85 protein-coding genes and 12 pseudogenes (1 of these 97 running past the window's edge) are annotated in these 115,343 nt (G+C 61.5%); 57 read left to right on the top strand and 40 right to left on the bottom strand.

Going from position 1 to position 115,343, the window contains the following annotated elements; genetic code table 11:
• Positions 1-253: the 5' portion of an Hsp20/alpha crystallin family protein gene (locus E0W60_RS31270; RefSeq protein WP_135706745.1), read on the bottom strand. 188 nt of this gene lie to the left of the window's left edge; the window shows 253 of its 441 coding nt (coding positions 1-253); it begins with the start codon at positions 251-253; its stop codon lies beyond the left edge, outside the window.
• A gap of 387 nt (positions 254-640) precedes the next feature.
• Between E0W60_RS31270 and E0W60_RS31265 the strand changes: the two are divergent.
• The 4 genes and pseudogenes from E0W60_RS31265 to E0W60_RS31240 form a co-directional block, all read left to right on the top strand.
• Positions 641-1,466: pseudogene (locus E0W60_RS31265) on the top strand (phage integrase family protein); the annotation flags it as partial.
• A gap of 1,943 nt (positions 1,467-3,409) precedes the next feature.
• Positions 3,410-3,787, top strand: a complete 378-nt coding sequence (locus E0W60_RS31250; protein WP_135706744.1) for a peptidoglycan-binding domain-containing protein — start codon at positions 3,410-3,412, stop codon at positions 3,785-3,787.
• Positions 3,788-4,439: 652 nt separating this feature from the next.
• On the top strand, positions 4,440-6,362 hold the full coding sequence (locus tag E0W60_RS31245) for a hypothetical protein (protein ID WP_135706743.1): 1,923 nt from the start codon (positions 4,440-4,442) through the stop codon (positions 6,360-6,362).
• A 1,126-nt stretch (positions 6,363-7,488) separates the two neighbouring features.
• Positions 7,489-7,878: a DUF2513 domain-containing protein gene (locus tag E0W60_RS31240; RefSeq protein WP_135706742.1), complete on the top strand. Its 390-nt coding sequence runs from the start codon at positions 7,489-7,491 to the stop codon at positions 7,876-7,878.
• Positions 7,879-8,014: 136 nt separating this feature from the next.
• Here the strand turns inward: E0W60_RS31240 and E0W60_RS31235 are convergent, their stop codons facing one another.
• The 3 genes from E0W60_RS31235 to E0W60_RS31225 all read right to left on the bottom strand — a co-directional run bounded on the left by E0W60_RS31235 (position 8,015) and on the right by E0W60_RS31225 (position 8,982).
• On the bottom strand, positions 8,015-8,194 hold the full coding sequence (locus E0W60_RS31235) for a DUF1737 domain-containing protein (protein WP_135706741.1): 180 nt from the start codon (positions 8,192-8,194) through the stop codon (positions 8,015-8,017).
• A gap of 188 nt (positions 8,195-8,382) precedes the next feature.
• Positions 8,383-8,685 carry a hypothetical protein gene (locus E0W60_RS31230; protein ID WP_135706740.1) on the bottom strand — a complete coding sequence of 101 codons (303 nt, stop codon included), beginning with the start codon at positions 8,683-8,685 and terminating at the stop codon, positions 8,383-8,385.
• Between the two features lie 114 nt (positions 8,686-8,799).
• A complete protein-coding gene (locus E0W60_RS31225; RefSeq protein WP_135706739.1) occupies positions 8,800-8,982 on the bottom strand; it encodes a hypothetical protein in 183 nt (60 codons plus the stop codon).
• 1,056 nt (positions 8,983-10,038) lie between these two features.
• Between E0W60_RS31225 and E0W60_RS31215 the strand changes: the two are divergent.
• Positions 10,039-10,179, top strand: a pseudogene (locus tag E0W60_RS31215) (IS5/IS1182 family transposase); the annotation flags it as partial.
• Positions 10,180-10,203: 24 nt separating this feature from the next.
• Here E0W60_RS31215 and E0W60_RS31210 read toward each other — a convergent pair.
• Both E0W60_RS31210 and E0W60_RS31205 read right to left on the bottom strand, forming a co-directional pair.
• Positions 10,204-10,929 (bottom strand): hypothetical protein, encoded by a 726-nt coding sequence (locus tag E0W60_RS31210; protein ID WP_135706737.1) that lies wholly within the window; start codon positions 10,927-10,929, stop codon positions 10,204-10,206.
• Between the two features lie 13 nt (positions 10,930-10,942).
• On the bottom strand, positions 10,943-12,733 hold the full coding sequence (locus E0W60_RS31205; RefSeq protein ID WP_135706736.1) for a hypothetical protein: 1,791 nt from the start codon (positions 12,731-12,733) through the stop codon (positions 10,943-10,945).
• A 2,052-nt stretch (positions 12,734-14,785) separates the two neighbouring features.
• Here E0W60_RS31205 and E0W60_RS31200 point away from each other — a divergent pair.
• A complete protein-coding gene (locus E0W60_RS31200; RefSeq protein ID WP_135706735.1) occupies positions 14,786-15,640 on the top strand; it encodes a hypothetical protein in 855 nt (284 codons plus the stop codon).
• Positions 15,641-15,743: 103 nt separating this feature from the next.
• On the opposite strand, the gene E0W60_RS31195 is transcribed toward E0W60_RS31200, so the two are convergent.
• Positions 15,744-16,112 (bottom strand): hypothetical protein, encoded by a 369-nt coding sequence (locus tag E0W60_RS31195; RefSeq protein ID WP_135706734.1) that lies wholly within the window; start codon positions 16,110-16,112, stop codon positions 15,744-15,746.
• An 899-nt stretch (positions 16,113-17,011) separates the two neighbouring features.
• Here E0W60_RS31195 and E0W60_RS31190 point away from each other — a divergent pair.
• The 3 genes from E0W60_RS31190 to E0W60_RS31180 all read left to right on the top strand — a co-directional run bounded on the left by E0W60_RS31190 (position 17,012) and on the right by E0W60_RS31180 (position 21,140).
• Positions 17,012-17,722 carry a hypothetical protein gene (locus E0W60_RS31190; protein WP_135706733.1) on the top strand — a complete coding sequence of 237 codons (711 nt, stop codon included), beginning with the start codon at positions 17,012-17,014 and terminating at the stop codon, positions 17,720-17,722.
• A 627-nt stretch (positions 17,723-18,349) separates the two neighbouring features.
• Positions 18,350-18,967 (top strand): hypothetical protein, encoded by a 618-nt coding sequence (locus E0W60_RS31185; protein WP_135706732.1) that lies wholly within the window; start codon positions 18,350-18,352, stop codon positions 18,965-18,967.
• A 481-nt stretch (positions 18,968-19,448) separates the two neighbouring features.
• On the top strand, positions 19,449-21,140 hold the full coding sequence (locus tag E0W60_RS31180; RefSeq protein WP_135706731.1) for a hypothetical protein: 1,692 nt from the start codon (positions 19,449-19,451) through the stop codon (positions 21,138-21,140).
• A 493-nt stretch (positions 21,141-21,633) separates the two neighbouring features.
• On the opposite strand, the gene E0W60_RS31175 is transcribed toward E0W60_RS31180, so the two are convergent.
• On the bottom strand, positions 21,634-21,957 hold the full coding sequence (locus E0W60_RS31175) for a hypothetical protein (RefSeq protein ID WP_135706730.1): 324 nt from the start codon (positions 21,955-21,957) through the stop codon (positions 21,634-21,636).
• Positions 21,958-22,441: 484 nt separating this feature from the next.
• Positions 22,442-22,668 (bottom strand): annotated as a pseudogene (locus E0W60_RS38435) (tyrosine-type recombinase/integrase); the annotation flags it as partial.
• A 184-nt stretch (positions 22,669-22,852) separates the two neighbouring features.
• On the opposite strand from E0W60_RS38435, the gene E0W60_RS31165 reads away from it, so the two are divergent.
• From E0W60_RS31165 to E0W60_RS31060, 20 genes are all read left to right on the top strand, one after another.
• A complete protein-coding gene (locus tag E0W60_RS31165; protein WP_135706729.1) occupies positions 22,853-23,995 on the top strand; it encodes a VOC family protein in 1,143 nt (380 codons plus the stop codon).
• A gap of 47 nt (positions 23,996-24,042) precedes the next feature.
• Positions 24,043-24,999, top strand: a complete 957-nt coding sequence (locus E0W60_RS31160; protein WP_135706728.1) for a fumarylacetoacetate hydrolase family protein — start codon at positions 24,043-24,045, stop codon at positions 24,997-24,999.
• A complete protein-coding gene (locus E0W60_RS31155; RefSeq protein WP_135706727.1) occupies positions 24,996-26,018 on the top strand; it encodes an alcohol dehydrogenase catalytic domain-containing protein in 1,023 nt (340 codons plus the stop codon). Before E0W60_RS31160 ends, E0W60_RS31155 begins: the two co-directional genes overlap by 4 nt.
• A 31-nt stretch (positions 26,019-26,049) precedes the next feature.
• Positions 26,050-27,978 carry an acyl-CoA synthetase gene (locus E0W60_RS31150; RefSeq protein WP_135706726.1) on the top strand — a complete coding sequence of 643 codons (1,929 nt, stop codon included), beginning with the start codon at positions 26,050-26,052 and terminating at the stop codon, positions 27,976-27,978.
• A 34-nt stretch (positions 27,979-28,012) separates the two neighbouring features.
• A complete protein-coding gene (locus E0W60_RS31145) occupies positions 28,013-29,668 on the top strand; it encodes a bifunctional 3-(3-hydroxy-phenyl)propionate/3-hydroxycinnamic acid hydroxylase (RefSeq protein WP_135706725.1) in 1,656 nt (551 codons plus the stop codon).
• Positions 29,669-29,990: 322 nt separating this feature from the next.
• Positions 29,991-30,566, top strand: a complete 576-nt coding sequence (locus E0W60_RS31135) for a hypothetical protein (RefSeq protein ID WP_135706724.1) — start codon at positions 29,991-29,993, stop codon at positions 30,564-30,566.
• Between the two features lie 62 nt (positions 30,567-30,628).
• Complete coding sequence (locus tag E0W60_RS31130) at positions 30,629-32,545, top strand: AI-2E family transporter (protein WP_135706723.1); 1,917 nt, start codon at positions 30,629-30,631, stop codon at positions 32,543-32,545.
• Positions 32,546-32,837: 292 nt separating this feature from the next.
• Positions 32,838-33,005: a TetR family transcriptional regulator gene (locus tag E0W60_RS31125; RefSeq protein ID WP_240746020.1), complete on the top strand. Its 168-nt coding sequence runs from the start codon at positions 32,838-32,840 to the stop codon at positions 33,003-33,005.
• Positions 33,006-33,382: 377 nt separating this feature from the next.
• Positions 33,383-34,324: a phosphate acetyltransferase gene (locus tag E0W60_RS31120; protein WP_135706721.1), complete on the top strand. Its 942-nt coding sequence runs from the start codon at positions 33,383-33,385 to the stop codon at positions 34,322-34,324.
• Positions 34,325-34,328: 4 nt separating this feature from the next.
• Positions 34,329-35,519, top strand: a complete 1,191-nt coding sequence (locus E0W60_RS31115; RefSeq protein WP_135706720.1) for an acetate/propionate family kinase — start codon at positions 34,329-34,331, stop codon at positions 35,517-35,519.
• Entirely contained in the window at positions 35,516-36,163 is a 648-nt protein-coding gene (locus E0W60_RS31110; protein WP_135707114.1) for a 3-oxoacid CoA-transferase subunit A, read from the top strand. The genes E0W60_RS31115 and E0W60_RS31110 overlap by 4 nt, the downstream gene beginning before the upstream one ends.
• Before the next feature lie 29 nt (positions 36,164-36,192).
• Positions 36,193-36,858, top strand: coding sequence for a 3-oxoacid CoA-transferase subunit B (locus E0W60_RS31105; RefSeq protein ID WP_135707113.1), 666 nt, complete (start codon positions 36,193-36,195; stop codon positions 36,856-36,858).
• Between the two features lie 411 nt (positions 36,859-37,269).
• A complete protein-coding gene (fabI, locus tag E0W60_RS31100; protein WP_135707112.1) occupies positions 37,270-38,028 on the top strand; it encodes an enoyl-ACP reductase FabI in 759 nt (252 codons plus the stop codon).
• A 183-nt stretch (positions 38,029-38,211) separates the two neighbouring features.
• The gene (locus E0W60_RS31095; RefSeq protein ID WP_135706719.1) at positions 38,212-40,530 is read left to right on the top strand and encodes a DUF3141 domain-containing protein; all 2,319 of its coding nucleotides are present in this window, start codon (positions 38,212-38,214) and stop codon (positions 40,528-40,530) included.
• Between the two features lie 41 nt (positions 40,531-40,571).
• Positions 40,572-40,808, top strand: a complete 237-nt coding sequence (locus tag E0W60_RS31090; RefSeq protein ID WP_135706718.1) for an RNA-binding protein — start codon at positions 40,572-40,574, stop codon at positions 40,806-40,808.
• Positions 40,809-41,078: 270 nt separating this feature from the next.
• The gene (locus E0W60_RS31080) at positions 41,079-41,339 is read left to right on the top strand and encodes an RNA-binding protein (protein WP_135707111.1); all 261 of its coding nucleotides are present in this window, start codon (positions 41,079-41,081) and stop codon (positions 41,337-41,339) included.
• Between the two features lie 47 nt (positions 41,340-41,386).
• On the top strand, positions 41,387-42,406 hold the full coding sequence (locus tag E0W60_RS31075; RefSeq protein WP_135706717.1) for a hypothetical protein: 1,020 nt from the start codon (positions 41,387-41,389) through the stop codon (positions 42,404-42,406).
• Positions 42,407-42,806: 400 nt separating this feature from the next.
• Positions 42,807-44,336, top strand: a complete 1,530-nt coding sequence (locus E0W60_RS31070) for an efflux transporter outer membrane subunit (RefSeq protein WP_135707110.1) — start codon at positions 42,807-42,809, stop codon at positions 44,334-44,336.
• On the top strand, positions 44,333-45,445 hold the full coding sequence (locus E0W60_RS31065; RefSeq protein WP_240746019.1) for an efflux RND transporter periplasmic adaptor subunit: 1,113 nt from the start codon (positions 44,333-44,335) through the stop codon (positions 45,443-45,445). Before E0W60_RS31070 ends, E0W60_RS31065 begins: the two co-directional genes overlap by 4 nt.
• On the top strand, positions 45,442-48,531 hold the full coding sequence (locus E0W60_RS31060) for an efflux RND transporter permease subunit (RefSeq protein ID WP_135706716.1): 3,090 nt from the start codon (positions 45,442-45,444) through the stop codon (positions 48,529-48,531). Before E0W60_RS31065 ends, E0W60_RS31060 begins: the two co-directional genes overlap by 4 nt.
• Positions 48,532-48,670: 139 nt before the next feature.
• Here E0W60_RS31060 and E0W60_RS31055 read toward each other — a convergent pair whose 3' ends face one another.
• The 4 genes and pseudogenes from E0W60_RS31055 to ppk2 form a co-directional block, all read right to left on the bottom strand.
• Positions 48,671-50,389 carry a SulP family inorganic anion transporter gene (locus E0W60_RS31055; RefSeq protein WP_135706715.1) on the bottom strand — a complete coding sequence of 573 codons (1,719 nt, stop codon included), beginning with the start codon at positions 50,387-50,389 and terminating at the stop codon, positions 48,671-48,673.
• A gap of 41 nt (positions 50,390-50,430) precedes the next feature.
• Complete coding sequence (locus E0W60_RS31050; RefSeq protein ID WP_240746018.1) at positions 50,431-51,015, bottom strand: NAD-binding protein; 585 nt, start codon at positions 51,013-51,015, stop codon at positions 50,431-50,433.
• Positions 51,016-51,070: 55 nt separating this feature from the next.
• Positions 51,071-51,454, bottom strand: a pseudogene (locus E0W60_RS31045) (polyphosphate kinase 2); the annotation flags it as partial.
• A 233-nt stretch (positions 51,455-51,687) separates the two neighbouring features.
• On the bottom strand, positions 51,688-52,455 hold the full coding sequence (ppk2, locus tag E0W60_RS31040) for a polyphosphate kinase 2 (RefSeq protein WP_240746117.1): 768 nt from the start codon (positions 52,453-52,455) through the stop codon (positions 51,688-51,690).
• Positions 52,456-52,661: 206 nt separating this feature from the next.
• Here ppk2 and E0W60_RS37790 point away from each other — a divergent pair.
• Positions 52,662-52,905 (top strand): annotated as a pseudogene (locus E0W60_RS37790) (H-NS family nucleoid-associated regulatory protein).
• Between the two features lie 143 nt (positions 52,906-53,048).
• Here the strand turns inward: E0W60_RS37790 and E0W60_RS31030 are convergent.
• Both E0W60_RS31030 and E0W60_RS31025 read right to left on the bottom strand, forming a co-directional pair.
• Positions 53,049-53,363 carry a hypothetical protein gene (locus E0W60_RS31030; RefSeq protein WP_135706713.1) on the bottom strand — a complete coding sequence of 105 codons (315 nt, stop codon included), beginning with the start codon at positions 53,361-53,363 and terminating at the stop codon, positions 53,049-53,051.
• Between the two features lie 250 nt (positions 53,364-53,613).
• Positions 53,614-54,588, bottom strand: coding sequence for an IS5 family transposase (locus E0W60_RS31025; protein WP_135706472.1), 975 nt, complete (start codon positions 54,586-54,588; stop codon positions 53,614-53,616).
• A gap of 80 nt (positions 54,589-54,668) precedes the next feature.
• On the opposite strand from E0W60_RS31025, the pseudogene E0W60_RS31020 reads away from it, so the two are divergent.
• The 6 genes and pseudogenes from E0W60_RS31020 to E0W60_RS30995 form a co-directional block, all read left to right on the top strand.
• A pseudogene (locus E0W60_RS31020) lies at positions 54,669-54,920 on the top strand (integrase core domain-containing protein); the annotation flags it as partial.
• Between the two features lie 158 nt (positions 54,921-55,078).
• Positions 55,079-55,570, top strand: coding sequence for a reverse transcriptase domain-containing protein (locus E0W60_RS31015; protein WP_205751672.1), 492 nt, complete (start codon positions 55,079-55,081; stop codon positions 55,568-55,570).
• Between the two features lie 175 nt (positions 55,571-55,745).
• On the top strand, positions 55,746-56,030 hold the full coding sequence (locus E0W60_RS31010) for a hypothetical protein (RefSeq protein ID WP_135706712.1): 285 nt from the start codon (positions 55,746-55,748) through the stop codon (positions 56,028-56,030).
• Positions 56,031-56,179: 149 nt separating this feature from the next.
• Positions 56,180-59,179 carry a Tn3 family transposase gene (locus E0W60_RS31005; RefSeq protein WP_135706711.1) on the top strand — a complete coding sequence of 1,000 codons (3,000 nt, stop codon included), beginning with the start codon at positions 56,180-56,182 and terminating at the stop codon, positions 59,177-59,179.
• Positions 59,180-59,207: 28 nt separating this feature from the next.
• On the top strand, positions 59,208-59,558 hold the full coding sequence (gene tnpC / locus E0W60_RS31000; RefSeq protein WP_135706710.1) for a Tn3 family transposase post-transcriptional regulator TnpC: 351 nt from the start codon (positions 59,208-59,210) through the stop codon (positions 59,556-59,558).
• A 72-nt stretch (positions 59,559-59,630) separates the two neighbouring features.
• Positions 59,631-60,578, top strand: a pseudogene (locus E0W60_RS30995) (group II intron maturase-specific domain-containing protein); the annotation flags it as partial.
• Between the two features lie 469 nt (positions 60,579-61,047).
• On the opposite strand, the gene E0W60_RS30990 reads toward E0W60_RS30995, so the two are convergent.
• Positions 61,048-61,983, bottom strand: coding sequence for an SIR2 family protein (locus tag E0W60_RS30990; RefSeq protein ID WP_135706708.1), 936 nt, complete (start codon positions 61,981-61,983; stop codon positions 61,048-61,050).
• A gap of 314 nt (positions 61,984-62,297) precedes the next feature.
• On the opposite strand from E0W60_RS30990, the gene E0W60_RS30985 reads away from it, so the two are divergent.
• Positions 62,298-62,639, top strand: coding sequence for a hypothetical protein (locus tag E0W60_RS30985; RefSeq protein WP_135706707.1), 342 nt, complete (start codon positions 62,298-62,300; stop codon positions 62,637-62,639).
• Between the two features lie 45 nt (positions 62,640-62,684).
• Here E0W60_RS30985 and E0W60_RS30980 read toward each other — a convergent pair whose 3' ends face one another.
• From E0W60_RS30980 to E0W60_RS30960, 5 genes are all read right to left on the bottom strand, one after another.
• Complete coding sequence (locus E0W60_RS30980; protein ID WP_135706706.1) at positions 62,685-63,464, bottom strand: hypothetical protein; 780 nt, start codon at positions 63,462-63,464, stop codon at positions 62,685-62,687.
• Positions 63,457-66,687, bottom strand: coding sequence for a S8 family serine peptidase (locus E0W60_RS30975; protein WP_167884648.1), 3,231 nt, complete (start codon positions 66,685-66,687; stop codon positions 63,457-63,459). Before E0W60_RS30975 ends, E0W60_RS30980 begins: the two co-directional genes overlap by 8 nt.
• Positions 66,688-66,706: 19 nt before the next feature.
• Entirely contained in the window at positions 66,707-67,216 is a 510-nt protein-coding gene (locus E0W60_RS30970; RefSeq protein WP_135706704.1) for a PASTA domain-containing protein, read from the bottom strand.
• Between the two features lie 22 nt (positions 67,217-67,238).
• On the bottom strand, positions 67,239-67,856 hold the full coding sequence (locus E0W60_RS30965; RefSeq protein WP_135706703.1) for a hypothetical protein: 618 nt from the start codon (positions 67,854-67,856) through the stop codon (positions 67,239-67,241).
• Positions 67,857-68,396: 540 nt separating this feature from the next.
• Positions 68,397-69,566 (bottom strand): hypothetical protein, encoded by a 1,170-nt coding sequence (locus E0W60_RS30960; protein WP_135706702.1) that lies wholly within the window; start codon positions 69,564-69,566, stop codon positions 68,397-68,399.
• A gap of 540 nt (positions 69,567-70,106) precedes the next feature.
• Here E0W60_RS30960 and E0W60_RS30955 point away from each other — a divergent pair.
• From E0W60_RS30955 to E0W60_RS38235, 9 genes and pseudogenes are all read left to right on the top strand, one after another.
• On the top strand, positions 70,107-70,982 hold the full coding sequence (locus E0W60_RS30955) for a SpvB/TcaC N-terminal domain-containing protein (RefSeq protein WP_135706701.1): 876 nt from the start codon (positions 70,107-70,109) through the stop codon (positions 70,980-70,982).
• Positions 70,983-71,059: 77 nt separating this feature from the next.
• Positions 71,060-71,869 (top strand): helix-turn-helix domain-containing protein, encoded by an 810-nt coding sequence (locus E0W60_RS30950; protein WP_167884647.1) that lies wholly within the window; start codon positions 71,060-71,062, stop codon positions 71,867-71,869.
• 207 nt (positions 71,870-72,076) lie between these two features.
• Positions 72,077-72,583: a hypothetical protein gene (locus tag E0W60_RS30945; RefSeq protein ID WP_135706699.1), complete on the top strand. Its 507-nt coding sequence runs from the start codon at positions 72,077-72,079 to the stop codon at positions 72,581-72,583.
• A gap of 47 nt (positions 72,584-72,630) precedes the next feature.
• Positions 72,631-75,006 (top strand): peptidoglycan-binding domain-containing protein, encoded by a 2,376-nt coding sequence (locus E0W60_RS30940; protein WP_240746016.1) that lies wholly within the window; start codon positions 72,631-72,633, stop codon positions 75,004-75,006.
• 503 nt (positions 75,007-75,509) lie between these two features.
• Entirely contained in the window at positions 75,510-77,198 is a 1,689-nt protein-coding gene (locus E0W60_RS30935; RefSeq protein ID WP_135706698.1) for a galactose oxidase early set domain-containing protein, read from the top strand.
• A gap of 423 nt (positions 77,199-77,621) precedes the next feature.
• Positions 77,622-77,908 (top strand): annotated as a pseudogene (locus tag E0W60_RS30930) (DNA-binding protein); the annotation flags it as partial.
• A gap of 451 nt (positions 77,909-78,359) precedes the next feature.
• Positions 78,360-81,292 (top strand): annotated as a pseudogene (locus E0W60_RS38240) (Tn3 family transposase).
• 25 nt (positions 81,293-81,317) lie between these two features.
• Positions 81,318-81,551: a DUF6429 family protein gene (locus tag E0W60_RS30920; RefSeq protein WP_116321242.1), complete on the top strand. Its 234-nt coding sequence runs from the start codon at positions 81,318-81,320 to the stop codon at positions 81,549-81,551.
• Positions 81,552-81,827: 276 nt separating this feature from the next.
• On the top strand, positions 81,828-82,124 hold the full coding sequence (locus E0W60_RS38235; RefSeq protein ID WP_346769562.1) for a hypothetical protein: 297 nt from the start codon (positions 81,828-81,830) through the stop codon (positions 82,122-82,124).
• Positions 82,125-82,646: 522 nt separating this feature from the next.
• On the opposite strand, the gene E0W60_RS30905 is transcribed toward E0W60_RS38235, so the two are convergent.
• Positions 82,647-83,573 (bottom strand): LysR family transcriptional regulator, encoded by a 927-nt coding sequence (locus tag E0W60_RS30905; RefSeq protein WP_135707107.1) that lies wholly within the window; start codon positions 83,571-83,573, stop codon positions 82,647-82,649.
• Positions 83,574-83,682: 109 nt separating this feature from the next.
• On the opposite strand from E0W60_RS30905, the gene E0W60_RS30900 reads away from it, so the two are divergent.
• Together E0W60_RS30900 and E0W60_RS30895 are read left to right on the top strand one after the other, a co-directional pair.
• Positions 83,683-84,735: an aromatic ring-hydroxylating dioxygenase subunit alpha gene (locus tag E0W60_RS30900; protein WP_135706697.1), complete on the top strand. Its 1,053-nt coding sequence runs from the start codon at positions 83,683-83,685 to the stop codon at positions 84,733-84,735.
• Positions 84,735-85,679, top strand: coding sequence for a PDR/VanB family oxidoreductase (locus tag E0W60_RS30895; RefSeq protein ID WP_135706696.1), 945 nt, complete (start codon positions 84,735-84,737; stop codon positions 85,677-85,679). The genes E0W60_RS30900 and E0W60_RS30895 overlap by 1 nt, the downstream gene beginning before the upstream one ends.
• 928 nt (positions 85,680-86,607) lie before the next feature.
• Here the strand turns inward: E0W60_RS30895 and E0W60_RS30885 are convergent.
• A protein-coding gene (locus tag E0W60_RS30885; protein ID WP_135706549.1) for an IS3 family transposase occupies positions 86,608-87,773 on the bottom strand; the annotation gives its coding sequence in 2 pieces (ribosomal slippage) (positions 86,608-87,509 and positions 87,509-87,773; 1,167 coding nt in all).
• A gap of 69 nt (positions 87,774-87,842) precedes the next feature.
• A pseudogene (locus E0W60_RS30880) lies at positions 87,843-88,779 on the bottom strand (IS630 family transposase); the annotation flags it as partial.
• A gap of 144 nt (positions 88,780-88,923) precedes the next feature.
• Between E0W60_RS30880 and E0W60_RS30875 the strand changes: the two are divergent.
• Positions 88,924-89,729 (top strand): annotated as a pseudogene (locus E0W60_RS30875) (IS5 family transposase).
• 49 nt (positions 89,730-89,778) lie between these two features.
• On the opposite strand, the gene E0W60_RS30870 reads toward E0W60_RS30875, so the two are convergent.
• The 10 genes and pseudogenes from E0W60_RS30870 to E0W60_RS30820 form a co-directional block, all read right to left on the bottom strand.
• Positions 89,779-90,015: a hypothetical protein gene (locus tag E0W60_RS30870; protein WP_135706694.1), complete on the bottom strand. Its 237-nt coding sequence runs from the start codon at positions 90,013-90,015 to the stop codon at positions 89,779-89,781.
• Positions 90,016-90,676: 661 nt separating this feature from the next.
• Positions 90,677-91,027, bottom strand: a pseudogene (locus E0W60_RS30860) (IS110 family transposase); the annotation flags it as partial.
• Positions 91,028-91,143: 116 nt separating this feature from the next.
• Complete coding sequence (locus E0W60_RS30855; RefSeq protein ID WP_135706693.1) at positions 91,144-92,196, bottom strand: porin; 1,053 nt, start codon at positions 92,194-92,196, stop codon at positions 91,144-91,146.
• 224 nt (positions 92,197-92,420) lie between these two features.
• Positions 92,421-93,536 (bottom strand): class II histone deacetylase, encoded by a 1,116-nt coding sequence (locus E0W60_RS30850; protein ID WP_135706692.1) that lies wholly within the window; start codon positions 93,534-93,536, stop codon positions 92,421-92,423.
• Positions 93,537-93,573: 37 nt separating this feature from the next.
• Positions 93,574-95,454 carry an amidohydrolase gene (locus tag E0W60_RS30845; RefSeq protein WP_167884646.1) on the bottom strand — a complete coding sequence of 627 codons (1,881 nt, stop codon included), beginning with the start codon at positions 95,452-95,454 and terminating at the stop codon, positions 93,574-93,576.
• A 200-nt stretch (positions 95,455-95,654) separates the two neighbouring features.
• Positions 95,655-95,846 carry a hypothetical protein gene (locus E0W60_RS30840; protein WP_135706690.1) on the bottom strand — a complete coding sequence of 64 codons (192 nt, stop codon included), beginning with the start codon at positions 95,844-95,846 and terminating at the stop codon, positions 95,655-95,657.
• A gap of 39 nt (positions 95,847-95,885) precedes the next feature.
• On the bottom strand, positions 95,886-97,316 hold the full coding sequence (locus E0W60_RS30835) for an aldehyde dehydrogenase family protein (RefSeq protein WP_135707105.1): 1,431 nt from the start codon (positions 97,314-97,316) through the stop codon (positions 95,886-95,888).
• A gap of 491 nt (positions 97,317-97,807) precedes the next feature.
• Positions 97,808-98,650, bottom strand: a complete 843-nt coding sequence (locus tag E0W60_RS30830) for a LuxR C-terminal-related transcriptional regulator (protein WP_135706689.1) — start codon at positions 98,648-98,650, stop codon at positions 97,808-97,810.
• A 405-nt stretch (positions 98,651-99,055) separates the two neighbouring features.
• Positions 99,056-99,739: a DJ-1/PfpI family protein gene (locus E0W60_RS30825; RefSeq protein WP_135706688.1), complete on the bottom strand. Its 684-nt coding sequence runs from the start codon at positions 99,737-99,739 to the stop codon at positions 99,056-99,058.
• A 24-nt stretch (positions 99,740-99,763) separates the two neighbouring features.
• A complete protein-coding gene (locus tag E0W60_RS30820; protein WP_135706687.1) occupies positions 99,764-100,135 on the bottom strand; it encodes a DUF6616 family protein in 372 nt (123 codons plus the stop codon).
• A gap of 147 nt (positions 100,136-100,282) precedes the next feature.
• Between E0W60_RS30820 and E0W60_RS30815 the strand changes: the two genes are divergently transcribed.
• Together E0W60_RS30815 and E0W60_RS30810 are read left to right on the top strand one after the other, a co-directional pair.
• Positions 100,283-101,341 (top strand): GlxA family transcriptional regulator, encoded by a 1,059-nt coding sequence (locus tag E0W60_RS30815; protein WP_135706686.1) that lies wholly within the window; start codon positions 100,283-100,285, stop codon positions 101,339-101,341.
• A 49-nt stretch (positions 101,342-101,390) separates the two neighbouring features.
• Positions 101,391-101,705 (top strand): hypothetical protein, encoded by a 315-nt coding sequence (locus tag E0W60_RS30810; protein ID WP_240746102.1) that lies wholly within the window; start codon positions 101,391-101,393, stop codon positions 101,703-101,705.
• Here the strand turns inward: E0W60_RS30810 and E0W60_RS30805 are convergent.
• Positions 101,702-102,679, bottom strand: coding sequence for a GlxA family transcriptional regulator (locus E0W60_RS30805; protein WP_135706685.1), 978 nt, complete (start codon positions 102,677-102,679; stop codon positions 101,702-101,704). The two genes, E0W60_RS30810 and E0W60_RS30805, sit on opposite strands and share 4 nt — an antisense overlap.
• 89 nt (positions 102,680-102,768) lie before the next feature.
• Here E0W60_RS30805 and E0W60_RS30800 point away from each other — a divergent pair, with 89 nt between their 5' ends.
• From E0W60_RS30800 to E0W60_RS30775, 6 genes are all read left to right on the top strand, one after another.
• A complete protein-coding gene (locus E0W60_RS30800) occupies positions 102,769-103,455 on the top strand; it encodes a DJ-1/PfpI family protein (protein ID WP_135706684.1) in 687 nt (228 codons plus the stop codon).
• A 48-nt stretch (positions 103,456-103,503) separates the two neighbouring features.
• Positions 103,504-104,487 carry a Bug family tripartite tricarboxylate transporter substrate binding protein gene (locus tag E0W60_RS30795; protein ID WP_135706683.1) on the top strand — a complete coding sequence of 328 codons (984 nt, stop codon included), beginning with the start codon at positions 103,504-103,506 and terminating at the stop codon, positions 104,485-104,487.
• A 256-nt stretch (positions 104,488-104,743) separates the two neighbouring features.
• The gene (locus E0W60_RS30790) at positions 104,744-105,115 is read left to right on the top strand and encodes a hypothetical protein (protein WP_431189930.1); all 372 of its coding nucleotides are present in this window, start codon (positions 104,744-104,746) and stop codon (positions 105,113-105,115) included.
• 17 nt (positions 105,116-105,132) lie between these two features.
• Positions 105,133-105,600, top strand: coding sequence for a (2Fe-2S)-binding protein (locus tag E0W60_RS30785; RefSeq protein ID WP_135706682.1), 468 nt, complete (start codon positions 105,133-105,135; stop codon positions 105,598-105,600).
• The gene (locus E0W60_RS30780; protein WP_135706681.1) at positions 105,597-107,894 is read left to right on the top strand and encodes a xanthine dehydrogenase family protein molybdopterin-binding subunit; all 2,298 of its coding nucleotides are present in this window, start codon (positions 105,597-105,599) and stop codon (positions 107,892-107,894) included. The genes E0W60_RS30785 and E0W60_RS30780 overlap by 4 nt, the downstream gene beginning before the upstream one ends.
• A 480-nt stretch (positions 107,895-108,374) precedes the next feature.
• The gene (locus E0W60_RS30775; protein WP_135706680.1) at positions 108,375-108,641 is read left to right on the top strand and encodes an H-NS family nucleoid-associated regulatory protein; all 267 of its coding nucleotides are present in this window, start codon (positions 108,375-108,377) and stop codon (positions 108,639-108,641) included.
• A 125-nt stretch (positions 108,642-108,766) separates the two neighbouring features.
• Here the strand turns inward: E0W60_RS30775 and E0W60_RS30770 are convergent, their stop codons facing one another.
• From E0W60_RS30770 to E0W60_RS30750, 5 genes are all read right to left on the bottom strand, one after another.
• Positions 108,767-109,954, bottom strand: coding sequence for an adenylate/guanylate cyclase domain-containing protein (locus E0W60_RS30770; protein WP_135706679.1), 1,188 nt, complete (start codon positions 109,952-109,954; stop codon positions 108,767-108,769).
• A 27-nt stretch (positions 109,955-109,981) separates the two neighbouring features.
• On the bottom strand, positions 109,982-111,574 hold the full coding sequence (locus tag E0W60_RS30765) for a PAS domain-containing hybrid sensor histidine kinase/response regulator (protein ID WP_240746101.1): 1,593 nt from the start codon (positions 111,572-111,574) through the stop codon (positions 109,982-109,984).
• 172 nt (positions 111,575-111,746) lie between these two features.
• Positions 111,747-113,063: a M23 family metallopeptidase gene (locus tag E0W60_RS30760; RefSeq protein ID WP_135706677.1), complete on the bottom strand. Its 1,317-nt coding sequence runs from the start codon at positions 113,061-113,063 to the stop codon at positions 111,747-111,749.
• A gap of 60 nt (positions 113,064-113,123) precedes the next feature.
• Positions 113,124-113,798 carry a c-type cytochrome gene (locus E0W60_RS30755; RefSeq protein ID WP_135706676.1) on the bottom strand — a complete coding sequence of 225 codons (675 nt, stop codon included), beginning with the start codon at positions 113,796-113,798 and terminating at the stop codon, positions 113,124-113,126.
• Positions 113,799-115,223, bottom strand: a complete 1,425-nt coding sequence (locus E0W60_RS30750; RefSeq protein WP_240746115.1) for a flavin monoamine oxidase family protein — start codon at positions 115,221-115,223, stop codon at positions 113,799-113,801.
• Positions 115,224-115,343 lie beyond the last annotated feature (120 nt).

The following is a 115,343-nucleotide window of genomic DNA, read 5'->3' as shown; positions in this document are numbered from 1 at the left end:
GCGCGGCTTCGCGCTCGCCGCTGATGGTCAGCAGACCCTTGTCGATCGACACCTCGAACTTGTCTTGCTTGATGCCCGGAGCAAACGCGACAATCTCGATGGAATCGTCCGTGGCGCCGATATTGACGGGGGGAAATGCCCCGAAGCGGCCGGAGCGAAGGCTGGACGGGAAGCCGCCGAACAAACTCGCCATCTGCCTTTGCATGCGATCGAGTTCGCCGAAGAGATCGGTTCCCAAGAAAAGGTCACTCATGGTCGTATCCTCCTTGGATGCAGCAAGGAGGCGAAGGGATCTACGCGCTCCCATCCACCTGCCAAGCTGCTGGCAAACAAACAGAAACACGCAGCGCGAATCGTCGCGACTGCCTGAGCGAAAATAAAATAGTATCTGGGCAGGACGATTTCAAGGGTTGCGTGCTGTCCTTGACGGTCGCCAGCTGGTACCGGTGTGCCACGCGTGGAAAGGGCCAGAACCGACCGCCTTCCCCGATGCATCGGGTCGACGCAGCGGTCGCAAAGGCGAGCCATACCGATAGCCCCTGTTAGCGATATAGCGGCGTTTCTTGAGCAAACTGGTATCCGGCGGAATTGCGCTGGGTCCGGGTGGCGAGCCAACTTCTCATCACTTGCTGTGCATCCCATGTGGAATTCCTTGATCACGGATGACTTTCCCGACACCGCCCCGCTGGCCGCCCTGCGCGCCTGGTACGCCGGCGCGTGGTCGCGCCAGGCCGTCGAGCGGTATTGCCCGGAGGCGCTTGGGGCGGGCAGGTCTGCGCGCGGCGTGTTGGGAGCGATTCGCCGTCAGCCTGCCGAGTTCGCGCGGCAGCGCCGGCGTGAGGATCTTGCTGCACTGTTCAGCTGTGACGCGGCAGGTCGGGCCAGCCACGCCAAGGCGGTCACCCGCGCGCTGGAAACGTTGCGCATGCTGCCATCATCCCCGAACCGCAGATCAGCGATCCGATCGTCTGGTGGCTGCCCGCCCGCGCGGTCACCGCGCTGCATGCCCACGGCATCGGCACGCTGGCCGACCTGACGGTGCGGGTGCCGCGCCGGCGGCGCTGGTGGGCCGCCATTGCCGGCCTGGGCACTGGCAGCGCGCGCCGGGTGGAGGCCTTCTTCGCGGCCCACCCGAAGCTCACCGAACGGGCGCGCACTCTGGTCACGGCGGCACCGCCCGAGCCAGTCGTGCCCTGGGAGCAGATTCGTTTTCCGCACCCCGGCACCACGACCGCCACCGTGCTGGCCCAGGCGATGGTTCAGAGGGCATGAAGGAAGTGGTGGCGGGCCTGAATCCGATCGATCTGAAGCGCGGCATGGGCCTAGCCGTGAGCGCGGTCGTCGAGGCGCTGCGCAAGCTGAAGCGGCCCTGCACCACAGGCAAGGAAATCGGCCAGATCGGCGCAATCTCCGCCAACGCCGATGAGGCGATCGGCAAGATCATCGCTGATGCGATGGCCAAAGTGGCGTCCCGGTAGCCAATGTCCGCTGAAGCCAGACGCCCGTTCCCGATAGAACACCATGCCCTGGCCTCGCACTCACCTTGCCAAGCCCCCTTCGTCAGGACCTTGGCATTACGGGCGTCCTTGTCCGCCTTGTTGTTGCTGGCCTTGTCCTGATTGAGGTTGCTGTGCCATGGTGTTCTCCGGCGCGGCTGAATTGCCGCATCTCCGGGTCCGCTTTTTTTCTGACTGATCCGGTGGCGCCCCCTGGGGGCTTCATGACGCGCTTCCTCCTCGCTGTGCAGGTAGCCGCTCGTCGTCGACAGCTATGTCAAAAGTTGTCCCGCACAAAGCGCAGGTCGACCGTGTCGTTTGCCATTTCATCCCAGAGCTTTGCCATTCACGCCAGAGGCAGATGCTTTAGGAATCAGGTAGTTACACGCCAGGCGTGCGTCAGACTTCGGCACCCTTGCCGGGAGGCTGCGCTACGACGCGCCCCCAACCAATCCGGTCTTACTAGTCGCCGCTGGCCGGGCCGACCGCAGACGAGTCAGGCGGCGAGGCCGGCTGGGTGTTGCTCACGAATCCGATGCAGACGTTCCCTCGTACGTTCCCTACCTATTGCGGAGCGCTCGGCATCGACTGATCATAGTGCGCCGCCTCGCCCGACAGACAAACGCCATGCCGACAAGTGTTAGTTATCGGCAAGGACGTTACCGACGAAAAAGCCGCCCGAAGGGCGGCTTCATTCTGTCAATAGACGTCACACTTTAAGGTGCCCTCATCGTTCCGGAACTTGCATTCAGGACACACCAGCGGCGATGTCATGATGGAGGTACCGTTCGATGACTTCCCCGGCCGGTTGCACTTGCAGTACAGGTACCAATGCACTGTGCGCTGTTGGTCGTCGATGCAATCGTAGCAAGAATTCCGAAAACTTCCTGCGGCGGTGTCTCTGTTACAGGCACCCCTGCCTTGTGCGACCACGGCTCCGACAGCCTCTGGCAGCTGACGGGACCGCTGCTCGGCCATGGCGGTTTCGGAGCAACAGAAAAAGACGAGCATAGAAAGTGCAACGTATTGCAATGTCATCGCCGTCCCCTTTCGCCCGGTACGAAAAGCTTAGGCAACGTCCGCCTACATCGCCTCCCCCGTTTGGGGGGAGGCTTTATGGCCGACTAGGACAGTCAGTGGCCTACGCCGTCCCGGGCATATCCCCGTAAGCAGTCGACTGTTGTGTTTAGCCTATTTGCAGTGCGTACGTCAGTCAGGATTGGCGTGTACGTACCGACGTCCCCTAAATTTCTGCCATACGAAAGCCGCATCTGAGCGTTTGGTTGTAGGCTGGCATTGTGGAGTGGCTGACCCATTGCCATGGCGTTCGACATATGGGTAATTCCTCCGATCGAATGCTTCACCTTCGGATCGAACTTTATGCATTCGTCACAAATGTTCTTAACGGAAAATGCCGCGCCATTGGGTACGGTCGCCCCGCCAAAGAGTCGAAGGCAATGTTCCAACTCTTTCAATCCTTGCACTTGCTGGGCGGATGCGGGCGTAAAAATTGAGATGGCGGTAATCAAGATCACTGCTAGATGGGTTGCGCAACGAACGGGCATCATCATCTCCTCTTAAACTCCTTGGTTCGAAAAGCTTAGACCAAGCCAGTGGAGGCTGGCCGCACGGATTACCCACTCCTGGAAATTCCCCTAAAAAGTTCCGCTCCAAATTAGGTCGGGTGCATTGGCAACTGCATGTTCCAAACTTGCCTCGGTGCCTGGCTGTCGCAATTTGCATTAGTTTACGTTGGTCGTCCCTGCTGAGGCGCGCAGGCGCTGGTTGCGCTTACAGAACCCATGGATCTCCACTTTCCTCTTTGGACACTTTAAGAGCTTGCTTTTGCAGAATTTTGGCAAGATGTTGAGCGATCCTCTAGTCTGCAGTAAAAGTGACACCAGCCATGGCATGTGTTCGAAATCGAGGAGGCACAAATGGTAAGTAAAACTGTACTTGGCATGCTGCTCGTCATTGGATTCACGCTTGTGTCCGAGTCTGCATTCAGTCAGAGGTGTTACAGGTCACAGCAGGGAAGGTGCTTCAAGAGCGCTCTGGGAAGCCTCGATTCAACCTGCACCAACCCATGCGGCATTGCTCGCTCCCCCGACGTTGAAGCAATGCAAAAAACTCTATCGGAGAAGGGCTACGATACTGGTCAGATCGACGGAATCATGGGGAAAAGAACCCGAAGCGCTGTTATGAAATTCCAGAAGGACATGAATCTTCAGCAGACGGGGAAGCCTGACAAGGAAACGTTGAAGGAGTTGGGCATCGCAAAGGAAGATTGAGCCATGCATTCGGGGTATCTAAGGAATGGATTGACGTTGAGGCCTTGAGCAACCATTCAATCACGAATCTGAAAATAGAGGTACAGGGTGGGATATCGGTATTCACAATAAGACGTCGACTGTACGTTGGGCACTGCTAACGTTGCCTGCCTTCGCAAAGGAAAATTGCCCTGCGATGCAACCGCAGTTCTTCGCAAACTGCCGAGCGCCCTCGTGGCCGCGGGACAATGTCCGGGCGATACTTGAAGGGAACGTGCCGGATCCCCAGCGCACGGTCCTGCCTGGCTGGGCGAAACGGGTTGATGTGCACCCCAGCATGGGCGCACTCTTATGGGAGCAAGACCCACCGCAAGTTGATCACAGCGAACGAAGGCGGAGCGGAGATGCGAAAGAGAGACCGATCGTGCGGAGGAAGCGTAAAGCGAAGCTGCGAGTCGAGGGACACCAATTGGATAGAAGGCGGTGCCGACCAGGACGAGGGGGAGCCTAACCTTGATTCTTGGCGGCAAGGCATAGCAGCCGCGGATTTGATCGCCTATAACCCTTTTGTCAACTCGTGGCACCGTCACGCTAAGAACGACCAACGCCGCTACCTGTGCAGGGCGCATAAACGCCATGCCGATAAGGGTCGATTATCGAATGTGGGTGCCACATGATGAAGTACGATCGATGCGGTGTAGGGGTATGCAGGCGCGCTGAATCGAACAGCTATGCCACTGAGTGCGGTGGCGATCTCAGCCAGTCAACCTGGAGCCGTGTCATTGATTGCCTTGTCACATCTTCACGCGAGACTGGCAGTGCCTTCTTACGGGCTGCTATTGCATTGGCGCTCAGTGTTTGTTGTGTGACCGCTGCGCGTGCCGGCGACGCAGTCGACACCGCAGTGGACGCGTTTGCGATCGCTGGAAGCAGCGTCGGCGTCACACTCAACGACACCGAGAAGGACATCGTCAAAACCGTCGTGCGATGTGTTGGCAAAAGCCTGGACGGAAAAAAACTTGGGCTGGACGTATGCGCTCGAGGTGAGGTCGTCAAGCGCATGCCGCCTGAAGCGCAACCGCTGGTAGCGTGCATGCTCGGGGGCAAGACTGTCGATGCATGTACTGCGGAGGCGATGCTAGATCGACTTCCGGTAGAGGCGCGCGGTGTCACGAAGGCGATGGCGAGCTGCTTGGCGACGCGTCCGGACTTCGGACGGTGTGTCACGCAAGTGCCCTCGGGCGCCAAGTACCGCCTGGCACTCGAGCTCGTTGACAAGCTTAAGGCGGACAACCGAACCAACCTCGGTGATGGCCAGACCGCCACCATCCGCAACATCATTCAAGTTGCAAACGGCATTCGCGACGACGACTGGATATCGGTCAGCTACTATGGCGGCGTCGAGGTGTACAAGGTGGCTGCGAAGATTGTCCTGAACATCATTCTCACGCCGGCTTTTCAGCCGCTCATAGGTCCCATCGCCGATGACATCATCCAGCATCGCGCTGATCTCTTTGCGCGAGTAGTAAAGGCTGTGAAGCATACTGATCATCGCGCTGCCACTGAGGCTGTGGTCGAGTTTTACCTGGTCATGCATATAGAGGTGGCTTGCGCTCTGCCGATGCCAGACGACATGCGCGAGACCATGTGCGGCACCGCTGGCAAGATCATCAAGGGCGTGGCGAAGGCCGGGAGTGACGTGGCTGAGTTGGCTGAGCGCTTGATCGAGCGGCCGCTCAACATCCCTTGGACACTTTGGGACGCGACCCAGCGCGGACGGGAGTTGGCGTCGGGTAAGTCCAATTCCTGCGATAGCCCCGCGGTCTACTACGCAGAGACCTACGCGCGTTGCTATCACCGAGGCGCCAAATTGATGATGACCAATCCTCGTGGTCTAGATGCGATGACCGCCACCATCAACCACGAGTGCCGCGAATACTACGACAGATGCTACTTCTCAAATCGCTTCGACGGTCTGTGCAACCCTCAGCGGAAGATGTTTAACATGCACGTCGGCCAAGTCGCAAGGGGACTGGACGAAGCGGCCGCAAAGTACGCGCGCACCTTCGCCGGCTCGATAACCAACTCAATTACCTATGCCGGAAAGGAAGCTTGCCAGGGGCTTTCGAGCCGATCGTCGTTTGTAGCCAAGGAGATCGAGGACTTCAAGAAGGAATGCGCGCGAGACCTGAGGATTCAGGTGCCTGCGCCGGGCAATCCGCTAGATGACAGCTGCGGTGGCAAGTTCACTTTCCGCGATACCGCGCACTGGCTCGCTTGTGAGCGCGCCCTCGATGCTGTGCACCCGCTAGAAACCGCTGCCGGGGTATGCCGTGCGACTTGGCCCAAGGTTGTTCGTCACTTGGGCAAGAAGCCGCCTCCCCGTAGGCTCTCCGAGATCCAGCAGGACTTTGAAGTTGGCATCAAACTGCCGACCCAGAGAGAACCATTGATCAGAAGGAACGAGGACGTCACGCGTCATCGGGACATGCGCGTTGTGCCGCCCCAGAGAGATCCATCAATCAGACGGAACGAGGACGTCACGCGTCATAGGGACATTCCCGTTGTGCCGCCCCAGAGAGATCCGACGAGATAAGGGACGCCTTAGCGCGAAGGCAGCCGCAACGGAGCACGGCGAGGATAGTTGTGCGGGTGTCGCATTAGGGAGAGACACACATGGATAGGAACCATTCCAGGCGAGAATTTCTTTGGAGGATGGCGGCTGCCGCGGCCTCGTTGTCGGCATTGCCTCCCTCTGCCTCAGCGCAACAGGGCATCCAGCATACCCTTTGGGTCGTCGATCGCATCGGCCCCTCCCACTTGACCGGCAATCAAATCCAAACCGTCCTCGGATCCATCAGCGTGCTCAACCTCGCATTCATGGCTCCACTCGTCTCTAACCCTATCGCCGATAGAATCACTGCGCAGCTCTCGGTCGCGCCAAATTTCACACCAGGCGATGCGGTCGTGTTTCTAGTCTCGAAACCAGAAAAAAGCCTGCTCCCGCGAAACGTAAGTCCCCCGAAACCGAACGCTCTCGGGAGGAGCGCCATCGCCCCGGGTGTGCCGTCTCAATGCGAAGTGTATTGGGAACGGTGCTTCAACGATCTTGAAGTGGCTGGCGCCCTGTTCCATGAGGCCGCCCACGGCATGTCGCAACAGGATAACGACATGCATACGTACCATTCGCCAGGAATCGGGGGGCCGGGCGTAAGGGTGCTCGCGGCGCAGCAGCCGGGAGTCGCGCAGTTACCTTCGTATGCGGATCTCGAGTTCTACTCATTGGCTATTCGACGTGGTACGACCTTTGTTACCAGAGTGCCCTGAATGCTGCAAGCCGGTTTCGCCAAGTGGGCATTGGAGTTCAAACGCCGTCGGCAAGGCCCGATACGGACCTGGGAGCGGCCTCAAGTGGGTGTACGTTGCTACTGCGCCTTGCGTTGAGCTGATTCGGTAGGTGCCTGACGGTATGCCTCTGATTTCGATGCAAAGACCTGCCGCGGGCGGAGCTGCGCAGCAACGCCAGGCGTAGAGAACGAGGCAGAGAATCTATTTGAGCTTGCCCCCGAAAAACGAATCCCTTGCTGAGCGTTTAAACTCAAGCAAGGGATTCGTTTTTCGGGGGCAAGCTCAGTTTCACTGTATGCTTGTACAGTATTTACCCCGATCCCCAAAGGGCATGGCAGCGCCAGATGGGGGACGGTCTTTAGAGGGAAACCTGCATGAAACGGGACATGGACCTGGTGCGCGATCTGGTGCTGAGGCTTGAAGGCCTGCCGATGAAACGCGGCGATATCTTCATCATCAAGCCGGACGACAACGAGCTGAAATTCGATCAGTACACGGTTGACCAGGTCGACTACCACATGCGCCTGATCTATGAGGCCGGCTTGGTTGAAGACGCAGGCGCCGGATCTATGGACGGCTATGGTTTCGAGCGCCTGAGCTGGGCCGGCCACGATTTCGCCGACTCCGTTCGTGACAATGCAATTTGGGCAAAGACCAAGTTGGGAGCGATGGCGGCAGGAGGCTTCACGGTCCAGCTTCTAGTCGATCTTGCAAAGGGCTTCGTAAAAAAGCAGATCGAGGAGCGAACCGGCGTCAAGCTGTAGACACGGGGTCCCCGTGGACGCCGTGTCTCGACTGGCAGCGGACAAACGCCATGCCGATAAGTATCAGTTATCGGCAAGGAAGATGGTGGCAGAAAAGCCGCCTCTAGAGGCGGCTTCCGCTCCTGAGGAGCGCGTATTACTTGGTCAGCGCTTGGCAGAAAACGCAGATCGTTCTCCCTGCATCAACTAAGAGATTGACGGAAACGCCACCCACCAGCTCCCAGCCTTTCTCCAAATGAGCGTTGACTTCCTGGGTCAGCTCGAGCTCGGCGTTTTTTATATCGGTATTCGTTGCGCGGATGATCTTGTATTGCATGTTTTGAGACCTAAAGTGGGCCGGGCCACCGGCCGGCGTCCGGGACAGGAGGCGTCTGCGACATGATACCTACTAGGCCCTCAAGCGCGGGGACGATTTGCTCATTTTCGCCATCGCAAGGGGCGTTTTCTAGCCTTTATTGGGATAGCGCGCTTCCTGCCGAAACCGGGCTTCGCGCCGCCCGGCCTTCAGGGCGCAAGCGCGTCGATCAGCGCCTGCAGCCGCTCGCTGTCAGCCGCCGTTTGGGGTCCTCGGTGGACGAGCCGACCCCACAGGCTGAGCGCGCCATGGGCCGAGTGGTAATACAGCAGCCGCGTGGCCGGGTTCGGCTCCCGCTGCGCCAGCTTCTGGTATATCGCGATCTGTTGCTCGGTGGCTGCCGTCACCTGCGCATAGGACAGGCTGGGCGCCTGCAGCGCGTCGGCCGCACACTCGGCGGCGATCTCGGCCGGTGTGCGCGGGTACAGCGGCACTTCAGATTGGAAGGTCATTAAGGCTCCTTTCTACCCCGTGGGGCGTTTTCCTGCCAACTTGGGGTTCGCCATGTGGCATTCCGGGACGTGATACATCAGCTTACCAGTGGCCCGGCCAAGGCGGTGTATCACTTACTTTTTGAGCAACCTCGCAACGGCATCGCCGGTCGCAGCAGAGTTCATGCACCAACCGAACAGCACCACAAGTCCTCCTGCTGTACCCCACCATGGCAGATCGAGAGCGACGAGGAACGCGCCGCCCGCCACCATGACGACAGCCATCAAGACGTAGACTCTCGTGTAGCTGAATTCCACTGATATCTCCTAGCTTTTTGTCGTTATGACCGGCCGTGCCGACTTGGCCCATTGTCGGGTATAGGGGCAAAGATACATACCCCCTGCGTTTTCCAGTTCGCGGATTTCCGCACGACGGCGCTCTTCCTGTTCCCCATCGGTAGGCTACCGGTCACGGGGACTTCAAGAACTCTGGAACTATTTGGCAAGCAATGGACGAACTCTCGAACTTCGTGGCGAACGGCTGCCATTCTGAGATGGCAAGAGTCATCGTAAGGTATTCACGCAAAAGGACTTTGACTCTAGCTCGTTGTGGCAAACGACACCGGTTGTCGTTTGCCATTTCATCCTAGTGTAGGAAACCGGAATTAACCGGACTACAGACCAGTTTGCTGGACTGGAAATCCGGAATTAGCTGGACTGCAATTCCCGCCGACACTGAGCCCCGGACCTGACGGTCGGTTCACCCTTCTGGTCACTGGGTATGGCTCAAGAAATTTGGCAAGGCGGCCGTCAATTACGGGACTGCATCCCCTGTCGGCCCCATGCGTTACATACCGATCCGCAACCGACACCTCTCTATCCTCGCCCGTAACCGCGATGCCTGGCGCGTGCGGGCGGAAGGACCCTTTGACGTCGAAGGTCTCATTCGGGCATGCATTCCCGATGCGGCCACTTGCGATCCAAGCGCTGTGGCCGACGCAATCCGGGAGTGGTTCGAAAGTTTCGACCACGGCATTCCGCCATGGCGGCTGCCGGCGCGGGAGCGATAAGGAACCGGCCCGGGCCGCTCCAGCCCTGACGTTCAGCGCGGCCAGGGAGGACCGTTGTCGGATGAACCGTCGTTCGCCTCAGGCATGGGCCTGACATTCGGGCGCCGGCCTCGCATCAATTAGCGGCCGCTTGCATAACGCTGATGCATGTCACATCATCATCATCCGATGCGATCGTTCGCACGTAAGCTCTCGGACCTCTTCAAGAGGGCCAGAGGCGCTGGACGGTGAAAAGCAGTGGCGCGGCCGGGTGCAGCACAAAACCAAGATCGAGAATCCCTTATGGTGCGCGCTGCGCAGTCATGCCACCATCATCGAGGCGCCGCCGTCGACTAAGAACAAGGAGAAGAGCCGCGACCCGGAGATGCACCAGACCAAGAAAGGTGAATGGCATTTTGGTATGAAGGGGCATGTCGGCGTGGATGCGGCCTCGGTTCTGACGTACCGGCAATCTTGAGGCATCAAGAAATTAGGCCTTCACGGAAATAGCAGGCCCGGGGGCGGACAACACGACCCCGTCTAATTTCAACAGACGCTGATCGTGCGCCAGCATATTGCGACTAGGGCCGTCGGCACGGGACGCCGACACCTGCACAACATCGGCTTTGCAGGAGCTGAGCAATGCGACGGTGGGCTTGCCGTTGAGCGTGGCGGTGTACGCGATATGCCAGACGAATTCAGGATTGCCATTCTTACCGGGGGCCACGATTTCATGCACGGTGACCAGCCCGCCCGGGGAGACAGTTCCGGCAACGTTCGCCAACGTCAGCCGCCCGGCGTCGCCGACGCCGTTGATCAGCTGAACAGCCACGTCGGCACCAATCCCGACCCACGGTTGAGGAACAAAGGCCCCCACCCCGGTCGTGAGCCACCCGGGAACTTGGTCCTGCGCGCGCTGGTTCAGTATGTCCTTCAACGCCTTTGCGCTGGAGGCGGATAGCGTGGCCGACGTTGCGAGCGTCGGCACGGCCGTCTGGAGCCGCTGCATCTCCGCCTGGGTCAACTGGCGAGAGAAGTTGTCGTCCGTGATCGCACCGCCCGTGTGCGTCAATTTCGGGGAGTAAGCCGGTGTGAACAAGGCTGCAAGGCCGTCACGATCCGACGTGACCAGCGGGCCTCCACATTCGAAGGCGGCAACCGCCGGCGTCGTGAACAGTGCTGCCGCGGCACTGAGCGCAATGCAGAAGTGTTTCATCTTGACTCCCTCCCTATTTGTCGTACGTGAGAATGTATTCAGGGACGATTTTCCCTCCTCCCCACGACACCTTGAATAAGGGAATGCTGAAGGTTGTGTTGAATCGAGTATTGACTTTGGTATAGACAACGCCATCACCCGTGGGACGGAGCTTTTGCAAATAATCCAGCAGCTTGGTTTCCATCCCCGCCGAACTGCCATACTCCCACCACATGCCTATAGTTCTGGCATAGCCTTCTTGAGAAATTTGCTCTTCTTTGCCTTCTTGGTCGATAAAATAATAGGCTTTGCTCGTCATAAAAGCGCCGTCGACAGAGCTGGAAATTCCGAGCGCTGTGCCAACGGCGGGCTCCAACCCAGTTGCCACGGTGAGCCGCTTATCTGGTTGTGCTTTCAGGACACTTCGTACCGCGGGGTCTGACAGCGTTTTAATGTTGCCGTCTTTATCCCGGTAAGCAATTGAATAGTCTACTGAAGGGCGTGCGAATTTGGATACGTCGAACGCGTCAAGGAAGCCACTACTCCGCGCCGGAATATTGCATGGCGGAATCTCCTTTTTTTGGCCTGGTCCGATGAGCAAGTATCCCTGAGGCTGACCAATCTTGCAAAACGTCCAAGCCTGCTTCAGGGCAGATTGTTCCCGCTTCACCTCGTCTATTAAGTCCCCAAGAAATTTTTTGTCATCAAATCCGCCAATGACGCCATTAAATGGGCTGTTCGTTCGATCATCACGATATTGCTCAGCATATCCGAGTATCTCCATGTTCGCGCGATACCGCTGTGCAATATTCCGCAGCGCCTGTTCACTTTCATCCGCCCATGGCGGGACTTCAGAGCCGGCAGGCGCAAATGTGTCCTTGAAATTCGCGACGGAATACCGAACCGGCACCGCAGTTGTCACGCCAAAGGTTCCGTTGTACTGGGCGATGCCATCTAAAAGTTGAGTGATGACGTCCGGGGATGCCTTGGCCGCCTTTATCACATCGCTGAGTCCGGCATGGCCGGACCCACCGCTCGAAGTGATATTCATCTGCAGTCGCCCCTGCTTATTGCTGATGTTGGCGACTTGCCGGAAGGATGCTTCCGCGCTGGCGTTAAGGGGTGAAGCGTTTCCCGTGCCGCCACTGGCCGAACCGTGAAAGTCACTGTTCAAAAGACTTGAAGCCGTGTCGACCTCAACCAAAACCGCGATCCAGGACATGCGCGTATCCTGCAACACCACTCGAGTACCGCAAGATTTCTCAAAGGCGACCGGGTCTGGCAATAGTGCTCTGGCTTCATCGGTCAACTTGACTGGCGCCTTCAATCCAGCTCGGCCGTAATCGGAGTACAACCATATGACAACGCGTCGATGACTGCCATCGAATTTGCTTGTTTGACTGAACCCTAACGACGCCGATCCGGAGGGGCCACCGAGACTTGTCGCCGATACCTTCGACTCAAATGACATGGCCTGGTCAATCGCGTAATCACTCTCCGCAAGGAACATGCGGTACTCAGTTTTACGCGCCCCCGGGTCCAGTCTCACTTCCACGGGATCTAATAGGCAGGGAATCTTTGGTACCGTGATGTCGTTTGGAGTGAATCCACGCCCGAGCGCCAGAACGGAATCCGGGTGGTGCTGATAGATACTGGGGTCGGCTAACGATCCGGCCGACGGGCCGCCGACCGCCGCGGTTGCATAAAGGTGTGCAACCAGCAGCACTACGACCGACCGGATGGAAGTCCCTAATACCTCGAGAGAACGGAGTGTCTCTGCGATAGCGTGGTACTTTCGATCAAAAAAATCTCGGGTACCGGACATAGGGGTGTTCTCCAGGTTGAGTAGGAGACGCATAATTTACGCGTACAGTAGGCTAGCAAAGAACGCACCAGCGCTTCTAAGCTACTGTATTTGGGTAGAAAACCGCCTTTGATGGTTATTTGGATTTCGCCTATATCGACGAATATGTTTCAGCTCCGATACGATGGATGGAAGGGTCCTCGATCGGAATAGCGGAAAGCGTCGCTTCATTGGGGCCGGCTTCCCTGGCCAGCCCCGCATCAATCCCGGTGGCCGCCCGTTCATATGTGGGTGAGCCAACCTTCGTCACTTTTTGCAAACTTGATTTCTGCGAATAAAAATCTAGGATATGGCAGTCATTGAATCTTCCGGCAATCTGATGAAAGGCCGCGGAGGGAATTATGCGACTGCTGAAGTTTGTGTTGGCCCTAGCGCTTCCAATGGTCGCTTTTACTCAGAGCGCTACTTCTGCGCCCACTGACGCTTGCATCACCCCGAAGACGAAGGTTACATGCAACATTGCTTTGCCCGAAGGGTGCAGAACCGTCGATGCGACGCAGTTGCCCGCCTGCAAGGCGAGCGCTAACCTTACGGCGGCTATTTCGGACGCGTCGAAGAGCCTGACAGCCAAAGGAGCGCCCGCCGTCGCCAGTCAAAGCGCGGCAAGAGCCCCCCGAGCAACCGGGTGATGAGCCTTGCCACGAGAAGTGCGCAACAACGGTGCTCGCACTGCAGTCCGGCTAATTCGCGCTTCTCGTCATGGCAGTCCAGCAATTTCCGATTCCAAGACCGCGAAGCGGCAACGGAATTAGATGTTAAGTCATTGATTTTCCGGGAAACGCAGTCCAGCGAATTATGGTTCCTCAGACCAGAGCTTTGCCATTCTGCTCAGAGCACAAGTTGTTTCCTTTCAGGTTCTTAGCGATCTGGCTGACCGGTGCAGGCGACCAACCGCGGCAAGCGAAACGATGGTTAGGGGGAGCGCTGTCGGGGGGGCGCCACGCCTGCCCGCGGGTAGGGGATTGGAGATTGACGGCAAACAAATAGTGACGCGCTTCCTTGGTGAGAGAGACGGATCGCCCGGAGGGATGGGAGCTTCCTCTGGTATATTGACAGCGCCAGGCCCGCGAAGCCTGGTTGCGGCCACGCGAAGCCGCTCAAGGTGAAGTGCTTGTACGGAGTGATCGTGGCGGTGCCCGTTCACCACCCTTAAGGGCACCAGCTGGCCTGCCGATGTGGCATCCCCGTGGACGACTCTATGGGGCCAAGCGGAGGTGGGTGCGCGACGCCATTCTAGACAAGCTAGCGCAGCCGCCATGCAAGGGCGGGATATAAGTTCTCCAGGCTAACTGCCTGTGGCCACAGGCTTTCTCCTGATTGCCAAATCATGAAGAAAGTAACTGTGACGGTGGATGTGAAGGTGGACGTGGCGGCGTGTCTTCGGGCTCTCTGCTGCTTGTTCTGGATCATCGTGACCTGACAAAGACCGGGCCGGCGCAAGCCGGCCCGGTCAGTCGAACGTCTTCAGGCGCGCAGAGCAAAGAAGCCCGCTCCCAGCGGCCCGCAAAGATGTGCTGCCGGTCCCATCCGATCTCTCTATTTGCAACTGCCCTTGTGGTTAGCGCGAACACCCTCGCAGCGCCATACGCCGTCCTTGATTTGTTTGCACGTTTCAACTTTGGGATATCGCGACACGCAACGCCCAGCCTTTCTGGCTGAGTCTTCCACAGCCTTCTGCGCTGTTTCCATCGCGCTTGCTAGATCGGGGCCAGAGCCGTAGATCGTCTTGCCTGCCAGTACCTCGGCAGGACTTGCTAAGAGGAAAAGGGACAAGGCGAGCGCAAGAGTGCCGGCGGGTGGCTTCATCACTTCGCTCCCAGACCCATTTGAGCGGCAGGCCCGGACAGCCCCTTGGCATCCTTGATGAAGTTGTCGAGATCCGATGGGTTGCTAGCGCAACTGCCCGTTCATCGCTGGCGTAGTCGTACAGTTTCTGAAGCAAGCGCCTTCCCGAGAGTTTGCTGCGCGCCATGTTAATCTGGCAATTTACTTATATAACAAGCAAGGCATCCCATGGCCAGTGCAGAGGATCTAACCTTCGAGTCACGCTTTCAGAACAACGCCGTGTTCATCATTGACGCGCTCGGTGATTCCGACCTTCAGACTGCACGACGGTTGAACGACGATCTCTCCAGTCTTCAGTTGTCAGACGGCTCTCGGTACTGCCACTACGTGAAGGTCGCCGCGCTATCGGAAGCAGAGGGCGTCCTGCAGGAGATTCTGAATTCATGCCAGCGCGGGCTAAAGCCGGTAATTCATATCGAGGCTCATGGAAGTCAGGTAGAAGGACTACAAATAGCCGATTCGCAGCAGTTTCTCAGCTGGGAGATTCTCGCCCAGTGGTGCCTGCGCATCAATACCATAACCGGCAACAATCTGGGGGTCGTATTGGCGTCGTGCTTTGGGCTCTACGCCATCACTCCTATAACGATTCACAACCCGTGCCCGTTTTACTTTCTAATAGGAAGCAATCGGACTGTGAGCGCGGGTTACATCGATGATACGATGTGCCGCTTTTATCAGAGACTTTTCGACGAGCGGAATCTCGATGAGGCGATGCGCGAGGTTGATGAGGAATTTAAGCAATTCCAGGCCGAGAAGTTCTTCTGTATCACATTCGGAAAGTACATGCGGAGGGCATGCATGGGCAAGGGAGCGAACGAACGTGTTGAGAAACTCATCTCAGCCGCCTTGGCCTGTGGCAGTCCGCGGACTGCAGAAAATCTGAAGCGGCTGAGGGCAAGTGCGAAGCAGTTCGTTCGCAGCCTGGACCGCCAGCGTGAGACCTACGAGAAGATTGGCCGATTTTTCCTCCACGGCAAATTACCCATCGAGTTCGAAGAGTTTGCCCGATTTGTGCGGCGGTGATAATAGCTAGCCTACTTCAGAACCTAATATTCAACTGCCATCCCATTACCATATTGCTGCCCGGGCCGGCGCTGGGCGCGTCGTGCGCCTGTTGCCATCGGGGTCAAGCTATTTGCCAGTCAGGCTCGCGGCCCTGAAAGCCAACCAGCCACTGGGTGCCGTGGTCAAAGAGGTAGGCGACGACCGTTCGATGTTTCCGGATCCCGTCAGCAATCTTGAGCGCAGTTCGAAAATCCGGATAGATCTTGGCCAAGTCAGGGGTGGCCGCGTACTTGTAAAGGAAGGCGCCAGACTCTGGTTCGCTTGCGCCGGCCAGGAATTCATCGCTGTCGGGCAGGTGCACGACATATCCCACGAACGTGCACGACTCTGGGAAGCCCATGCTGGCTCTTATGGATTCAGGCGTGGGCTGCGACGATACCGCCGCACCCACACGCTGTTCGCGACTACCACGCCGTCTGGCTTCACCCATTTTTGTTTTCTCCAAGACGCCGCTTGGCATTTTGCTCTTAGCGGATTTCCGCACGGATGCGCGCTCACTGTGCACCCCCAATCGGTGGGGTGCGGGTCATGCCGGCTTCGAGCACTCTAGGATGAGTAGACAAACAATAGGAGGACTCTGGGGTCTTGCGGCAAACGGCTGCTGGGAGAGATGGCAAGAGTCTTGGTAAGTCGTTGAAGCAAAAGCACCTCGACTCTACGTTGTGGTGGCAAACGACAGTGATGGTGTCGTTTGCCATCTCATTCTAGAGCATTGCCAGTCACGCCGGATTGGGACTTGTTTTAAATCAAAGACTTACGTTACACCTTTTGGTGCCTTCCCCCCTGATGCCCGGCAATGGGCCGGAAGATCGCCCAGTGCACGGGGCGTCGCATCGGCTAGGAAAACCCGGGCAGGATTAGCCGGCAACAGTGCTTAACATGGTGGTCCACTAACTTTTGGATGCGAAAATGCACCCATCTGCTCAAGCCCTGACCCCGGCGCAGCAACAGGAGGTCGATGCAATCAAACGTCAGGCTCGGTTCCAGCTCAACCGTCCACCGCTCGAGATCGCAGGCCCTAGAGGCAGAAGCGAGTGGCAGCCGGCTCTCTCTTCGCATGAGCGCGAGAGCTGGCTTACTTTGCTACAGCTGACTGACTGGGAAATCTGGAAGCAGTCACGGGCCTAAGGGAGAATGGCGCCGTAGCGGTTGCCGGCGCTGCGCGCTGCCGCTTACCCGGCCTGTGGCCTTGCTGCCAAGGCCGGCGATGTTTTGGGGCGCGACAGCGTGCTGGCCGATACGACACTGCCGCTCCCAAACGCTGCTCGCCGGCTCACGTGTCGAGAGTATGATGTCGACCGCTAGAACGACAAGACAAAGAGGGGAATCATGCGGGTACGAGTCAGCGTCGCGGCTGCGATGGTCGCGCTTTTATCGGGTTGCGCCGCCATGCGCGCAGCCCAGATGGAAGCGAATGCAAAAGAAAAGGCAGAAAGCTGCAAACAGCGCCAGTCTGTGATGGCGGCCAAGAACCAGGAAGCCATTGCCACCTTCCTTACCGGCAAGAGCATCGCGGATAAATTGCCACTTGGCGGGAAGAAAGTCACCTATGAAATGCTCAACAGCAAGGAGACGCCCCTTTCGGCTGAGTCAAACGAACTGATGCAGTATCGCGACCTTCGAGCGAAAATCCTTTCCGATTCTACCGGCTGGTGGATGGATTGCGCACCTAAGGAAGTCTCAACTGCCTTCCTTGATTCGTCACGGCAGACCCTTGCGTTGTATCGTGATTTAGCAATGAGTCGCCTTACTTTTGGACAGGCGGCTGAGCGGCTAGATAAGATTGCGCAGGACTATGAGACAAACTTGCCCTCTCTTATGCAGCAAGCGCGGTCCAGAGAGCAGCAAGAGTGGTCCCAGGCTGAAGCCGCGCAGGCCGCAAGGGACCAGGCCGCGGCAGCAGCCTTTGCAGCCGGCATGGCCTCGGTACCTCGACCTCAGCCAGTCTACATACAACCGGTGCAAGTTCCGGCCTACCGCGCTCCCACGCAAACAACCTGCAACAAATTTGGCAATCAAGTGAATTGCACCACCTATTAATCGTGTTAATGGGACTCGGCAACGGATGACAGCAGTGTCACAATCTGCCGCGGAATGTCGCCGCGAGCAATGACCTTGGCGCATTGCCTGGCTAGAGCGTAAGTGATTTGCGGTGCTGCATTCTGATATCAGAATCCCTTGGTTCGGATATCAGAAGCCCACCTCAGCGCGGTTGCCATCGCGCACGACCCAACCACGTTTTTGGCCCATCGATTCCGCTTCCTTCCGGCTCGCTGCAGATTTCCGCACGGCTCCGCGCTACCTGTGCGCCCCCCTTCGGGGGGGGTGACTTAACCCCCGCAACAGAGGGGCAGAAATATCTCAGACATTCATGCAAAGTCTTGCCATGTCGTGACTGACCCCTCGACTACCCATCCGGCCCGCGACCTTCGCGAGCTTTTTTTTTGGCTCTTCGTCGATTTGCGGGGTGTGGGAATCAGAACGATCCCTCCGCGTCATTCAGGCAACTAGATCGTCATTAACGGCATCTAGGCTAATTCGGACATTGCCTCTGGGGGAGATCACCGCCGCTACCTGGCCTTGTCAGGACCCCGCTTTATATTAAACTTGCTATCATCACCAAAAGGTTAGGCAATCACTGAAAACCAAGACGAATAGGTGGACTGCATGGGCGACTGGGAGCGCACGTTCGGGGAAGCGGGGATGCAGGACGGCTTCATCGATTCAATGATCCGTTCATGGCGGCGCCAGGACGGCATCACGAAGAAGAAAATCACACTCCTTTTCGAAACGGCAGTTGATGCGCAGGGGTGGGCGAAGGAACATCCTGGCTCTGCAATTACTCGTCATCCGAATGGTGAAGGGTATATCGCGCGCACGTGGGCGTGGTACTACGACGAGGGAAATTTCACCCTATTCGGCACTCCAGAGAACGCCCGCGACGCGATTCGAGAGATAGCACACAGAGACGAGATTATCCAAAATGCCGGACAAATAATGGGTCAGCACACCTATACGGGAGCGGAATGGCTGTTCTACTCGGGCTACGAGAACCTCTTAACGACGTTATACGAAGAAACCCGAGCGATGCGGGAGGCCGGTCGCATGCGTAGTCTTGAAGAAGAACACAAAATCAGAGAGAAACTTGTTGCTTTGCTTCCCAAAGATATTGAGAACGTGAACATGTACATGGTGCGAGCAAGTTATGGCCAGTCGAAAGGATTCGCCTACGAGATCAAACAGTATCTTTCTGGCTGGCTTGGAGAAGTCGAGTCGCGCTCCTAGGCATGTCGCCTAGAATTTTCGCCACTTGTGGTGTGCGCGGAGCGTGGACGAAAGCGCCTGCGCCCAGTCCACCCAAATCGCGCTTCTCGTCATGACAGTCCAGCTAATTCCGGTTCTAAGACAGCCGAGCGGCGGCCGGAATTAGCTGTTAAGTCATTGATTTTTAGGGAAACGCAGTCCAGGGAATTCTGGTTCCTCAGCCAGTTCCGCCAGAGGCGGAAGTTTTAGGAATCAAGGACTTAGACACTCACGCTGGAACCCTCTCGTTGTTTCTGACTGGTGTGGCCCCATAGGTGCGTTTGAGCCGAGCCCCACGAACAGCGATCTCGACCAATAGGGGCGGCGCTCTCCGACCCCCAGAACAATGTTTAGGCGAGCCTTGAAAAGGATGTTTTCGTGCCACACCGGCCGCGCGTTCAAGATCCCACGACACGTCACGAAGTATTATGCTCGCTCGCGCCGATGAACTCCCGGGGGAAACATGCAAAAACGCGTCTACACAGAAGAAGAAGTCCAAGACCTGACTGATCGCGTATTTCTTCTGCAGGAGCGAATTGAACGCGGCAAGATGCATGTTGCTGAACATCTTGTGGAAGGCTTCACAAGGAGTATGCGGGCTATCCGCCTGCGTCCGGATGGCAAGGTCGATCCAGAGACGGTGGACGGGCACGTGCGTGCGACAACGTTGGCTATTCGCGCGATGCAGTATCGAGATGATGCCAAGAGCAGCGTCAGCCTTGCTCAGATCCAAGAAATCTATTTTGATTTCCTCTTCAAGGAATTTGGCTGGCTGTTTGATCAGATGCAGGCAGAAAAGGTTGACCCTGCCCAAGTCGCGCACGCGATAAGCGAGGACAGCGACTTCGTAAAAGGCCTTACCGAAAGCCTCCCGGGATTCGTGGACGCTTTGCGGGAATTTTGGGGAAGCGTATTCGATCCCGCGTCCTTCCACTTGCAGGATGGGACGCAACTGAAGGCGGCTTTCTCCGGCGACCTTTTTCCAGCGCACTGGGAGAACACGGTGTCTACAGCGGGCCTCTACATAGATACGATAATTCTTCCTTGTCCGATCATGCGAATAGCCCCGATTGTGGGGATAGCATCGGATCGCGAGATTGCGACCGCGCTGGTCAAACATATGCTGACAGCGATGACCTATCGAGAGATCGCAACGGCTGAACTTGATCCACCTGTAGCCTTGGTGCTCCCCAATCGTGACGATATACATATCGATGACCGACAGATTATAGTAACTCGGGCAACGCCATCGGCCCTGAAACATGCAGAATATCTATTCCACCGTCAATTTGAGTCGGTCGAGCATCTCCAGGAATTTTGCGGGAGACTGCAGACCATCGATCATGTCATCGCGGAACTCAAGGGCCAGGATCGGCTGGTATTCGACACTGACTGGGGGCAAACAGCGCGGGAGCAACTTGACCACGCCGTTGCGGAACAAACTGCGCTGCTCCCGGGAATGGATAGAGGGGTTGTCGGGCATCACGTTCTGCAAAGCTGCGTCGGTCGGATGGCGCAAGCCATGGGTGCACAGCAAAACGCGATCTACTTCGGTGGCACACCGCTCATCAACGCCTCAACGTCTTGGAAGTATTACACGTGGCTTCTCGACTATCAGGGGGCGCAGGAAAAAGCCCCAGGGAAGGAACAAGCGCGGAGCATGCACGTGGTACATGCGTTAGCCCACGAACGTGACAATAACCTGTCGTGGCTCGGAAACGTTCCCGTCCAGGCTGTTCTCGAAATCCGAAAAAATGGCTTGATGGATGAAGTGCGTTCGTTACTGGGAAGCGGTGTTTCCGAGCTAATCAAGGCCAACCCGAATAATTACTTCCGCACCGCCGATCAAGTCGTCAGCAACCTTGAAAGGGCGTTTGCGAAGCATCAAACCGATCTCTTGGAAGCGCGAAACAAGAAACTGAAATTGTTCGGGCTGGACGTTCCAGCTTGTCTCGCCGTGGGCGCTCTCGGCATCGCCGCTGCAACAATTACCGATAATCCCGTTTATGGGGTAGTCGGCGCGATGCTTGGTCAAATCGGCCTGCCAAACTTGAAGGACATCAAGAGCCGTTTCACTGAAATCAGAGCTGAAGAGAAAGTGCGGGCGGCATCGCCGACCGGGCTCCTTTTTCAGCACGTCGGCAAGCGCAGGTAAATTAGACTTGTTCGAGAGCAAGGGGCGGTGTCAGCGCTCTTTCCGGTGATGGTCCCCTGACCGCCAGTGGACCAACCGGCCACAAGCTGACTGCTGTGCTCAGCACCTGACAAAGACCGGGCCGGCGCAAGCCGGCCCGGTCAGTCGAACCTCTTCGGTCGCGCAGAGCAAAGAAGTGGCCCGCATAGATGGGGCTGCCGGCCCCAATCCGATCTCTACTTGCAACTGCCCTTGTGGTTAGCGCGAACACCCTCGCACCGCCATATGCCGTCCTTCACTTGTGTGCACGTTTCAACCGTAGGATATCGCGACACGCAACGCCCAGTCTTTCTGGCTGCGTCTTCCACAGCTTTCTGCGCTGCTTCCATCGCGCTCGGTAGATCGGGGCCAGAGCCGTAAATCTTTGTGCCTGCCAGCGCCGCACCCGAACCAATGAGAAGACCAATAGAGACGGTGAGCAGAAACTTTCTGAACAGTGGCTTCATCACTTCACTCACAGGCCAAGTTTAGCGGCAGGTCCGGACAGCCCCTTGGCAGCCTTGATGACGTTGTCGAGATCCGATGGCTTGTTAGCGCAACTGCCTTTGTGATTGGCCCGTATTGCCGTGCATTGCCAGTAGCCTTTGGCCTCCTTGCAGGTGTCCAGCGAAGGATAAGTAGACACACACGTGCCGTGGGCCTGAGCAGCCTTTTCTACTGCTGATACGCTTTTCTCCAAGGCCTCGCCCAAGTCTTTCGAGACCCCGTACACCGGCGTTCCCGCATGTGCCATGGAAAAAGTGGTTCCTAGAATCAATGCTGCAAACTTCGGTTTCACGTCGACCCCCCCTGGTTATTTGGATGCAACTGATCATGCCGTACTGCGGAAGCATAGTATGAACGAGCTACCTGTCCCGCCAGCACACCAACAATACGGCAGTCCGTCTTAGTTCCTGTACCCCACGGGTTGGTGGGAACAGCGTCGGCCAGAGCCTTGTGCCCCCCGTCGATAGGGGGGCTAGCCCGCGCAGCTGTGATAGCTATGAAACCGTTTGACAAACGATCAAAAAACTCTCGAATCTTGTGGCGAACGCCATGCCAGTCTAGGTGGCAAGAGTTTTCCTAAGTCATTGAGGACTAAGGACTTCGACTCTAATCTCAGATGGCAAACGACAGACCGGCTGGTCCGTCATGTACGAGCCAGTGGTGTGGCGCAGCCAGTGCGCCGAGGCGCTGGCCAGCACCGCGGCTTGCGGCTCCCATTCCGGCACGCGCCACGCACGCGCTGCGCGGCCATGTCAAACGCATCTTCAGAATCAAGTGCAGCGTGCCGCGTGCAAGCGCTCACGCACGGTCGCGTTTGGCATTGCCTCGACTACGTCTTTCACGCTCGTCCACAAGTCATGGCTAAGGTAGCGCGTGATGCGCGCCTTCGTGAGCGCTCGCCGCGGCGGGCCAGCGCGAGCGGGTTGCCGGCCAAGTAGCCAGCTTCGGTGAACCAGGCGGCGTTCAAGATCACCGTCGCCTGGCGCACCCAGGCAGGCGACAGGCAAACGGATTCCAGGTGCCTCGGGCGAGCCATACCGCGGGAATCACGCCGAATGAAGCACACGTCGGAAGCGAATACGGGGCAAACGCCTTTTTGAGATTGACTAAAACCTCATGATGACGATAATGTCGTCATAACATCGGATGCCCGACCTATGGCGGTGCCCGGCCATTTAGGAGACACCATGCCCCGCCCGCCCCGCAGCGTGCTGCGCACGCCGCCGGCTTTCCCCGAAAGCGCGCTGCCCGCCTTCGTCCAGAAGCTCGACCGGCCCGAAGCCCTGGTCAAGGCCCAGGCGCTTGCCTTCCTGATGTTCGAGAAGCGCGACCTGCGTGCGACGGAGACCTTCCTAACGGATTTCGGCATGCGCTGCGTGTCGCGTACGGGCAGCCGGCTGTTGATGCGCGGCGCCGGCCCCCAGCCGTGCCTGATGCTTGCGACGCAAGGCCAGCGCTCGCGTTATGTCGGCGCGGCCTTTTCGGTGCGCAGCGAGGCAGACCTGGACCACCTCGAGGCCAACGCGAACGCGCGCCGCCTGTCGGCCGACGAGATTCCGGGCGGCGGCGCCGGCGTCGAACTGACTGATCCCGCCGGGAACTTGCTGTGGCTGGTGACCGGCCAGCAGCCGGTGGACCCGCTGCCGTTGCGAGACCCGCTGCATTCGCTCACCAATGACCCAGGACAGCTTCGTCGGGTGAACGCTACGGTCCGGCCGCCGCTGGAGCCCGCGGCCGTGGTCAAGCTTGGCCACGTCGTGCTCCAGACCGTCGACTTTCCCGGCATGGCGCGCTGGTATATGCGTCATCTCGGCCTGATCCCGACCGATGTCCAGTATCTGGAGGACGGGTCGCCCAATCTCTGCTTCTTCCGCCTGGACCTCGGCAGCACGCCCGCGGACCATCACGCCTTCGTGCTCGCCGGCGGCATCGAAGAGAAATACGAGCACAGCGCATACGAAGTGCTTGACCTCGATGCGCTCGGCCAGGGCCACAACGTGCTGCGCGCGAACGGCCACCGCCATATGTGGGGTATTGGCCGCCATGTGCTCGGCAGCCAGCTGTTCGATTACTGGTTCGATCCGGACGGCATGGAATTCGAGCACTACGCCGACGGCGATGTCTTCACCGCCGACCGGGAAACCCACTACGTGCCGCTGGAAATGTCTGGCATCTGGGCATGGGGCGACGACGTCCCCGCCAGCATGGGCGTCAAGCGCAATCTCGCCACGGTGTTGCGGGTTGCGCGGCTGCTGCGCGCCGGCCGGCTCTCGGCCGCGCGGCTGAAGCTGCTTGGCCGCGCGATGACCCAGGCACGGCCTTGGCTCTGAGCCTGCGCTCCCACGCACTACGAACTCCCTCACGTCAAGGAAAGCAAATGTCCGTCAAAGTTGTCCGCTATCTCCACGGCGGCGAGCCCGGCTGGGGTGTGGTCCACGACCGCCGCATCGCGCCGCTGTCCTGCGGCTCCGTCAGCACCGCCGACTTCGTCGCGAACGGCCTAGATGCCGCGTGGCGCAGCACCCCCGACCAAGCCACACTGCCACTCGACGCCGTCACGCTGCTGCCGCCTGTCACGACTGACCGCCAGTTCCTGTGCCAGGGCATCAACTACGCCAGCCATGTGCGTGAGTCGGGCATGGACCCAGACAAGATCGGCTTCAACACCCTGTTCACTAAGGCCCCCTCCTGCCTCGCGCCTGCCGACGCCGACGTGGTGCGGCCCGCGCATGTGCAACTGCTCGACTACGAAATCGAGCTCGGTCTGGTGGTGCGCAAGCCGCTGAGCGGGGCGGTCCAGGTCGGGCCGGACCAGCTGCACGAGTACCTCGCTGGCGTGACCATCGTCAACGACATTTCGGCGCGCGACGTCCAGCTGCCGCAGGCTCAGTTCTACAAGGGAAAGAGCTACCGCAGCTTCGGGCCGGTCGGGCCCTTCCTGGTGCTGTTGGACGCCGAGGAATGGCGGCGTTGGCCCGAGCTCCGTATGCAACTGCGTGTTAACGGGCAGCCACGCCAGGACGCTTACTGCGGCGAGATGATTTTTAAGCCGCACCAGACGCTTACCGAGATGTCCGCCCTGCACGACCTGCAAGCCGGCGATCTGATCGCTACCGGCACGCCGGCCGGCTGCGCCGCCCGTGCGCCTGGCAAGCTGGCGTTGTGGGTCTTCCGGCATGTGCTGTCCGAGAGCGCGAAGTGGCGCCTCTTCATCAAGAAGGGGCTGGCGAACCCGGCTTACCTGCGGCCGGGAGACATCATGACCGCTTCGATCCGCACCGACGACGGCGCCATCGATTTGGGCGAGCAGCGCAATCGGGTGGTGACGCCATGAGCCACAGCTATATCGCCGCCATCGACGGCTTTGGTGATGCCTTCGCATTGCGTGTACGCCCGGTGTCCTGCCCGCAGCCGCGCCAGGGCGAGATCGCGGTGCAAGTGGAGGCAGCGGCGGTCAATCCCATCGATGTACGCCGCCGAGGCGGCTATGGCAGCAGACTTTTTTCGCTCATGGGCGCGGCGCGCATGCCGCTCGTCCTCGGTAACGATTTTGTGGGGACCGTTTGCGCGGTGGGCCAGGGTGTGACCGGGCTGCGCGAAGGCGATGCCGTGTTCGGCGCCAAGCCGCCATCGAGTGCGGGAACGCATGCCACCCATGTCACCATGCGCGCCGACCACGCTCGCCTGAGACCATCGTCTATCCCGGCGGCCGCGCTGGCGACGCTACCGTACAACTTCCTGACAGTGACGCGCGCGTTCGCCGACGCCGGGATCTGCCGCGAGACCGTGAACAGGCGCCCGGTGCTCGTGCATGGCGCGACCGGTGGCCTAGGCCAGATCGCGGTCTGGTTGCTGCACAGGCTGGGCGCGAGTGTTACTGCCGTCGGCGGAGCTAAGGGGCTTGATGCTTGCCTGGCCGCCGGCGCAGCCGAAGTCGTCGATCGCCATCGCCAACGGCTGGCAAGCCTGCCGCGGCATTTCGCCGCCACCGTGAATTTCGCCAACTGGGGCGATGAAGCGGACTTGCTGCATTTGCTTGCGCCGGACGCAGTCGGTCACGCAACCACGGTCCATCCGCTACTTGGCAATTTCGACCGCTTGGGACTGCTCGGAGGCGTGATGGCCACGCTGGTCGGCAAGCGTGGCAAACGTGCCCTGACACCGAAGGGCGCGCGCTATGGGTGGACGACCTTCCGCCCGAACCCTTCGGCCTTGCAGGCACTTGCCGATTGCGCGGCTGCTCTGGCGCCGCCTGCAGTGAAGACCTTTACGCTCAGCCAAACCGAGCAGGCGTACCTGCACGTCATGCAAGGCCAACCCCGGCGGGCCGTCCTGCTGCCAGGGCAACTCTAGAAACGAACAGGGCCACACCAAGGAGACAAGCATGCTCGATACCAAGAACGACCGCGGGACGCGCACCGGCGGCATCCGAACCCAGGCCGATATCGACGACTTCGAACGCACGCCCTGGCAGGAAAAGCTGCCCGCGCAGAACACTTACGAACTGCTGTGCCGTGCGTGCGACAGCAAGCCGGACCAGACCGCGTTGCGCTTCGTCATGACCGGGGAGGCTTCCGCTCCGGAATTTGTCGTCGATTACGCAACCCTCAAGGCGCGCGTGACGCAGGCGGCCAACGCCTTCCACCGCGCCGGCATTACGACCGGCACGGCGGTGACGTTGCTGCTGCCCAATCTCCCCCAGACCCATTACGCCTTGCTGGGCGCGCAGGCTGCCGGCATCGCCAGTCCCATCAACCCGATGCTGGAGGTCGACTATATCGCCGCCATCGTTAATGAGACAGGGGCGCAAGCGCTGGTTGCCTGCGCGCCGGTCTCTGACAGCGCGCTCTGGGACAAGGCCATAGCCGTGGCCGACCGTTGCCCTTCGGTGCAGACCCTGTTCGTCGTCAGTGCTGCGCCGTATCTTCCTGCCGCGGAGCGTGCGCGGGTTGACGCGGCTTTCGAAACGGCGTCGAGGCCGTGCCGCACGGACGTGAAGATGGTCGGCTTCGACCAGGCGCTGGCGGCCGAGCCGTCGGACACGCTGGTTTCGAAGCGCCACATCCTGGCGACTGACATCTGCTCGTATTTTCATACCGGCGGTACGACCGGCCTGCCCAAGGTCGCGACGCACACGCATCTCAATGAAGCCTTCGTCGCGTCGATGCTTAAGGCGCTGATCCCGTCGCCGAACACGATCCTGTGCGGCCTGCCCCTGTTCCATGTGAACGGCGCGATGATCACCGGCCTTGCCGCGTTCCATGGCGGCTGGGAGGTCGTGATGCTGACGCCTGCCGGCTATCGGGGCCCGGGGGTGATGCCGAACTTCTGGAAGCTGGTCGAACGGTTCCGCGCCACCAGCTTCAGCGGCGTGCCGACGATCTACGCCGCGCTGGCCGATCTGCCGCGGGAAGGCGCTGACATTGCTTCGTTGCGCTTCGCCTTTTGCGGCGCCGCGCCGCTGCCGGCCGAGGTCGCGCGGCGCTTTGAAGCCGCCGCCGGCATTCCGCTGTACGAGGGCTACGGTTTGACCGAAGGCGCGTGCGTCTCGTCCCTCAATCCGCCGCAGGGCGAACGTCGCCTGGGGACGGTCGGCCTGCGCCTGCCGCACCAGGCCATCGGCGTCTGGAAGGTCGATGGCTCCGGCCACGCCACCGAGCCGTGCGCGCCGGGCGAAACCGGCGTCATCGGCATCAACGGCCCGAATGTGTTTCCCGGCTATCTGCGCGAGCAAGACAATGGGGGCATCTGGCTCAATCCGGGATGGCTCAATACCGGCGACCTCGGCCATCTCGATGCCGACGGCTATCTGCATCTGACCGGCCGTGCCAAGGAGCTGATCATCCGCGGCGGCCACAACATCGATCCGGCGATGATCGAGGACGCGCTCCTGCAGCATCCGGCCGTGGCGATGGCGGCCGCGGTCGGCCAGCCGGATGCGCACACCGGGGAACTGCCAGTCGCCTACGTCGTGCTCAAGCCAGGCTTCACCCCGGCTGCCGACGAACTGCTGGCGGCCGCGCGCAACCTCGTGCCGGAACGCGCTGCAGTGCCAGTGCGCATCGACGTCCTGCAGGAGATGCCGCTGACTTCGGTCGGCAAGGTGGCCCGGGCAGAGCTACGCATGCGCGCCGCCGAGCATGTGTTACGAGAGATGCTGGCGCAGGCCGGCACGGCCGCCAGCGTGCGCGTGGGGCCGGATATCCGGCGCGGCACCGTCGCCTTCGTCCAATGCCCCGCCGCGGACGTGGCGCGCGTGCAGGATCTGCTCGGACGGTTCCCGTTCCCGCTCGACTTCAACTCCCCGGTGTGAACGCGCCAAGTTCCCTCCCGTAGAGAAACCGCTCATGAATACCATATTACCCGAGCAGGTAGACGTCCTGCTGGTGGGCCTGGGCCCGGTCGGTGCCACCGCGGCTAACCTGCTGGGCCGCTACGGCGTCCGCACCCTGGTCATCGACAAGGCCACTGAAATCTTCACCGCGCCCCGGGCCATCGTGCTCGATAACGAAGCGCTGCGCATCCTGCAGATGGCGGGGATCGAGGAAGGCGCGTTCGATACGCTGGCCATTGCCAAGGTGCAGATGCATTCGCCGTTATTCGGCCGATACGCGCGCGCCAACACCGCGGGCACCATGGACTGCCACCCGCGACTGGTCACGTTCTATCAGCCGGATCTCGAACGCGCCTTGCGCGCCCGCTTGAGCCGCTATCCCTGCGTGAGCATCGCCCTCGGCGCCGATCTCACCGGTTTCGACGACGACGGCGAAGGGGTGCGCGCCACGGTGTGCCTTCCCGACGGTGACACGGCCACCGTCCGCGCGCGCTATATCGTGGGCGCGGACGGCGCCAATTCTTTCGTGCGGCGCCACGCCGGCCTTGCCTTCGAAGGCAAGACCTTCACACAGGACTGGCTGGTCATCGACGCCCTGAACGTGCCCAACCCGATCGACCATGTCGAATTCCTCTGCGACCCGCGCCGGCCTACGCCGCATATGGTTGCCCCGGGAGGCAGGCAACGCTGGGAGTTCATGCTGCAGCCCGGCGAGACGCGTGAACAGATGGAATCGCCGGACAAGATCCGCGAACTGCTTGCCCCCTGGTGCAAGCCGGAAAACATCACGATCGAGCGCACAGCGGTCTACCGGTTCCATGCGCGCATCGTCGAGCGCTTCTCCAACGGCCGTGCCTTCCTGGTGGGCGACGCCGCGCATATCACGCCGCCATTCGTCGGCCAAGGGCTCGTTGCCGGGCTGCGCGACGTGGCCAACCTGTGCTGGAAGCTCGCCTGGGTCGTGCAGGGGAGGGCGACGCCCGCCATTCTGGAAACGTATGACACCGAGCGGCGCCCACACGCCCGCTCCATCATCAACCTGGCGCTGCTGATGGGGCAGCTGGTGATGCCGCGCAACCGGCTGACGGCATTCGCCGTCCATGGCGCGATGGCGCTGATGCAGCGCATGCCCTGGGCGCGAGCCTTCTTCGAGGACCTGAAGATCAAGCCGCCCGCGCGTTTCGGCCGCGGCCTGTTTCGGCGCGGCAAGACCCGCGCAAAGCTGGTGCGCGGCGGCCTGCTACCGCAAGGGCTGGTGCGCCGCGGGCCGGGCGCGCCCATCGTGCCGAGCGACGATGCGCTCGGAGCGCGGCTCGTGCTGGCGGGATTCGGCTGCGATCCCGCGCCGCGGCTAAGCCGCAGCCTTCTCGCCGCGTGGCAGCAGGCGGGTGGCGACATCATGCAGTTGCGCCATTGCGGACAAGCCGGGCGCGGAGCGCTCGAGGCGCACGAAGGGCAGGGCGGACCTTCGTGGGAGGACATGTCGGACCAGCTCGTGCCCGGGGCCGCACCGGTCGGCTGGATCGCGGTCGTGCGCCCGGACCGTACCGTGCTGCACGACGGCCCGCTCGAGGCCCTCGACGACATCGTGCGCGAATCGCTTGCGATGCTCGGCGCGGGCAACCCGCTGCCCGAAGGCTTGCCTCGCACTTTGCAGGCCGCCGGCTGACACCCGCTTGCCCGGATCGCTTTTGGCGTGCGCCCCCGCGCGCCAGCGATGCGCTGGCGAAGGGATGCCGCCCGACAAGAGGCATCCCACGACAATCGCGGTGCGGACACAGCGGCCCCACTCAAGGCAAGCGTCGGTCCCGGCTCGTCAAAAAAAAATAGCAAGACAGCTTTGATACCGGAGGAGACAAGGATGGCAAAGAGAACAGCGCACGCGCTCCGCACCGTCGTTTCATGGACCATGCTTGGGTGGTCTTGCGCGGGATGGGGGGGCGGAAGGCTTCGAGCCCCGCTACAACCTTGCCGGAAGCCTGGGCGGCGAGATGTTTGCCCCGCCCAACCAGACCGGCTTTATCACCGCGCTCGCGGCCACCCACGTCAGTGTCAGCAAGGTGACCGGGGACGATGGCGGGGCGCTGACCCAGAGCATTCCGGGGGGCACCGTTGACTTGCCCAAGCCAACGCCCTCGGCCCTTTATCCCACTTTTTCGCGCAGCACGGTAGAGATTCCAGCCTCCGGCACCATGACGCGCTGGGACCTGGTGCTCGGCTATATCACGAACGAGCAGTTTGGGGGCGGGCGGCTGGCCTTTGCCGTCGACGTTCCGTTCGCCAGGAAATCGCAATCAATCAGCACGAGCGGCGCCACGCCAGTGCTCAACTGGAATCCCGCGGTTCCGGCCGACGTGCAGAGCGCCGTGCAAGGGCAATTCAGCAGCCAGTACCAGAGCGCGCTCAAGGCAGGGCGCGAGCGAAAGCGGCGACGTCAGCGGTATCGGCGATGTCGAACTGATCGCGGGCCGGCATTACGTGGGGGTGTCCTTGCCGCCTACTCTTGCATGGCTGACGCGTTGGTGACCATGTGCACGCCGTCCTGGTGCTATCCTGAGCAGGCTTGAGCGATGCGAGGCAGCTGTCCCGTTCTGCCCAAGCCACTGCGAACATCGATAGGAACTAGCGCGTGCCCAATATCGCGAGAGATCAAGCGAGCGCCAATCAGCTGAACAAGATCGTTGGTACGGCAATCGTTCTGGCAATTCTGTACTTCGCTCGCGACGTGCTGATTCCAGTTACATTGGCCTTTATCCTCAGCATCTTCATCCAACCGCTCGTTCGCGGACTCCGCCGCATCGGCCTTGGCCAAGTAAGTTCAGTTGCCCTCGCTGCGCTGGTACTCGCAGTGGGTCTATCCTTCAGTGGCTTGATCATCGGCACGCAGCTCATTCGCCTAGGGAGCAGCTTGCCGCAGTATGAAGACACGATACGCAGCAAGCTCCGGACGCTTGACGAGGTTACCCTGGGCAAGCTGAGCGCGATCACGGATCAGGCCGGCCGCGTGATCGGCAAGCTCGGGAGCAACACACGGCAAGGTAGGACCCCCGCGCAGGATTTGCCGCAGCCAGAGGCGAATAATGTTACCCCGCCTATCCCGGTCGAGGTCCATCAACCTGAACCCCGCCCGATAGAGCTCCTCACGCGAATCGTGAATTCAATAGCACGCCCGCTTGGGACGGCCGGCGTGGTGTTTGTTGTGCTGATCTTCCTGTTGCTCGAACATGAGGCGCTTCGGGACCGGTTTATCCGGCTGGTGGGCGGCAGCAATCTTCGTGCTACGACAGCATTCGTCAACGACGCAGGCGAGCGCATCTCCCGCTTTTTCGTCTCGCAGCTCCTTGTCAACATCGCCGTGGGTGTAATGATCTGGGTGGGGCTTGCCATCGCCGGCTTGCCCCAGGCGCCGTTGTGGGGAGCGATGGCCGGACTCCTCCGCTTTGTGCCTTACGTCGGGGTCTGGATCGCAGCTTTCTTCGCTGTATTGCTGGCCACGGCCATCACGCCGGGCTGGACGTTGGCGCTCATCACACTCGCCCTGTTTTTTGCCATCGAGCTCCTTGTTTCCCAACTTCTTGAACCTCAACTGTATGGTCACGCCACGGGACTGTCACCGCTCTCGGTGGTGATTGCGGCCATCTTTTGGGGTTGGATCTGGGGGGCGGCCGGATTGGTCCTCTCAACGCCACTGACTTTGTGTCTGGTCGTGGCGGGTCGCTATATCCGGGCCCTCAGCTTTCTCGAGATCCTGTTGGGAGAAGTCCACGCCCTTACCCTGGCGGAGAATTTCTATCAGCGTGCCCTCTCGGGCGACGCACAGGAAATCTTGGCCAGCGCGAGGCGATTTCTTCGGAGCAAGCCCCTCAGCGCCTACTGTGACACCGTCCTGATACCGGCCTTGCATTTGGCCCATGCTGATTTCTCGCAAAGGGAGATTACCCGCACCGAACAACTCAAGGTGAATAGCGCAATCTCCTCGGTATTGGTCAGCCTCGAAAGCAAACGAAGCTGGTGGCGGCCCATTCCCCGAATCTCGGTTCTGGAGGGCACCACGGTCGCGCGGCGGCTGCGAGAGCAGCGAGAACGACAGATGGGGAGATGGCAGGGCCCCCTGGATGTGCCGGCGGGTACAGTCGTACTAGGCATCGGTGCGGGGTCGCTCATTGACGAGCTGGCCGCGGAAGTGCTGGTGCGTGTCCTGCGCGCACAGCACCTCGACGGGCGTCATCTCTCGCTTGAGGATCTGACGTCTGGGCCTCCAGTGCCCGAGAGTAAGCTCGAGGCGGTCGCGGTGGTTTGTCTGGTCAGCGTGGTCTCAGAACTGACGCAAGACGAGCCGCTGGCCGCTGCGATCGCAGGAATCCGCCGGCGCTTTCCCCATGCAAAGGTTCTTGTGCTGTGCGCGTCGAATCCCTTCGATCTGCATGAGAAGAGCCACCCTGTGGTAGCTGAAGCTGATTTTACGGTGCACTCATTTGGGGAAACCACAGAGAGCTGTACCTATCTGCTTCAGGGGCAGGTGTCGGCGACACCCAGACAGAATTAATTGCTTCATGGTGTCCTCCTGACGATTGCCCGGCGGGCAAATGTCCCGTCGTGGAAAGGAGTCTAGGAGGGGGATTCCAACCAACGACTGGCAGGTTGATGACAAATTTGTCATCGATTTTCAGTTTCCTGTGACCGCGCGGGTTAGACCAGGAAACGAGGCCCAACAGGCGACGACGCCCGCCCGTTGAATAATGCGAACCTGAAGCAAGAATCGGGCGGGCAGGTCACGAATGCGTTGGCGGCTTCTGAACAGTGCACTGAAGCTGGTAGCGAGCAAGGGGCACGCCGCCATGTCGGTCGATGACGTGATCCGGGAGGCGGATGTGTCACGCGGGACGTTTTGCAAGTACTTCGCGTCTCCGGATGTCCTTATCCGGGAATTGGCCACTGAAATTGCTAGCCAAATCGTCCGCATCGATGGCATTTCGGCACCGATCGAGGACCGCATCCGAGAATGACTGCCGCGCCGCTGCTATGACCGACTGGCTCGGGCGATAGCAGCACCCACTCAAGGGCAACCGCGCATTCCCTTTGACGTAGCGCAAGGTGGTTCGGCCCACGTGTGCCAGTCTTTTTCGAGTGGTGTCACGGAGCCCAGTTTGAACAGCACGCGGGCAGCACATGGAGTCGGGATGAGCCCCTCCCGCTTTCCCGGCTGCGGCTCGCGCATGAGCTGATTGAAGAGTACCGGGACCTACTCCCCGAACTACCACCCGACGCGGCGCGTCGTATCGGCGGCCAGCAAGATCATCGCGCTACGAACCGGAAAGGGCGGTCGAGCCTGAGCGGCCGGGAATGCTGCCGGCGGCGGCTTACTTGAGCAGGAGGAGTGCCAGTGAACACGAAGCACGAGAAGTACCAGCGGCTGATTGATTTCTGCAAGTCCATCCCGCCAACCCCGACGGCGGTGGTGCACCCGTGCGACAGGAGTTCGCTGGAAGGAGCGGTTGAGGCTGCGCAGTTGGGGTTAATCACCCCCATACTGGTCGGCCCCAGAGCTCGCATCGAGGAAACGGCCAGGGCCAACGGTATCATCGACATCAGCCCGTATACGATCGTCGACACGCCCTTCAGCCATGCGGCTGCCGCCGCTGCCGTGCAACTGGTGCGCCAAGGCAAGGCCGAGGCGCTGATGAAAGGCAGCCTGCATACGGATGAACTGATGGCGGAGGTGGTCAAGGGCGATGCCGGCTTGCGCACTTCCCGACGTGTCAGTCACTGCTTCGTGATGGACGTGCCGGACCATGAAGAGGCGCTGATCATCACGGATGCCGCCGTGAACATTGCCCCCACGCTCGCCGAGAAGGCGGACATCCTCCAGAACGCCATCGATTTGGCCCATGCGCTGCAGTTCAAGGAGGTAAGGGTGGCGATCCTCTCGGCGATGGAGACCGTCAATCCGAAGGTCCCGTCCACCATCGAAGCTGCGGCGCTGTGCAAGATGGTTGAACGTCACCAGATCACTGGTGCAATCGTCGACGGCCCGCTGGCCCTCGACAACGCCATCAACCTGGAGGCCGCCCGCATCAAGAAGATCGATTCGCCGGTTGCGGGCCGCGCCAACGTGCTGCTGGTGCCCGACCTTGAAGCAGGCAACATGCTCGCCAAGAGCCTGTCCTTTCTCGCCGGTGCTGATGCGGCCGGCATCGTGCTCGGCGCGCGAGTACCCATCATTCTCACCAGCAGGGCGGACTCCGTGTCGACCCGGCTGGCATCCTGCGCGGTTGCCGCGCTGGTGGCAAAGGCCCGCCGCGAGTCGGGCAAGGCACTGGGGTGATGCCATGGCCGACGTGATACTGGTACTCAATGCAGGCTCGTCGAGCATCAAGTTCAGCGCCTTCGGTGCCTACGGCGACGAACCGGATCTTTTGCTGCGCGGCAGTATCGAGGGCATCTACACGTCGCCAGCCTTTCGTGCCGCCAACGCGTCGGGCGCGGAGGTGGAGACGAAGCACTGGGGCGACGGCACGGAACTGGGACATGGCGGCGCCATCGCCTTTCTTGCGGAGTTCCTGCGCGGGCACGGCGAGGGTCACCATCTGGTCGCAGTGGGGCACCGGGTGGTGCACGGAGGCGTACAGTTCACGCAGGCGGTGAAGGCCACTCCCGAGGTCGTCGCTGCGCTGGACGCCCTGAGCCCCCTGGCCCCTTTGCACCAGCCGCACAACCTCAAGCCGATCCGGATTCTCGCGCAGCGACGCCCGGAGCTCCCGCAAATCGTCTGTTTCGACACGGCGTTTCACCGCGGCCAGCCGGAAGCGGCGCAGGCTTTCGCGCTACCTGCCTCGATCACGCAGCGCGGCGTGCGGCGCTACGGCTTTCACGGGCTTTCCTACGAGTACATTGCCAGCGTCCTGCCGGCTGTCGACGCTACCGCCGCCGCGGGTCGCACCGTGGTTGCGCATCTGGGCAATGGCAGCAGCATGTGCGCGCTCGTGGCCGGGCGGAGCGTTGCCAGCACAATGGGATTCACCGCGGTGGACGGGTTGCCCATGGGCACACGCTGCGGCAACCTGGATCCCGGTGTCATCCTGTACATGATGGATGAGCTCGGCATGGATGCGCGCGCAGTCGAAGACCTCATCTACCGCAAGTCCGGGCTGCTCGGCGTATCCGGCATTTCCAGCGACATGCGCACGCTGCTCGCCAGCCAGGATCCTCGCGCCCGCTTCGCCGTGGAGCTCTATACCTACCGGATCGGGCGTGAGCTTGGCTCGCTGGCGGCAGCGGCACAAGGGCTGGATGCGCTCGTATTTACCGCCGGCGTCGGCGAGCATGCCGCGCCGATTCGCGAGCAGGTTTGCCGGCAGGCGGACTGGCTTGGCATTGTGCTTGATGCCGGGGCGAACGCCAGGGGCGAGCCGAGAATCAGCACGCCATCGAGCAAGGTGCCAGTGTGGGTCATCCCGACGAACGAGGAACTGATGATCGCAAGGCACACCAGGTCGGTGATCGGAACGGAGGCGCTATGAAGATCATCTCACTCGAAGGTGCGGTCGCCTTGATCCCTGACGGCGCAACGGTCATGGTCGGCGGCTTCATGGGCGTCGGCACGCCGGAGCGTCTGATGAACGAACTCATGCGCCAGGGCAAGCGGGACCTCACGGTGATCGCCAACGATACCGCGGTGCCAGGCAGGGGCATAGGCAAGCTGGTTGCGGCGGGCGTCTTGCGCAAGGCGATCGTCAGTCACATCGGCCTCAATCCCGAAACCCAGCGCCAGATGATCGTGGGCGCGCTGGAGGTCGACCTGGTGCCGCAGGGGACCCTGATCGAACGCATCCGCGCGGCCGGTTGCGGGCTGGGCGGCATCCTGACGCAGACCGGCGTCGGGACGCTGGTCGAGGCAGGCAAGCGCAAGCTGGAGGTGGAGGGCGTCGAGTATCTGCTGGAGACACCGCTGCGCGCCGACTTTGCGCTGGTGGAGGCATTCCTGTCGGACTACCAGGGCAATCTGGTGTATGCGCTGACCGCGCGCAATTTCAACCCAGTCATCGCCATGGCGGCCGCGACGGTCATCGTGGATGCAGCCCACATCGTGCCGATCGGCATGATTCCGCCCGACCATGTGATGACGCCATCGGTCCTGGTGGATTACCTCATCGCGCATCAATGACGCCGGCAGGCGCAGGAACAGGAAAAGCCATGGACGCACAAACGGTGATAGCCAGGCGCGTGGCGCAAGAACTGCGCGACGGCATGTTGGTCAACCTCGGCGTAGGCATCCCCACGCTGGTGGCCAACTATGTGCCGCAAGGCATGCACATCTTTTTCCAGTCCGAGAACGGCCTGATTGGCACCGGCCCAATCCCGGAGGCCGGCATGGCCGAAGGCTTCCTGACCGACGCGGCGGGCCAACCGGTCACCGCGTTGCCCGGGGCCTGTACGTTCGACAGCGCCATGTCCTTTGGCCTGATCCGCGGGCATCACCTCGACATGACGGTGCTGGGCGCACTGGAGGTCGATGAGGCCGGGCACCTTGCAAACTGGACCATTCCCGGCAAGCTTGTGCCGGGAATGGGCGGGGCCATGGACCTGGTGGCTGGCGCCAGGCGCGTTGTGGTAGCCATGCAGCATTGCGCAAAGGGCAAGTCCAAGCTGGTCAGCCAATGCACTTTGCCGCTGACCGGGCTGCGGCCAGTGGACCTTGTCGTTACCGAACTGGCAGTGATTTCGTTCGCCACGGGCAAGGCGGTGTTAATTGAGACGGCGCCCGGCGTGTCGGTCGAGCAGGTACAAGAGGCGACTCAGGCCAGGCTTGTGGTGCCCGCGCGGGTGCCGGAGATGTTCTTCGATGGAGCAGCAATATGACAGCGGAAACACTGTGGCCGATCCTGCCGCTGGTCTCGCGCGGGGCCGCTTGCTGCGCCTCCGTTTCGCCCTCGCGCCCGTCGGCGAGGTAGAAGGCGAGCAGGTTCGCTCGGAACGACCCGGATCGCTGGCTTGCTGAGGCACCGCGCAAAGAGGGGTCCTGGTGGCCCACATGGCACTAGTGGCTGCGCGCGCACTCCGGCGCTCCGGCCAAGCCAGCGCTCATGGGCTTGCCAGCAGAACGGCCTCTCGACGACGCGCCGGGGCGCTACGTCCTGGAAAAGTGAGCGCTACGCGAACGCATTAACTACTGGAGATTCCGTCATGACCGATACCCCCATCCCGGCCGATCCGCACAAGGCGATCGATTCGCTGCCCACCGTCTGGGACCCGAACTCGCGCGTCGGCGACATGCTGAAAGGCAAGCGCGGCCTCGTGATCGGAGTCGCAAACGCCGATAGCATAGCGTACGGCTGCGCTGTCAAGCTGCGTGCCTTCGGCGCGGACGTCGCGCTGACCTACCTGAACGACAAGGCCAGGCAGTACGTCGCGCCGCTCGCCGAGCAGATCGACGCTTCGCTGCTGCTGCCGCTCGACGTCACCCAGCCCGGGCAGATGCAGTCGGTGTTCGAACGCATCCGCGCCGACTGGGGGCGGCTCGATTTCGTCATCCACTCGATTGCGTTCGCGCCGCGCGCCGACCTGCACGGCCGCGTCGTCGACTGCTCGCAGGCCGGATTCCTGCAGGCAATGCAGGTGTCCTGCCATTCCTTCCTTGAGATGGCGCGGCTCGCCGAGCCGCTGATGACTCAGGGCGGCACGCTCATCACCATGAGCTATTACGGCGCGGACAAGGTGGTGAACAACTACAACATGATGGGCCCGGTGAAGGCGGCGCTCGAGGCCTCGGTGCGCTATATGGCGAAGGAGCTCGGCGCGCAGGGCATCCGCGTATTCGCCGTTTCGCCCGGCCCGCTGCGCACCCGCGCTGCAAGCGGCATCGCTCAATTCGACGAGCTGATCGACATGGCGGTCACACGCTCCCCGGGCCAGCGCCTGGTCGACATCGCCGAGGTCGGCCGGGTGGTTGCCTTCCTCGCCGGCCCCGCTTCCTCCGGCATGACGGGCGACGTGGTCTACATCGACGCCGGCCTGCACAACATGGCTTGACCGCGGCGGCGCCGTGCTGACCCACGCAATTCCGAATGAGGCTGCGCAGCAGGGTTACGACTTGGCGATCGGATGCCACCAGGATGTGCGTGGTGCCGCGTCGCTCGGGAATGAACTGACGCGTTTTCGATACAAATGGTGCCGGGGCGAACCGTTTGCCGGCACCCAGGAAAGGAAGACCTGATGAGCAATACAGCCAGACAACTCTCCCAGAGCCACGATATCTCCGCGAAGGTCGCGCAGGTACTGCAGACGCGCACGAAGCTTGCGGTGGAGCGCTTCGGCGAGCGGGTACAGAAGGCCTGTGCGGGGCAACCCGCCGGGCTGATGGCGAGCCCCATGATGCCGTGGCAGATGTGGGCGGGCGGTGCGCAATACGCGGCGGACTTCGGCCAGCGCTCCATCCTGCTCTGGGACACGCTGCGCCAGCGCGGCAACAACTTCATCGAGCACGAGCAGCAAGGCTTGCCGCCGGTGCTGCACTTCGACTACGAGACGATCATGGACGGGCGTTCGCTGGAGCGTCCGGTCAACTACGCGCTGGTGCGCATCGTTCCGCCCGAGGGCACGACGATCGATCCCAGGCGCCGCCCCTACGTGATCATCGACCCGCGTGGTGGCCACGGACCGGGCATAGGCGGATTCAAAGACGATTCCCAGGTCGGCGTGGCATTGCGCGCAGGCCATCCGGTGTACTTCGTGATGTTCTTCCCCAATCCCGAACCGGGACAGACGCTGCCAGATGTGTGCAATGCCGAGCGCGAGTTCGTGCACCGCGTGCGCTCGCTGCACCCCGACGCCGAGAAGCCCGCGATCATCGGCAACTGTCAGGCCGGCTGGGCGGCGATGATGCTGGCGGCCTCCGACCCCGACGACATCGGCCCGGTGGTGATCGTCGGCGCGCCGATGTCCTACTGGGGCGGCGCCTGGCGCGAGGGCGAGGGCGACAATCCAATGCGCTATGCAGGGGGACTGCTCGGCGGCACCTGGCTCGCCTCCCTCACCTCCGACCTCGGCGCCGGGAAATTCGACGGCGCCTGGCTGGTGCAGAACTTCGAGAACCTCAACCCTGCGAACACCTTCTGGGACAAGTACTACCGGGTGTTTGCCAACGCCGACACCGAGCCGGCACGCTTCCTCGAGTTCGAACGCTGGTGGGGCGGCTATTACATCTTGAACGGCGAGGAGATCGAATGGATCACGCAGAACCTCTTCGTCGGCAACAAGCTGTGGTCTGGCACGGTGAAAGCCGGCCCGCGCGGCGCGCTCGACCTGCGCGAGATCAGGGCGCCCATCGTGCTGTTCGCCTCGCTGGGAGACAACATCACGCCGCCGCAACAGGCCTTCAACTGGGTCGCCGACGTCTATGGCAGCACGGACGAGATCAAGGCCAACGGGCAGGTGATCGTCGGTCTGATGCACGAGGAAGTCGGCCACCTCGGCATCTTCGTTTCCGGCCAGGTGGCGAGGAAGGAATACACCCAGATCGTCTCGGTTCTGAAGTCCATCGAGGCGCTGCCGCCCGGCCTGTACGGAATGCGGATCGCGGAGCAGAAGGAAGCCGGCGGCAAGCCGGCGTACGAGGTGAGCTTCGAGGAACTGCGCCTGGAGGACGTCGCCGCTCGCCTGAATCGTTTCAAGCGCGCCGATGAAAGGCCCTTCGAGGCGGTGAGCGTCGTCTCGGAATTCAACCAGTACGCGTACGAGCTCTTCGGGCGGCCATGGGTCAAGGCGCTGGCAAACGAGTACACCGCGAAGCTGGGGCGCATCTTCCACCCGATGCGCCTGCAACGCTGGGCGATCTCCGACCTCAACCCCTGGCTGTGGTGGCTGGGGCCGGCCGCCCAGGCCGTGAAGGCCCAGCGCCAGGCGCCGGGGGCCGAGCATCCGGCGCGAGGGATCGAGGAGATGGTGTCCGAGCTGACCAGCGCGTCGCTCGAATGCCACCGCGCCCTGCGCGATGCGCTGAGCGAGGCTGCCTTCTTCCTGATCTACGGCAACCTGTTCGCCTTCTACCTCGCCGACGGGCGCGAGGGCGAAACGGAGGCGCAGCAAGCGGCCCCACGCGAGCTCCCCTTCGTCAAGGAAGCGCTGGCTTCGATCGGGAGCGGCGGCTACGCGGAAGCACTCGCGCGGGTCGCCGTCCTGCTGGCGCGCAAGGGCGAGCCGCTCCCGCTCTCCCGCGTGCAGCTCGCGCAGGAGTTGATCGAAGACTATCGCGAGCTGCTGCCGGATCTGCCGCGCGACCAGGTGCGGCGCATCGGCGGCGAGCAGGCAATCATCGCGCGCTACGAGCCGGAAAAAGCAATCGAGACGCTGCCGCTACTGCTGGCCGAGCATGAGGACCGGGATCGGCTGCTCACGCTGCTGGAGCGCGTGCTCGCCGACGAGCGGGTGCAGGGCATCCAGCCCACGGCCGCGCAGAGGGCGATGCTCGCGCGCATCCGCGACGTGCTCGGCGAGGCGGGCGGCAGCGGGGCCCTGCGCGCGGTTGGTCGGTGACGGAGCGGTAATCGAGCGAAATGCCGGAAGGGTAGACGTCTATGCGAATCGTGATTCAAAACCTGCCCCACGACGTGTCGGAAGACGGAGTCCGTGAGGCCCTGAGTGCATACGCACCGGTCGAAAAAGTCACACTCATCGTGGAAGGCGACATGCCGACCGCGGTCATCGAGATGGAGATGACGCGCGCGGAGGCCACGGCGCTGGCCCGAAGAATCAGCGGGCATATCTATCACGGCCAGCGCCTGCAAGCTTGGGTGCCGCGGTGGAACGGGTAGCGGCGGCACTCTCGAACGGGCCCGGCGTTCAGCGGCCCACCGCTGAACGCCGGGTGACGAAACCATGGATTGCCGATGCTGGTGGCCGATCGCGATCACATCGCTGTCACCGATCTGGCGCTAAACGCTTACCAACAGGCATTGGAGCTCAAGCGACTGGTCTTGTTGAAGGGCGGGCATTTTGACCCATACCTGTCAGAACTGGCAACCGCTTCGCGGGAGGCGGCGTCAACACCATGGCGTAGCGCGCCCCGGCAGCAACTGAGGAGAGTGAATCATGTCCTTGCGTTATTGGAGAATATCGTGAGCGGCACGACCGATGACGAGATCAAGGCATTCCTGGTCAAGTACGGCCTCCCACCGTTCGACGAAATCGAGCATGTTCCGGGGGACGGGTCACGGCCAGCTGTGACGCTGACCTTCCATTCCCTCGATCCGGATTCCTTGCGCAAGCTTCAGCCGCGCATCCACAACATGTTCTGGAAAGGCCACAACCTCAGCGCGCTGGTCATGGCGGAGCGCTATAGCTGACCTCGCAGAGCAGGGCGACGCGTGTGAAGTGTGAAGGGAGCAGTTGCATGAGTATTCTGAACTGGCTGCGGCGGCGTGAGGCCGGGGCGCACCCGCATGACGAGCAAGAGATCGCCGGGTTGACGGAGCGCGTGCTCGGGTTCAGCCCGCGTCTGCGGCTGGTGCCGCGCTACCAGCAACGGCTCGGCCCCGCGGTCGGCATGGCGCTCGATTATGTGCGGGGCCTCGTAGCCGGCTTGCCGGCGCCGCGGGAAGCCAGCGCGGCAACGTGGGGAACCGATCCCTATATTCATGCTTTTTTTGGCACGGCGCATGACGTGGAGCTCGCCTTCAGCCGCTCATCGGACCTACGCGAGTTTTTCGATGCGTCCACTGGCGCGGACCACGCCTACGCCGTGCTGGGCATGACGATGACGGAGCGCCGTACCCTGGGCATTGCCCTCGAAGGGGATGTGATGCGTGCCGAGGTGCCACAGACCAGGGTCTGCTTCAGTGACCATGAGGTCCGGATTTGCGGCTCGACCGATGCGACGCTGCGCGAGGAGATCGTCCGGCGAATGCTGGATCAGCTGGCCCTTCAGAGCCTTGCCAATATTGCTGCCGACACATCGCGGCGCGATGTGCTGGAGCGGGAGCATGGTCTGCTGAAGGCGCGCTTGCGCCTGCTGGAACGGCAGAGCACCGGTTTGCGTTCGGTGATGGGCGGCGACGAGCAAGCGGACGCCGGGGAACGGGCCCGGCTGCGCGAGCAGATCGAACAGAACGACAGGGAACTGGGCGAACTGGGCGACAAGTCCGGCGCGCTTGACCGCCAGTTGGAAGGCATGGCGGCGGTGTTCAAGGATGCAAGGTCGTGCTTCTCCATTGAAAGCCGGCGCAGGCGGCTAAGCTTGATGAATGTGCTTTTGCCGGAGGGCAGCACCGTGCCCGGGCATGAACTGGAGTTGCTGACGGCGCGTGTTCCCGGCGATCCGCCGCTGGTCCGGACGTTCACGCTGGTGCGCTTCGCACGCGCAGCGATGTTGTCGCGCATGAGCCTGCTCGACGAGGCCGAGCGCTTGCTGTAGCGGGGAGCGGGAGAAGGTGGGTGTTTCTGGTGTGTTGAGGTCTCCAAACATGCCTGGGGAATGAATTCGAATCATTTGCGGAAATCCTGCCATTCCTGCGCAGGATTCCATGCCGGTGCCTAACGCTCAACGATAGACGTCTACCCTGGGCGAGGGGCCGCCGCATGGCCTTGGCCGCCCGAGCTTCACAGTGTCAGTCTCTGATCTGCGTCAAGCTTTTGGGCTACAGAATGATTAACGTGATTTCAGGCTGACAGGTAACCGCGGTCGCAGTGCCAGCCATAATCGTCTGCATAGGAGACCTGGCTTGGTGGACCGGCTGGCGTTGGGTCTGTGCCGCGAACCCGAATCACGCCGGCCTTCCATTGCACCAGTACCAACTCTGCTGGCCCCGCGCGCAATGCTGCCAACATCTACCATTTTTCATACGACGAGGCGTCCAACCCGCCCTGGTGACGTAACGGGTCGCTGCAGGGCGGTCGCGTTAACCGTGTCGCTGGCGGTTGTTCTGGCTGGTTGCGCAACACCGGTGATGCAACCCTCGATCGAGGTTCACGGAAGGTTCGCGGCCACGTCGGCATCTGTGGAGGAGCCCGAGGCCGCCTGGTGGGATAGCTATGGCGATCCGGTGCTGTCCGATCTGGTTCGTCGCGCGGCGCACGAAAACCGGCACATCCGGATCGCGGCGGAACGCGTTCGCGCCGCGCGAGCCGGAGAAACGATCAGCCGGTCGTGGCTCTTGCCGACCGTGATCGTTGTCGCCAACGGCTTCAATCACACGACGACCTACGATACTGCCCTGAAAAACTTCGTGCCCGAAGCGGCGAATACGCGGGCGGGACAGGTCGGTATCGCCGCCTCGTGGGAAGTCGACCTGTTCGGCCGCCTGCGGGCAGGTGCGAAGGCGGCTGCAGCCGATGCGGTCGCAGTCGAGAATACCGCGCGCGGCGTGCGCCTTCTCGTGTTGACTGATGTTGCAACGAACTACTTTACGCTCGTCGGGGCGTTGCGCCAGCTGGAGACCGTGCGCGCGATCTCGGCTGCGCAAGATGAGACGCTGCGCCTGGTGACCGCCCGTGAACGGGTCGGCCTCGCAACACCGTTCGATGTCGAGCGCGTGAAAACAGAAGCATCCAAGACGCACGCGGCGATACCGCCGCTCGAGACGCTTGCTGCGATCTCGCGCCATCATATTGCGGTGCTCGTGGGAGACCAGGCTTTCAACGCCGCGAGCATCACGCCATCTGGCGTCGAAGCCATCGTCCCGCCCGCGCATCCGGGGCAACCGGCCGCCCTGTTGCAGCGCAGACCGGACCTGCTCGTCGCAAGCGCGCAACTCGATGCGGCCAACGCGCGCAGGCAACAGGCGATGGCGGAATGGTTTCCGCGGCTCATTCTCGGTGCAGTGTTCGGCCGTGAGTCGATTGTCCTCAACGGCATTGCGCTCGGTCCTGCGCGATTCAGCAACGTAGCGGGCCTCATCGCAATGCCGATCTTCAATGCGGGGCGGACGCGCTCGATCAACGACATCGCCGAAAGCGGTCAGAAGGAAGCGGTGCTCCACTATGAGGACGCGATCGTGCGAGCGCTCGAAGACGTCGAGAACGCGCTGATCGCGCTCGACGACGAGCGCCAACGGGCGCAACTGCTGCACGACGCCGCGTCGACGGCGGAAGCGGCGCTGGGCCGCGCGCAATCCCTCTACGACCGCGGCCAGATCGATCTTCTGCCGCTGCTCGATGCTCAGCGGACACGGTTGGCCGTCCGTGCGATCGCCAACGACAGCAGCACGCAGTTGCTGCTCGCCAGCGTCCAGCTCTACAAGGCGCTCGGTGGAGGCTGGGAGGTTTTCGAGCCTGCGGCCGCGCCTGACGGCACGCCGGTTTCGGGCAATTCATCAAGTATGGATCGAGACAAGGGGCCATCGTGAAAACCTCCCGACGCGCGTTGTTCGCGGTGTTGCCGAGTGCCGCGATGCTGGTCGCATGCGGATCGAAGCCCGCCCCCGAGGCGCTTCGAGCGGTCCGCACTGCCGAGATCCGCTATGACGATAGCGCGGTGACGGACCGTTACGTCGGCACGGTGCAGCCGCGCCATGTAGTCAACGAGGCGTTCCGTGTCGGCGGCAAGGTCGTCAAGCGCAAGGTCGAGGTCGGTCAGAAGGTTCGCGAGGGCGATGTACTGGCAGTTCTTGACGACACCGACTATCAGCTTGCCGAGGAAGCGGCGCGACAGCAGCTCACCGCGGCCGTGTCACAGGCGAGGTTCGCCGAGTCTGATCGGCAGCGGCTCAATTCGCTCAAAACCGACGGCTCCGTCAGCGTCTCCGACGACGAGAAGGCGCAGACCGGCGCGCAGACAACCTCGGCGACGGCAGAAGCCGAGCGGAAGAAGCTCGAGCTCGCACGCAACCGGCTGAAGTACACGGTGCTGCGTGCGTCGCGGAGTGGCGTCGTCACCGCCGTGCGTTTCGAGGTGGGAGAAGTTGTCGCCGAAGGACAGACGATGGTATCGATCGCGAACGAGGGCGAGCCAGAAATAGTCGCCGATCTGCCGGAAGATCGTCTCGCAACGTTCAGGGCGGCGCGATACAAGGCGTGGCTCGCTAGCGCGCCCGAGCAAAGCTTCGAGGTCGAGTTGCGCGAACTCTCGCCACAGGCCGCGGCGCAAACCCGGACATACCGCGCCCGCCTGAAGCCGGCAGTACCCAGGCTGCTGCCGCTCGGCGCGACCGCTACGCTGCTGGTTGAACGTTCGGCTGGCGAGGTCCCGGCAGCAGTGATCCCCGCCTCGGCCATTACGCAGAACAAGGGGCAGCCCGCCGTCTGGGTGGTTCGTCGCGAGGGTTCCCGGCCAGTGGGCACGGTCGATCTGATCAGCGTTTCGGTGCACGGCTATCGCAATGACGATGTGCTCGTTTCCGGACCGCCCGCTGGCGAGCTAGTCGTTACTGCGGGAGTGCAGAAGATGGCCCCAGGCCTGAAGGTCGCGCTTGCAGGCGCGGCGGGCGCCTCGCAAACCGGGCAAGGTGTGCCATGAAGCCGTTCAATCTCACCGAATGGGCGCTGAGCCACCGCGCCATCGTGCTGTTCCTGATCCTCGTGGTTGGCATTGGCGGTTCGCTCAGCTTCGCAAAGCTCGGCCAGCTCGAGGATCCGAACTTCTCGGTACCGTCGATGACGGCGCTCGTGATCTGGCCCGGCGCCACTGCGCAACAGGTCCAGGACGAGGTGCTCAACCGCATGGAGAAGAAGTTCGAGCAGCTCGATCATTTCGAGAAAGTCGTGACCTATGCGCGCCAAGGCTACGGCGGCATGACGATCACTGTGAAGGGCGGCACGTCCCATGCAGACCAGCGCGAGGCCTGGTACCAGGCGCGCAAGAAGTTCACCGACATCAAGCTCGAGCTCCCTGACGGCGTCATCGGCCCGATCTTCAACGACGAATACGGCGACGTGACCGGCCTGCTCTATGCCGTCAAAGGAGACGGCATCAGTCAATGGGAGCTATCCGACGTATCGGAAAATATCAAGCGGCAGCTGCTCAAGGTGCCGATGGTGAAAAAGATCGACATCTATGGCAAGCAGGCCAAGAAGATTTACGTCGAATTCTCGAACGAGCGGCTCGCCGCGCTCGGGATTACGCCGCTGCAGATCGCTGAAAGCCTCAGAAGCCAAAACAGCGTATTGGCCAGCGGACAGATCGACACGCACGGCGATCGCGTGCTTGTGCGCGTGAGCGGCCAGTTCCATAACCTGGACGAAATCCGCAGCGTGCCGATCGCCGCCGGCGGACGGCTGCTCAAGCTCGGCGACTTCACATCGATCACACGAGGATACGAAGATCCTCCCATTTATACGGTACGCCATAACGGGCAGCAGGTGCTGATGCTCGGCATCACGATGACCGACGACGGCAACATTGTCGACCTCGGCAAGGCGATCGAGCAGGCAGTCGCAAAAGTACAGCTCGAGCTGCCCTATGGCGTTGAACTCGAACGGGTGGCCGATCAGCCGACCGTCGTCAGCGAATCGATCTGGGATTTCGAGCGCTCGCTGCTGGAAGCGCTGACCATCGTGCTCGCGGTCTGCCTCATCAGTCTCGGCTGGCGCACGGGAATCGTGGTCGGCATTTCAGTGCCGATCGTGCTCGGCGTCGTCGCCCTGGTCATGCGTGCAATGGGCTGGAATCTCGAGCGCGTCTCGCTCGGGTCCCTGATCATTGCCCTCGGGCTGCTGGTGGATGACGGCATTATCGCGGTCGAGATGATGGTTGTGAAAATGGAGGAAGGGTGGGACCGCGTGAAGGCGGCCGCCTACTCGTACACGGCGACTGCGATGCCGCGGCTGACTGGCGCGCTCATTACGGCTGGCGCCTTCATGCCGATCGGTTTCTCCCAGTCGACCACCGGCGAGTACGCGGGCGGCATTTTCTGGATCGTCGGCACCGCGGTGCTGTTCTCGTGGGTTGTGTCGGGGATCATCACGCCGTATCTGGCCGTCAACATGCTGCCGAAGGACCTCGGAAAGGAGCACCATGGCGGCGACCCGTATGACACGCCTTTCTACCGCAAGCTGCGAACATGGATCGACCTGGCTCTCGTGCGACGCTGGTGGGTCATCGGGGCGACGTTGACCGCGCTCGCCGCTGCGGTTGGCGCGAGCAGGTTCGTACCACAGCAGTTCTTCCCGAGCAGCGCGCGACCCGAGCTGATCGTCGAGCTGCGACTGAAGGAAGGCGCGTCGTTCGCCGCAACCACCGAACAGGTGAAGAAAATGGAGGCGGTGCTCAAGAAGGACCAGGACGTGCGTTTCTTCACGGCCTACACGGGGGCGGGGCAGCCACGCTTCTATCTCGCCCTCAATCCCGAACTGCCGAACCCGGGCTACGCTGTCTTCGTCGTGATGACGAAAGACACGAAGGCTCGTGAGCGCGTGCGCTCGCGCCTGATGGAAACCGTCAATGAGGAATTCCCGCAAGCGTGGGTTCGAGTCACCCGCCTCGAACTCGGCCCGCCGGTTGGGTTCCCGGTACAGTTCCGCGTCGTCGGTTCGGACACGCAGAAGGTCCGCGAAATCGCCCGCGAAGTCGAAAGAGTGGTGGCGTCGAGCCCCAAAGTGCGCGACGTCCAGCTCGACTGGAACGACCCGGTTCGCACGCTAAAGTTCGACCTCGACCAGGACAAGGCGCGCGCGCTCGGGCTGGCTCCGGCCGACGTCAGCTTCGTGACCCAAACATTCACGAACGGCGCAACGCTGTCCCACTTGCGCGAGGGGGAGGATCTGATTGAAATAGTCGCCCGTGCGGTGCTTTCCGAGCGGCTCGACCTCGGCGCGCTGAAGGACGTGAACCTTTATACCCGCGAGGTAACGGTGGTGCCGCTGTCGCAGGTCGCGCGCGTGCGGTACGAAGTTGAAGAGCCGGTGCTCTGGCGCCGCAACCGCGACATGGCGATCACCGTGCGCGCGGACGTCAAGGATGGTGAGCAGGGCGTGTCAGTGACCCAGGAAATCCGGCCGCTCCTGGAGGACATCGAGGCGAAGCTGCCCTTCGGTTACCGCATCGACGTCGGCGGCGCGGTCGAGGAAAGCGACAAGGCCAATCGCGCGCTGATGGCGGTATTTCCCTTGATGCTGGTCACCATCCTGACAATCCTGATGCTGCAGCTTCAGAGCTTCTCGCGCATGACGATGGTCTTCCTCACCGCCCCGCTGGGGCTCATCGGCGTCGTCGCGGCGCTGCTCATTTTCCAGGCGCCGCTCGGGTTCGTCGCCATTCTTGGCATTACCGCGTTGAGCGGGATGATCATGCGAAACTCAGTGATTCTTGTCGACCAGGTGCAGGCGGAAATCGCGCAAGGGCGGGACACCTGGACGGCGGTCGTCGATGCCGCCGTGCATCGCACGCGTCCGGTGGCGCTGACTGCGGCGGCCACGGTCCTCGCCATGATTCCGCTGACCCGAAGCATATTTTGGGCGCCTATGGCCATCGCCATCATGGGCGGCCTTACCGTTGCGACCTTGCTGACCATTTTCTTCATGCCGGCTCTGTATGCGGCGTGGTTCAAGGTTCGACGCACGACCGAATCGCAATCGCGAAATTCGTCGCCGTCCAATCCTTCCTGAACGGTGGCCGCGCGAACGGAAGACGCGATGCCCAAATCGCGCGCGCCGCTGTCGAGACGTTCAAGTCCCCTCTGCTGTGGCTGCGGCATTGCGGTCTGGAATGCTGAACGAGCAGCCGGCCGGCTTGCTCGACGCACAGCTACCCGAGTGGCCCCTGGCGATCGAGTGATCGCCGCGCCTGCCATGCCGCCACCACGCGATCGAGGTTGAAGTACATCCGGTCGCGCCCGAGGGCGTCGCCGAGCGGCGAACGCTGCACCATCGCCAGTACGCCCGGGTTGAGACCAACGAGCCAGAGCTCGATATCCTGCTTGCGCAGTTCCTTTTCCGCTTCCGTCAGCATCTTCAGCGCCGTGTACTCGAGATCGGACACGGCGCGCAAATGGAGCGCGACGATTTGCGGCTGATATTGGTTGATCAGCGTGCGAATCTTATGCCCGACGCGTTCGGCGTTCGCAAAGAATATTGGACCCTCCGGCCGCAACAACAGGAGGCCGGAAAAAGCTTCGTCGTCGGGGTGCTCAGCGGACACAGGGCGGAACACGTTCGTACCCGGCTTGCGGCGCAAGACATGCACCGGTGGATCGGATGTATGGTAAGCAAGCGCCAGAAACGAGACGACAATGGCGGTCAGTATGCCCGGCAGCGTTCCAAACAGCACAACGCCGAAGACCGCAATCACGGCCCAGAGAAACTCCGTGCGCCGCACAGCGGCAATCGCGCGAAATTTCGATGGCTCGATCAGGCCGATCGAATAGACGATGACAACTGCCGCCATTGTGGCTTGCGGCATGAGTCCAATGAAAGGCCCAAGCAGCAGCATCGTGCCTAGCGTGACGGCAGCCGTGACCAGCTCGGAAAGCTGGCTGCGGGCACCGACAAGCCGGTTGACGGCTGTCTGCGTCGTTCCTCCGCCGGCCGGCATCGAGCCCAACAGCGCGCCGCCCGCATTAGCCAGCCCGATCGCCAGCAACTCCCGACTGGCATTTGGCACGGGTTCCCCGTGCTCAACGAACGCTCGCCCCGATGCGACGGTTTCGGTAAAGCTCATCAGAGCAATGCCCGCAGCAGCCGGCCCGAGTGATGCGAGAAGAGAAAGTTCCGGGATGGCGACGGAAGGCAAGCCTGGCGGCACATGGCCGACAATGTCGACCCCGTGAGATTGCAGATGGAGCAGGCTTACGGCGCCGATCCCGCCCGCCACTGCTAACAGCGGGGCGGGAGCTCGTGGAAAGAAATGTTCGATTGCCACCAGAGCACCTGCTGTCATCACTGCCACAGCGACCGTCGCTGCGCTTGCGTGTGGAATACCCGTGACGATCGCCAGCATGTTTTGGAAAAACGACCCTTTTGGGAAGTGAATGCCGAGCAGCTTCGGCAACTGATCCAGCACGATAACAACCGCGAGACCAGCCTTGAACCCCGTCAACACTGGATCGGAAATGAAGCTGGCAACGAAACCCAACCGCAGGAGCCCTGCGAGCGTGAGGATTGCACCGACCATCAATGTCAATGTTGCAGAGGCTCTTAGCAGGTCAGCTGGGCCCGCGCCCGGGACCGCCCTGGCCAGGGCGGCTGCGGTGAGGATCGCAATCGTTGCGGTGGTGCTCACGCTGAGCGGGCGCGATGTGCCGAGGAAGGCGTAGATCACCATCGGAACGAAGGCCGTGTACAACCCGACTTGCACGGGCAGCCCAGCGACAGTCGCGTAGGCCATGGCTTTCGGAAGGACGACCGCCGCAGCAGAGACACCGGCGACGATATCGGGCTTGATCCACGTCTTCCGATAATCGCGGATCCATTCGGGCAGCGGAACGCGAAAGCCACCGGTGGAACGTGTTGATGACTCTTGTCCCATGGTCGCGCGGATCTAGAAAAGTCGCCTTGTCGTACCGGTCTCTAGATTGCGCTGCAATCACCGGGCTTCATTTGCGTTGCGCCTCGTGGTGGGCATCGATCTGCACAACCATGGCGCGCGCGACGATGTCGTTCTGGTCGATCACGGTCGACGCGCCTGCCCTTTGCAGCAACATCCTGCGCAAATCGTTCTCGCCTGATACCCACGATCTTGAGGTCCGGACTGAGCGTGTGCGCCACCAGCGTGATTTCCAGATTGCTGGTGGGATCGGAACCCGTCAGGAAGAGCGCATGGGCGTTATCCAGTCTGGCACGTTCGAGTACGTCGTCGAACGAATTCTGATCGCCGAGCATGACCATGTATCCGAGTCGGGACGCCTTATCGGCCTGCTTCGCGTCGGGATCGAGAACTAGCACGGTCGATCCCGCATCTCGGAGGCGGGCGGCGACCATCTGGCCAACCGCGCCAAACGGGCAAACCGCGACATGGTTGCCCAGCGTTTCCAGCGTGCGTTCCATGACCTTGTTCTCCCAATTAATCATCACGTCGTCGCCCGACAGCATCGCCGTTAGCTGGCGCAACGCGTAGCCCGCGACCACCATCGTGCCGCTAATGGCGACCAGCATGAAAACCTTCTGAGACGTTCAACAGTCCTCATTGCCTGTCAGTTGCAATGCGACTTCAGAACTTCTCGGGCACGTACCTGAAATGGTGATCCGGTTCACGATAGCCTTCGGGTTTCTGTCGTTGGGGCAACGAAATCTTCTTGCGCGGCAAAGCCTCGTACGGAATCTTGGCGAGGAGATGGCTGATTACGTTGAGCCGCGTGCGCCTTTTGTTATCAGCCTTAGCGATATACCAGGGCGAGTACTCTGGGTCGGTCATGGTGAACATCGCGTCTCGCGCGCGGGAGTAGTCATTCCAGCGGCGATAGGATTCGAGATCCATCGGGGAAAGTTTCCAGATCTTGCGCTCATCGCGAATCCGGGCTTCCAGCCTGCGCGTCTGCTCTTCACGACTGACTTCCAGCCAGTACTTGATGAGGATAAGCCCAGAGTCGCTGATAAGCCAGTGCCTTCGGGATGACCACGGACGCAGCCGTCAGTCCTGCGACAACATCCGCTGTTGCCCATTCGCGCCGATTGTCATGCAGCCAGCCGGGCACAGGAAGTCTCACCGCGCCAGATGCCGGGCGACGGGCGCAAAGCGCGCTCGCAAATTTTTCGGGGCGCCGGAACGACGGTGTCTGCCACGTTCCATGGCTGGGATTTCCCCCCAAATAGGGCTTCGCTGGCGGCTTAGTACTTCTCGGAAACGTACTTGTACGGATAGTCCGGCTCGACGTAGCCTTCCGGCTTTTGCCGCTTCGGCAGCGCCACAGTCTTGCGCGGCATGGCCTGGTAGGGGATCCTGCCGAGCAGGTCGCTGATGAGATTGAGGCGGGCTCTCTGCTTGTCGTCCGACCGGATCACATACCACGGCGCAATGACGGTGTCGGTGGCGCGGAACATGGCATCGCGGGCGCGTGAGTAGTCATACCAGCGGCTGTAAGACTTCAGGTCCATGCCGGACAGCTTCCAGGTCTTGCGACCATCATTGATGCGCGCCTCGAGCCTGCGGGTCTGCTCTTCCGGGGTGACTTCCAGCCAGTACTTGAGCAGTATGATCCCGGAGTGGACCGCCGCCTGCTCGACTAGTGGCACGGCCACGAGGAACTCCTGCACCTCTTCTTCCGTGCAGAACCCCATGACTCGCTCGACGCCTGCACGGTTGTACCAGCTGCGGTCAAAGATCACGACTTCTCCGGCAGCGGGCAGATAAGGAACGTAGCGCTGTATATACATTTGCGATTTCTCCCGCTCGGTGGGGGCGGGGAGTGCGATCACACGGAACACGCGCGGACTCACGCGTTCAGTCATTGCCTTGATCGTGCCGCCTTTTCCGGCACCGTCACGGCCCTCGAAGACGATGCAGATCTTGGCGCCGGATTGCACCACCCACTCCTGCAGCCTGACCAGCTCGACGTGCAAGGGGAAAAGGGCCTTTCTGTACTCTTTGGACGACATGGACGTTTTTTGGTCGTCATGCCCGGATTTTTCGTTATGACGACTGGCCTTGCCCTTTTCCTTGCCCATGCTCGTCTCCCTGCGATGCGCATTTGCCAACAGTCCTGTGTGAAGTGCCGCTTACAGTTTGGTCGCAGGGGCAGGCAGAGTCAAATGGCTGTCATACAATCAAACAGCTATGCTGCCGCAGCGCAGGATTAGCACCAATGACAGAAATCAATGAGCGGGCGGCGGCGATTCGTTGGATCCAGGCGGAGATGGCCGACTACGGGCTGACCATGGAGGAACTGGCAGCGGCGGGGTGCTTCGATCCGCCACCCCCGCCACCGCCCGTGGTCTGCTACCGCAACGCCGCGGGGCAGAGTTGGGACGGGCAGGGCGACAATGCCCGACTGGCTGCGGCGGGCGGTCAATGCGGGGCAGAGTGTGGAGTTTTTCCGGGCCGGCTAAACCAAGCCCAGTTGCTGCGAGCGATGAATTTTCTTTTCAATCATAGACTTGCAGGAGAATGTGACGGATTTTTTTCGATTCCCGGTCAACCCTCGAGTAGACCCATATCGCCGGCGGTAGCGGCCTTGCCGACGGAGCGATGGTCAGTCGAGGGACGCCTGATGTCGAAGCACGTCGCGAGCAATGGAAAGCATTCTGTCCGCCGGTATCGACAGCGCAAAATCCAGCCAATGGATCACGTTGTAGTAGTGCTGATCGGTGCCGTCAATATATGCGAGCAAAATCCTCGACAGGCGTTCGCTGTTGCAGGCGCAGGCACATTTGAGTGAAATGGTTTTGCGCACTTGGTCGTGCTCGGATCGCAGCAAACTTAAAATCAACTTGTCGGATAGTTGCCGGAACTCGTCGTCCGGGACCGCCGCCACCAGCTGGGACAGCAGTCCTGCAGGCATCTCCATGGCCAGCAATTCATGCAACCTAGAGCGCCCTAACGCCGGCGCGCGTCAAGGTAGATGTCGCCTCATTCATGCAGCCAAACGCTGGTTTTCGGCGCCTGGCTTAAGGCTATGCTGAACAAGCCGCGTGAATTGGTGCGTTCAGACTGATAAGAACGTGTGCGGGCGAAAAACTCGGCTCTGATGACGAGAATTTTCCTACCGCATCCCCAAATGGGGCGTGTTGGCGGAGCACTTGCCCCACATTCGCCCTTTACGGACGGACTGCTCCCATCAAATGCCCTCGGCTGAGGTACAGATTGGCCAGCGCCAGGGCCGTGAAGGCCCGGCCCGCATTCTTCTTCAAGCCACGGTAGCGTACTTTGGTGAAGCCCCACAGGCGTTTGACTACGGCGAAGACATGCTCGACCCGAGCACGGATCTTCGATTTGTTGCGGTTCTTCCCACGTTGCACTTCGTCAATCTGCCCGTTCTTGCGGGTACGCTGATTGGTGAAGTCCTTGGCGCGGGGCGCCTTGGACGCGATCAGCGCCTGCTGACTGGCGTAGGCGCTATCGCCATAGACTCGCTGCTCCTGCCCATGTAATAGCCGGGGCAGCGCATGTTTGTCGTGGACATTAGCCGGCGTCACGACTGCCGAATGGGCCAACCCACTCTGGCTGTCCACGCCGATGTGCAGCTTCATTCCAAAAAACCACTGCTGTCCTTTCCGGGTCTGATGCATCTCGGGGTCGCGTGCCTTCTCCTTGTTCTTCGTCGAGCTGGGTGCGCCGATGATCGTGGCATCCACAATGGTGCCGGTCTTCAGCTTCACGCCACTTGCCTGCAGGACTCGGCCAACCTCAGCAAACAGCCTCTCGGCAAGCTGGTGCTTCTCCAGCAGGCGGCGAAACTTCAGCAGCGTGGTGGCATCCGGCACCGGTTCACGACCCAAGTCAATCCCGACGAAGCGGCGCAGGCTGGCGCTGTCATATAGCGCCTCCTCGCAGGCCAGATCCGCCAAGTTGAACCAGTGCTGCAAAAAGTGGATGCGCAGCATCCGTTCCAGGCCAATAGGCGGCCGGCCGTTGCCCGCCTTCGGATAGTACGGCTCGATCACGGCGCACAATGCTGCCCACGGCACGATCGTCTCCATCGTCGCCAGAAAGGCCTCGCGTCGCGTTGGCTTGCGGTATTGCTCGAATCCTGCCCCTTGATCTGCACCCGCCGCCAACGTCATCTGCTTCATGTTCATCTCTTCGCGCTCGTGATTCTTCAGATAACGCTTACTCTCACGAACTGGAGGACTTAATCAGCATTGCCCTAGCGCAGTTCGGCATGCTGGCTTCGATGTCACGCAAGGGAAATTGCTACGACAATGCGCCCATGGAAAGCTTCTGGGGCAGCCTGAAAGCAGAGTTGGTGTGCCACCATCGGTATGCCACCCGGCTGGAAGCCATGGCCTCTGTCCGTGAGTACATTGAGATTTTTTACAATCGCCAACGGCGCCATTCGAAGTTGGGGTACCGAACGCCAGGCGAAGTCGCTGCAAGCTACCTCAGTCGACTAGCTGCAGCATGAACCAGACGTGTCCGCGCTGGACAGAACACCTCATACCGATGCGGGGCACAGGGGCGGAGACGTCCGTAGTAGGGCTGAAGGTCCTGTAATGGGGCTGGACCGAAGGGGCGTCATCGTCTGGCTTTGTGCTGCGGGCAACCCGCAAGGGGAGGACCCGCATGGATAAAGCAAAACCGTTTTGTATTTCCAAACGTGAGGTGTGGGAAGCATATCAGCAGGTGAAGGCCAACCGTGGGGCGGCGGGCGTGGATGGGCAGTCGATGAAGGAATTCGAGGCGGATTTGAAGAACAATCTGTATCGGATCTGGAATCGGATGTCCTCCGGCAGCTACATGCCGCCGCCGGTGCTGCGGGTTGACATACCCAAAGCGGGAGGTGCGGGAACGAGGCCGTTGGGAATCCCAACGATCTCCGATCGCATCGCCCAGACGGTGGTCAAACGATATCTGGAGCCGCTTGTGGAACCGGTGTTTCACAGCGACTCATATGGGTATCGCCCCGGACGATCGGCGCATCAAGCGCTGAGCGTCACCCGGCAGCGATGCTGGGAGTACGAGTGGGTGCTCGACCTCGATATCAAGAATTTCTTCGGTAGTATCGATTGGGAACTCATGAGGCCTGCGACCAAGATAGGGGGCGTGCCGGGATAAAGCCGGAAATGACACATATGCCAAGAAGTAATAAAGAACCCGGCCTTTATGCCTTTGGCCTGACCTAGAGACGTCGGCTGGGTCGGTTTTCGGCCGGCCGACAGCGTCGCGCAGTAGCTTGCGAACCCCTGTCTAGAGGCTGTCGGGTAAGAGACCGCCACGGCGGCTTGCAGCCTTGAAGCAATGGCATCGCGACCAGAGCTTCCCCGCCCCGACCAAGGCGCTGCTCTTGCGCAACGTGGTCCGCGGCATCGGGTCCAGCGCGTCAAAACCGCTGCGACTCGTCCGTTGGGATCAGGTCGTGTACTGGCTCGATGCGACCAGTGAGACGGCGCGCGCGGAGCGTTTCGCCATCGCGCTCAGAGAGGGCATCACCTGCTGTTTCCCACAGACGAAGAGCGACCGCCACTACCTGACTGTGCGGCTTCAAATCGAATCGGCGCGCCGGCCGGTTCCCTGACTCCAACCCAGCGTGATGGCCAGGCAGCGCCGCAGGCTTGGCGTTCCGGCATCGACTGCCTATTCTGGTCAGTTCGAGCGGGTTCCGCGCAACCTCGCAAAGCGCCTTACCGAACTAGTCCACCGATCCCGGATGGGGAGTCCCTTGCCATGGCCAGCATCGAACGAACTGCCTATCCTCGGTTTCCGCGTACCCTCACACTGAAAGATCTGCAGGCCTCGTTCACCCCGCGCCCAGAGGAAATCGAGTGGGCGCAAGGCTTCGCGCGCACCGCTGAACGGCGTCTCGCGCTTCTGGTCAACCTGAAGTGTTTCCAGTACCTGCGCCACTTTCCGGCAGTGGAGGCGGTGCCCTCTGAAGTCGTCGAGCACGTGTCGGCCTGCCTGGGCATGGCACCGGTTCAGCGCATCACCTATCCCGCTGCGCATACCGCGCTCTATCGCCATCACAAGGTGATCCGTACCTTGCTGGGCATCAAGCCGTATACCGATGCCCAGACGCGCCTCGTCGCGAACCGACTTGCCGAGGAAGCCGCCGGAGTGGTGGACACACGCGTGGACATCATCAACATCACGATCGAAGAACTGGTCCGGCTGGGCTACGAACTGCCGGCCTTCCGGACGCTCGATGAGATCGCGGAACAGGCCCATGCCGTGGCCGAAGCCGCGCTCCATCGCCACATCGAGCAGCGCCTGTCCACCGACCAGCGCCAATGGCTCGATCAACTGCTGGAAACCGAGTTGCCGGCGCGGCGCTCGCTCTATCAGCAGATCAAGCGATCCGCAAAAAAGGCGACGCGCAAACACCTCGACCTAGTGCTGGACCAGTTGAAGTGGCTCGAATCGCTGCCTGACAACGACACGCTACTCGACTGCGTTCCGGCCACCAAACTGAAACACTTGGCCAACATGGCATCCGCCCTCGACGCGGGTGACATGAAGGACTTCCGGCCCTCCAGGCGACACGCATTGATCCTGGCCTTGATCCGCCAGATGCGCATCGGTGCGCGCGACGACATCGCGGAAATGTTCATCCGCCGCATGGGAGCGATCCACAAGAGTGCCAAGGAAGAACTCGCTCTCATTCAGGCGCGCCAGCGCGAATTGAGCGAAGAACTGGTTGCCGCGCTCGAGCTGGTCATCGGCATTCTGGCCGAATCCCTGGACGACGCCCGAACCGGGCAGCGCGTGCGCGCGCTGCTGGCGCCCGACGGCGATCTGGACAAGCTGCAGGCCGATTGCGAAGCGATCCGCGTCTGGAGCGACGGCAATCACTTGCCCTTGCTGTGGAAGCCTTTCAAGTCCTGGCGTGCGGCGATGTTCCAGATGGCGAAAGGGCTGCGTTTTGTCGCGGCGACCGAAGACCGCCGACTGCTCAAGACGTTGGATGTAGTGCTGCAGAACGAACACCGCAAGACCGAATGGCTCGCCGACGAGGTGGATTTGTCGTTCGCCTCCGAGCGCTGGCGAAAGCTGATACGTCGTTCGGCCAGCTTGGGCAACCCGACGAATCGGCGTTACTTGGAGGTGTGCGTGTTTTCCCATCTTGCCGGCGACCTGCGCTGCGGCGACGTCTGCATCGAAGAATCGGGCAATTTTTCCGACCTTCGTCAGCAATTGATGCCTTGGGGGGAATGTCAGGCGTTGCTCCAGGACTATTGCGATCGAATCGGACTAGCGTCCGATGCGCAAGGTTTCGTCCACAATCTCAAGAAGCTGCTGACGGAGACGGCCGAACAGGTCGACAGTGAATTCCCCCAGCACGCCGGCGACGTGACGATCAGCCCGAGCGGCGAGCCCACGCTCACACGCGTCGTGGCGCGCGAAATACCTCCGTCCGCCATCGCCTTGCAAGCCGCCATCGACAGCCGTCTCGTGCCGCGCAACCTGCTGGACATCCTCGCCAACATCGAGCACTGGACTGGGTTCACCCGTCATTTCGGGCCGCAGTCCGGCGATGATCCGAAATTGCGCAACGCGCGTGAACGCTATCTACTTACCGTCTTTGCCATGGGTTGCAACCTGGGCCCCAGCCAAGCGGCGCGGCACTTGTCGAACGGCGTGACCCCACATCAACTGTCGTACGTGAATCAGCGGCACATGGGCCTGGAGCAGCTGGACAGTGCTTGCCGTGACCTGACCGAGCTGTATCTGCGCCTTGATTTGCCGAAGCTGTGGGGCGAAGGCAAGAAGGTGGCCGCCGATGGCACTCAGTACGACGTCTACGAGCAGAACCTTCTGGTCGGCATGCATTTCCGTTACCGGCGCATGGGTGCCGTGGCCTACCGGCATGTGGCCGACAACTACATCGCGGTGTTCCGCCACTTCATACCGCCAGGCGTGCTGGAGGCCATCTATGTCATCGAAGGCTTGCTGAAAGCCGGCCTGAGTGTCCAGGCCGACACCGTCTATTCGGATACACACGGTCAATCCGAAGCCGTTTTTGCATTTACCTACCTGAACGGCATCCAGCTGATGCCGCGCATTCGTAATTGGAAGGATCTCCGCTTCTACAAGGCAGAGAAAGGAAACCGCTACAAGCACATCGACCGTCTATTCAACGATGTCATCGATTGGCAGCTGATCCGCAGCCACTGGAAGGATCTGATGCAGGTGGCGATTTCAATCCAGGCCGGCCGCGTCATGTCGCCAATGCTCCTTCGCAAGCTGAGCCACGAGGGCCGGCACAACCGGCTGTTTGCAGCGGCGCGTGAGCTCGGTCGCGTGCTGCGCACGGTCTACCTGCTGCGCTGGATCTCGCAGAAGGAAATGCGGCAGGAAGTTACGGCGACGACCAACAAGATCGAGTCGTATCACGCCTTCACCAAGTGGCTCGACTTCGGGGGCGACGTCATTACCGAAAACGATCTGAACGAGCAGCAGAAGCGCGTGCGCTATATCGATCTGGTGGCCTCGGCCGTGATTCTGCAGAACACGGTCGACATGATGCGGATCATGCAAGAACTCCACGCTGCAGGCAAACCGGTGTCCGCGGCCGATGTCGCCTTCATGAGCCCGTATGGCACGACCGGAGTCAAGCGGTTCGGCAACTACCACCTCGATTTGAAGCGGCCGCCGGAAGCGTGGCTCAAGGAATCCTTGTTCCGCCAAGCCGTGAAACGAGCGCGCGCCGACGCCGGCAATGGTTGAGCAGCAACAACAAACCTGGAGGATTGATATGAGTGATTCCGACAATACGGTCGAGACGGCCTACGGTCGCCTGGACCGGGCAGCATTGCTGCAAGCACAGCAAACATATGACACCACGAGACTACTACGCATAGTGGACGATCTCGATGCCATGTTGGGCGAAGCCCGCAGTGAGGATGGGCTGCGCGATATGCTGCTGCGCCTGCACGGGATGGCGCATACCGTCATCAACGGCGCGGGGATGACCGTCGCAACCGGCGAGGAAAGTTTGCCGGAATTGGCCTTTGACACGCTATCCGAAGTGCTGCGGATCGTCACGATGCTGCAAGGCTGGCTCCGTCAGATCGAGCCGCTGGAGCAATTGGCACCACGCAATTAGTGCATAAGAGGCGCATTCTTTATTACTTTTGGGATTATGTGTCATTTCCGGCCTTATCCCGGCATGACCCGAGAATGGATTCTGGAAGGCGACATTCGGGGCTGTTTCGACAACTTCAGTCACGCCTGGATGCTGGAGCACATAACGATGGATAAGGAGGTCCTGCGAAAGTGGCTTCAAGCCGGATATATCGATGAGGGAACCTTGTTTGAGACGCGGGCTGGTACGCCGCAGGGCGGTATTATCTCGCCCGTGATCGCAAATATGGCGTTGGATGGGCTTGAAGCAGCAGTTTACGCTAGCGAGGGGGCGCCAAGACCCGCACGCAGCAAGACCAAACTCCACGTCGTCCGTTATGCCGATGATTTTGTAGTGACCTGCACATCGAAAGAGGCGCTCGAATCCAACGTGCTTCCCGCGATCCGTCGATTCATGGCGGTTCGTGGTCTGGAGCTCGCGGAGGAGAAAACCCGGATCACAAACATAGCGGAGGGTTTCGATTTCCTTGGCCAGAACGTGCGCAAGTACGGCGGCAAGCTGCTGATCAAGCCAGCAAAGAAGAGCATCAAATCGCTGCTTGATAAGGTCAGGGGAATCATCAAGGGCAACGCGAGCGCCACTCAGGAAGCGTTGATACAGAAACTCAACCCGGTCATCCGGGGATGGGCCATGTATCACCGTCACGCCGTGGCGAAAGCAACCTTCTCATCGGTAGACTCGCACATCTGGCAACTGCTCTGGAAGTGGGCAAAACGCAGGCATCCCACCAAAGGGGCACGGTGGGTCCGGAAACGATACTTCCGGGTAGAGGGCTACCGCTCATGGGTCTTTGCTACGGAGAGTCCGTCCTGCGGCATGAGGGGCATTGAGCTCTTCCGCGCCACGACGATTCCGATTACACGGCACGTCAAGATCCGGAGCGGGGCGCAGCCCTTCGATCCGGAGTGGGACACCTACTTAGCCCGCCGTCAAACTGCGAATCGCTCTGTCAAGCTCTCCGGTGCCACACCGTGGTGCTGAAGAATGGCTTGAGCCGGATGCGGGGTGACCTGCACGTCCGGTTCTTAAGGGGCGGCGGCGCAGTAATGCGCTGCTGCTACCCGGCAGATTACCCCTGGTGGCTCCACGTTGTGGGCAAGGGCGGCGCCGAGGGCGAGGTGCCCGTGAGGGGGTGATCGAGCTTTCGCTGCAAACTGATACGCCGGCGCGCGAAATCCTCTTTGAAATCAACAATTTGAACACAGCGACTTTTCCACGAAAAGCTCTTTGTACAACTCGTTGATACAGAACGATTTCCTTGCTGAAACCGTGTCAATCAGCACCGAAAGCACGATCACCCCCTTATGCGCTGCAGTGCATAAGGGCGTATCCTGGCCGGAGGCGTATCAGCATCGATTGACCATCTTCCACCGCGCCATTCTAAGTGTTCTCGCGTTGACATTGGCCGAGCTTGAGGCCGGTCCCCGTCACCTTGATCCATCTGGCGACTTTATGCCGAAGATCTAATGGCACTAAGAATCGAAGCGATATCTCGGAAGTCATTAACCCATAAAATTTTGACACCGAGACCTTTATAGAGTGAGCCGTTAAATTTTTCAAATGCAGCGGAATGCTTAAGTTCTAACCAATTTAATTTGGCGGCGCTACCGTATGGGTTTAACATAAAAGCGAAATGCTGATGATGGCGACCTTTATTCGCACAAACATCTAGAAGTCGGCGGACATTTGGGTCGGAAAGTGAACAGCCGATAAAGAGGGCTGTGTAGTTCATCAGCAACGTGAGTTGGACCATATTCGCCCACGAGTACGGCAATCGATATAGTTCGAAGTAATCCTCCTCGGATAACACGATTGCTTCCGTTTTCTGAAAAAATGAAGCCCGATCCGGGTCCGGTAAGTAGCCATGCGGGTAAAATATCAGCCTATTAGATGACTCGAGTGGGATTTTCTGGCCGGGGAACAACGGAGAAAATGAGCAGTCAGCCTCATCGAACGCGCGACACAGTATATCATCATAGTTGAAGCAGCATATCCGCCTCGCGTTTGATAGGAGCGGCAATTCCCGGGCAATATCAGATAATTGAATCTGATGCTTGTACAGGCATACTCGAACCAAGTCTTTGAGATCTAAATGTTTATCTGCTCTTATGTAGCGCATTGAGTAAAGTGGATCCACTGATCCGAGAATGTCTTTGACATAAGGCAGATGCCAATTCGGATCAAGCTCGCCAGTAAGTGGCCTTGCTTTGCCAAGGAGGTGTGGGGGAAGGTTTCCCCACTGCTTGTGGGGTATGGCCTGCAAAACCTCTTCCGCCAACTTCCGCCAATCCGGCAATCCACAGCCAACGGACACACCGGCGCCAATAAACAGGCAGAGATTGCCGTACGCGTATTCGTCGCGAAGGTGTTGGACGGGATCATTCATGGAATACTCCTTCGTAGTGCCTTGTTGCAAGGAGAGGGCACCGACGTGATCCGTGACGCGGGTTACCACGGTGTTGAAAGGCTTGAGCTGGCATGTGGCGATGCGCCCAGGCACCCCCCTGGATAAAGGTCTTTTAGCCTCGTCATAGATGTGCAGGTATGGGTGGCAGCGAGTCCGGGGCGGATGCTTATGTGCGACCGATGAGCCGCAGACGCAAGCGGCACTGCTCGCCCATGGCTACTTCATAGCCGTTCCCGAGCAACATACCGATACCCTTCCGGCTGTCCGCAGCCAACCATGACGACAGAGCGACCATGACCATCACCCTGAACTTCAACGAAGCCCTCGCAGGCCTCAACTTCATTTCGAACCGCACATTCAAGACCAAGGAACCGGCTGAGCGACGCGTCTATACCCTTCGCCTGATTGAGCGGCTGCTTGACCACCTTGACAGTCAGGCACGCGAAGCAGCCGATTCGGAGGACTTTTATCTTCGCCGCGCGCTGGCCCGTTGTGCTGACGGAGCGTACGAGGAGGCCGTCGATTTTGCGTTTCGCGCAGCGGAGGTGGGAAGCACTCCGGTCTACTATGCCGGGTATTGCAATTGGGTTTCCCGGCCGACCCTCTCGTTGCCCGCACAGGCTATTGTGCCCTAGCGGCGCGGTCTCCAGACTGCGCGCATTCTCAACTCTCCGTGACCATCATGATTGGATGGGCTCGCCCCACGGCTTTCCAATGAGGATTACCGGTGTCGTAAGGCGAGAGCCGAAGCCAACCAATGCTTCCTCGATACCGATCATGGCTAACCGCGCCGCAGCGCTGGCTTGGGATAGCATTTGGGACATCCACACCCGGACGGCTGCAAGAAATCCAGCAACCATCTGTGAGATGTTGCGTCGCACGTCTTCGGCACTGACTGGCATCTGGCGGATTAGGCTGATCGTCCGCTCTGCGGCGGGCTGCGTTCGTGGAAGAAGCGTAGGCTCAACTCCCTGCCGAAGCTGACTCCGGATTGCCATGGTCTTCAGTTGCTCGGACGGCAAAGAACTCACTGTCCGACCGACGTTCGTGCCAGCGCCGCCTTCAAAGAACTTCACGCCTACGAACCGATTCGGATCAGTCTGGCGCAGGGATCGCACAGTCGTCTCCGTTTGATCGATGGCTGCCTTGATGGCGTTTGTTCGATTGAACAGATTTGCGCTGAGAATGTCTTTCAAGCGCTGAGAGGCCGCGGGATTGGCCACACGTATTGTCTCGACGACGCCCTTCACGCCTCCTTCGAGCCGCACGATCCGATTTCGATACTCGATAAGGCTTTGAAGATGATTGCCGCCGCCACCCTTGACCCACTGCGCGCCTTGCGCTTCGACGAGCGCAGCCTCATGCTTGCCTTGGGTCCAACCGAACCCATCGAGTGCTTCCATCAGATCAAGCAGTCGGTCCAAGAGGATGCGAAACGTATCGATGTCGACGTTAGGCATTGGCTCGCCCTCCTTGGCGGAACGAGTACATCTGCAGCAACGGTTGCTCTGAAACGTACGTTTCCCCAGCACTCTCGCTATCGCTAATAGCACTGCGATAGGAGCCGGAGATCCCGAGCGTTATGATTGACATCGCCTCGATTAGGAAAGGGCGGGCGAAGTCCTCCAGAGCCCGAAAGGTTCGCCCTCTAGGATCGACACGTCCGTCGACCCACTTGGTCGTGCGCTGGAACTCACGGATTGCGCTGATCGTCTCAGGCCCGACCTTGCCGTCTTCCGCGATTTCCTTCATCTGGTTCCGGTACCTGTACACGTTGAGAAGGATCTGAATAAGATAGACGTCTCGCGGCAGGTTTTCCCCGCGTATGCCGACAGCGTGCTTGATCTGCATGAACCCCCGGACGGCGGTTGAATCCGGCCCGATCGGTGGGCCCATTGGGAAGTCCTGAGAGATTTCCACACTGGAAGAGGCGGCAGGCATGGGCGCTGGTGGCGCTGGAGGCAGTGGCGCACCTGCGTCGATCAATGCTCGCTCGGTGATTGGCCCGACAATGCCATCGACGACCAGGCCGCGCCGCTGCTGGAAAAGCCGAATCGCGCCAACCGTTTGCGGACCTAGAATGCTGTCGACGACGAACTGAGTCCCCAACACCTGATTAAGCGACTGTTGGACCCAGCGCTTGTATTCGTGATCAGTGCGGGCAGAGCCACCTACGGGCCGTTCGCGCAACGGGCGTAGCAGCATCTGGTCGGGCGGGACGCGGCCCTCAGCGTCTGTGAGTAAGCGTGCGAAGCGATCGGCGCTGGCGTGAGGAAATAGACCACCTTCGACGACTTGTACATAGATTCCCGGACGATTGCTCTCCGGAATCAAACCGGCGAACTCGACTTGTTCGCGCGGCCAGTAATCGACGCCGGCAATCAGCGCAGCGTGCGAAAGCCCGCCTTCGCCACGCCGACAGAGCACATCGCCTGGCTGGGGCTCGTCTGTCAATTGTTTACCCGGCGCACCGATCATTTCAAAGCGATCACGGGTCTGGCCTGTCAGCGAGCCCTCAAACAGCGCCTCCGACGTGGGAATTTCCGCCTCGCCCAGCGCCTCAGCCAAGACTATCGCAGGCGACCAGCGGGTACGATCGTCGGAAATGGCGAGATCAGCCCGATGCACGTAGCGAGGCGCCGGCATCTCGGCAGGGACGGCCAAAGTTTCGTCATCGTCGCTCACAGCCGCCCCAAACTCCGGCTGCACACCTTCGTCACTCTCATCCTCGCCACTCAACAAGACGGGCCCTATGCTGGCATGCTCAACCGGCGCGTGCGCTTGCCGCGCCGCACACTCAGGACAGAGCGGATGCGACCTGTCTGTGGTTTCCGATTCCGATTCCGTCGAAAATTCCTCCTCCGTGGCTGCCGGCCGCGAACCGCCGCCGATGTTGCTGACGTTCCGGGCCGCTTCAACGGCGGCCTCGATGTCGAGATAACCGCTGCCGACCCGCTCGGCGTGTTCAGTTGAAACCTTGCGCGTGTTAACTAGGAGCAGGTTGTGTGTTTCCTCGATGCGCAGTCGGCGCGGTGCGACCTCGAACATTAGTGCGATTGTGCCAGCGACATGTGGCGCAGCCATGCTGGTGCCGGACATGCGGACCAGCAGCGACCGCTCCACGGTGGGATCACGCGAAGCCGATCGGGCGGCCAGAATGGCGACTCCGGGCGCACAGAGGTCGGGTTTTACTCGGCCATCACGCGTTGGTCCTGAACTGCTGAAGATCGCGAGCGGCTCCTCCGGCTCGTGAGCGTTGTAGGCTCCGACGGCGATGGTGCGCATACCGTTGCAGATGGTGCCCGTGGTAGAGGAGGGGTCGTCATTGAGAAACCTTGACTGGCACGACGGGCAAGCCGCGTCACGCTCAATCCATGCGTTGAATCGCCCGTCGATGACATCACGCCCGATCAGCGTCAGCTCCCAGTCACCGGGCGGCGCGGTTGTATAGAGGAAAATGGCGACATGATTATCGAGCGTGTTCGGCTCCCGGGCGCGATGGTAAAGGCGGCCAACTTCGCGCTCCCCCTCTTTCAAGCTGACTCGCTCGCCCAGTCCGGCGCGCGCGGAAATCAAGCCGTCAGGCGAGCGTACCTCGACCTCGAGTGAGTCACGCCACGAATACCAGATTTCCAGCTCGTTTGGCGTCACATCGGCCTCGGCCAACTGCCAAATCATGGTGTGGCGCTCTCCGGGTCGGAGGTGACTCGAGGCATGAACGCACCGGTGAAAGTAATTGCCTGCGCTCTGGGAGATCGCTCGTCCAGGTGCGGCGCGCAGGAGGGCATCGAGTCCCTGCTCGACTAGCGTCGTGCCGTCGTGCTGTTCGCCGTGCCGTCCCATGCTGAGATTGATCACCCAGGGACGGCCACCCTGTAGGTAGTCCGCCTGCCCGCGTTCATTGTTTTCAGAATCCAAGTAGGCAGAGTTGGGGAGGTCGGCAGCAATCTTTGCGATGAAATCGCACGCCTCAAGCAGAGTGACTGAGTTGCCTAGCTTCAAGTGCTTGCCTCCCCAGTTGGCAAGATGGACGAATATGAACTCTGCCCCCGGTGCAATGCCGATGGGCCCGTGGGCTCTGCCTTTCCCTCCGGCGATGCTGGCGACGTGGGTGCCGTGCGTGCCGCAGCCGGTATCCACATCGCCGGGATGGTAGCCGAGAGCTGCGTAAGGATCCTCGGCGGCCAAGGCGCGATCGATCGCTTCCCGGTCATGGACGTGCCCGTATCCGTATGGCTGGGGAGAATCGGGCTGCGACGGACCGCGCTGGTCCCAAATTGCGAGGATGCGGCTGGAGCCGTCGTCATTGCGGAAGTCCGGATGCGCAAAATCAAACCCCCAATCGACGACGCCGATTACCACGCCGCGGCCTGTTGCCTGGAGACCCGCCGGCCGGCGTTCATCATGGGGCGAGTCCGGCTTCGAGACTTCGACCACCTCGCCGCTCTCGAGCTCGATATCCGGCCCGAGTGGCGCTCCGGCGGCCTTCATGCTCGCGCATTCAGCACTTTCGCGGACCTGCGGAATCGCCCCGCGCAACATCCGCACCGTGACGACCTCGCCGAACTGCGCGACAACTCGCGCACCTTCCGGGACGAGGCCGGGCTGGCCCAGCCTGAGGATCGCGGCGATTTCGTCGTCGCCCGGCCCCGCGTCGAGCAGTTCCCAGAGTCCGGGGTCCATGGCTGGCATCTCGCGAAACTCACGTCATTTTTTTGTCAGCTTTGTCAGCGGCTAGAGGCCCATGGAAGTCGACAGGCTCGGCTGATCCTGCGCCGAGCGGCGGCGATTCCGTTTGTTCGCGGTGGGCGCAGCTTAAGATGACCGTGACCTTTGTGCCCTTCGGGACTTTCTGGCCGCTTTCTGGTTCGTAACGGATAACTTCTCCTTCCTCACAGTTTTCGTTTTTTTCCAAGGCCGTTCCCACTGTAAAGCCGGCGTCAAGCAGCATCAGAACTGCGGAATTCTTCTCCTTATTCCTAGGCACCGCAGGGATTTCCAGAAGCTTCTGCGGTGTCGGGACCGGAGCCGGCTCTTGCGGCAGCTCACGCCGCGCCAATAACTGCGTGACCACGAGCGAGATTGGCATGGACCTGACGGTAAGCGATGCAAGTGCGCCGATGCGAATCGCATCGGACCTAGGAAGGCCCTCGCGCTCCGCGATTAGCATATTGATCGGCAGGCTCATGGCAAAACTGAATTCATTAGCCATGGCAAGGCTCCTCTCATCGTTGTCAACTCTTGTTCTGCTGAGAAAGAATCAGTACCAGCGGCAGCATCATCATCATGCTGTTGTCGTTGGTCTTGCTGTCGTTGTCGCTCATCGAGCCCATCATCAACATCAGCGCCATTGGCATCATGTCTTGTTTTTCGAATTCCGATTTCGTGACCGTTTTCGTTACTGTGGTGCCATTTTCCTGGATATCGATGCTCTTCAGCTTCGGCGCGCTAGTCATCAACAGCGGAAGGATGGACATCATCCTTCCATTCGAGATGTCCTTCCTGATTGCGGTATCTTCTTTCTTCCGCGCGGCAACCTCGGCATCGACGCGGAGGTTCAACGTGTTGACGCGGGTACTGACAGCCTTAGTCGCCTCGGCGTGAGTCTTGATCTGGGCACCAACGCGGCCCAGGGCAACCTGCAACTCCAACTGCGTCACATACCGCTGGGGCGGCCGTGCTTGGAACAAGCCGCTCCCGGTTGGTACCTTCGGTTTGACCGAGCGTAGCCGCCGCGCGAGGTTTTGGACGTTTTCATCCAATTCTGCCCCCTCGTCGTTTTCCTCACTCTCGATAGTACCGAGCAGGTCAGCAAAGCTATCTAAGTCTCCTAACGATTCGTATAGGTTCATGGCGTGCTCCTCTCTCAGTTGTCGTGATAGGACTGCGGGCTGTCGGCAACACGCGGAGCCACTGCTGCCGGTTGCGGTGAGCCGGGGTGTGAGGGACGCGGCCGGAGTCGGCGAATCATCGGCCCGACATAGTGTGCAAAGAGCGCCTCATCCGGCGCGTTGGAACCGGGCGCCCCCTCCCCGGCACAAACCTCGCATTCGGGGTCTTCGCCCCAGCAGAGGTGGCATGCCCCCAAAGCTGCTGCAACTGAATCGTTGCGCTCGCGCAAAGCTTCGAGTTCCGAGTACATGCGCTGGACTAGTCTTCGGAGTTTCTCGACTGCCGCGCGCCGTTCGCCGCGGGGCGCGGGCTCATCGGGAGGGAGACATTCCGGCTCCTGCTCGGCACCATTCGCCTCTCGCTGAGCGAAGTATTGCGCTAGCAGACCTAGGCGCGGGTCGCTCTCGCCGAGCTGCACCAACAGCTCGGACATTGCCGGCTTGCGACCGCCACTTGAGGCAAGGTTTTCCAACATCGACCGGACTAGATCTTCAGCCATTTCAGTCGACCTCCTCGAAATCAGCATCAAGCTCGGCCAGCTCGAGAGCATCGTAAAAGGCCGCTTCGTCCGCCTCGGCCTGTTCGGCCAGCAGCGCTTTGGCTAAGGCCATGTAAAGTTGTTCATCGAGGTGCTCATCGGCCTCCGGCTCGACATCCTGCAACAGGTTCCACAGCACCTCGGCGCGCTGCATCGGGTCGGCCGGGTCACAGCGATATGCGCCAGTGCTCTCATGGAGATACTCAGGCACGGTTTCCGACTGCGGCCCAAGTGCTGCTTGGTATTCCGCCTGCGCCAACCCGGCGAGCTGGCCAATCAGATTGGTGAACGCCGCGACAGGGACCTGTTGTCCTGAAACCGGGATGCTCTGGCGCCCGATCGGGCTGAGCATCATCGATTGGAGGGCTTTGGCCACTTCTGGCCGCTGGCCAATGAGGTGTAGTAGCTGGCCTGCCGCCGGCGAGCCGCGGCTCAGGCCGCCTGGTTGATCGCCACCGGCCAAAGCTCCGAGCGTGGTTTGCGCGATCTGCCCGATTCCTCCGGCCCCGCCGCTGCCGCCCAGCGCCTTGTGAGCAATTTGCCCGAACGCTCCAGCGCCACCACCGCCGAGTGCATTAACCCCAGCGCGCGCTAGGCCTCCGAGCCCGCCACCGCCGGTCACTGCGCCGAGAAGACCCCTCCCTATCGCGCCGCCCGGAGTGAGCATCCCGGCGAGTCCTACCCCGGTATTTACCGCCTTGCCGATACCTCTGAGCGCCCCTTTACCATGCTTGGCCAGAGCCGAGCTGGTGCCGCCGAGCACAGCGCCGGCTACCATGCCGACCGGCCCAAGGGCAGCTCCCGAGAGGGCGCCTTGTGCAATCCCCGGTAATGCGCTCGTTACCACCGGAGCCGCTTTCTGAGCAACCCGGCCCACCTCGCGTCCCGCCGCAGTAGCCGTCCGCCCGACGTCGCGAGCCACGCCGCCCACCGCGCGGCCGACACTACTTGCGGCTTTGGTTATCGCGCCAAAAATCTCTTCATACTGCTCGGCCGAAAGGCCGGGTCCGAAAGTCTGCTCGATCAACGCCTCGATTTGCTCCGGATCGAGCTCCGCGTATTCCGGCGCGAGCGCCTCGCGCAGGTGCGGATACGGATCGAACCGCCAGTTCTGATAGCCGCTGCGTGCCATGATATTTTCCTGTGTCAGTTCAAGCTGCGACGACCTCCAGCTGATCGAGCGGCACCAGAAACCACCCAACCCAACGCTGTGCAAGCTGTACGGGACTCCTACGGAAGGATGTTTCAGGACGGAATCTCGCTGCGAACGTTTTATAAGGAGCTTAGAGCGGCTAAGCGCGCATCAAGCAAAGGGAGTTAGGACAATCCTGCCAGCCGTTAGGACGATCTTGCGCCCACCCGATACTTGCTCAGGCGGCGCTTAAATGGCAGAGAGAAATGAGAGAAATACGTGCCCGGGCGCATCGCAACATGCCAGTTGACCGCGATGTCTTGGGGGCGCGCCAGCAGCCGTGGTGCCCGGAATCGCTGCGGCGCAAGCCTTGCGCCACGTCGCGAAGCGGCAAGCGAGCCGAAAATTTCGTGCATATCAGCCTGAAACGGCGTGCAGTTGCGTTTTGGCTGCGCTTTTCTACGCTCCACTTGTTGCCCGGGGCCGCCTGTGTGCGCCGCACGTGCAAGAACAAGAAGCAACACAGCGGGAGCGCCTGCGATGACACCAGGCACGGCGGCGAGCGAGACCTCAGGCGCGCGAGAGACTCAGCGCCGGGTTGCGCCGTCAATTTCTTTACCAAAGGGCGGGGGCGCGATCCGCGGCCTCAGCGAAAAAAAACTCGCCGTCAACCCGGTCACCGGCACCGGCTCGAGGTCGGTGCCCATCGCCACGAGCCCAGGGCTTTCGGGCTTCGGCCCGCCACTCTCCCCAATTTGCGACTCCGGTGCCGCCAACGGTCCAATCGGCTTAGGCTGGAGCCTTTCCTTTCCGTCGATCAGCCGCAAGTCCGACCAGGGGCTACCGCAGTACCTCGACGCACAGGAGTCCGATGTCTTCCTCCATTCTTGCGCGGAAGACATGGTGTCAGTGTGCCGGCAGGACGTTGACGCAATTTGGGTTGTCGCCCATCCGGGCTGCCACCCCGATCCCAGCGGATATTGGCGCGACCGCACCCGCTGCCTGATCGTTCACGAGGATGCACTCGGTGGCTACTGCGTGCGCCGCTACCGGTCGCGCTCAGACCAGCGACCCGCGCACCGACCAAGATATCGGCGGGTATGTGGCGGCGTACTTCAAAACGCAGTCCGCGAACTGCGGACCTGGTACATGCAGCGCTTCGCGGGCGCCCTAGGGAAGACGAGCGCAATGCCGCGCTGCGGGCGGTGGCGCATGCCGACACGCCCACGACCGCGCATTTCGATGCGCTGGCTGCCCCTCCTCACCGTGGCACGCAAGAAGATCCATTCGCCACCCGCGCCGATCCGGACATTTTGGGCAACCAGTGCGACAGTGCGCGGTGAACGCAAACTGCCTTCTGCCAATGGTCTGCCGAGCGGTGCAGTGGAGCGACACATCGTCATGCGCTACCTATGACATGCTCGCCAACCGCACCCACTAGTCGAACATGGAAGCCAGTGCATGCTAACAACTTATCAAGAAGGAAAAAAATCATGAATTATTCATTCAATCCACCTAGCGCTGGGCGAGAGCCCCGTATTCTCTGGGTTGACCTAACGCGGGAAGCGGGCACCGCACTAGTCGATGCCATCGACGGTGCATTTGACGTATATCGAGTTAGGAAATTGCCACAGGTCCCCGACGCCATCCAGATTTATTCCCCGCTCATTCTGTGCTTCGAGTTCGACACACCGGATTCGGCAGGTATCGAGGCTCTGACTCGCACCCGGCGCGTGCACCCGAGCCTCCCCACTCTCATGATCACAGGCTGCCATTCCGAGGCCGTGGCGATATGTGCGCTGCGCCTTCGAGTCTGGGACTTGCTTGTGAAACCGGTGTCGATAGAGGCCCTCAACCACCAGATTGCGGCACTCACCATAGTGACGCGCCAGCGCGGATCAGAGTCGGCTAGTGAGATCTTGTTTCCGTCGCAAGGTACCGAAGACTTGTCCGCACTGGATGGCCACAAACAGCAGGCGCGGACGTTTCCTGCGATCGCACTCGTCGCGGCACAGTTCGACCGAAAAATTGCGCTGGAGTATGCCGCAGCGCTGTGCCGGCTCAGTGCCTCGCAGTTCTGCCGTATCTTCAAGCAGGAGTATGGAGTGAGCTTCGGCCAGTATCTGCTCCGCTACAGGATAGACCGGGCATGTGAACGTCTAGCCAATTCGGGTGCACTCGCGAAGGAAGTGGCTTACTCCGTCGGCTTCAACGACCACTCATACTTCACGCGGGCGTTCAAGCGCCAGGTTGGCCTTTGCCCGAGCGAGTATCGGGGGGCACAAGATAGTCCTAACGACTGACTGGATTATCCTAGCTCGCATTGTTTGAGGCGCGCTAAGTCCCGCTAAGCTTTCTATGAAACATGCAGTGGGACGTCCTGCAACTTTTGCCGTAGGTCTCGCATACAGTTCGCACTGGGTACAGGTGCGTGTAAGTGGCGCGTTCAGCCTGCATGTACCGGTGGATTGGCTGGAGGTCATTGCAACTTGAAATGGCGCAGGAAAATCATGGCGCACAGCGGCTATCAGAACTGGCGACTCGATCCGTATCCGCGGCTGCGCGAGGCGCTCGTACCGGAATATGCGTTACTCGAACCGGAGCAAATCGAGGCGATGATCGAGCATACTTTCGGACCCGGCCTTTCGGCCGAGCAGTATGAAGGGCTTTTTGGTGCGCTCACCAGAGCTGCAAGCAACGCTGGCCGCGCGGTGGGCCTGGTTGCCCAGAAAGCGGCGCCGGTGGTAACGAGCGCGTTACCGGGAATTGCACAAGGCGCCCTTTTGGGAGCGGCCCTTGGGCCGGTCGGCATAGTAGCCGGCGCGGCGCTCGGCGGCGCTGCTTCAGCTCTAGCCAAGCACGGTAAAGGGGCGTTCGGCGACGTCGGCAAGACTGTGAATGCCGGCCTTGGATTCGCCGGGATGCTCACTCCCGGTGGCGCGTTTGGTAGGGGCCTTCTCGGCGCAGTGACCGACGGTGGCGGGCTCGGCGGGGTGACGCGCGCGGCCCAGTGTTAAACGAAGCCGTGCGCAAGTATGAGGGACCTTTAGTCGTTCCGATCGAAATGAAGACACCCCGCTACGTGCATCGGGCCGATCTGGCAATTTGCTCTAGCCTAGAGTGGTCGTCGGCGACAGTCATTGCTGAGGGGCTAGGTTACGCGGAATTTCCCACGCCTGGTGCGCTGTTTGAGGAAGCGCTGCTCGGCCAGATCCGTGATCGCTTTGAAATGATCGGCGCGCCAAGAGGACCACTGGCAGACGGCCCCCAACCAGGCGATGTGCTTTGCCGGCGTGGCGAAGGCGGGCTCTCGCACGCTGCGCTGATTGCGGGTACCGATTTTTGGCCACGCGAACTGGTCGAGCTCGCCGGCTTGACCCCCGAGAGCGATCGACCCGGAATCTTTGTCCAGGTTGTTGAGGGTGGCCCGTTTCCACACACCAGTGCCGATCGATTCGCACGCTTGCTTACCGATAGCGAGGGTCGCCTCCCGCCGGACCAGATGTTGCTACGCCCGGTGCGTGAACCGCCCGCCGATGGCGGTAGGACCAGTTCTGGGCCTGGCGCGACCGGAGCAGCATCGATTCGCAGCGATCCGGAGTACAAGCGCTGGATCCAGCAATCGCTCAACCAAGTCTTGGGCACGCAACTCATCGTGGATGGCATTCTCGGCCCGCAAACGGTTGGCGCGATACGACGTTTTCAGCAGCAACGCGGCTTGGTCGTGGATGGTATCGTCGGCCCGCTCACTGAGCAGGCATTGGTCGATGCCGGCGCACCACCTCCCGCGCCGATCGGCGAGCCGCGCATCGATCCGCATGACAAGCGCGTCGACTTGAGCGCGAGGTTAGGGATTCAAAGGATGTTGAAACTGATGGATAGGCGCGCGGACGCGATCCGACTGATTGACGGCATCAACTCAGGCAGGCTCGCTGGAATCTTCAGCAGCGATTCGCTGACCGCCTTCAAGCTGGCGCAGCACCATGGAACGCAGCCTTGGTTGCTAGTGCCGCAGAGCGAAGACGCCGCACTGGTGCTCTATCCCGCCGCGCCACTGACTGCGTTCCCTACGATTGTCTTTCGCCGTGCGGTACTTCTGGAGACCCCAGAAAGGGGGCGCCAAAGGGGCCACGTGATGGATATCCCCCCCGAACGCCTCGACGCTGCATTGGCTAAGGCTTCTCAGACATTCGAGCTTTGGGCATCTGGAGATTTATCTGCTAGTGCGTGTCAGTCACCGGGACCAAATGTGCACCTCGCGGAAGCGGAGACAGGACTACTGTCGGGGATTCCACCGAGCAATCTAGTCCCTCCCATTTTTTGCCAACGGCGCAGCCGTCGACGCCCGTCGCTGCCAGTGCGGGGACTTGACCTCATAATTGATCGTCCTCGGGCCGGTGAAAAGCTCTCCATTCATGCGGGTAACTTCCCGGCTACGGGACCGTCCATGCCTGCCGTCACGGTCCTTGGCCGCGTATTGGCAAATGGACATCCGGTCCCAGACGCTGGAATTTCCTGGGAATTCAGGGTTTCCGGCAATTACAGAGTGCGAAGCGGCGTCTCTGATCATTGCGGAAGTGTTCCGAGCTGCCGCCTCCAGACCTATGCCTTCACCTTAGGACAGATTGTTACCTCCTCCGGCAAGCAGGACTTTGTCGATCTCGCACTACTGACGCCGCTGATTGTCGGCGGAAGTCTGGAGGTGAAGGCGACCATCCGTGATGCCACAGGCCGCACATTCACGCGAACGGTGCGATGCTTAGTTGCAGGCGAGAATCCGTCACGTGCGCAGGTCGAGGCATTGATTAGGGCCGAAGTGGGACCGGGTGGCGCGCTCGTTGGAGCATGTGGGGACGACAGTTGGGCGCTGATTCGAATTTTTTGTCACGAGTCAGGACATACACTGAGTCAGTTCAGGCAGGACGGGAGTGTTCTCGTCGGTCCACCGGCTGGGATTGGGATTACCCAGCGCGATCCTGAAATCGGTGAGTGGCAGTTTCCCGCAAGCCGCGAGACGCAAGCAAATAACTTCTTCCCACGGATTTTCTGGAACTGGCAGGAGAATGTGCGCGAAGGCATCCGCGCCTTTCGTGCAAAGCAGGCACTAGCGAACGGCGACCTACGGCGTCTGCAGGAACAGGCGCAGCGAGAGGGGCGCCAGCTACCGGCCTTTTGCGTCGGAATTCTCCTGCGCGCAGCGATCCGACGCTACAACGGCGGCACAGAATATGTGCTCGGTCGTGGCAGGGCCCGAAACCAGGCTTCATACGAAGTGAACCCCCACACCCCGCCAGACCGTGCAGGTTATGTCAACCAAGTCCTCGGCGATCATGGCCATCCCGCTATCGCTTTGCCGGCTATCCCGCTGGCCGCCACGCATGTCCTAAACCAGCATTTCGGCGCTGCGGATCACCCGTGTCAACAATGCAACATTTCTTAGCAATGTAGTGGTCTAAATTCTGCGGACAGGTCGATAAGAGGACAATCCGTGTAGCTGCTGGAAGACCTTCAGGAGCACCAGCACCAAGCCGCGATCCCTGGCTATCTCGCCCGGTCCAGTTCATCCGCGCTTGTTGAGTAGCAAAGCCCGCAGTTCCTTGATGGAAAAGACCTTCGGGAAACGATTGGCGCGCGGCAAGCATCGCGTGCCGGTGGCGACGCCACTGTTGCCTTACGCGTTCACGTCCACACCATGAGCTTTCGCCATAAGGTTAGCCCGCACAATATCCGGCACCGGCTAGCGAAGTATCACCGTGACACGTCTCACTGTCTCGATGGCAGTCTGTCCTGACCGGACGCAGTAGTGCGGATGTGCCTCGGCGTCTTGTCCGGTGCATCATCGTAGGGATGCCTAAAATGCGGTTTCGCACCATAGACTGCGCAAGGTCTTAGCGCTCTCGCGCGAACAGAAGAGTAAGACGATAGCCAGAGGGGAGGCGTGCCATGGCATGGATACACCTGAGTAACCACGCGGAAATCCTCGCGGTGCACGCGGCATACGTGGGATTCGGTCAGATTCTTTACTTCAGCGGTGATCAACACGACCCTGGAAACAACGAGAATCACCAGGTCGACGCCACGCGTCTATTTGACTGCAACACGTTTGCCGTCACGAACCCAGGGTCACCGAGCTTCGACACGTTTTGCTGTGGCCACGCGTTCCTCGTAGCCGCGAATCAAGTCAAACTGCTCGCAGCAGGTGGAACGGAGCGTTTCCCCGATACTGATCCGCATCTGTTCCACGAGGGCCACTTTCCGGGACTTCGCTATGCGGCGATCTTTGTTTCGCCCTCGCTCGTCGCACCAGTCGGATCGTTCGGCTGGTCCAAGGCCAACCGGATGAACCCCGGACCCTTGATGGCCGCAACTACAGCACAACCGCATCCAGACTCGAATTTGACGGGTGGCCGTTGGTACCCGACATTGATCACACTCGCGTCCGGCGACGTAATCGCAATGTCGGGTCATCCGGGATCAAATGACGCAGCGCACGGCAACAACGTGCCCGAGATCTTCTCGATCAATGCGGATCCGAAGGGCAAGTGGCGTCGATTGGCTCCATATACGAGCGCTCGGGCGCCCGGCGACTACGACCGCAATGCGTTTCCCCTCTATCCGCGCATCCACCTGCTCCCAACTGGGGACATATTGTGTACCAATCCGGTGCGGGAGAGCACTTGGACATTCGAGCCTGATACGGGGTCCAACGGCGGGACGTACAGGCGCGTGTGCAAGTTCGCAGGAACGGCTTTCGAGGCCACGGAGTATGACGGTTTTACCAAATCCTCGTTATTGCTGCCACTGCTGCACGAGGAGGGGTGGAGGCCGCGCGCGATGATCTGCGGCAGTCGACAAGCTTGGATCCTTGACATGCGAGGGTGGCGAAATGCCTCCTCAGGTGTGACGACCTGGGGCTGGAATGCCACGGCGCCGCGCGCGCCGGATTCGATGCGGCGCAATTGCACCGCCACCATCTTGCCCACTGGCGAGATCTTCGTCTGCGGCGGTATCGATGTGGATCAAGACACCTTTGACCAGCTGTCTGCCCGCAAGGCACCGGGATCACCGGACTCGCGAGCCGTTCTCGACCCGGAAATGTACGACCCGTTCGCCGACAAGTGGACTTGGTTGAAAGACCCTGCGCCAACTCCGCGGAACTACCACACCGTCGCGCTACTCATGCCCGATGGCCGTGTATGGGTAGCCGGCTCCGACAAGGACGCCAGTCCAGGCATGGCTGCCCGTGTTCTGGATATCGACATATACGCTCCCTGGTATCACGGCAACCTGCGGCGGCCCTTTGTCACTGCAGCCCCAAGTCTCGCGTATCCGGGCGAATCGGTAGTTGTCAAGACAACGAATGCCGACGAGGTCTTTCGGGTTGTACTGCTCCGATGCGGCTCGTCCACACACGCATTCAATCCGGATCAACGGTACTTGTCCCTGTCATTCCGGCATGTCGTTGAGGATATATTGCTCGTTCAAATGCCGCCCAACAACAACATCATGCCGCCGGGTCCCTACATGATATTTACCGTGCGCCGCGACAAGGATCCACTAGGTTTGCCATCCTATGGAGCCAACGTTTACGTGGTACCTGAGCACGACCCTCATCACGACGGCGAACTCTGACTGAAACGGCGAACTTGGCTGGTCGCTCGCTGGGGTATCGCGCCGGTTGTGCGAATCTCACCTCCGTTGCCCACCACGAAGGTCAGTCTCGCGGCAGCGATTTCGTCCCGGAGGCTCGGCCCGTCTCTGGAGACCGCGCCAAAACAGTTGTTCATCGGGCATGGCCCGACCCCGAAGGATGAAGCGTGCGCGTGTGGCGGGCGCCCCATTGACGCCAGAGGTAAGATGGGCACGCAGCGGCGACCGAGGTCGGCCTAGGGAATGGTGCCCCGAGCCCGCTTAACAGTTGGACCCGCAGCCCTGCGCGCACCCCGGATTGTGATGAGGGGCAGTCATGCCCGCAAGCACGCTTACCAGAATACGATCACGAGGGCTGCTGCCGCTGCCATTATCTGGCAGGAGGTAACATGCAGGTTCTCTATCCTGGCCGCTGCCGACCTGGATCTGACCGACGCCGCGCTGCAGGCCGACCTGGCCGAGCTGCGCGGGCGCTTTCCCGAACCCGCGCGCTCTACCGCGAGGTTTGCGGCCTGCTGTTCTTTCGCTACGGCGTCACGCCCACCGCCAACAAGCTCTACAGCCTGGTGCGCAAGGGCAGCATGGGCACGCCTGCCGAGGTATTGCAGGCGTTCTGGCAGGAACTGCGCGGGCGCACGCGCGTCACCATCGACCATCCCGACTTGCCGGAGGCGTTGAAGGAGATCGCGGCAGGGCCGGCCCTCTGATCCGCGCGGACAGTTAGCGTAGCCGCCAGCAATCGAGTGCGAACTTTACTCTCGTCCATCGAGGGGATTCGGGCAACGTACACGACGCGGAGAATTGGCGGAGGGAAACTTCGCTCGAACTGACTGCTTAGTGGGGCTGCCCTGCAAGCCAGCTAGTTCCGGATTCTCAGTCCAGCAAAAGCGCTCGCACTCCGGCTAATTCCGGTTCCCTACAGGGCACCACAAAGGATGGCTTATTCGTCCATAAACCTCCCTACTCCGCATGTTTTTGACATAGGGGTAATCGTACTTTTCGTGCAAAATCTGGCGGTTTCCCTGAAAGCCTTTGTCGACAAGGCTTTCCGACAAGCCCACACTCGTTGGCCGCTGCGAATGCGGAGAGGGCGTAACATATCCGCCCGCGATTCGGATCGCGCCATCTCGATAGGGGCAAGAGATGCCGGGCTTGGGATTTCGCTATGTGGGAAGTGACCGGCTGCCGATGCGGCTGTCGGAATTCGATGTCGAGCGGTATTTTGCATTGACCGACAGTGACGTCGCAGTGCTCAATGAGCGCTTTCGGACCGATCGGCGCGCTGGCGCGGCCATCCAACTGGTATTTCTGCGCGCAAGTGGGCATAGCCTCGGCCAGGTAAGCACACTGCCGCGCCAGTTGCTTCACTATGTTGGCCAGCGGCTCGGCCTACCGACGCCGACGATCGCATCGCTTCGGACTCTATATCGCCGGTACAAAACGCTCTATGACCACCTGATCTGGGCCTGCGGGTATCTGGGCTTGAAGTCGATCAGCCCGGACCAGTGGGCGGAGCTCGAAGCATGGATGCGCCAGGATGCCAAAGGATCGCTCACGCTCGACGAACTGCTTCAACACGCGCACTACTGGCTGTACGAGCGCAAGATTCTGATTCCCGCCGACCGAACCCTGCGGGATCTTGGACGATCGATCTGGGCGGAGATCGAGCATCACACGCTCTCCCTGATCGGGGCGACCATTCCTGAGACGCAACTGGTGCGCGCTGATGCAGAACTATCGAGCCAACACGAGCCCGCAGGCATGACCGTTCTCGAGTGGCTCAAGACGCCGCCGGCCCGGCACAGTCCGACGACGCTCACGGAAACCGTGGAGAAGATTCAGTATCTCAAGGAGATCGGGGTACACACGTGGACGCTGGACACCGTGCCGATCGATAAGCAGCGTGCCTGGGCACAGCGGATTCAGGCGCGCCGTCCGGTGAAGACCCGCGAGCTCAAGGTGTCGACACGCACGCTTGAGGTGGTGTTTTTCCTACGCGTGACGCTGCTCGAGTTGACCGATTCGCTGCTCTATCAAATCGGACGTCGCGTTTCCGATCTGGTTCGGCACGCTTACAACAAGACCACAACGAAACAGGCTCGCTCGGCAGTTGAATACCGACAACAACTGGTTGCGATCAAAGCGCTCGTTCGTGACAATACGCGCCCGGCGGAAGCCCGACTTGCAGAGATTGAAGCACTGCTTGGGGAACTACAGGACAAGCCTCCCGCCAGCCATGCAGCCAGCGTGCGCGAAACGCTGACTGATGATAACCGGCGCATCCGTAGTCTCCTTGCACCCCTATGTGAACTGGAATTATCGGGCCGAGACGCAGAACCAAGCCTGCAGCAACTCGAGCTTATCGCCAGGCTGCGCGATAGCGACGCGACGGAGTTGCCCATTGACCACGGAGTGCCGATTAGCGCCAACTGGCGCGCCATGGTCGACTGCGACGATCGTAAACGTGCACTGCGCGCTTTGGAAGCCGCCGCGATCACGAGCTTGCGCAAAGATCTGCGCCGCGGATCGGTGTGGATCAACCACAGTCTGTCCTTTCGTGAACGTGACCAGATGCTGATTCCGCCGTCAGATTGGGAGTCCGAGCGAGACCGACACCTATCGTTATTGGGTCTACCAGCTGCAGCGGATCCCTTTCTCGAGCGATTGACTGAAAACCTGAAGGCGGCCTCGCGGCGCTGGAGGAAGCTCGCGAAGCCGGCCGCGTGACAATCGGCAAGGATGGCGCTCTGCACCTCTCGGCACTTGAGGCACTACCGACGGACGGGGTACCGAGGCGCACACGCGACCTGTTGTTCAAGGCGATCGGCACAGCTCAGTTTGCGGATCTGATGATGGAAGTGGATGTCCACACGGGCTTTAGCGAAGTACTACTGGCACGGAAGGCACGCGATGCCAACGAACTTGTCTCGCTCTACGGTGCACTGATGGCGCACGGCACCGAGATCGACGCGAAAGGCGTTGCCGCTATGATTCAGCAAGTCGATGCTGCGGCGATTTCGAACACAATGCGTGTGCTTGAGATGTCGGGACGGCTGTCGCGAGCCAACTCGCGCGTGGTTGAGTTTCAACGTACGCACCCCATCACAGAGTTGTGGGGACGCGGGCAGCGAGCCTCGAGCGACTCGATGAGCCTGGATACTTCACCTCATCTGTTTTACGCTCGTGTCGATCCGCGTAGGCGCACGCATGCAGTCGGTATCTACACGCATGTCCTGGACCAGCATGGCATCGTGTACAACCAGCCGATCGTCCTTAACGAGCGCCAGGCGGGGGTCGCAATTGAAGGGGCAGTGCGCCACAGCGACACGCGCGAAGATGGCGGCCTCCTCGCGCTCGCCGTTGATACGCATGGATATACGAATGTGGGGATGGCCGTATCGAAGCTGCTCGGCTTCGATCTATGCCCACGGCTGCGCAATTTGTTGGAGCGCAAGCTCTATCTGCCGCGGGGTATGGAGATAGCCGAAGATCTTGCTCCCATCGTGGATCATGGTATCTCCCTGAAGGCTATTCGCGACGGCTGGGACGGGCTGCTGCGGCTTGTTGCATCAATCAAGTCAGGGCGTGTCAGCGCTGTCGTCGCGTTGCAGCGATTCGGCAGCGCAGCCCAAGGAGATCCGATTTATCGGGCGGCGGAACAACTTGGCAAGCTGCTGCGCACCCTGTTCCTGTGCGACTATTTCAGCAACGTCGAGTTTCGCCGAGAACTGCATGCACTACTCAGTCGCGGTGAGTCGGTACACGAGCTCCAACGTACGATCTATACGGGAAAGGTCACGCCGGAGCGCGGCCGTCGTCGTGACGAAATGATCGCGATTTCTGGCTCCTTGACCCTTCTGACGAACCTGGTGATTGCCTGGAACACGCAGCGCATGCAAGCAACAGTCGACGCGTGGCGCGGCAAGGGACAGCGAGTCGACGACGATTGGCTGCGTCGAATGGGGCCGGCGCATTCGGCGCATGTGAACTTTCGGGGAATGTTGCGATTTCCCCTTGAGCAGTACCAGGACATGCTGCTCGAAGCGGCGCCCTGGCAGCGTGCGGCAGGATCGTGAGGGCCACCTTCGAGGAGGAGGCAAGATGGACATCAATACCGACGCAGTCGACGAGGTCGTCCTCGCGCTGCTCTACCTCAATTTATGCGGCGAGAATCGCGCCTGGAAAAGTTTTGACTGGGACGCGCTGAATCGCTTGCACGACAAAGGGCTCATCGGGGATCCGGTGAACCGGGCGAAGTCGGTGTGGCTAACCGACGAGGGCCTCGGCGAGGCCGAGCGGATGTTCACGAAATACTTCGTCCGCGCTGGCGACTAGCAAGTGGTTAGCAGGAACATATGCTCTATGGTGCACAAACTTTCAGCGCGCCTTTCTGCATTGTCCAAGGGCTCTCGGGCTGCGTTTGCCGGCAAGGCAGGCGCCAGATTTTGCATCGAAAGGCAGCAAGCAGGTGAACTTGATGATTTCCTAACGCTTTGATTTGTAAAGGCAATTCGTTTCTTACCGCCAGATTTTGCACGGAAAGTACGATTACCCCTATATCCGTCAATTCGCCTCCTACACTTCGAATCCCATCCGTAAGCCATTGATCTTATGGAAGATTCCCTGTCAATCGCGGGGCCGATCACCTTTGCACGTCCGCGAGGTGCGCATCGGTTCGAAGCATTCAGCCCGAAGCTTGCGCGGCGCGTCATGTTCTATCAGCGCTCCGCCGTGGAACAGTGGCTGCTGCTGGAAGCAGATCCGGCAGTCGTTACGTTCTGTGAACGGCCGGGCTATGCGCAGATCGAAGGCTTATCTCTGTACAACCGTTTCGGAACGTTGCCGATTCACACCTCCCCGCGGCTGCGCGAGGCGGGCAATCGGGCAGGGACGGTGGGCATGGGCTAGAATCGGCTGCCATCGGGCTCCCGCGCCCTCCCGCGCCCTCCACAAGCCGTGGTCGCGGCTCAGGCCGCCCGCCGCTTGCTTCTCCCTCCATGCCAACCGCTTATCCTGAAGTCTCCGGGGCTCAATCCTCGCGCGAGCGCGCTGACGCTGTCCTGTGGATCAAGTCCCAGATGGCCCGCCTTGGGCTGACCTAGGAGCACCTCCTGGCGGCAGGCTGTTTCGCGCCGCCCGGTGTGGCCGGAGGCTCTGCCTCGGGCGTCATCCGGTTCCGGGACGCCGCTGGCCACGCCTGGGATGGCGTTGGCGCTCTACCGGACTGGCTGCAGCGCGCCGTCAATGCCGGCCAGTCGATCGAGCATTTCGGCGTCGAGCGAAGGAAATAGCGCGGGCCGAAGGCCGTTCCCGACCCAGTGCCGTCAGTGCCGACTCAGATTGGCAATGACCGCTGTGAAACCGAAAACAGCAATCTCTGGTGTTCCAGGACACTCGTTCAATTTTTTCACTGGTGTCTGATGGCAGTGATCAAGAATGCTCGATTTCCCGAGACTGATCAAAGGTCTCTTTCACAAGTTGGCGCAGCCAGACAATGGCTGGATCGTGATGGAAGCGTGGGTGCCAATACTGACTTAGAGCATATGGCGGTAATGTCACGGGTGGCTTTACTGCGCGAACAATCCCATACCTGCAGAAGACCGTGGCTAGCTCTTGAGGTACGGTAGCGATCAGCTCTGGCTCTTGCTCCATTAGTAGAGGGATCGTTAGAAAGTGCGGCGTATGCAAGTAAACGTTTCTCTTCAGCCCGTGACGCTCGAAGTCGGCGTCATACGTTGGGCTCGCGCGTCCAGCCAAGCTGACGCAAATATGTGGCAGCGTCTCGAACTGTTCCAGCGTCAATATATCGCGCACTAGCTTGTTCTTTTGGCTCACGATCGTGACGAAGCTATGCATGAATAGCTGTTGTTGGAATAGCAACTCCGGCGCCGTGCGGACAGATCCCAGTACCAGGTCAGCATCTCCGGCAGCCAACAGTGCTTCTATTTGTGGGATTGGTACCTGCAATGTCCGAAGTTTGCACTGTGGCGCCACCTTTCGAAGAGCCTTCATCAGCGGCGGGAGAAAAACCAATTCACCCATGTCAGTCATGCAAAGAGTGAATGTGCGCTGCAGGGACGCGGGATCGAAGCTGGCTTGAGGTAGAACGCGAGTACGTATCGCTGTCATGACTTCGAGAACTGTCTCGGCGAGTGCTTCAGCTTTGATAGTCGGCGTCATCCCGTTAGACGTCTTTACAAAAAGAGGGTCGTCGAAGTAGTCGCGCAGCCGATTGAGTGCATGGCTCATGGCACTCTGCGTCAACCCTAGCTGAGCTGCCGCGCGCGTCACGCTGCGCTCACGCAGCATCGCGTCAAAAACCGCAAGAAGATTACAGTCGAAAGCGTCATTATGCATAGCGTACATTCTAATAATGTCCGGCATGAGATTGACGCATGGTGCGCCCGAACCTAACCTCCTGTCAACGGGCCTCACAGAAGGCAACAGTTACTCACAGGAGACAAACATGTTCATCAAGAACACTTGGTACGTGGCCGGCTGGGACAAGGAAGTCGGCGTGTCCAATCTTTTCAGCCGGACCATCATCGGGATCCCGGTGTTGATGTATCGCACGGAAGACGGAGTGCTACAGGCGCTGGAAGACCGGTGCTGCCATCGCGGCGCGCCGCTTTCGGTTGGACGCCGCGAGGGTGACTGCGTACGGTGCATGTACCACGGACTAAAGTTCGATAAAACCGGACAGTGCGTAGAAGCGCCTGCCCAACAGCGAATCCCTCCGCAAGCACGCGTTCGGAAATTTCCAGTTGTGGAGCGCCATCGCTGGATCTGGATTTGGATAGGAGAGCCGGAGAAAGCCGATCCCAATCTTATCCCTGACACACATTGGCTCGACGACCCCGAGTGGCGCAGTCTTGACGGTTACATTCATTACGACACGAACTACCTGCTCATCGCAGACAATCTGCTCGACTTCTCGCACCTGCCATTTGTGCATCCCACAACGCTTGGCGGTGGCGAAGACTATGCCGCTGCGCAGCCCAAGGTCGAGCGTCTGGAGGATGGCGTTCGCATTACACGATGGACTTTGAATACGGAGCCGCCGCCCTTCGCAAAGCAAGTGAAGAACTGGCCGGGCAAAGTCGATCGCTGGAACATTTACAACTTCACTATCCCGGCCGTTCTGCTGATGGATTCTGGAATGGCGCCGACTGGGACCGGGGCACCCGACGGCACGAGGATCAATGCTGCTGAGTTTCGTGGCTGCCAGGCATTGACGCCGGAGACCGAGACGTCCACACACTATTTCTTCGCCCATCCGCATAACTTCGCGATCGAAAATCCCGAAGTCACGGCTTCCATTCACCAGAGTGTTGTCACCGCATTCGACGAAGATCGCGACATCATCACCGCACAGCAGGGATCGCTGTTACTTGCGCCGGACTTCAAAATGATCCCGTTCTCCATCGACGCGGCACTGTCGCAGTTTCGATGGGCCGTCGAGCGTCGCTTGGCGGAGGAAGCCGCACAAGAAAAGAGCATCCAAGAGAAGGTGGCATAATGGAACTCGTCATAACATCGCTGCGCCTAGAAGCGGATGGCGTGCTCGGTGTGGAGCTTCGAGACCGTGATGGCGAGAAGCTTCCAGAGTTTGCTCCAGGCGCACACATTGATGTCACTTTCCCAAATGGACTCACGCGTCAGTATTCCATCTCTAGCAGCGCCTCAGACCGAGCGCGCTATTGGCTAGGTATAGGTCGCGCCAAGAACTCCCGTGGCGGATCAAGCTACGCCCATGAAAAACTTCGCATTGGCGATAGCCTTCAAGTCAGCGAGCCTCGCTCGCTCTTCGGCCTCGAGGAGGACGCTGTCGGACATCTCTTCGTCGCTGGTGGTATTGGTATTACACCAATCCTCAGCATGATCTTCCGATGCGTCGAACGTGGATATCCCTGGCGACTGCTGTACTGCGTGCGGTCGCGGCGCAGTGCTGCGTACCTCGAGGTGCTGGAGGAATACGAGGATCATCTTCTGCTTCATGCCGACGAAGAGCATGAGGGAAAAGCGGACGTCGCGGCCGCACTGTCGTCGCTACCTCCAGGGTGGCATGTGTACACCTGCGGCCCCGGAGCCATGATTGACGCTGTCCGCGGTGAAGCCAAATCCGCAGGCAAAGACGGAAACGCGATCCATTGGGAAAGATTCTTCGCAGACACCGCCGCTCCCGCTGCGCCAGTGCATGAATTCAATGTCCGGCTTCTACGCCACGGCGGAAGCTTTGCCATTCCTGAGAATCGCAGCATTCTTGAAGTACTTGAAGAAAACGGCGTCTGCCTTCCCTACTCATGCAGGGAAGGGCTTTGCCGGAGCTGTGAAGTGCAGCTCGTATCAGGAGAGGCCGAGCATCGCGACTATGTCCTGAGCGAGGAGGAGCGCTATTCGAATCATTCGATCCTCATCTGCGTCTCTCGCGCAAGATGCTCCGAATTAGTATTAGACGTCTAATAACACGTACCCCTAGTCTAGGGGTTGAGGCCGTTGAGGCAGACAGAAGGGCTCCAAGGGGGGTGTTGCGCCGGCTTGGTCCTGCGCTACGTAAGCAGCCAAAGGTGACCGGCAGCGAGCCTACTGGCATCGGAGTCGTGTGAGCAAAGCTCGGAAAGCGCGGCCTCCGGGTCCACCTCGCCGCCAAGCGTGAGGATGCCAGCTCGAAGGTGAAGGACATCTCATGGGGTTGGGTAACGAGGCGACGGACAATAGGCTGTCTTGGTAGGCCGTCGAACAGTAGTACTGTCAGGCGCGCGTCCGCGGCACCCATGCGTCCATCGCATCACGCGGGCAAACGAATCTGTGACGGTGCTATTCGGGGAAGATGGGGCCGACATCTGGTTGGTAGCTGCCGGGCCGATCGTTTGGGGCCGCAATTCTGCGTAGCTTCGTCTGCCGTAGCGACATGACCGACCAAGGTGGCGCCATTGTCGACGCGTCGGGAATATCTCAGTCTGGAACGACGTCAGGCGGTGTTGGGGGATTTGGTGACTTGCCCGGGATGCAAGTGCGAACGGACGCCAGTCGGGTACGCTGCGAGCCTGCGGCGGTCCGATCCAACACTCACGCGAGGCCGATCGTCGCAGGAACCCGCGTTGGCGATGGTAGCTCTCTGTCGGGAGCGACGACAGCGCCGGATCTATGCGTATTTTTGGATCCAAATTGCACTACCAAAAGTACGATCGCGCGACGCGGATACGGCGCTCCTGCAACACGTGCTTCCCAACTAGTGCAATGTTCCATCCTGTTTGGAACTTAAGCGGCGGTTGGCGAGAATGACTTTCTACAAGATGTCGCGAGCGCTCTTGGTCCAGATGAACGGTTTGGGGTTGGTGTTGTGGTGAGCGATGTATGAGGTGTTCTGTCCAGCGCGGACACGTCTGGTTCATGCTGCAGCTAGTCGACTGAGGTAGCTTGCAGCGACTTCGCCTGGCGTTCGGTACCCCAACTTCGAATGGCGCCGTTGGCGATTGTAAAAAATCTCAATGTACTCACGGACAGAGGCCATGGCTTCCAGCCGGGTGGCATACCGATGGTGGTACACCAACTCTGCTTTCAGGCTGCCCCAGAAGCTTTCCATGGGCGCATTGTCGTAGCAGTTTCCCTTGCGTGACATCGAAGCCAGCATGCCGAACTGCGCTAGCAACCTGCGATAGCCGTGAGCACAGTATTGGCTGCCCCGGTCTGAATGATGAATCAGGCCGGGCCGTGGCCGCTTGCTGCGCACCGCCCGGAACAGCGCCTCGCCCACCAATTCCTGTGTCATTCTGGGCCCCATCGCGTAGCCCACGATCTCGCACGTGTACAGGTCCTTGATTCCTGCCAGGTACAACCAACCCTCATCGGTCGCGATATACGTGATGTCTGTCACCCACGCGGCATTTGGCCTGTCGGCTTCAAATTTCTGCTCCAGTAGGTTGGGCGCCACTGGCAGATTATGAGCCGAGCGAGTTGTCGCTACGAATCGACGCTTTTGCCGACACCGAATCCCCATCTCGTTGCGCAGTCTGGCCAGCCGATCACGGCCGACCACGAATCCATCGCCAGCCAGCTCGCGCTGCAGGCGCCGCGTACCGTACGTCTGACGCGTGCGCTTGTGGGCTGCCCGGATCGCCAGACGCAGCCGCTCCTGTTCCGGACTGAGCCCGTAAGGTCTGTGTGTCCAGTCGTAGTAGCCACTGCGCGAGACCCCCAATACCCGGCACATCAACTTCACCGGATACACTTCTCGCCATTGACTCACGAACGCGTACCGGGCAGTGATTCCCTGGCGAAGTACGCCGCGGCTTTTTTTACAATATCGCGCTCCAGCCTCGCCTCGGCCAGCTCCTTGCGCAGCCTCGCATTCTCCGCCGCCAACTCTGCCACTGTCACGCCCCCTGGTGCCGCTGCTGTTCCAGGCGCCTTGGCTTTCGACACCCAATTCGTCAACGTGCCCTTCGGAATCCCCAGACGCTGCGCGGCCGACTGCAGCGTCAGTCCCTGTTCCAGCACCAGTCTCACGGCCTCTGCCTGAAACTCTTCCCCGTACGTCTGTCTTGCCTTGCTCATCTGTGCACACTCCTGATCCACGATCTTAATCTAAGGACCAAGCGTGTCCGCCTCGATCAGGCTACCTCAGTATTCGCTGATGGCGGCGACTAGCTCCGGCACGCTGGTGAATACGCCGCGGCGAAGTCGCTCGGTCGTGATGTCGCGAAAGAACCGCTCGACCATGTTCAGCCATGACGCTGAGGTGGGCGTGAAGTGCATGTTGAAGCGCGGATGCTTGGCCAGCCAGTCTTGCATCGCGGGATATCAGATGCAGCGTTTTGTCCTTGGGCGTCTCGCGGTCGATCTTGCGCAGGAACTTCAACCACTCAGTATGGCGGTGGCGCTGCTGGCACTGGGCAATGACCTGTCCATCGAGCACGTTGAGCGCGCCAAGCAGCGTGGTCGTGCCATTGCGCTTGTAATCGTGGGTCATGGTGGCCGCGCGCCCCGTCTTCAGCGGCAGCCCGGGCTGTGTGCGATCCAACGCCTGCACCTGGCTCTTCTCGTCGCAGCACAGCACCAGCGCGTGCTTGGGTGGCGACATGTACAGGCCCACGATGTCCTCAAGCTTCTCGACGAACCGCGCATCGCGCGAGACCTTGAAGCCGCGCACGATGTGCGGCTTCAACCCGTGGGCATGCCAATGGCACATGACGGTGCTGGCGCTCACGCCCAACTCGGCGGCCATCTTGCGCGTGCTCCAGTGCGTGGCCGCCACGGGCTTCGTTTGAGTGGTCAGCTCCACCAGCCGCGCCGTGTCCACCTTCAGCGGCGGCGCGCCGCGCGGCAAGTCGCGTTCGATACCGGCCAGCCCCGATTCCGCATACCGCTCACGCCAACGCGAGACCTGCACGCGTCCGACTCCCAACTGCTCGGCGATGTCCTTGCTCTGCAATCCGTTGGCGGCCAGCAGCACAATGCGCGCGCGCTGCGCCAGCCTCACGCTCGTGAGCTTCGACCGAACCAGCCTCGTCAACTTGGTTCGCTCCTCATAGGTCAACACGATTTCGGGAGCAACTCGCACTCGCTCTCTCCACGCTGTGTCGCAGTAGGGCATTGGAAACGCCGAACTCATATAAGAGACCGTTTCAAAAAGACCCCCAAAAGGCCTGTTAACTTTCTCGGCGAGCTGTTAACCTTTGGCACCTGAACAACTGGGACCAAGGAGATGGGCGCGCCGGTCATTGACGACGAACTGTGGGGCACTGATCGAACCTTTGCTGCCACCGCCGAAGCCGCGGCGCAAGAAGTATCCCGGTCGCTTTCCGATTTCGGACCGAGCAGCGCTGAACGGCATCCTGTTCGTGTTCAAGACCGGGATACGTTGGTGCGACCTGTCGACCAAGTTGGGATTCGGTTCTGGCCCGACCTGCTGGCGGCGTTTGCGCGACTGGCAGAAGGCGGGCGTATGGGTGCGACTACACGAATTGCTGCTCGCGAAACTGCGCGAGGCCGGCCAAATCGATTTCTCACGTGCGGCCGTCGATTCGTCGTCGGTGCGAGCTGTTGGGGCGGGCGAAAAACGGGTCCGAACCCCACGGATCGCTCGCGACCAGGTTCCAAGCATCACATCCTCGTCGACGCGAATGGAGTCCCCGTCTGCGCGCTCCTGACCGGCGCGAACCGCAACGACGTCACCCAACTGCTGCCGCTCGTTGACGCGATTCCACCGATTCGCGGCGTGCGTGGCCGACCACTTCAGAAGCCCAAGGTTATCTATGCCGATCGCGGCTACGATTCCGAACCGCATCGTCAGCGACTTCGCGAGCGCGGCATCAGGCCAGTGCTCGCGAAGCGCCGAACCGAACACGGTAGCGGTCTTGGCAAGTTTCGCTGGGTGGTCGAACGCACTCATGCGTGGCTCCACAATTTCGTCGTCTTCGCATTCGCTTCGAGCGTCTGGCTGATATTCACGAAGCATTCCTGAAGCTTGGCTGTTGCCTCGTCTGCTGGAATATCTTCAGGCGTGCGTAGCGGTCTTTTTGAAACCGTCTCTAAGTTCCATCAAGAACAGAACACTCCCCTAGCAGGGCAGGAAACACGCCCGCGCCGCATCGCTGGGCGTCAGGCCAGAGCGGAAATATATCCGCAGGCGTTCCAGTGTGTGGTAGTCCGGCACATAGTCATTGGATACCAGGCCAGATCTCAGTGCGTATTCATGCAGGGCTGCAGTCCAGGTGTAGATGTCTAAGGGCGCCGTGGCGACGCCCTCCGGGCCCGCGCCACTGGCGACGCCGCTCCCATCCTGGTCGTCAAACATGTGAGTCCCCAAAAAAAGCCGGATGCATCCGGCGCGATGTCCAGCGATGCCGTGCCTGGGCTCGGTCGCGTCACGCGCCCTACCTCTCGCGCCTCGGCTCACGCACCATAGCGGCCAGTCCCGCCCTGTTAGTCCCTGGCGGAAAGACATACCAGGCCCCGTCGCCATGCCTGAAAAATACGATCGAGAGCGTGCCTGTGACGCGATCGGATTCCACACATACGAATCGACTGCCGCAGTCTCGCAGCCGCCCCACCGAGGCGACTCGAGGTGGAGTCGCCTCGGCTGGTCCCAGCCATTTGTCCACCATCGATCGCAATGACTTCAATTCTCCCATGGCTTCCTCCACTTGTTGGCTGTCGCGGCGCTGCCGGCCGCCTTGTTCTGCAATCCGTTGGCGGCCAGCAGCACAATGCGCGCGCGCTTGCACCAGCCTCACGCTCGTGAGCTTCGACCGAACCAGCCTCGTCAACTTGGATCGCTCCTCGTCGGTCAACATGATCTCGGGGGCAACTCGCACTCGCTCTCTCCACGCTGTGTCGCAATAGGGAATTGCGAGACGCCGAACTCATATAAGTTCCATCAAGAACAGAACACGGATTCCCGATGAGGCACAAGAGGCGCTGCGCGATCTGACTCGTGCGCGTGAGGACATGAAGCATACAGGGCTCAATTCGCCGGCTCGATGCAGGCGCGCGAGACTTAGGGCATCGCGTCGGTCGGTCTTCACCCGTTGGCCTGGCTTCTTGGGAATCAGCGACGGCGCTACGACTTGGCAATCCTGCTTGAGCTCCCGCAGCTGTCGGCAAATTGTGTAGCCGCAGGGGCCGGCTTCGTAGCAGAACGCCAGCCTGCCTGTGCCGCGCTTGAGGCGCGCCACCACTTTCGCAATGGCTTCGGGTGTGTTGACGATCTCGCCCATATACCTCACCTCGCCGGCCATGTCGGCCACGGCTACGGCAATCGTTTCCTGATGTACATCCAGGCCCACGTACTTGCTAAACTTGTTCATGACCTGCCCCCTCAATGCGGCTCTGAGCCGCGGTGTCACGCATCTCAAGCTTAATCCGCGTACCTTGAGGCGCGGCAGGTCCATACATGTTGTCTAGGGAGTGGCTCGGCTCCCGGTCAGAACTTGTGGCGCAGGCCTAGGCCGAAGGTGTTGCCCGGATTAAGGTCGCTCACCTTGTCATAGCGCCAGGCAGCGTAGGCGTCGGTGCGCCTGGAAAATGGGTAGTCATAGGCCAAGGTGGTGGTATCACGGCGCCTTGAGGCAAGCGCCTCGTTGTTTCCTTGCCAGGTGCGCACCCACTCGGCCATCAGCAAGCCCGGACCCAGTGGTACGCTGGCGCCTATCTGCATGGTCTTGTCACGCTGGCGGCTTAGAGCGCTAAAACTATTGTCCGATTGCGCATACTGGCCAAAGAGCTTAACTACCTTGAAATCGTAGGAAAGGCCCGCGAGATAGGCCATCTGGTATGTTGCACCGGAAGCCGCAAACTCCGGTGCATTCACCCCCACACGCTGTATGGCCAGCGTGGCGCCGAACTTATCGTTGAAATAGGTAGCATTGCTGCCGTAGTTCTGCTTGCCTTGGTGGCCTGCGACCTCGCCGGTCGAGTAGATGGCATTGAAGTGCAATCCGCCGAAACCTGGGCTCTGGTACAGGACTGAGTTATCCCATGCTGTGTCACCTGCCACCGAATTGCCTACTGGTGACCCGGGCGGCGTGGAATAGGTGTGGAGGAACATGGGCGAGAACCTGTCCGAGTCCGCCAGCGGATTGAACAGCATCATCGAGATAAACCAGGGCGTAGTGTTGCGGCCCAACTTGACGGCACCAAAGCCACCATTCATCCCCACGAAGGCATTGCGTCCGAACATGACGTCTCCGTCAAAACGCCCGACCTTGCCAGTATCTGGCCGGAAAAAGCTCTCGAGCGTGTACTCTGCGTTCAGGCCATTGCCCAGCACTTCCTGGCCGGAAATTCCCCAATAGGAGGTGGTCAGGCCGGAGCTTTCAAGGGCAGCAGTGCTATGGGGGGCACCACTCACTCGCACGGATCCCAGGAAGGCATCGACCGCGCCATACAATTGCAACCTGCTCTGGCCATAAGCCGCTCCAGATACAAGGCCGCCGGTCGCAGCGACGGCGGTTAGGATCCTACGTGGTGACTTCATCTATCCTCTCTCTTGTGGATGATTGCTTTTGGGTATCCATACACCGAAGCGAAGCTCCGCAACTGGCGAGCACGCTTGAAGTGCGTATCAGTTTCTTCCGGAGAGTAGGCCCGTGACGGGTCTCTCCTTGGCTTGGGGAGGCGCTTCTCACCCGAGAAGCACAGTGATGCGTCGAGCAGTCAAACGACGTAGGCCACTGGCCGTGTTGTCGCGGCAGAGAATCGTTACAGGCCGTGCAACGCAGCCATCTCGTCGATCAGCTGGTGCTGAAGTTCGTTGAAACGGCGACCGGGCTGGGTCAGCGCAAGGAAGCTGGACAACGGGTCAGCGGCCTGGGTCTTATGGCCGGTCAGTTCCTCCAACAGCGCAAGGCCGCAGAAGGGCACACAGGCCTCGGAGTAGCCGCCCTCGTGCACCACCACTAGCTTGCCGCCGGTATGGCGGGCGGCGAGTTGCTTGGCCTGGTTAGCAAGGAAGCGGAAGGCCTCCGGCGTGAGCTGCATACGCGACAGCGGGTCCAGCGCATTGGCGTCCAGCCCGCTGGCGACGATAATTAGCTCCGGCTTGAAGCGGTCAATGGCCGGTACCACCATGCGGTCAAAGGCATAGGCATACGAGGCCAGGCCGCCGCCGGGCTGCAGCGGAATGTTCATGTTGTAACCTAGGCCCTTGCCGGCGCCGCGGTCCTCCGCACCGCTGTAGCCGGGCGGGAAGCAGTGCTCCTGGTGCAGTGAAATGGTGAGTACGTCGTCGCGCTCATAGAAGATCTCCTGCGTGCCGTTGCCGTGGTGAACGTCCCAGTCGAGCACGACCACGCGGCCAAGGCCGCGGCGCGCCTTCATCGCCTCGATGGCCACCGCGATATTGTTGAACAAACAGAAGCCGAGGCCGAAGTTGCGCGTGGCATGGTGGCCGCAAGGCCGCGTCATCGCATAGGCTGTCGTGTGGTAGCCCAGCAGCACAGTCTCCACCGCGGCCAGCGCAAGGCCTGCTGAAACGCGCGCGATGTCGTAGCCGCCCGGGCCGTATGCGGCCAACTGCCCCATGTCACCGCCGCCGGCCTCGCTGCCCGCCTTGAAGCGGCGCAGATAGTCTTGGTCGTGCACGCGCAGCAGATCGTCCTCGCTAACCATTGGAGCACGGCGTACATCCATCAGGTCGCTTAGACCCGAGACGTCGAGCAGCGACACCAGCCGGCGCTTGCTGTCTGGCGAGTCCACGTAACCGAAGCCGGACATTGGCTGCACCGAATGACCGATCGGCGAGATCAGTGCATACAGGTTGCCCGGGGCGTGCCAGAGGGTGCGCTCGTCGTGGAAGAAGGCTGTTTTTGTGGTCATGACTCTATCGAAGGAGTGAAGTAAAAATGGGCTTGGTCTACTCGGTGGCCTCGTAAACTGTCTCGCCTTCGACCAGCGTCAGCAGGCTGCGGGTGGCAGGCAGCGCGTCGGCCGCTACGCTGAAGATGTCCTGCGACAGCACCGCCAAGTCGGCCAGGTAGCCGGGGGCCAGCATGCCCTTGCGGTCGGCCTGCTGTTCGGCCTGCGCGCTGCCCAGCGTGTAGGCGATGACCGCCTGCTCCATGCTGCTTCCCTCTTCCGGGCGGGCGGGATGGATGAGCGCGGCCATTAGACCGAGAAAGGGATTGACCGGGCCGTCTGAGCCAATGCCCACGGCCAGGCCCTTGTCCATTAAGGTGCGGAAGCTCGCGAAACGCGTGCCGGCACCGAAGCGCGGCCCGTAGATCTGCGGGAAAAGGAAGTGGGTCGGGTTTTGCACGACCATTAGGCCGATGTTGCGCGCACGCTCGATCTGTTCGGCATCGAGCCCATCCCCATGCTCCATGCGAAGGCCGCGCGCGGCCCAGTCGATATCGGGTAGCGACTCGGCGGCGCGGATGACGTTCTCCACGGCCTTCGGTCCGATAGCATGCAATAGCAACTGGTCGTCGGCGCGCAGGCTCTCGCGCATCATCTCGCGCACTTCGGCTAGGCTAAAGTTCTCGCGACCCTCGGTGGAAGGATCGTCGGCGTAAGACCGGCCCATCGCGGCGGCGCGTTCCACGCTGGTGCCGTCGAGGATCCACTTGGTGCCGCTGACGCCAAAGCGTTTTCCGATGGACGGCGTCAGGCCGACGCCCTCATGCAGCACTCGCCCCTCGGGTCCGGCCGGCGGAAAGCGGATCAGCCGGATGCGGATGGGCGCATCAGCGGCCTGCAGCATCTCGACGTAACGCGCCGTCGGCGTCCACGACATGTTCTGGACGGTGGTGATGCCGAACTGCAAGCAGTCGGCTGCCAGGGCGCGGATGCTGGCCGCGCCTTGCTCCACGGTGGCCATGGAGGCGAAGCAGCGTTGCGGCGCCCACTGCGCGTACTCGTGGATGCGGCCCGACACGCGTCGCGTGCCCGGCAGGCGTTCGAAGTAGCCGCCCAGAGGATCGGGCGCTTCCTCCTCGATGCCCAGCCGCACGATCGCGGGCGTGTTGATCACGTTGGTGTGGTTGGTCAGCCCCAGCAGGATCAGTGGATGTTCGGGCGCGAAGTTGTCCAACGCGACGCGATCCACTCTGCGGTCGTTGATGAGTTCGATGCCCATCACGCCGTAGATCCAGGTGCCGGGCGGCGTGGCAGCAACAGCCTCGCGGATCATTCTCCCCACCTCCTCGAACGACGGGTCTGCCACCGGATCTATAGGCAGTCGTACGCCCACAGGGTCGGGTGTATGGTGCATGTGCGCATCGTTGAAGCCTGGGATCACCACGCGGCCGCCGAGATCAAAGACCTCGGTACCCGGACCACACAGCGCTTCGATCTCCGTCACCGAGCCAACATAGGCAATGCGGCCGTCCTGGATAGCCAGCGCCTCGCACCACAGTTGGCGCGCGTCTGATGTGAAGATCTTACCGTTCAGCAAGGCCTTGTCGATGCCAGTGCAGACTCTCTGTAGCGCCGGCCGGCGTCTAATGGCGGGTGCGGCGGCCGACGGCTGCGCTGCCGCGGATGTCAGCACGGATGCAGATGCGGCATCGAGGCTGCCCTGTAACACCGCATCCTGCAGGCCTTGCGACGCACAGGTCCAGTGGAAGGGCTGCACCAGCCGACGCGGCGTCGTCCAGTGCAAGTCCTGGCCGGCGTGGTGAGCGTAGGTCTCGACCATTTCGAGAAACTGCGACGGCGCCATGCAGCAGCCGCAGGCGGGCGCATAATGCGAGCGACGGTCGCTGCGGGGCGCATCAGTACGCGCGAGAAAGTTCATGGTCCTCCTATTCATGTGCGAGCTGAAAGCAATTCCGCTGCAAATGGCCCAGTGCGATGCGACTTCACTGTCCCGGGCGTCCCGCGTTCAAACAGGTCGTCCCCCTTTCCTGCCCTGGCTGCGGAACTTGTAATCCGGGGCGAGTCGTTGCTCACGCCAACGTAGACGAGATCCGGCCCCGGGGGGCGTGCGCGATCGAGTCACACACCGTGCCGCCGCCCGACGGGCCGTCTAGGAGCAGCACCTTGCCCGGCCTTGACGTAGCTCTTGTTGCGGTCGAGCACGGTGTCGGGTACTGCAACGGCCGGCGTAGCCATGCCTGGCGATACCAGTCCCATGGCCAGCAGGCAGGTGGCCGGCGGGCAACCCAGCGTCAGGGGAGATCGGGTCACGAGAGTCTCTCCACTCGGTCGTGGGGCGACCTTCCATCTTCACTTCTTGACGCTGATTACATGCGGGCGGGTCAGCGCCTTAAGGCCTTCGATTCCGAATTCGACGCCCCAGCCGGAGCGCTTGGCACCACCGAATGGCACCATCGGATGAACGGCTCCGTGGTGATTGATCCACACGGAGCCAGCCTCAAGTCGCTGCGCGATTGCCTTGGCCTGCTTCACATCGGACGTCCACACCGACGCGCCGAGGCCGGCATCGCCGCGGTTGGCGCGGGCGATCGCGTCGTCGATATCGCGGTAGCGGATGATGGGCAGTGCGGGGCCGAATTGCTCCTCATCGACCAGCGGCGCGCCGTCGGTAATGTCAGTCACAAGCGTCAGCGGGTAGAAAAGGCCGGGACCCGGCATCGGCTCGCCGCCACAGACGATGGTGGCGCCGTCGCTGCGCGCACGGTCCACCAGACGCGACACCTTGTCGAACTGCATGCGGTTCTGCACCGGGCCCATCGCGATATCGGGTTGCATGCCGTCGCCCATTGGCATGGCCAGAGCCAACTGCGCCAGCTCGGCCACCAGGGCGTCGTGCTGGCTCTCGTGCACGTACAGCCGCTTGATGCAGGCGCAGGTCTGGCCCTGGTTGAGGAAGGCACTCCAGAAGAGGTTCATCGCCATGGCCTTGATGGGCGCCCCCGGCAGCACGATGGCCGGGTCGTTGCCGCCCAGCTCCAGCGTAGTGGGCGTCAGGTGCTTGGACGCGGCGGCGGTGATCTTGGCGCCGGTGGCACCCGAGCCGGTGAACATCACCTTGTTCACTCCCGGGTTGTCGACCAGCCAGGCCCCCACCTCGCCGGCGCCGGTGACGGTGTTCAGCACCCCCGGCGGCAGCACCTCGTTCATCAAGCGCACCATCTCCAGCGTGCCAATACTGGTGTACTCCGACGGCTTAATGACCACTGCGTTCCCGGCACGCAGCGAGGGCACGATCTGCCAGATGGCGATCATCAACGGCCAGTTCCAAGGAGCGATGGCGGCGATCACACCCAGCGGTTTGCGGTGCACCTCGTCTCGGCGGGTTTCGTCCTCGAACACCACCTCGGGCGGTAGCTCCAGGCTGGCCGGCACGCGGGTCCACGCTTCGCAGGCCCAGGCCTCGAAGCGGGCGCCCGGCACCTGTTCCGGGCCGACGCCGCCGAGCGGCTTCCCCTGTTCGCGGGTGATCCAAGTGGCCAGCAGCTCGGCGTTGTCGCGCAGTTTGTCGGCCACCTTGATCAGCACTGCTTGGCGGTCGGCATCGCTACGCGCCGCCCAGGCGGGCTGAGCCTCGCGCGCTGCCGCGACCGCGGCGTCGGCCTGCTCGCGAGTGCTGTGCGGCACTAGGCCAAGCGTTTCGCCGTTCGCGGGGTTCTTGGATTCGAAGGTGGACCGGGCGTCCACCGGGCGCCCGTTTACGAAGTTTGAGAAGGTCCGCATGGTCATATCTTGAAGTTGTGGCCTGGCTGCGAGTATGGGTCAACGGCGACTCACCGGCATCGCGAGCATTCGCATCCGGCGTCACCCTAAGCCGGGTAGCTACCCGTCGCGGCACTACAACCGGTGTTAGGTTTCCGGAAAATCATGGAAACAGCGCTCGGCACAGTTGACCGCCATCGAGAGCCTTTGCTGTGGCAAGCGGCAGGCCGCAGGCCGCGTCACATGGGCATCGACTGCACACCGCGATGACCCGTGCGCCGACCTTCTGCCTCGCCCTCGACCGTCGACGCTGTGGTACGAGCGGCGCTGCAGGCATGCGGCTCGGCATGGATGCGTTACAGGGCGCCGCGGCCAGGTCGGTATGTTCGAAGCGCGTAGGCACCAGGCGCGTGCCGATTGCTCACGCCCTCGACAAAGCGGCAGGAGGAAAACGAGAACGCCGTCGGGGCTCGCCTGCGGTGCGGCTTTTCATGTTCATGGCGCCCACGCCTTCATGCCGGCGCCTTTGTGCTCTGCCGCCCGGCAAGCAGCCGTACCAGCCGGGCGGTGGAGCCGACATCCAGCTTCTGTCGGATGCTGCGCAGGTGGTGGTCGACGGTGGACAGTGACCGACCGAGTTGCCGTGCCACTTCCTTGTAGCTCAGGCCTTCGGCCACCAGCTCGGCCACCCGACGCTCGGCGGGGGTGAGTTTCTCGAGATCATGCAGGGCAGCGGCGGGTGCCGCCTCGCCGTCCAACGCCGAGAGGTGCGACGAAATAGCCAGCACCGGTCCCAGCAGCGTGCTGCCAAGCAGGCCAATCTGGTTGCATACCTCGGCGTTCCAGCGCGGCTCGGCACGGTGCCAGTCAGCGCACAGCAGCCCCACCGGTCGCGGCCCATCGTACAGCGGCAGCGCGATCTTTGCTGCGGTGCCGGCGTGGAGCAGGTCGCGCCGCATGGCGGGCGTCATCTCGCGCTGCTGCGATACGTCGGCAAACGCCGTCGGCCCGCGACGGTGCCAAACGGTGCAGATGCTGGGGTCGCCGGCGTCGAAACAGTTGCCCAGCACGCTGTGCAGGACCAGTGACTGCCGCTGCGATTCGGCCAGTGGTGTGTAGTCCCTGCGCTCGCTGGCAGACAGCATGTAGCCGCCGAAGCCACCGTCCACGCGATCGGCATCCAACTGCTCGCGCAGCCAGTCCACCGTCAGCTGCCAGCAGGCACGCGGATCCTCCAAGTACAGCAGAAGCCGCGCCGCGAGGTCGCGCGCGGCCGCCCATGGAATGGCGTCGCCCCCGTCGAACAGGGTGCGCCGAAGTGCGCGCTGCGCGGCAAGTACCTGATCGTCGTGCAAGTCACGCTCCTTTCGGCCTCGGTGGAGATGTTGGGACTGTCGAGGCTCAGGCCGGTCATCGAGCCCCGTCTATCGCGGCTGGAGCGGGCGAGCGCCGAGATCGAGCTAAACCTCGGCGCCCCGGCTGCCGGCCGCTTTGGTGGCGGCCCTCTAGGCTTCGCCGTCGTCACACTGGTTGCGCTCTTGGAGCGCACTGGCATGTCGGTCAGCGCGCAAAGCTTGGAATGTCGGCTGCAGCCCGCGGAACGAGGCCAACAAGGTGATCGCCGTCCCGCAGGCCTGCAGCTTTCGCGACCAACGCCATTTCCGCAACTGCCGCAAGCGCTTCAGGCTGAGGACGTGGCGCTTGTTTGCGTTGAGGTACGTGGCCGCTGCGTAGCCGCCACGTCGCTTGTACCTACGACGTCAGGCGATGAAGCCGCGGCGCTTGGCGGTCTCGTCGACAACAACGTTAGGCATTTCCTTGGCCAGCATCTCGTTGGCCTTCGCCAGAACCTCCGGCGGTGCAAATTCGGGCAGGCCTGTGTTGTACGGAGGCTTCGGCGCGTACTCCATGCACAGCTGGGTAAGCTGCCCGGAGAAGTCGCCGGCCCAGTGACCAATCATACCGAGGGCGAAGTCGATTCCGGCAGTCATGCCGCCGCCAGTGGCGCGGTTGCGGTCGATCACGATGCGCTCATTGACCGGCTCGGCGCCGAACTTGAGCAGGTAGTCGCGCGAGTACCAGTAACAGCCGGCCCTGTAGCCCTTCAACAGGCCGGCGGCGCCCAGCAGCAGCGAGCCGTTGCACACGCTGGTCACCCAGCCGGCCTTGGCCCCCAGGCGCGCCACCTGGTCAATGAAGCGGTCGTCCTGCAGCGCGTCGAACACTCCACGCGCGCCACCGGGCACCAGGAGCACGTCGGGCTCCTGGAAGCAGTTGTCGAAGTCGTGCGTGGCGTTCACCGTCAGGCCGATGTCGGTGGTCACCGGGCCGGCCTTGGCCGCCGCCAGTTGGATCTGGACGTCTGGGATGAACATCCATGTGTTAGTAGGACCGATCAGGTCGATAGCGGTGAAGCCTGGGAACAGTGCAGCGAGGATTTTCATGCTGGGTCTCTGGTGGGTCGGCGATCAGTTGCCGGAGCGCGAGGCAGCGTCGGGCATAACGAGCTGGATGTGCTGGCCGAGCATGTCCTGCGGGGCCACCGGCGTGCCGCCGGCGTTGACATGCTCGAAGTAGTTGTACCAGCCGGAACCGGCGACGGCCTTCTGGAACTCCTCAAACAGCGCCCGGTTGGGCATGCGGTAGACACCAAAGGCGTCGTAGTTAGCACGGCGGTCCACGCTGGGATCGTTGTAGCCCCAAGCGACTATCTCGACACCCGCAGCGAGGATGGCCTGCACGGACGGCAGCAGGTTCTCGACATATTTGGCGCGAACATCGACGCCGGCGTTCTTCCAGTTGTCCTTGAACTTCCAGAGTTCGATGAAGATGTGCTCCACGGCAAGTCTCCTGTGTTCATTGAAAGAATGAGTGTCGGTAGAATAAGTAGCCCACCATTCACGCTTGGGACAAAAGGCAGTCAAATCCTGCCAAGACCATGGCGCTTCGGTCTCGGCCCCTCTTGATCCCCAAAACGGTCCGCTACCATGACCCTGCCCTTTCCAGCTGCCCGTCAGCCGACCGCGGAAGCGGAATCACCGCGCACCGTGGTCATCCTCGCCTTCGACGAAGTTACCGCCTCGGATGTCTGCGGCGCTGCCGACGTCTTCTCCGTGGCCACGAGGTTCCACCAAGGCCCGCACAATTGCGTCTACCGGGTCGTGGTCGCCTCGGTGCACGGTCGGCCGATCACGAGCTTCTCGGGCATAACCATCGCCACCACGCCGCTGTCGGCGATCGACCCTGCGTCCATCGAAACGCTGATGGTGCCCGGTGGCGGCCCGCCGGAGCAGCCACCGGTGCCGCGGGACGTCGTCGCGTGGCTTGCTAGCGAGGGGCGGCAGGCGCGGCGCCTGTGCGGCATTTGCACCGGAACCTTCCTGCTGGCCGAGGCCGGGTTGATCGGCCACCGTCGGGTGACCACCCACTGGCAGGCGACCGAGGCGTTGAAGACGGCCTACCCGCAGCTGAGAGTCGAGCCCGACCGCGTCTATCTGCACGATGGCGGGCTCTGGACCTCGGGCGGTTTCACCGCGGGCCTGGATCTCGGCCTGGCACTGCTGGAGGATGACCAAGGCCACGCCACCGCCATGGCCGTCGCGCGCTCGCTGCTATTGTTCGTCAAGCGCCCGGGGGAGCAGGCACAGGTGTCCGCCGCGCTCTCCAGCCAGGCCGCCTCGGACCGGCAGTTCAGCCGCCTGCACGCCTGGATCATGGACCACCTCGACGAGAACTTGCGGGTGGACGTGCTCGCCGAACAAGCGGGCATGACCCCCCGCACCTTCGCCCGCCGCTACACCGAGCAGACCGGCCGTACGCCGGCCAAGGCCGTGGAAGCCATGCGCGTAGAAGCGGCGCTGCGCGCGTTGAACGATGCCGGCACCAGCCTGAAGCAGGTGGCGCGCAGATGCGGATTCGGCGACGAACAGAACCTGCGCCGTACCTTCCTTCGGCTGCGCGGCACCACGCCCGAGCACTACCGCCAGCAGCGTAAGAGGCTGACGGCACGCCTAGTGGGCGACGCCGCGCACCAGCCGGCGGCGTAGACAATCTCAACGGCGCGCCATTCCGCTGCCGGCTGTGTGCGTAGCCATCGTGCGCGCCTACCGGCTCGCGGGAGGCCTACCGGCGGAACCGCCGGCGCATGAGGCGCTGCCGCTAATCCACGGCAACAAGGGCGAGGCCATGCAGGCGGCGGGCCTGTACCGGAAACCCAAGACCCTGCTGGCAGCGGTCGCGGCCAGCCCGGCAGATAACGATCCGGCGCAGGCGCTCCTGCTACGCAAGGCCTCGCCGCACTGGCAGCGGCATGCCTATGCGCCTCGACGGCAGCCATCCGGTCCAACGGCCATCAGCGCAAACATTCACTCCGGCGGTTCGTCGGCGGACGCTGTCATTGCCCGGCCCTAGGCTGTAAAGAATCGCTCTCGATAGTCGGCTGGCGAGACTCGCAGAATTCTGAGGAATGCCCGCCGCATCACCTCTTCCGACGAGAAGCCGCAGACCTGTGCGATCATCTTCATACTTTGGCTTCTAGTTTCGATGAGTCGGCAAGCATGCTCCAGGCGGATTTTCTCGATCGCGCGTGCGGGAGTCAGCTTGGTTTGCGCCTGGTAGAAGCGGGCAAAGGTCCTTGGCGTCATGGATAGCCGTTCGGCAAGAGTTGCGACGTCAAGGCGCTCTCGCAGGTGCGCTCCCACCCATCGGTGCAAGGTTTCGATGCGGGCATCCGGAGAGCTCTGTTCGAGCAGGGCACTACTGAACTGGGATTGCCCGCCAGGCCGCTTGTAAAACACGACCAGGGTCTTGGCGACGGCCATCGCGACTTCGCGGTCGAGGTCTTCCTCTACCATTGCCAGTGCCATGTCGATGCCCGCGGTCACCCCGGCCGAAGTCCAGATGCGATCCTGGCGACAATAGATGGCGTCCGGCTGAATGGCAATCCCGGGAAACTCCGCGGACAAGCGTTCGCAGAGATCCCAATGCGTGACCGCCTGGCGACCATCAAGCAAGCCGGTCCTGGCAAGGACAAATGCCCCGGTGCAAACAGATGCCACGCGCGACGCACGCTTCGCCGCAGCGCTGAGCCATTTCACCAGCGTACCGTGTGCAGCACCTTCCCACACGCCCGGCCCCCCGGGAATCAAGATGGTGTGAATGGGGCTACGTGCCTGAGTAAGATCTCGAGCTTCCATCCGAGCGCCACATGAGCTGGCGATTAGTCCACCCGGTGCACCACAAAGCTCGATGTCATACGCTCGCTCACGGCCACGCCGCGCGAGGAGCTCGTTGGTCGACGAGAACACCTGCATAGGCCCGCAGACGTCCAGTATCTGAAAGCCATTGAAAAGAATCAGGCAAACACGTTTGGGAGATGAGGCCATTTGGCAGCTTTCGTGGGGAGTTTGTCATTCCAGACATCGTTCGGAATTATAGAGTTCGGCTATCGGCACTCACAACAAGGAAGGTTCCCATGAAGATCGGCATGCTGGTTTTTCCAGATATCACTGCCACCGACTACGTCGCACCCGCGGATCTCCTGGCCCGCATGCCGGGGGTCCAGCTCCAACTGCTGTGGAAGCACACGGACACGATTGCCACCGAACTGGGTTGGCAGTTCTCGGCGACCACCGCGCTCCGGGATTGTGGTGACTTGGACATGATCATGGTACCGGGCGGGCCGGGCCTCATCGGTCTCCTCGATGATGTGGAGATCTTGGACTTTCTCGCCACGCGCGGGCGGACTGCCAGATGGGTCGTGGGCATTTGCACCGGTCCGCTGCTGCTCGGCGCAGCCGGCTTGCTGGATGGCTATCGGGCGACCTGCCACTGGGGATCACACGAACTGCTTGAACTTGTCAATGCGATACCTGTGGATGCGCGAGTGGTCGTGGACCGGAACCGGATCACCGGAGCCGGCGTGACTTCCGGCATCGACTGCGCCCTGGAGGCCATTTCACTTGCCGGCGGGGCATCGCTTGCCAAAAGCATCCAGTTGTTTGCGGAGTACGATCCGCAGCCGCCATTCGATTGCGGATCGCCTGCCAAGGCGCCTGCGGATATCCTCGATTCGGCAAAGGCGGCGCTCAAGCCCTTCGTCGAAGCACGCCGCTCGTTTCTGACAAAACGGCGTGCGGAACTGACCCGCACTTTGAGCTAACGCACGCCGGACCGGAACGCTCCGGGCACTCACAGCTTGAGGAATACCATGACCATTGCTCTTCAAATTCGTCCGGGCAAGACGCGCCTAGCCGGAATCCTGGCTTGCGCGGCTGCGCTGGTTGCATCGTTGGCTCATGCGGATGGCGGTGCAACGCTTCGGCTCGTCGTGGGCTATCCGCCAGGCGGTTCCGCCGACGTGGCGGCACGAGTCATCGCGCCACGGCTAGGCACCGTGCTGGGACAAACCGTGATCGTCGAGAACCGTCCCGGTGCCGGCGGACAGATCGCCGCCCAGCATGTAAAGGGAGCACCAGCCGACGGATCGGTACTGCTCCTGAGTAACACGCACACCATGATCACCGTACCACTGACTGTGCGAAAGCCAGGATTTTCCGCGACTACCGACTTCAAACCGGTCGGAACGATCGCCACATTCGAACTGGCGCTCGCGGTCTTTCCCGGTACTCAGGTCGGTTCGGTCCAGGACCTTAAGCGCTGGTTCGCAGAGCATCCATTGCAGCGCGCCATCGGTGTGCCGGCGCCGGCGAGCGCTCCGGAGTTTGCCGCTGCCCGCATTGCAAAGCTGCTACGCGCAGACGCCGTCCCGGTTCCTTATCGCGGCGCCGCCCCTCTCGTGCAGGACCTGATCGGCGGCCAGGTTTCGGTGGCGGTCTCCGGCGTTTCTGACCTGATCCTATACCATCGCGCCGGCAAGCTGCGGATCATTTCCATGTCTGCGGCCAGCCCCCTCCTGCCGGGCGTACCCTCGTTCAGTCAGGCCGGTATAGATGGACTGGAATTGACAGATTTCCTGGGCCTCTACGCGCCGGCTGGCGTTCCCAGCGATCGCGTGACGCGGTTGAACGCGGCAGTCAATAGCGTCCTCGCTATGCCAGAGGTCCAACAAACACTAAATGAGCAGGCGTTGGTTCCAGCACCCGGTTCGCCAGATGAGCACAGCCGCCGCTTGTCCAAGGCAGGAACGGCCCTTGGTGCACTGGTCAAGGACAGCGGCGCTACAGCCCAATAGGAATGCCCGGAGGGCATCTCACGATCCTCTCTGGCGTGCATTTCTCTGGGCTGTGCGAAGCTACTTGTCCGCGTCCGTGTCCGACTCTTCTCGCCCATCCGGCATCTCCCTTATCAATGGCCGAATCGGCCGATGATGCGACTGGCATCGCGGGCTATCGAAAGTCCGTTACAGGACCTATCCACCTCAGGCGGTGCTGCTGCTCGACCTGATCGCGACTGCGCAGTAGGCCGGTTTTAGTCTCGACGAGATTCGTATGCTGGTACCGCTCGACCTGGCGCAGTGGAAGCATGGCTCGTTGATTGAAACGCTCCGCAGCAAGGTGGAGGACATCGAGGCGCTGGAGGTGCGGCTTGCGCAGAGCGAGGCGCACCTTGTCGCACTTTTGGCGGAGATCGAGGCGAAACCTGAGGAAATTGACTGCGCCACCAATGCGAGGAGTTGTTGTCGTGGATACGATCAGGGGAATTGGAAAGCCCAGCCCTGGCGACCGGCGATGTCACTACCCTTCGCAAGGCAAGCCGGCGCCGCCGGTCGGTCAGGACTGGCTAATGGACCGTCGATGGTCTGTGCAACAGCGCGGCCAAAGCGCTTGGCATGCGCGACAAGCCAGCATGAATTTCGGTAAGTGCAAGGAGGTAACACATGAATCTGGACGTCAACCACCGGCCAGTCAACGTCGAATGCGATCCGGCCACACCCTTGCTGTGGGTGCTGCGGGACCACCTGAACCTGACAGGCACGAAGTTCGGCTGCGGCGTCGCGGCTTGCGGCGCGTGTACCGTGCATCTGGATGGCGTGGCGGTGCGATCCTGCGTCCTGCCCGTGTCGGCGGTGGCCGGCAAGCGCATCACCACGATCGAAGGGCTGGCCGACGTGCCGGGCAAGCGGCACGCGCTGCAGCAGGCCTGGATTGACGAGCAGGTGCCGCAATGCGGCTACTGCCAGTCGGGCATGCTGATGGCGGCGGCGGACCTGCTGGCCCGGCAGCCAGACCCGCGCGATGCCGACATCGACGCGGCCATCACCAATCTGTGTCGCTGTGGCACGTATCCGCGTGTGCGGTCCGCCATCAAGCGTGCAGCGCAGGCGTTGCGGGAGGGCCGCGCATGAACGCCAACGCAACGACGCCGCGCCGCGGAAGACGCCGATTCCTGCTGGGGGCGCTCGGCCTTGGCGGCGCGTTGGTGGTGGGGTGGGGTGTGATGCCCCCGCGCAGCCGGCTTGGCGGTCCCGCAGTTTTTCCTGAAACGTCCGGCCAGATTGCGCTGAACGGCTGGATCAAGATCACGCCGGAAGGCAACGTCATCCTCGCCATGCCGCGGGTGGAGATGGGGCAGGGCATCCACACCGCGCTGTCGATGCTGGCCGCCGAAGAGCTCGATATTCCGCTGGCACGGGTGAGCATCGAGTCTTCGCCGATCGAGCGCATCTACGGCAATGTCGTCATCATGGGTGACAGCTCGCTGCCGCTGCATCCTGACGATGCCGACAAGACCTGGGCGCGCGCGCTACATTGGATCATGGCCAAGAGCGCGCGGGAGATCGGCCTCATCATCACCGGCGGCAGCAGCAGCGTAGCCGACGGCTGGCAGCCAGTGCGCGAGGCTGCCGCAACCGCGCGCGCCACGCTAGTGGAAGCTGCTGCGCGCGAATGGGGTGTGCAGGCGGCACTGGTGACGGTGCGAGAAGGCCTGCTCATTGGCCCGGGCGGCAGGCAGATGCCTTTCTCCGCGGTCGCGCAGAAGGCGCGCGACATTGCGCCGCCATCGAACGTCACGCTCAAGCCAGCTTCGCAATTCCGGCTGATTGGCAAGCCTGCACCGCGCAACGACATCGCCAGCAAGACGGATGGCAGCGCCCGCTTTGCCATCGATGCGCGGCCGCCCGGCATGTTGTACGCGGCGGTCCTGATGTGTCCGGTGTTTGGCGGCAAGCTCAAGACCTTCCAGCCGAAGGCGGCGCTTGCCATGCCCGGCGTGCGGTATGTCGTGCCGTTCGAAGCTTCGGCGGGCGGCGCACCGGGGGTGGCCGTGGTGGCCGACCATTACTGGCAGGCATGGCAGGCCCTGGGGACGCTCGAACCGGTCTGGGACAACGGGCCGCATGCCACGCTCGATTCCGCCGGCATCCGGCAACAGCTCGTCGACGCGCTCGACAGCAATAAGAAAGGATTCACCTACCGTTCGATGGGCGATGGCCTGAAGGCCTTTGACCAGACGCAGGGCGCAACCATCGTCGAGGCGGAATACAGTGCGCCGTACCTGGCGCATGCAGCCCTGGAGCCGATCAACTGCACGGCGCAGGTGACCAGGGATCGCGTGCAGCTCTGGGCGCCCACCCAGGTGGCCACGCTGGCGCAACTGGTCGCCGCGCGTGCGGCAGGCGTGAGCCGGGACCAGGTGCATATCGACATCCCTCTCATAGGCGGTGGCTTCGGACGGCGGCTGGAGTCGGACTTCATCGGCCAGACCGTGTCGATCGCCACCAGGACCGAGGGCCGCCCGGTACAGGTGATCTGGTCGCGTGAGGACGACATTCGCCACGACTTCTATCGCCCGCAGGCCATCGCACGGCTAAAGGCCCGCGTCGAGAACGGCAAGGTGACGGCCATCGCCTCGCGCAGTGCCGGGCAGTCGATCCTGGCCGGCGAGCTGGAGCGCCTGTTCGGCGCGCCGTCGCTCGGCATCGACCGCTATACAGCCGAGGGCCTGTTCGACCTGCCGTACGAAATCGCGCACGAGCACATTGCGCACGTGGTGGTCGATTTGCCCGTGCCGATCGGGTTCTGGCGCAGCGTCGGCCACTCCTACACCGGGTTCTTCCTGGAAGGCTTTCTGAACGACGTGGCGGCCGCCGCCAGACTCGATCCGCTGGCGATGCGGCGCGACCTGCTCAGGGCGCATCCGCGCGAGCTGAAGGTGCTCGACACCGTAGCGCAGGCGGCAGGCTGGAACCAGCCGCTGGCACCGGCCGCCGACGGCGCGCCCCGTGCGCGCGGGCTTGCGCTGCACAACTCGTTCGGCTCGGTGGTGGCACAGGTGGCAGAGGTGTCCCTCAAGGACGGAAAGCCGCGCGTGCATCGCGTTGTCTGTGCCGCGGACTGCGGCACGGTGGTCAACCCGGACATCGTTGCCCAGCAGATGGAAAGCGGGATCATCTTCGGGCTAACTGCGGCGCTGTACGGCCAGGTCCAGATCAAGGACGGGCAGGTCGTGCAGAGCAACTTCCCCGACTATCCCGTGCTGAAGATGGCGGAGTCACCGGTGATCGAAACCCACCTCGTGCCCAGCACGGCAGAGCCCAGCGGCGTCGGTGAAATTGCCGTGCCGCCGATCGGGCCGGCTGTGGCACACGCCGTCGCCCAGCTCACCGGCAAACCGGTGCGGCAGCTGCCGATGGTGTAAGGCAAATAACAAGGTGGGCAGTTCTCGCAACGCTGGCGACGGATAGGGCCCGGTGCACCACTTGCGGTAGGTGGTGACGATTCCGACAATCTGGGAGAAGGTCTACTTTCCGTGAGAAAGATGCTCCTGCCAGAGTCCGCCTATCGACCAACTCCGGCCGTCCGACGGTGTAAGGGCGGATGACCGAGAGTGGCCGGTTGCTGCCTTTGGTCGGGCCTGGCGGGAACCTGGCCCACCGGCCCCAGCTTGCTGGTGACAAATTTAGTTCGCAACCTGCAAACGCTTGGCCAGCAAGGGCTCGCGCAGAGTTGACCAAAATCGCTCGGCGTGTTGACACATTTACTGTCGCATCGGTGACACATTTAGTACGGTCTACGGCGGTGCCAGGCGCAAAACCGGACGAACAGCAAGACGACAAGCAGGACCCGCCGACGGCCGCCTCCAACCCGGAAGACGGCAGCGACAGCAGTGACGACAGCAATGACAGCAAAAACTGAGCGGGCGGCGGCGATCCGCTGGATCCAGGCGGAGATGGCCGACTACGGGCTGACAATGGAGGAGCTGGCAGCGGCGGGGTGCTTCGATCCGCCGCCCCCTCCGCCCCCGCCACCCGCACCAGCGCCACCGCCAGTGGTCTGCTACCGCAACGCCGCGGGGCAGAGTTGGGACGGGCAGGGCGACATGCCGGACTGGCTGCGGCGGGCGGTCAATGCGGGGCAGAGCGTGGAGTTTTTCCGGGTCGGGTAGCTTCGACAGGCAGATTCCATTGGGGCGGACGTACGTGGTGGCGGCCACCAAGGGACGCGTATATTGGTGTCCTCATGAGCGAATGGTGCAAGGACGCCGCCGTCGACGGTACGGTCAGCATGGGGTTATCCGGGCGCGTCAGTGTCTCTCCCTGCTACCAGCCATGTATGTAGCTCACCGATGCCCTTGACATCAATGGCTCCGCGCGCTTCCAACACAAAGGGCTTCCCCAGCTTTTGCCGGGTGGCTTCCGTGACCTGCACACAGCCAGCTATACCGTGGGACTCCATCCGGCTCGCAATATTGACCGTTTCGCCCCACAGGTCATAGATGAATTTTCGCCTGCCGATCACGCCGGCGATGACCGCGCCGCTGTGAATGCCAACCCGCAACTGCAGGCCGTAGCCGCTTCGCGCGTTGAACCGACTCAGGGACTCCATCATGTCCAGCGCCATATGCGCGGCCCGGACGGCGTGGTCGGCCGCAGGGACGGGCAGGCCGGCAGCGGCCATGTATGCGTCGCCGATCGTCTTGATTTTCTCGAGCCCGCGCTTGTCGGCGATAGTATCAAAGTCAGCGAATATCTCGTTAAGTACCGCCACCAGTCTCTCGGGGCTCAGGCCGGGAGAAAAGCGGGTGAACTGCACGAGATCGGCGAACAGCACCGAGACCGCCTCGAACCTGTCGGCGATGACTTCCGGCGGGCTGGCTGCGATGAGATCGGAGCGCAGCTTCAACCGCTCGGCGATGGGAGACGGCAGTACATTGAGGAGAAGCCGCTCGGTGACTTGTTGCTCGCAGACAAGCTGCTCGTAAAGGCGCCTGAGCTCATCGCTCTGGCGGACGATGGTCTCCCGGCTCGCTTCCAGCTCCCGCACCTTGCGCTCGAGTTCCTTGCCGTGCTGCAAGGACTCACTGTGCAGCAGGCGCACCTCTAGCATGTTCCGCACCCGCATCAGTACTTCGCCGAGATCGAATGGCTTGCTGACAAAGTCCTTCGCACCAGCCTGCAGTGCGCGCAGTTTGTGATCGGGTTGGGCGGTGACAACGATCACAGGAAGGTAGCTGTCCGGCTGGACGACCTTAAGGTTCTCCATGACCTCGAACCCGTCCATGCCGGGCATCTGGAGATCCAGCACGATCAGGTCATAGTGGTTCCTGCCGTGCAGGTCGGCAACCATGCGCGGATTGGTGGTTGATTCGACGCTGTTGTATCCGGCCGCGTGCAGTATCCTTTCGAGCAGCAGGACATTGGCCTCCAGATCGTCAACGACCAGGATTCTTGCAGCCAGAATGTCCGATGGGTGGATCATGGCAAGCCGGTTCGCCGGGACTCGGTGCTAGTCCCGCGCAACTGATCCTCGCGGCTGTTCCAGTGCCGCGTTCAGTGCATCCATGAATTCATGGATCCTGATGGGCTTGGTCAGGTATCGGAAGAATCCCGCTTTCATGCCCCGTTCGATGTCGCGCGGCATGGCGTTGGCACTGAGCGCGATGACCGGAATATGCATTGTCATCGGGTCTTCGCGCAGGCGTCCCAGTGCTTCTATGCCATTGATGTCGGGCAGATGGATATCCATCACGATCGCATCGGGCACAGAAGCGCGCGCGAGCTCGACGCCGAGAATCCCGGTGGCCGCGGACAACAAATGCACGTCTGCCCGGCGGGCGAGGAGTTGCTCCAGGAGCTTGTGGTTGGCGGGGTTGTCTTCCACATACAGCAAGGTGTGCATCGTGGACGGGGCTTCGATTGGCGGCCGGACAGGCATGGCGGCCTCAGCGCTTTCGCCAGCCATTGCAGGCGGCGCGGCAGCAGGCAGTTCGACCCGGAATACGCTGCCCACGCCAGGCGTGCTTTCGGCGCTGATGGTTCCTCCCATCAACTCGGCCAGCCGCTTGGCCACTACGAGGCCGATGCCGGTGCCTTCCACGGAGCCAGCCTCGTGCCCCAGGCGGTTGAATGGCTGGAATAGCTGCGCCAGCCGCTCCGGTGTCAGCCCTGCTCCGGTGTCGCGCACGATGACGCCTACGCGATCTTCCGTCGTCGTCACCTGCACATCGACTGAGCCTTGGTCCCGGTTGTACTTGATGGCATTGGAAAGCAGGTTGAGGAGGATTTGCTTCAGGCGGGTCCTGTCGGCACGTACGAAGCAGGGTGGTTCGACTGCGGGAAACCGCATGCGGACCGTGTGCTTCAGTGCTTGCTGCTCAAGCATTGCCTGGCACTCGTGCAAGGTGTCGATGACCGATACCGGCTCAGGGGACAGCGACGCCTGACCGGCTTCTATCCTGGCGAGGTCAAGGACTTCGTTGATGAGTTCCAGCAAATGCCAGCCCGCTTTCAGGATCTGGTCGATGCTGGACTGCTGCGCCGCAGTCGGAGGCGGAGCCTCGGAGGCCATTAGTTGCGCGAAGCCAAGGATGGCGTTCAGCGGATTGCGCAACTCATGGCTCATGCTCGACAGGAATTCCGACTTCGCATGATTCGCACTTTCAGCAGAGGCCTGGGCCTGCTTCAGCGCTTCGATGTCGGTGCTGGATGCCAGCCACTTTACGACCTTGCCGTCAGCATCTTTCAATGGTGCCCCGCGTTCGAGGTGCCATCGGTAGGCGCCATCGGATGCCCGTTTCAGGCGATATTCGATTTCGTACTCGCGGCCTCTCGCCACTGCGTCTGCCCAGTGGCCGATATTGCGCGCGAAGTCCTCCGGGTGGACGGCGGATTTCCAGGCGCCGGACCGGGTTTGCTCAAGGCTGAGGCCGGTATAGCTCGTCCATCGTCGGTTGCAGTAATCGATCCGGCCATTCGCATCGGCGGTCATGATCATGTGTGGGATGCCATCGGCGAGCAGCCTGAAGTGCGGCTCGCCCTCCCTGAAGGCGAGGGCGGAAGGTCGATCCTTTCCCGATCCATCATGAGGCTGCCTGCGCATGATCTGCCCCCGCAATCGTCGGTCTGGCGTCTGCGCGCAAAAGGCGATGGCAGGTCGGCCGGAATCCGCGTCACGAAGGAAAGCATACTCGCAGCCACTGCCAGTGCAAACCGGCACGCGCGGGGGCGTCCCTGGTCAATTTGCGAGTCTGCTGTTCGCCACTTGGGGCGGCTCAGCCCAGGGTAGATGTAACTTCGATGCCGCGCAGGACATGGATACGGCTCAACATCTCACTGGCTTGGCTCAAGAAGCCCTGTCGGGCGCGTCCGGTCAGCGTAACGGGTTCCATCAGCATGACGCTCAGCGGGTTCTGCGGCACGTCGTTGAAGCGAAGCTCGTAGTGCAGATGCGGTCCGGTTGCCCAGCCGGTCTGGCCGACGTACGCGATCAGCTGCCCCTGCGTGATGCGCTGGCCGGGCTGGATACCAGCGAAGCCTGACAGGTGCGCATAGTACGTCGAATAGCCGTCATGATGTTTGAGGATAACGATATTGCCGTAGCCCGTCTGCTGGCCGACAAAGTCGACCGTCCCGTCCGCTGTGGCGAAGACCCGGGTTCCTGTCGGGGCAGCATAGTCGACACCCTTGTGCCGGATCCATTGGAGGTGCACCGGGTGGTTGCGCCAGCCGAAGCCCGACGACATGCGTGAGAACTCGACCGGCGAGCGGAGAAACGGGCGCGCCATGCCTCGTCCGTCGAAGGTGTAGTAGGCGCCGGAGTTGCTGCCGTCTGCGCGGTCATACCACAGCGCCTGGTAGAGCTGGGCGCGGTTGGCGAGTTCGATGGCCACGACACGGCCGTTGCGCACCAGCGCGCCGTCACGGAATCCCGCCTCATAGACAATGCGAAAGCGATCGCCCTGGACGATGTCATGCTGGAAATCGACCACACCCGAGAAGATCGAGATCATCTGCCGGACGATGTCGTCGGGCACCTTCGCGGCGTCCATCGTCCTGAAGAATCCGCTCGCCGTGATGGTGCCGGAACGCATCTCGTAACGCAGTTCGTTCCTGGCCGCCTGCAGGTTCGCCTTGAAGGCAGGCTTCTGAAAGCCGCCGGTGCGTCGGATCAGCAGTTCGCGCGAGGCGGTGGTATTGCCGGCTACGGGGGCGCGCAGCGAGACCAGCAGCTTGTCCTGGTCGACCTCGGCCTGGACGACCTGGTCCGGCTGAAGGTTGAACAGGGTGCGCGCCGCCGGATCGCTGGAAATAAACTGTTGTGCGTCGGGATCTTCCATGCCGAGCCGTCTGAGCAACGTCGCGATCGTGTCGCCGCGTCGCATGGGCTCCTCGTGGAAGTATGTGGCACCGGCATCCGCCAGCTTTTCGAGCTGGTCGCGCACGTCGGGGAGTTGCAGGGCTTCCAGCCGGCGTGGCGCACCCGGTTCGTGGTAGGCGTTGCGCGGTGCCACGCCCATGGCTGCCGCCATGCAAAGCATGAGGACAGCCGCCACGCCGGCTGCCAGCCAGGACGGTGTGTATCCGCGCATTCCCCGTCTCCTGTCTGACCCGTGGCATCTTGCCGACTGGCCTTGCTGCCCCGTCGGACCCTATCGGGTGCCGATCTCCCTGCGCTCCGGCGACATCCTGGCCAGGTAGTGGGCCACTGCCGGGATGTCTTCGTTCAACAAGGTGGCGGCAATGCTGTCCATGGCGCCGGACGCGTCATGGCGTTTGCCGCTCTTGAACGCGGCAAGCTGTTGCCCAAGGTAGCTTTCTCCCTGGCCGGCGAGGCGTGGTGCCAGGTCCTTCCCGGTCAACCCTTCGGCATGGCAGGCCTGGCAATTGTGCGCCTGGACCACAGCCTTGCCGCGCGCCTCGAGCGCGGCGCTGGCCGTGACATCCGGGCTGACGGTCGGCGCCTGCCTGGCGTAATAGGCTGCCAGCAACCCGATCTGCTCATCCGTCAGGTTCCTGGCTAGCGGCCCCATGGTCGGGCTGTCGCGCTGCCCGCTGGCGAAGGCGCGCAACTGCGCCTCGATAAAGGCCGCCGGCTGGCCGGCCAGGGCAGGGTACTCCGCGTTGCGGGACTGGCCGCGCGGGCCATGGCAGGCGAAGCAGGTCTCCGCGAATTGCGGCCAGCGTCCACCATCGGCCTGGCTGGCCAGGGCCTGGTTATCCAGTGCCGTTCCGAACCGGTGATAGTCCATGAGATCGGGAACGATGAAGGCGGCCACCGCCACCACGGCCGCAGCCGCCACGAGAACAGGGCGCTTGTACTTCATTCATGCCTCCCGAACCGGGTATGCCAGGGCGCCCAGCACCTGCAGGGCGGCGCGGTGGCCGGAACGCACGGCACCATCCATGGCGCCAGCCCAGATGTCGGCCGTCTCTGTGCCAGACCAGATCAGCCGCCCTGCCGGCGGATGCAGGTACTGGCCCAGCTTGGTCCAGAAGCCCGCCGGCATCGGGTTGATGCAACTCATCGACCAGGCATCGACCTTGCCCCAGTCGAGGTCGTGGTACTGCACTGGCTTTAATGCTTTCTCCCCGAACGCCTGGGCATAAATGGCCGAGAGGATGTGTTCGGCGGCCTTGGGGTCGGCGGGCAGGAAGCCCGGCTTGACGAATGCGCTGATCACGCCGACCGAGCCGTCTGGCGGCGAGTTGTCGACTGACCAGATCAGCGGACCGTCCAGCGGTACGACCTGCCCGTTGAATCCCTGGTCCCGCCAGAAGGGCTTTGCATAGACATGCGCGGTCTTGCGCATGGGCGCGTGCGCCGGCCAGAGCCGATGCAATTGCGCCCGTCCTGCGGGCAGCGGCGGATCGAACACGACCTGCTGGCATAGCGCCGGATTAAGCGCGGCGATCACGTGGCGCGCCCGTACCACGCCCTGGTCGGTGTGCAGCTCGACAATGTCGCGATCCCAGCCAACGATCTTGCGTACCGGGCACGACAGGCGGACCTTGTCGCCAAGTCCCCGTGCCATCCGGATGCTGAGGATCTGCGCGCCGCCGACGAAGCGCGTCTCCTGGGCGCCGCCCTTGATCTTCTCAAGCGTGTCGTAGTCGCTATTAGCGCTGTTGATCACCGACAGGTAGTGCAACAGCCCCAGTTGCGCCGGTTGCGCGCCGAGCGACAGGGTTGCGGCCAGGCTGAAGGAGAATTTTTCCTCGTTGCTCAGGTCTTGCCGTGCCAGCCAGTCGCCGAGCGACAGCTTGTCCAGCTCTGCCGCGTTTGCCGCTGTCCATGGTGCGCCGCTGGGCACGCGGCGCGCCAGCTCGCTGAGCCTGGCGGCGACTTTTCCCTGGGCACCGACGCCGCCCTGGAGATCCTGCGTCACGCGGACATCGCCAGCCAGGAATACGGTCTTGCCCTGGTAATAGGTATCGAAGGTATCGACGCCGAGCTCGCGCGCCAGGTCGGCAATGGCGGTCTGGCCGGGCCCGATCCACTGCCCGCCGGCTTCCGAGACTACGTTGTTGCCCAGGTCATGGTTGTAGGTGCGGCCGCCGACACGGTTACGTGCCTCCAGGACGACGAACGTGTCGCATCCGCCGCGTTTCAGGTCGCGCGCGGCGGTCAGGCCCGCCAGCCCGGCACCGATGATCGCGACATCGAGCACGTCGCGCTGCGCGGATACGCCGCCAGCGCCCTGCGCCCGCGGCGCCGCACTCGCTGTGCGTGGCGTGCCGGACAGCAGCATCGCAGCGCTTGCCGCCGCGGCCACGCCGAGCAGGCGGCGTCGGGTCAGTGCGACTGCGTCGCGGTTCACGATGTCTGCCGGGGCGGCATCGACGTCCAGCGCATCTTCACGTGTTTTCGC

It is taken from the genome of Cupriavidus oxalaticus (genome assembly GCF_004768545.1).
GTDB classification, from domain to species: domain Bacteria; phylum Pseudomonadota; class Gammaproteobacteria; order Burkholderiales; family Burkholderiaceae; genus Cupriavidus; species Cupriavidus oxalaticus_A.
This window is presented reverse-complemented; position numbering and strand designations above follow the sequence as displayed.

Excerpts from the sequence above, each read along its gene's own strand:
- E0W60_RS31245 (WP_135706743.1), top strand. The coding sequence starts at position 4,440 with ATGATGAAGTACGATCGATGCGGTGTAGGGGTATGCAGGCGCGCTGAA.
- E0W60_RS31240 (WP_135706742.1), top strand. The coding sequence starts at position 7,489 with ATGAAACGGGACATGGACCTGGTGCGCGATCTGGTGCTGAGGCTTGAA.
- E0W60_RS31235 (WP_135706741.1), bottom strand. The coding sequence starts at position 8,194 with ATGCAATACAAGATCATCCGCGCAACGAATACCGATATAAAAAACGCC.
- E0W60_RS31230 (WP_135706740.1), bottom strand. The coding sequence starts at position 8,685 with ATGACCTTCCAATCTGAAGTGCCGCTGTACCCGCGCACACCGGCCGAG.
- E0W60_RS31210 (WP_135706737.1), bottom strand. The coding sequence starts at position 10,929 with ATGAAACACTTCTGCATTGCGCTCAGTGCCGCGGCAGCACTGTTCACG.
- E0W60_RS31205 (WP_135706736.1), bottom strand. The coding sequence starts at position 12,733 with ATGTCCGGTACCCGAGATTTTTTTGATCGAAAGTACCACGCTATCGCA.
- E0W60_RS31200 (WP_135706735.1), top strand. The coding sequence starts at position 14,786 with ATGGCCAGTGCAGAGGATCTAACCTTCGAGTCACGCTTTCAGAACAAC.
- E0W60_RS31195 (WP_135706734.1), bottom strand. The coding sequence starts at position 16,112 with ATGGGTGAAGCCAGACGGCGTGGTAGTCGCGAACAGCGTGTGGGTGCG.
- E0W60_RS31190 (WP_135706733.1), top strand. The coding sequence starts at position 17,012 with ATGCGGGTACGAGTCAGCGTCGCGGCTGCGATGGTCGCGCTTTTATCG.
- E0W60_RS31185 (WP_135706732.1), top strand. The coding sequence starts at position 18,350 with ATGGGCGACTGGGAGCGCACGTTCGGGGAAGCGGGGATGCAGGACGGC.
- E0W60_RS31180 (WP_135706731.1), top strand. The coding sequence starts at position 19,449 with ATGCAAAAACGCGTCTACACAGAAGAAGAAGTCCAAGACCTGACTGAT.
- E0W60_RS31165 (WP_135706729.1), top strand. The coding sequence starts at position 22,853 with ATGCCCCGCCCGCCCCGCAGCGTGCTGCGCACGCCGCCGGCTTTCCCC.
- E0W60_RS31160 (WP_135706728.1), top strand. The coding sequence starts at position 24,043 with ATGTCCGTCAAAGTTGTCCGCTATCTCCACGGCGGCGAGCCCGGCTGG.
- E0W60_RS31155 (WP_135706727.1), top strand. The coding sequence starts at position 24,996 with ATGAGCCACAGCTATATCGCCGCCATCGACGGCTTTGGTGATGCCTTC.
- E0W60_RS31150 (WP_135706726.1), top strand. The coding sequence starts at position 26,050 with ATGCTCGATACCAAGAACGACCGCGGGACGCGCACCGGCGGCATCCGA.
- E0W60_RS31145 (WP_135706725.1), top strand. The coding sequence starts at position 28,013 with ATGAATACCATATTACCCGAGCAGGTAGACGTCCTGCTGGTGGGCCTG.
- E0W60_RS31135 (WP_135706724.1), top strand. The coding sequence starts at position 29,991 with ATGTTTGCCCCGCCCAACCAGACCGGCTTTATCACCGCGCTCGCGGCC.
- E0W60_RS31125 (WP_240746020.1), top strand. The coding sequence starts at position 32,838 with ATGTCGGTCGATGACGTGATCCGGGAGGCGGATGTGTCACGCGGGACG.
- E0W60_RS31115 (WP_135706720.1), top strand. The coding sequence starts at position 34,329 with ATGGCCGACGTGATACTGGTACTCAATGCAGGCTCGTCGAGCATCAAG.
- E0W60_RS31110 (WP_135707114.1), top strand. The coding sequence starts at position 35,516 with ATGAAGATCATCTCACTCGAAGGTGCGGTCGCCTTGATCCCTGACGGC.
- E0W60_RS31105 (WP_135707113.1), top strand. The coding sequence starts at position 36,193 with ATGGACGCACAAACGGTGATAGCCAGGCGCGTGGCGCAAGAACTGCGC.
- fabI (WP_135707112.1), top strand. The coding sequence starts at position 37,270 with ATGCTGAAAGGCAAGCGCGGCCTCGTGATCGGAGTCGCAAACGCCGAT.
- E0W60_RS31095 (WP_135706719.1), top strand. The coding sequence starts at position 38,212 with ATGAGCAATACAGCCAGACAACTCTCCCAGAGCCACGATATCTCCGCG.
- E0W60_RS31090 (WP_135706718.1), top strand. The coding sequence starts at position 40,572 with ATGCGAATCGTGATTCAAAACCTGCCCCACGACGTGTCGGAAGACGGA.
- E0W60_RS31075 (WP_135706717.1), top strand. The coding sequence starts at position 41,387 with ATGAGTATTCTGAACTGGCTGCGGCGGCGTGAGGCCGGGGCGCACCCG.
- E0W60_RS31070 (WP_135707110.1), top strand. The coding sequence starts at position 42,807 with ATGCTGCCAACATCTACCATTTTTCATACGACGAGGCGTCCAACCCGC.
- E0W60_RS31060 (WP_135706716.1), top strand. The coding sequence starts at position 45,442 with ATGAAGCCGTTCAATCTCACCGAATGGGCGCTGAGCCACCGCGCCATC.
- E0W60_RS31055 (WP_135706715.1), bottom strand. The coding sequence starts at position 50,389 with ATGGGACAAGAGTCATCAACACGTTCCACCGGTGGCTTTCGCGTTCCG.
- E0W60_RS31050 (WP_240746018.1), bottom strand. The coding sequence starts at position 51,015 with ATGCTGGTCGCCATTAGCGGCACGATGGTGGTCGCGGGCTACGCGTTG.
- ppk2 (WP_240746117.1), bottom strand. The coding sequence starts at position 52,455 with ATGTCGTCCAAAGAGTACAGAAAGGCCCTTTTCCCCTTGCACGTCGAG.
- E0W60_RS31030 (WP_135706713.1), bottom strand. The coding sequence starts at position 53,363 with ATGGAGATGCCTGCAGGACTGCTGTCCCAGCTGGTGGCGGCGGTCCCG.
- E0W60_RS31025 (WP_135706472.1), bottom strand. The coding sequence starts at position 54,588 with ATGAAGCAGATGACGTTGGCGGCGGGTGCAGATCAAGGGGCAGGATTC.
- E0W60_RS31015 (WP_205751672.1), top strand. The coding sequence starts at position 55,079 with ATGGATAAAGCAAAACCGTTTTGTATTTCCAAACGTGAGGTGTGGGAA.
- E0W60_RS31005 (WP_135706711.1), top strand. The coding sequence starts at position 56,180 with ATGGCCAGCATCGAACGAACTGCCTATCCTCGGTTTCCGCGTACCCTC.
- tnpC (WP_135706710.1), top strand. The coding sequence starts at position 59,208 with ATGAGTGATTCCGACAATACGGTCGAGACGGCCTACGGTCGCCTGGAC.
- E0W60_RS30990 (WP_135706708.1), bottom strand. The coding sequence starts at position 61,983 with ATGAATGATCCCGTCCAACACCTTCGCGACGAATACGCGTACGGCAAT.
- E0W60_RS30985 (WP_135706707.1), top strand. The coding sequence starts at position 62,298 with ATGACCATCACCCTGAACTTCAACGAAGCCCTCGCAGGCCTCAACTTC.
- E0W60_RS30980 (WP_135706706.1), bottom strand. The coding sequence starts at position 63,464 with ATGCCTAACGTCGACATCGATACGTTTCGCATCCTCTTGGACCGACTG.
- E0W60_RS30975 (WP_167884648.1), bottom strand. The coding sequence starts at position 66,687 with ATGGACCCCGGACTCTGGGAACTGCTCGACGCGGGGCCGGGCGACGAC.
- E0W60_RS30970 (WP_135706704.1), bottom strand. The coding sequence starts at position 67,216 with ATGGCTAATGAATTCAGTTTTGCCATGAGCCTGCCGATCAATATGCTA.
- E0W60_RS30965 (WP_135706703.1), bottom strand. The coding sequence starts at position 67,856 with ATGAACCTATACGAATCGTTAGGAGACTTAGATAGCTTTGCTGACCTG.
- E0W60_RS30960 (WP_135706702.1), bottom strand. The coding sequence starts at position 69,566 with ATGGCACGCAGCGGCTATCAGAACTGGCGGTTCGATCCGTATCCGCAC.
- E0W60_RS30955 (WP_135706701.1), top strand. The coding sequence starts at position 70,107 with ATGACACCAGGCACGGCGGCGAGCGAGACCTCAGGCGCGCGAGAGACT.
- E0W60_RS30950 (WP_167884647.1), top strand. The coding sequence starts at position 71,060 with ATGAATTATTCATTCAATCCACCTAGCGCTGGGCGAGAGCCCCGTATT.
- E0W60_RS30945 (WP_135706699.1), top strand. The coding sequence starts at position 72,077 with ATGGCGCACAGCGGCTATCAGAACTGGCGACTCGATCCGTATCCGCGG.
- E0W60_RS30940 (WP_240746016.1), top strand. The coding sequence starts at position 72,631 with ATGAAGACACCCCGCTACGTGCATCGGGCCGATCTGGCAATTTGCTCT.
- E0W60_RS30935 (WP_135706698.1), top strand. The coding sequence starts at position 75,510 with ATGGCATGGATACACCTGAGTAACCACGCGGAAATCCTCGCGGTGCAC.
- E0W60_RS30920 (WP_116321242.1), top strand. The coding sequence starts at position 81,318 with ATGGACATCAATACCGACGCAGTCGACGAGGTCGTCCTCGCGCTGCTC.
- E0W60_RS38235 (WP_346769562.1), top strand. The coding sequence starts at position 81,828 with ATGGAAGATTCCCTGTCAATCGCGGGGCCGATCACCTTTGCACGTCCG.
- E0W60_RS30905 (WP_135707107.1), bottom strand. The coding sequence starts at position 83,573 with ATGCATAATGACGCTTTCGACTGTAATCTTCTTGCGGTTTTTGACGCG.
- E0W60_RS30900 (WP_135706697.1), top strand. The coding sequence starts at position 83,683 with ATGTTCATCAAGAACACTTGGTACGTGGCCGGCTGGGACAAGGAAGTC.
- E0W60_RS30895 (WP_135706696.1), top strand. The coding sequence starts at position 84,735 with ATGGAACTCGTCATAACATCGCTGCGCCTAGAAGCGGATGGCGTGCTC.
- E0W60_RS30870 (WP_135706694.1), bottom strand. The coding sequence starts at position 90,015 with ATGTTTGACGACCAGGATGGGAGCGGCGTCGCCAGTGGCGCGGGCCCG.
- E0W60_RS30855 (WP_135706693.1), bottom strand. The coding sequence starts at position 92,196 with ATGAAGTCACCACGTAGGATCCTAACCGCCGTCGCTGCGACCGGCGGC.
- E0W60_RS30850 (WP_135706692.1), bottom strand. The coding sequence starts at position 93,536 with ATGACCACAAAAACAGCCTTCTTCCACGACGAGCGCACCCTCTGGCAC.
- E0W60_RS30845 (WP_167884646.1), bottom strand. The coding sequence starts at position 95,454 with ATGAACTTTCTCGCGCGTACTGATGCGCCCCGCAGCGACCGTCGCTCG.
- E0W60_RS30835 (WP_135707105.1), bottom strand. The coding sequence starts at position 97,316 with ATGCGGACCTTCTCAAACTTCGTAAACGGGCGCCCGGTGGACGCCCGG.
- E0W60_RS30825 (WP_135706688.1), bottom strand. The coding sequence starts at position 99,739 with ATGAAAATCCTCGCTGCACTGTTCCCAGGCTTCACCGCTATCGACCTG.
- E0W60_RS30815 (WP_135706686.1), top strand. The coding sequence starts at position 100,283 with ATGACCCTGCCCTTTCCAGCTGCCCGTCAGCCGACCGCGGAAGCGGAA.
- E0W60_RS30805 (WP_135706685.1), bottom strand. The coding sequence starts at position 102,679 with ATGGCCTCATCTCCCAAACGTGTTTGCCTGATTCTTTTCAATGGCTTT.
- E0W60_RS30800 (WP_135706684.1), top strand. The coding sequence starts at position 102,769 with ATGAAGATCGGCATGCTGGTTTTTCCAGATATCACTGCCACCGACTAC.
- E0W60_RS30795 (WP_135706683.1), top strand. The coding sequence starts at position 103,504 with ATGACCATTGCTCTTCAAATTCGTCCGGGCAAGACGCGCCTAGCCGGA.
- E0W60_RS30790 (WP_431189930.1), top strand. The coding sequence starts at position 104,744 with ATGCTGGTACCGCTCGACCTGGCGCAGTGGAAGCATGGCTCGTTGATT.
- E0W60_RS30785 (WP_135706682.1), top strand. The coding sequence starts at position 105,133 with ATGAATCTGGACGTCAACCACCGGCCAGTCAACGTCGAATGCGATCCG.
- E0W60_RS30780 (WP_135706681.1), top strand. The coding sequence starts at position 105,597 with ATGAACGCCAACGCAACGACGCCGCGCCGCGGAAGACGCCGATTCCTG.
- E0W60_RS30775 (WP_135706680.1), top strand. The coding sequence starts at position 108,375 with ATGACAGCAAAAACTGAGCGGGCGGCGGCGATCCGCTGGATCCAGGCG.
- E0W60_RS30770 (WP_135706679.1), bottom strand. The coding sequence starts at position 109,954 with ATGATCCACCCATCGGACATTCTGGCTGCAAGAATCCTGGTCGTTGAC.
- E0W60_RS30765 (WP_240746101.1), bottom strand. The coding sequence starts at position 111,574 with ATGCGCAGGCAGCCTCATGATGGATCGGGAAAGGATCGACCTTCCGCC.
- E0W60_RS30760 (WP_135706677.1), bottom strand. The coding sequence starts at position 113,063 with ATGCGCGGATACACACCGTCCTGGCTGGCAGCCGGCGTGGCGGCTGTC.
- E0W60_RS30755 (WP_135706676.1), bottom strand. The coding sequence starts at position 113,798 with ATGAAGTACAAGCGCCCTGTTCTCGTGGCGGCTGCGGCCGTGGTGGCG.
- E0W60_RS30750 (WP_240746115.1), bottom strand. The coding sequence starts at position 115,223 with ATGCTGCTGTCCGGCACGCCACGCACAGCGAGTGCGGCGCCGCGGGCG.